At 60.0% G+C, this 115,343-nt stretch carries 95 protein-coding genes, 4 pseudogenes and 1 riboswitch (2 of these 100 only partly in view); of the genes and pseudogenes, 80 read left to right on the top strand and 19 right to left on the bottom strand.

The features are described from left to right. The 8 genes from QO002_RS24815 to QO002_RS24780 form a co-directional block, all read left to right on the top strand. A protein-coding gene (locus QO002_RS24815) for an ABC transporter substrate-binding protein (RefSeq protein ID WP_307234881.1) crosses the window boundary here: on the top strand, window positions 1-1,386 show its 3' portion. It extends 180 nt beyond the left edge of the window; only the last 1,386 of its 1,566 coding nucleotides appear in the window; its start codon lies off the left edge, out of view; the stop codon is at window positions 1,384-1,386. 102 nt (window positions 1,387-1,488) lie between these two features. Next, complete coding sequence (locus tag QO002_RS24810) at window positions 1,489-2,994, top strand: amidohydrolase family protein (protein ID WP_307234879.1); 1,506 nt, start codon at window positions 1,489-1,491, stop codon at window positions 2,992-2,994. Between the two features lie 269 nt (window positions 2,995-3,263). Beyond that, on the top strand, window positions 3,264-4,232 hold the full coding sequence (locus QO002_RS24805; protein ID WP_307234877.1) for an ABC transporter permease: 969 nt from the start codon (window positions 3,264-3,266) through the stop codon (window positions 4,230-4,232). A gap of 18 nt (window positions 4,233-4,250) precedes the next feature. Continuing rightward, window positions 4,251-5,201, top strand: coding sequence for an ABC transporter permease (locus tag QO002_RS24800; protein WP_307234875.1), 951 nt, complete (start codon window positions 4,251-4,253; stop codon window positions 5,199-5,201). A 5-nt stretch (window positions 5,202-5,206) separates the two neighbouring features. After that, a complete protein-coding gene (locus QO002_RS24795) occupies window positions 5,207-6,400 on the top strand; it encodes an amidohydrolase family protein (RefSeq protein WP_307234872.1) in 1,194 nt (397 codons plus the stop codon). Further along, window positions 6,400-7,893, top strand: coding sequence for an amidohydrolase family protein (locus QO002_RS24790; RefSeq protein WP_307234870.1), 1,494 nt, complete (start codon window positions 6,400-6,402; stop codon window positions 7,891-7,893). The genes QO002_RS24795 and QO002_RS24790 overlap by 1 nt, the downstream gene beginning before the upstream one ends. Further along, the gene (locus QO002_RS24785; RefSeq protein WP_307234868.1) at window positions 7,886-8,869 is read left to right on the top strand and encodes an ABC transporter ATP-binding protein; all 984 of its coding nucleotides are present in this window, start codon (window positions 7,886-7,888) and stop codon (window positions 8,867-8,869) included. Before QO002_RS24790 ends, QO002_RS24785 begins: the two co-directional genes overlap by 8 nt. Then, complete coding sequence (locus tag QO002_RS24780) at window positions 8,866-9,849, top strand: ABC transporter ATP-binding protein (protein ID WP_307234866.1); 984 nt, start codon at window positions 8,866-8,868, stop codon at window positions 9,847-9,849. Before QO002_RS24785 ends, QO002_RS24780 begins: the two co-directional genes overlap by 4 nt. A 9-nt stretch (window positions 9,850-9,858) precedes the next feature. Here the strand turns inward: QO002_RS24780 and QO002_RS24775 are convergent, their stop codons facing one another. Continuing rightward, window positions 9,859-10,536 (bottom strand): GntR family transcriptional regulator, encoded by a 678-nt coding sequence (locus QO002_RS24775; RefSeq protein WP_307234863.1) that lies wholly within the window; start codon window positions 10,534-10,536, stop codon window positions 9,859-9,861. 131 nt (window positions 10,537-10,667) lie between these two features. Between QO002_RS24775 and QO002_RS24770 the strand changes: the two genes are divergently transcribed. The 3 genes and pseudogenes from QO002_RS24770 to QO002_RS31150 all read left to right on the top strand — a co-directional run. Next, window positions 10,668-11,297 (top strand): flavin reductase family protein, encoded by a 630-nt coding sequence (locus tag QO002_RS24770; RefSeq protein WP_307234861.1) that lies wholly within the window; start codon window positions 10,668-10,670, stop codon window positions 11,295-11,297. Between the two features lie 22 nt (window positions 11,298-11,319). Further along, window positions 11,320-12,042: an aspartate/glutamate racemase family protein gene (locus tag QO002_RS24765; protein ID WP_307234859.1), complete on the top strand. Its 723-nt coding sequence runs from the start codon at window positions 11,320-11,322 to the stop codon at window positions 12,040-12,042. Between the two features lie 33 nt (window positions 12,043-12,075). Continuing rightward, window positions 12,076-12,192 (top strand): annotated as a pseudogene (locus tag QO002_RS31150) (IS30 family transposase); the annotation flags it as partial. A 210-nt stretch (window positions 12,193-12,402) separates the two neighbouring features. Here the strand turns inward: QO002_RS31150 and QO002_RS24760 are convergent. Further along, entirely contained in the window at window positions 12,403-13,179 is a 777-nt protein-coding gene (locus QO002_RS24760) for an AraC family transcriptional regulator (protein ID WP_307234857.1), read from the bottom strand. Window positions 13,180-13,304: 125 nt separating this feature from the next. Between QO002_RS24760 and QO002_RS24755 the strand changes: the two genes are divergently transcribed. The 3 genes and pseudogenes from QO002_RS24755 to QO002_RS24745 all read left to right on the top strand — a co-directional run. Continuing rightward, entirely contained in the window at window positions 13,305-14,468 is a 1,164-nt protein-coding gene (locus QO002_RS24755) for an MFS transporter (RefSeq protein ID WP_307234855.1), read from the top strand. A 157-nt stretch (window positions 14,469-14,625) separates the two neighbouring features. After that, entirely contained in the window at window positions 14,626-15,615 is a 990-nt protein-coding gene (locus tag QO002_RS24750) for a potassium channel beta subunit family protein (protein ID WP_307234853.1), read from the top strand. Window positions 15,616-15,987: 372 nt separating this feature from the next. Continuing rightward, a pseudogene (locus tag QO002_RS24745) lies at window positions 15,988-16,677 on the top strand (DUF599 domain-containing protein); the annotation flags it as partial. A gap of 423 nt (window positions 16,678-17,100) precedes the next feature. On the opposite strand, the gene QO002_RS24740 reads toward QO002_RS24745, so the two are convergent. Further along, the gene (locus tag QO002_RS24740) at window positions 17,101-18,225 is read right to left on the bottom strand and encodes an IS5 family transposase (RefSeq protein ID WP_307231576.1); all 1,125 of its coding nucleotides are present in this window, start codon (window positions 18,223-18,225) and stop codon (window positions 17,101-17,103) included. A 968-nt stretch (window positions 18,226-19,193) separates the two neighbouring features. After that, a complete protein-coding gene (locus QO002_RS24735; RefSeq protein WP_307234850.1) occupies window positions 19,194-20,249 on the bottom strand; it encodes an AraC family transcriptional regulator in 1,056 nt (351 codons plus the stop codon). A gap of 316 nt (window positions 20,250-20,565) precedes the next feature. Between QO002_RS24735 and QO002_RS24730 the strand changes: the two genes are divergently transcribed. From QO002_RS24730 to QO002_RS24700, 7 genes are all read left to right on the top strand, one after another. Further along, on the top strand, window positions 20,566-21,702 hold the full coding sequence (locus QO002_RS24730) for a transporter substrate-binding protein (protein ID WP_307234848.1): 1,137 nt from the start codon (window positions 20,566-20,568) through the stop codon (window positions 21,700-21,702). Further along, window positions 21,699-22,280 carry an ANTAR domain-containing response regulator gene (locus QO002_RS24725; RefSeq protein ID WP_307234846.1) on the top strand — a complete coding sequence of 194 codons (582 nt, stop codon included), beginning with the start codon at window positions 21,699-21,701 and terminating at the stop codon, window positions 22,278-22,280. Before QO002_RS24730 ends, QO002_RS24725 begins: the two co-directional genes overlap by 4 nt. Then, window positions 22,280-23,128, top strand: coding sequence for an ABC transporter permease (locus QO002_RS24720; protein WP_307234844.1), 849 nt, complete (start codon window positions 22,280-22,282; stop codon window positions 23,126-23,128). The genes QO002_RS24725 and QO002_RS24720 overlap by 1 nt, the downstream gene beginning before the upstream one ends. After that, complete coding sequence (locus QO002_RS24715; RefSeq protein ID WP_307234840.1) at window positions 23,128-24,048, top strand: ABC transporter permease; 921 nt, start codon at window positions 23,128-23,130, stop codon at window positions 24,046-24,048. The genes QO002_RS24720 and QO002_RS24715 overlap by 1 nt, the downstream gene beginning before the upstream one ends. A gap of 29 nt (window positions 24,049-24,077) precedes the next feature. Beyond that, on the top strand, window positions 24,078-25,697 hold the full coding sequence (locus tag QO002_RS24710) for an ABC transporter substrate-binding protein (RefSeq protein ID WP_307234838.1): 1,620 nt from the start codon (window positions 24,078-24,080) through the stop codon (window positions 25,695-25,697). A gap of 77 nt (window positions 25,698-25,774) precedes the next feature. Further along, complete coding sequence (locus QO002_RS24705) at window positions 25,775-26,719, top strand: acetamidase/formamidase family protein (protein WP_307234837.1); 945 nt, start codon at window positions 25,775-25,777, stop codon at window positions 26,717-26,719. After that, entirely contained in the window at window positions 26,716-28,392 is a 1,677-nt protein-coding gene (locus QO002_RS24700) for an ABC transporter ATP-binding protein (RefSeq protein WP_307234835.1), read from the top strand. Before QO002_RS24705 ends, QO002_RS24700 begins: the two co-directional genes overlap by 4 nt. A 44-nt stretch (window positions 28,393-28,436) precedes the next feature. On the opposite strand, the gene QO002_RS24695 is transcribed toward QO002_RS24700, so the two are convergent. Next, window positions 28,437-30,239: a calcium-binding protein gene (locus tag QO002_RS24695; protein ID WP_307234833.1), complete on the bottom strand. Its 1,803-nt coding sequence runs from the start codon at window positions 30,237-30,239 to the stop codon at window positions 28,437-28,439. A 275-nt stretch (window positions 30,240-30,514) separates the two neighbouring features. Beyond that, entirely contained in the window at window positions 30,515-31,672 is a 1,158-nt protein-coding gene (locus QO002_RS24690; RefSeq protein WP_307234831.1) for a calcium-binding protein, read from the bottom strand. Between the two features lie 577 nt (window positions 31,673-32,249). Between QO002_RS24690 and QO002_RS24685 the strand changes: the two genes are divergently transcribed. The 4 genes from QO002_RS24685 (at window position 32,250) to QO002_RS24670 (ending at window position 33,443) form a co-directional block, all read left to right on the top strand. Next, window positions 32,250-32,462: a hypothetical protein gene (locus tag QO002_RS24685; protein ID WP_307234829.1), complete on the top strand. Its 213-nt coding sequence runs from the start codon at window positions 32,250-32,252 to the stop codon at window positions 32,460-32,462. 11 nt (window positions 32,463-32,473) lie between these two features. Beyond that, window positions 32,474-32,683 carry a cold-shock protein gene (locus QO002_RS24680; protein ID WP_045016315.1) on the top strand — a complete coding sequence of 70 codons (210 nt, stop codon included), beginning with the start codon at window positions 32,474-32,476 and terminating at the stop codon, window positions 32,681-32,683. Window positions 32,684-32,806: 123 nt separating this feature from the next. After that, on the top strand, window positions 32,807-33,031 hold the full coding sequence (locus QO002_RS24675) for a hypothetical protein (RefSeq protein ID WP_307234824.1): 225 nt from the start codon (window positions 32,807-32,809) through the stop codon (window positions 33,029-33,031). Between the two features lie 31 nt (window positions 33,032-33,062). Further along, entirely contained in the window at window positions 33,063-33,443 is a 381-nt protein-coding gene (locus QO002_RS24670; RefSeq protein WP_307234822.1) for a DUF6481 family protein, read from the top strand. A gap of 179 nt (window positions 33,444-33,622) precedes the next feature. Here QO002_RS24670 and QO002_RS24665 read toward each other — a convergent pair whose 3' ends face one another. The 3 genes from QO002_RS24665 to QO002_RS24655 all read right to left on the bottom strand — a co-directional run bounded on the left by QO002_RS24665 (window position 33,623) and on the right by QO002_RS24655 (window position 37,347). Next, on the bottom strand, window positions 33,623-35,389 hold the full coding sequence (locus QO002_RS24665; RefSeq protein WP_307234820.1) for a SulP family inorganic anion transporter: 1,767 nt from the start codon (window positions 35,387-35,389) through the stop codon (window positions 33,623-33,625). Window positions 35,390-35,521: 132 nt separating this feature from the next. Then, a complete protein-coding gene (locus QO002_RS24660; RefSeq protein ID WP_307235080.1) occupies window positions 35,522-36,520 on the bottom strand; it encodes an ABC transporter permease in 999 nt (332 codons plus the stop codon). Between the two features lie 38 nt (window positions 36,521-36,558). After that, a complete protein-coding gene (locus tag QO002_RS24655; RefSeq protein ID WP_370878594.1) occupies window positions 36,559-37,347 on the bottom strand; it encodes an ATP-binding cassette domain-containing protein in 789 nt (262 codons plus the stop codon). A 204-nt stretch (window positions 37,348-37,551) separates the two neighbouring features. On the opposite strand from QO002_RS24655, the gene QO002_RS24650 reads away from it, so the two are divergent. The 11 genes and pseudogenes from QO002_RS24650 to QO002_RS24595 form a co-directional block, all read left to right on the top strand. After that, complete coding sequence (locus tag QO002_RS24650; protein WP_307234815.1) at window positions 37,552-38,532, top strand: NAD-dependent epimerase/dehydratase family protein; 981 nt, start codon at window positions 37,552-37,554, stop codon at window positions 38,530-38,532. Window positions 38,533-38,579: 47 nt separating this feature from the next. Then, window positions 38,580-39,566: a substrate-binding domain-containing protein gene (locus QO002_RS24645; protein ID WP_307234813.1), complete on the top strand. Its 987-nt coding sequence runs from the start codon at window positions 38,580-38,582 to the stop codon at window positions 39,564-39,566. Between the two features lie 115 nt (window positions 39,567-39,681). Then, window positions 39,682-40,463, top strand: a pseudogene (locus QO002_RS31145) (IS5 family transposase). Window positions 40,464-40,638: 175 nt separating this feature from the next. Next, the gene (locus QO002_RS24630; RefSeq protein WP_307234811.1) at window positions 40,639-41,241 is read left to right on the top strand and encodes an ANTAR domain-containing response regulator; all 603 of its coding nucleotides are present in this window, start codon (window positions 40,639-40,641) and stop codon (window positions 41,239-41,241) included. Then, entirely contained in the window at window positions 41,238-42,455 is a 1,218-nt protein-coding gene (locus QO002_RS24625) for a CmpA/NrtA family ABC transporter substrate-binding protein (RefSeq protein ID WP_307234809.1), read from the top strand. The genes QO002_RS24630 and QO002_RS24625 overlap by 4 nt, the downstream gene beginning before the upstream one ends. A 312-nt stretch (window positions 42,456-42,767) precedes the next feature. Then, on the top strand, window positions 42,768-44,021 hold the full coding sequence (locus tag QO002_RS24620) for an MFS transporter (protein WP_307234806.1): 1,254 nt from the start codon (window positions 42,768-42,770) through the stop codon (window positions 44,019-44,021). A gap of 17 nt (window positions 44,022-44,038) precedes the next feature. Next, window positions 44,039-46,489 carry a nitrite reductase large subunit NirB gene (gene nirB / locus QO002_RS24615; protein WP_307234804.1) on the top strand — a complete coding sequence of 817 codons (2,451 nt, stop codon included), beginning with the start codon at window positions 44,039-44,041 and terminating at the stop codon, window positions 46,487-46,489. A 20-nt stretch (window positions 46,490-46,509) separates the two neighbouring features. Then, window positions 46,510-46,839, top strand: coding sequence for a nitrite reductase small subunit NirD (gene nirD, locus QO002_RS24610; RefSeq protein ID WP_307234802.1), 330 nt, complete (start codon window positions 46,510-46,512; stop codon window positions 46,837-46,839). A 15-nt stretch (window positions 46,840-46,854) separates the two neighbouring features. Further along, a complete protein-coding gene (locus tag QO002_RS24605; RefSeq protein ID WP_307235078.1) occupies window positions 46,855-49,509 on the top strand; it encodes a nitrate reductase in 2,655 nt (884 codons plus the stop codon). Continuing rightward, complete coding sequence (gene cysG / locus QO002_RS24600; protein ID WP_307234800.1) at window positions 49,481-50,968, top strand: siroheme synthase CysG; 1,488 nt, start codon at window positions 49,481-49,483, stop codon at window positions 50,966-50,968. The genes QO002_RS24605 and cysG overlap by 29 nt, the downstream gene beginning before the upstream one ends. A 150-nt stretch (window positions 50,969-51,118) precedes the next feature. Then, window positions 51,119-51,406 (top strand): annotated as a pseudogene (locus tag QO002_RS24595) (SDR family oxidoreductase); the annotation flags it as partial. A gap of 70 nt (window positions 51,407-51,476) precedes the next feature. On the opposite strand, the gene QO002_RS24590 reads toward QO002_RS24595, so the two are convergent. Then, complete coding sequence (locus QO002_RS24590; protein WP_307234798.1) at window positions 51,477-52,157, bottom strand: MarC family protein; 681 nt, start codon at window positions 52,155-52,157, stop codon at window positions 51,477-51,479. Window positions 52,158-52,488: 331 nt separating this feature from the next. On the opposite strand from QO002_RS24590, the gene QO002_RS24585 reads away from it, so the two are divergent. Together QO002_RS24585 and QO002_RS24580 are read left to right on the top strand one after the other, a co-directional pair. Then, on the top strand, window positions 52,489-53,868 hold the full coding sequence (locus tag QO002_RS24585; RefSeq protein WP_307228781.1) for a transposase: 1,380 nt from the start codon (window positions 52,489-52,491) through the stop codon (window positions 53,866-53,868). 293 nt (window positions 53,869-54,161) lie between these two features. Further along, complete coding sequence (locus tag QO002_RS24580; RefSeq protein WP_307235075.1) at window positions 54,162-56,246, top strand: adenylate/guanylate cyclase domain-containing protein; 2,085 nt, start codon at window positions 54,162-54,164, stop codon at window positions 56,244-56,246. 29 nt (window positions 56,247-56,275) lie between these two features. Here QO002_RS24580 and gcvA read toward each other — a convergent pair whose 3' ends face one another. After that, window positions 56,276-57,166 (bottom strand): transcriptional regulator GcvA, encoded by an 891-nt coding sequence (gcvA, locus tag QO002_RS24575; RefSeq protein WP_307234796.1) that lies wholly within the window; start codon window positions 57,164-57,166, stop codon window positions 56,276-56,278. Between the two features lie 138 nt (window positions 57,167-57,304). Here gcvA and QO002_RS24570 point away from each other — a divergent pair, with 138 nt between their 5' ends. The 11 genes from QO002_RS24570 (at window position 57,305) to QO002_RS24520 (ending at window position 69,515) form a co-directional block, all read left to right on the top strand. Beyond that, window positions 57,305-57,715 (top strand): VOC family protein, encoded by a 411-nt coding sequence (locus QO002_RS24570; protein ID WP_307234794.1) that lies wholly within the window; start codon window positions 57,305-57,307, stop codon window positions 57,713-57,715. A 55-nt stretch (window positions 57,716-57,770) separates the two neighbouring features. Continuing rightward, window positions 57,771-58,964, top strand: coding sequence for a hypothetical protein (locus QO002_RS24565; RefSeq protein ID WP_307234792.1), 1,194 nt, complete (start codon window positions 57,771-57,773; stop codon window positions 58,962-58,964). Between the two features lie 3 nt (window positions 58,965-58,967). Further along, window positions 58,968-60,050, top strand: coding sequence for a ketopantoate reductase family protein (locus QO002_RS24560; protein ID WP_307234789.1), 1,083 nt, complete (start codon window positions 58,968-58,970; stop codon window positions 60,048-60,050). After that, the gene (locus tag QO002_RS24555; RefSeq protein WP_307234787.1) at window positions 60,047-61,162 is read left to right on the top strand and encodes a Gfo/Idh/MocA family protein; all 1,116 of its coding nucleotides are present in this window, start codon (window positions 60,047-60,049) and stop codon (window positions 61,160-61,162) included. The genes QO002_RS24560 and QO002_RS24555 overlap by 4 nt, the downstream gene beginning before the upstream one ends. Further along, entirely contained in the window at window positions 61,159-62,781 is a 1,623-nt protein-coding gene (locus QO002_RS24550; RefSeq protein ID WP_307234785.1) for a DUF885 family protein, read from the top strand. Before QO002_RS24555 ends, QO002_RS24550 begins: the two co-directional genes overlap by 4 nt. Continuing rightward, window positions 62,778-63,794 (top strand): ABC transporter ATP-binding protein, encoded by a 1,017-nt coding sequence (locus QO002_RS24545; RefSeq protein ID WP_307235073.1) that lies wholly within the window; start codon window positions 62,778-62,780, stop codon window positions 63,792-63,794. Before QO002_RS24550 ends, QO002_RS24545 begins: the two co-directional genes overlap by 4 nt. Continuing rightward, window positions 63,787-64,770 (top strand): ABC transporter ATP-binding protein, encoded by a 984-nt coding sequence (locus QO002_RS24540; protein WP_307234784.1) that lies wholly within the window; start codon window positions 63,787-63,789, stop codon window positions 64,768-64,770. The genes QO002_RS24545 and QO002_RS24540 overlap by 8 nt, the downstream gene beginning before the upstream one ends. 276 nt (window positions 64,771-65,046) lie before the next feature. Beyond that, a complete protein-coding gene (locus QO002_RS24535; RefSeq protein ID WP_307234782.1) occupies window positions 65,047-65,892 on the top strand; it encodes a 2-hydroxyacid dehydrogenase in 846 nt (281 codons plus the stop codon). 78 nt (window positions 65,893-65,970) lie between these two features. Next, window positions 65,971-67,581, top strand: a complete 1,611-nt coding sequence (locus tag QO002_RS24530; protein WP_307234779.1) for a peptide ABC transporter substrate-binding protein — start codon at window positions 65,971-65,973, stop codon at window positions 67,579-67,581. Window positions 67,582-67,687: 106 nt separating this feature from the next. Next, on the top strand, window positions 67,688-68,641 hold the full coding sequence (locus QO002_RS24525) for an ABC transporter permease (RefSeq protein ID WP_307234777.1): 954 nt from the start codon (window positions 67,688-67,690) through the stop codon (window positions 68,639-68,641). Next, entirely contained in the window at window positions 68,634-69,515 is an 882-nt protein-coding gene (locus QO002_RS24520) for an ABC transporter permease (RefSeq protein ID WP_307234774.1), read from the top strand. The genes QO002_RS24525 and QO002_RS24520 overlap by 8 nt, the downstream gene beginning before the upstream one ends. A gap of 89 nt (window positions 69,516-69,604) precedes the next feature. Here the strand turns inward: QO002_RS24520 and QO002_RS24515 are convergent, their stop codons facing one another. After that, on the bottom strand, window positions 69,605-71,251 hold the full coding sequence (locus QO002_RS24515; RefSeq protein WP_307234772.1) for an EAL domain-containing protein: 1,647 nt from the start codon (window positions 71,249-71,251) through the stop codon (window positions 69,605-69,607). Between the two features lie 289 nt (window positions 71,252-71,540). Between QO002_RS24515 and QO002_RS24510 the strand changes: the two genes are divergently transcribed. Then, entirely contained in the window at window positions 71,541-71,972 is a 432-nt protein-coding gene (locus QO002_RS24510) for a hypothetical protein (RefSeq protein ID WP_307234770.1), read from the top strand. Between the two features lie 94 nt (window positions 71,973-72,066). Here QO002_RS24510 and QO002_RS24505 read toward each other — a convergent pair whose 3' ends face one another. Next, window positions 72,067-73,017, bottom strand: coding sequence for a GGDEF domain-containing protein (locus QO002_RS24505; protein ID WP_307234768.1), 951 nt, complete (start codon window positions 73,015-73,017; stop codon window positions 72,067-72,069). 253 nt (window positions 73,018-73,270) lie between these two features. Further along, window positions 73,271-74,272, bottom strand: a complete 1,002-nt coding sequence (locus QO002_RS24500; protein WP_307234766.1) for an SIS domain-containing protein — start codon at window positions 74,270-74,272, stop codon at window positions 73,271-73,273. A gap of 80 nt (window positions 74,273-74,352) precedes the next feature. Between QO002_RS24500 and QO002_RS24495 the strand changes: the two genes are divergently transcribed. After that, window positions 74,353-75,201 carry a PfkB family carbohydrate kinase gene (locus QO002_RS24495; RefSeq protein WP_307234763.1) on the top strand — a complete coding sequence of 283 codons (849 nt, stop codon included), beginning with the start codon at window positions 74,353-74,355 and terminating at the stop codon, window positions 75,199-75,201. Here QO002_RS24495 and QO002_RS24490 read toward each other — a convergent pair. Next, window positions 75,196-76,296: a LacI family DNA-binding transcriptional regulator gene (locus QO002_RS24490; protein ID WP_307234760.1), complete on the bottom strand. Its 1,101-nt coding sequence runs from the start codon at window positions 76,294-76,296 to the stop codon at window positions 75,196-75,198. The two genes, QO002_RS24495 and QO002_RS24490, sit on opposite strands and share 6 nt — an antisense overlap. 188 nt (window positions 76,297-76,484) lie before the next feature. Here QO002_RS24490 and QO002_RS24485 point away from each other — a divergent pair, with 188 nt between their 5' ends. The 5 genes from QO002_RS24485 (at window position 76,485) to QO002_RS24465 (ending at window position 81,203) form a co-directional block, all read left to right on the top strand. Further along, window positions 76,485-77,357 carry an ABC transporter substrate-binding protein gene (locus QO002_RS24485; protein WP_307234758.1) on the top strand — a complete coding sequence of 291 codons (873 nt, stop codon included), beginning with the start codon at window positions 76,485-76,487 and terminating at the stop codon, window positions 77,355-77,357. Between the two features lie 59 nt (window positions 77,358-77,416). Then, entirely contained in the window at window positions 77,417-78,355 is a 939-nt protein-coding gene (locus tag QO002_RS24480; RefSeq protein ID WP_307234756.1) for an amino acid ABC transporter permease, read from the top strand. Beyond that, window positions 78,352-79,113 carry an amino acid ABC transporter ATP-binding protein gene (locus tag QO002_RS24475; protein ID WP_307234754.1) on the top strand — a complete coding sequence of 254 codons (762 nt, stop codon included), beginning with the start codon at window positions 78,352-78,354 and terminating at the stop codon, window positions 79,111-79,113. The genes QO002_RS24480 and QO002_RS24475 overlap by 4 nt, the downstream gene beginning before the upstream one ends. 10 nt (window positions 79,114-79,123) lie before the next feature. Beyond that, entirely contained in the window at window positions 79,124-80,074 is a 951-nt protein-coding gene (gene lhpI, locus QO002_RS24470; protein WP_307234752.1) for a bifunctional Delta(1)-pyrroline-2-carboxylate/Delta(1)-piperideine-2-carboxylate reductase, read from the top strand. A gap of 154 nt (window positions 80,075-80,228) precedes the next feature. Next, complete coding sequence (locus QO002_RS24465; protein ID WP_307234750.1) at window positions 80,229-81,203, top strand: threonine ammonia-lyase; 975 nt, start codon at window positions 80,229-80,231, stop codon at window positions 81,201-81,203. Between the two features lie 74 nt (window positions 81,204-81,277). Here the strand turns inward: QO002_RS24465 and lhpI (QO002_RS24460) are convergent, their stop codons facing one another. Continuing rightward, a complete protein-coding gene (gene lhpI, locus QO002_RS24460; RefSeq protein ID WP_307234748.1) occupies window positions 81,278-82,981 on the bottom strand; it encodes a cis-3-hydroxy-L-proline dehydratase in 1,704 nt (567 codons plus the stop codon). 257 nt (window positions 82,982-83,238) lie between these two features. Between lhpI (QO002_RS24460) and QO002_RS24455 the strand changes: the two genes are divergently transcribed. Further along, window positions 83,239-83,448, top strand: coding sequence for a TOBE domain-containing protein (locus tag QO002_RS24455; RefSeq protein ID WP_307234746.1), 210 nt, complete (start codon window positions 83,239-83,241; stop codon window positions 83,446-83,448). A 4-nt stretch (window positions 83,449-83,452) separates the two neighbouring features. Here the strand turns inward: QO002_RS24455 and msrC are convergent, their stop codons facing one another. Beyond that, a complete protein-coding gene (msrC, locus tag QO002_RS24450; RefSeq protein WP_307234744.1) occupies window positions 83,453-83,944 on the bottom strand; it encodes a free L-methionine (R)-S-oxide reductase MsrC in 492 nt (163 codons plus the stop codon). Window positions 83,945-84,193: 249 nt separating this feature from the next. Further along, window positions 84,194-84,362, top strand: a riboswitch (yybP-ykoY riboswitch). A 4-nt stretch (window positions 84,363-84,366) separates the two neighbouring features. Between msrC and QO002_RS24445 the strand changes: the two genes are divergently transcribed. After that, a complete protein-coding gene (locus QO002_RS24445; protein WP_307235071.1) occupies window positions 84,367-84,930 on the top strand; it encodes a manganese efflux pump MntP in 564 nt (187 codons plus the stop codon). Between the two features lie 93 nt (window positions 84,931-85,023). Here QO002_RS24445 and QO002_RS24440 read toward each other — a convergent pair whose 3' ends face one another. After that, window positions 85,024-85,971: a LysR family transcriptional regulator gene (locus QO002_RS24440; protein ID WP_307234741.1), complete on the bottom strand. Its 948-nt coding sequence runs from the start codon at window positions 85,969-85,971 to the stop codon at window positions 85,024-85,026. Window positions 85,972-86,132: 161 nt separating this feature from the next. On the opposite strand from QO002_RS24440, the gene QO002_RS24435 reads away from it, so the two are divergent. From QO002_RS24435 to QO002_RS24420, 4 genes are all read left to right on the top strand, one after another. Next, complete coding sequence (locus QO002_RS24435) at window positions 86,133-86,951, top strand: alpha/beta hydrolase fold domain-containing protein (RefSeq protein ID WP_307235069.1); 819 nt, start codon at window positions 86,133-86,135, stop codon at window positions 86,949-86,951. Window positions 86,952-86,991: 40 nt separating this feature from the next. Beyond that, window positions 86,992-88,182 (top strand): efflux RND transporter periplasmic adaptor subunit, encoded by a 1,191-nt coding sequence (locus QO002_RS24430; RefSeq protein WP_307234739.1) that lies wholly within the window; start codon window positions 86,992-86,994, stop codon window positions 88,180-88,182. A 124-nt stretch (window positions 88,183-88,306) separates the two neighbouring features. Then, window positions 88,307-91,492, top strand: a complete 3,186-nt coding sequence (locus tag QO002_RS24425; RefSeq protein ID WP_307234737.1) for an efflux RND transporter permease subunit — start codon at window positions 88,307-88,309, stop codon at window positions 91,490-91,492. Between the two features lie 230 nt (window positions 91,493-91,722). Continuing rightward, a complete protein-coding gene (locus QO002_RS24420; protein WP_307234735.1) occupies window positions 91,723-91,869 on the top strand; it encodes a DUF1127 domain-containing protein in 147 nt (48 codons plus the stop codon). Window positions 91,870-92,254: 385 nt separating this feature from the next. Here the strand turns inward: QO002_RS24420 and QO002_RS24415 are convergent, their stop codons facing one another. Beyond that, window positions 92,255-93,277 (bottom strand): LacI family DNA-binding transcriptional regulator, encoded by a 1,023-nt coding sequence (locus tag QO002_RS24415; protein ID WP_307234733.1) that lies wholly within the window; start codon window positions 93,275-93,277, stop codon window positions 92,255-92,257. Window positions 93,278-93,599: 322 nt separating this feature from the next. Here QO002_RS24415 and QO002_RS24410 point away from each other — a divergent pair, with 322 nt between their 5' ends. The 18 genes from QO002_RS24410 to QO002_RS24325 form a co-directional block, all read left to right on the top strand. Next, complete coding sequence (locus tag QO002_RS24410; RefSeq protein WP_370878593.1) at window positions 93,600-94,910, top strand: ABC transporter substrate-binding protein; 1,311 nt, start codon at window positions 93,600-93,602, stop codon at window positions 94,908-94,910. An 82-nt stretch (window positions 94,911-94,992) separates the two neighbouring features. Beyond that, window positions 94,993-95,940 (top strand): carbohydrate ABC transporter permease, encoded by a 948-nt coding sequence (locus tag QO002_RS24405; RefSeq protein WP_307234729.1) that lies wholly within the window; start codon window positions 94,993-94,995, stop codon window positions 95,938-95,940. Continuing rightward, window positions 95,937-96,875 carry a carbohydrate ABC transporter permease gene (locus tag QO002_RS24400; protein WP_307234727.1) on the top strand — a complete coding sequence of 313 codons (939 nt, stop codon included), beginning with the start codon at window positions 95,937-95,939 and terminating at the stop codon, window positions 96,873-96,875. Before QO002_RS24405 ends, QO002_RS24400 begins: the two co-directional genes overlap by 4 nt. Next, complete coding sequence (locus tag QO002_RS24395) at window positions 96,872-97,060, top strand: hypothetical protein (RefSeq protein ID WP_307234725.1); 189 nt, start codon at window positions 96,872-96,874, stop codon at window positions 97,058-97,060. The genes QO002_RS24400 and QO002_RS24395 overlap by 4 nt, the downstream gene beginning before the upstream one ends. A gap of 2 nt (window positions 97,061-97,062) precedes the next feature. Next, window positions 97,063-98,157: an ABC transporter ATP-binding protein gene (locus QO002_RS24390; RefSeq protein WP_307234723.1), complete on the top strand. Its 1,095-nt coding sequence runs from the start codon at window positions 97,063-97,065 to the stop codon at window positions 98,155-98,157. Beyond that, a complete protein-coding gene (locus QO002_RS24385) occupies window positions 98,150-99,142 on the top strand; it encodes an ABC transporter ATP-binding protein (protein WP_307234722.1) in 993 nt (330 codons plus the stop codon). The genes QO002_RS24390 and QO002_RS24385 overlap by 8 nt, the downstream gene beginning before the upstream one ends. Before the next feature lie 67 nt (window positions 99,143-99,209). Then, the gene (locus QO002_RS24380; RefSeq protein ID WP_307234721.1) at window positions 99,210-100,829 is read left to right on the top strand and encodes a dihydroxyacetone kinase subunit DhaK; all 1,620 of its coding nucleotides are present in this window, start codon (window positions 99,210-99,212) and stop codon (window positions 100,827-100,829) included. Between the two features lie 348 nt (window positions 100,830-101,177). Continuing rightward, complete coding sequence (locus tag QO002_RS24375) at window positions 101,178-102,326, top strand: ABC transporter ATP-binding protein (RefSeq protein ID WP_370878576.1); 1,149 nt, start codon at window positions 101,178-101,180, stop codon at window positions 102,324-102,326. A 20-nt stretch (window positions 102,327-102,346) separates the two neighbouring features. Continuing rightward, window positions 102,347-103,579: an ABC transporter substrate-binding protein gene (locus tag QO002_RS24370; protein ID WP_307234718.1), complete on the top strand. Its 1,233-nt coding sequence runs from the start codon at window positions 102,347-102,349 to the stop codon at window positions 103,577-103,579. Window positions 103,580-103,594: 15 nt separating this feature from the next. After that, the gene (locus QO002_RS24365) at window positions 103,595-104,551 is read left to right on the top strand and encodes a carbohydrate ABC transporter permease (RefSeq protein ID WP_370878575.1); all 957 of its coding nucleotides are present in this window, start codon (window positions 103,595-103,597) and stop codon (window positions 104,549-104,551) included. Next, window positions 104,544-105,356 carry a carbohydrate ABC transporter permease gene (locus QO002_RS24360; protein ID WP_307234714.1) on the top strand — a complete coding sequence of 271 codons (813 nt, stop codon included), beginning with the start codon at window positions 104,544-104,546 and terminating at the stop codon, window positions 105,354-105,356. Before QO002_RS24365 ends, QO002_RS24360 begins: the two co-directional genes overlap by 8 nt. A gap of 2 nt (window positions 105,357-105,358) precedes the next feature. Next, window positions 105,359-107,062, top strand: a complete 1,704-nt coding sequence (locus QO002_RS24355; RefSeq protein WP_307234712.1) for an amylo-alpha-1,6-glucosidase — start codon at window positions 105,359-105,361, stop codon at window positions 107,060-107,062. Window positions 107,063-107,071: 9 nt separating this feature from the next. Continuing rightward, entirely contained in the window at window positions 107,072-108,106 is a 1,035-nt protein-coding gene (locus QO002_RS24350; protein ID WP_307234710.1) for a LacI family DNA-binding transcriptional regulator, read from the top strand. Window positions 108,107-108,416: 310 nt separating this feature from the next. Further along, on the top strand, window positions 108,417-109,163 hold the full coding sequence (locus tag QO002_RS24345) for a transporter substrate-binding domain-containing protein (RefSeq protein WP_307234707.1): 747 nt from the start codon (window positions 108,417-108,419) through the stop codon (window positions 109,161-109,163). Between the two features lie 63 nt (window positions 109,164-109,226). After that, window positions 109,227-110,882 (top strand): amino acid ABC transporter permease, encoded by a 1,656-nt coding sequence (locus QO002_RS24340; protein WP_307234705.1) that lies wholly within the window; start codon window positions 109,227-109,229, stop codon window positions 110,880-110,882. Window positions 110,883-110,907: 25 nt separating this feature from the next. Further along, window positions 110,908-111,573, top strand: a complete 666-nt coding sequence (locus QO002_RS24335) for an SDR family oxidoreductase (protein WP_307235067.1) — start codon at window positions 110,908-110,910, stop codon at window positions 111,571-111,573. Window positions 111,574-111,587: 14 nt separating this feature from the next. After that, a complete protein-coding gene (locus tag QO002_RS24330; RefSeq protein WP_307234703.1) occupies window positions 111,588-114,620 on the top strand; it encodes an aminotransferase class III-fold pyridoxal phosphate-dependent enzyme in 3,033 nt (1,010 codons plus the stop codon). A 102-nt stretch (window positions 114,621-114,722) separates the two neighbouring features. Beyond that, window positions 114,723-115,343: the 5' portion of a beta-galactosidase gene (locus QO002_RS24325; RefSeq protein ID WP_307234701.1), read on the top strand. Its footprint extends 1,395 nt past the window's final position; only the first 621 of its 2,016 coding nucleotides appear in the window; its start codon is at window positions 114,723-114,725; its stop codon lies off the right edge, out of view.

The following is a 115,343-nucleotide window of genomic DNA, read 5'->3' as shown; positions in this document are numbered from 1 at the left end:
TATGGGCCGGACTTCCAGATCGAACCGGCGCTCGCCACCGAATGGAAGCTGGTTGACGGCAAGACCTGGCGCTTCACCCTGCGCAAGGGCGTGAAGTTCCACGACGGCGCCGATTTTACGGCCGACGACGTGGTCGCTTCCTTCACCCGTGTTTCCGATCAGACCTCGCCGCTGCGCGGCAACATCCCGCTCTATGCCGGCGTCACAAAGGTGGATGACTATACCGTCGATCTCACTGTTACCGCGCCGACCTCGCTGTTCCTCAACGACATCACCAACATCTTCATCTTCGATGCCGGCTGGCTGAAGGCCAACAACAGCGAAAAGCCGACGGACGTCGCCACGAAGACCGAAGGCTACACGACCATGCACACCAACGGCACAGGCCCTTTCAAGCTTGAAAGCCGGGTGCCGGACAGCAAGACGGTTCTTGTCGCCAACGAAGGCTGGTGGGATGAAAAGAAGCACAATCTCGACCGCATCGAATTCATGCCGATCACCTCGGCCGCAACCCGTGTCGCGGCCCTTCTCTCCGGCGAGATCGACCTGATCGATTCCGCGCCTATCCAGGACTTGCCGCGGCTTGAATCCTCGGCGGGCATCACCGTCAAGAAGCGTACCGAGCTGCGCACTGTCTTCCTCAACTTCAACCGCAAGGAAAAGCTGGAAGACGGCCGCCCGAACCCCTTCAACGACATCCGCGTGCGCCAGGCCGTCGAAGCCACCGTCGACCGCGACCTGATCAACAAGAAGGTCATGCGTGGGCTCGCCCGTCCGTCCGGCTCGCTGATCGCCCCGGAAATATCCGGTTACGATAAGTCGCTCGACACCTACGCGCCGGCCGATCCGGAACTCTCGAAGAAGCTTCTCGCCGAGGCCGGCCAGTCGGATCTCGCGTTCACCTATACCTGCATGAACGACGAGAGCATCAACGAAGAAGACATCTGCTCAGGCGTCGCCAACATGATGAAGCGTGGCGGCTTCAACCCGACGATCGATATCGCGCCACGCGCCGTGCAGACACCGAAGCGCAGCGCCGGCAAGGCTGATATGTTCAACCTCAGCTGGGCAAACGAGCCGACGCTCGATGCCTATTCGCTGCTGGCGCAGGTGCTGTCGACCAAACAGGGCGCGATGGGCGTCTCCAACTACGGCAACTGGTCCAACCCGGCGCTCGACAAGCTGGTTGCCGCGGCTGCGCAGGAGCCGGACAGCACCAAGCGTATCGCTCTGGAAGGGCAGGCGCTCAAGATCGCCAAGGATGAAGTCATGCTGATCCCGCTGCACCAGCAGCCGATCGCCTGGGCCATGCTCGGAACCGTCAAAAGCGTCGACTTCCGCGCTGACAACAAGCCGCGCCACTGGCTTACCCAGATGGGCAATTAAGGCGATAGCCTGAGTTTTTGACAGGACAAGAGCGTCTCATGACCGCGTGAGGCGCTCTTTTCATATGTTTTGGACATTCAGCCGGACATGCCATGACATCCCATGACATCCCATGCTCTCCATACACTCACTCTCGGCGAACGGCCGGCAGGCCGCACACTGCTGACGGCTGACTGGCTGCTGGCCTGGCGCGAGGGCGGCCACCGCCTCGTGCCAGGCGGCGAGATGGTGATGGAGGACGGCGCGGTGATCTATGCCGGTCCGTGCTTTCGCGGGGAGGTTGCCCGCCGCATCGATTTCGGGGCAGCGCTGATCAGCCCCGGCCTGATCGATCTCGACGCGCTTTCCGATCTCGACACCTATACACTGGTTCTCGACAATCAGCCTGGATGGGCGAGGGGCCGTATCTGGCCGCGCTCCTATGTCGAGCGCGGGCCTTATGAAATGTACAGTCAGGAAGAACTGGCTTTTCAAAAGAAGTTCGCCTTTGGTCTTCAGCTTCTGAACGGCGTCACCACGGCTGCACCCGTTGCCTCGCTCTATTATCGCGAATGGGCCGAGACAGTCGCGGAGTTCGACGCGGCTGCGGATGCGGCGGGCGAGCTGGGTCTTCGGGTTTTCCTGAGCCCGGCCTATCGCTCCGGCGGCATCGTGCTGGAAGCGCCGGGTAAGATGGTTCCGGTCTTTGACGAGGCGAGAGGGCTTGCCGGCCTGAACGATGCGATTTCCTTCATCGAGCGGCAGCAGGGCCGTCACGGTGGCCTTGTCAACGGCATGCTGGCGCCGGATCGCGTCGAGACCTGTACGCTGGAGCTTTTGCAGCGGACCATGGCGGCAGCCGGCGATCTCGATTGCCAGGTGCGGCTGCATATGGCGCAGGGACCAGCCGAGCTCGAAACGATGCGGGCCCTGCATGGTGCGACCGGGCCGGGCTGGATGGCAAGCCATGGCCTGCTCGGCGAACGGCTGATCGCACCCCACGCCACCTATGCCACCGATGAGGACCTTCGGCTTTACGCCATCAATGGTGTTTCCATCGCCCACTCGCCGATGGTTTCGGCCCGCATGGGCAGCGTTCTGAATTCCTTCGCGTTATGTCGCAGGCTCGGCATCAATATCGGCATGGCGACGGATACGGCGCCGCCCGACATGCTCATGAACTTGCTGATGGGGCTCGTTACCTGTCGCATCAGCGAAAAAAAATCCGATGCAGTGCTCTCTGCCGACCTGTTTAACGCGGCGACACTTGGCGGTGCCAAAGCGCTCGGCCGAACCGATATCGGCAGGCTTTGCTCGGGCACCCGTGCCGACGTCGCTGTGTTCCGTCTCGATGATCTTTACATGACACCCAGCGTCGATCCGATCACGACGCTGGTGCTCGGCGGTTCAGGCAAGGTCACGCAGGCCGTCTTTGTCGACGGACGGATTTCCATGCTGGAAGGAAAGCTTTCGGGCTTCGACATGCACGCGGCGCGCAAGCAGGCCCAAAGCCAGTTCGAGGGGCTCCTTGCCAAGTATCCTGAAAGAAGCTGGGAGCATCCCCCGGTAGAGGCATTGTTTTCACCGGGCTATTCGTTGTGGACAGACAAAGGCGACAAAGAATGTTGAGGAAATGGCGTACTGGTCTTCAAAAATTGTCTACAATTAAGTTGACAAGATTCGAAACCCTGATTTAATGCCGGATGACGAGAACAAGGGAGGTTGTGTGCGAGGAGCGCTCGTCGTGCGGGGGCTGAGGCCGCTGCGGTTTGGGCTGTGTGCCGGCCGGTTGTACCTTGGCATGTGCCCCCAAAATAACCTTCCCCAACATTGAATGTCATTGATCGAACCGTCCGGGCGGCGACTGCCGGAGGCCGGAGCGAAGCCGAGAGGTCACTATGCTGGTTTTCATCATCAAGCGCCTCGGAAATGCAATCCTGGTGATGCTTGCCGTCGCCCTGCTTGCCTTTCTGATCTTCCGGCTCGCGGGCGATCCCGTCGAGCTGATGGTGGGCGAGCAGACGTCGCAGGCGGACAAGGATGCGCTGCGCGACCGCCTCGGCCTTAACGACGGTCTGGTGGTGCAATATGCACGCTTCGTCACCGATGCGGCGCAGGGAAATTTCGGCGTTTCCTACCGTAACGGACAGAAGGTGCTGCCGCTGATTGCGGAGCGCTTTCCCGCCACTCTGGAGCTGGTTCTGGTGGCGACCATCATCTCGCTGGCGGTTGGTCTTCCACTCGGCGTTCTGACCGCGATCAGGCGCGGAAAATGGTATGCGGAGGGCCTGCAGTTCCTCTCAATTGTCGGGGTGTCGCTGCCGAGCTTCGTCGTCGGTATCCTGTTGATCCTCGTCTTCTCGGTGATTATGGGCTGGGCGCCTGCCTTCGGTCGCGGCGACGTGGTGCAGCTCGGCTGGTGGTCGACCGGCCTGCTCACCCCTTCCGGTCGCGCAGCGCTGATCTTGCCCTCGATTGCGCTGTCGCTTTACCAGATCACCCTTGTGATGCGCCTTGTGCGGGCGGAGATGCTGGAAGTGCTGCGCTCCGATTTCGTGAAATTCGCCCGTGCCCGTGGCATTCCGCGCTGGCGCATCTATTTCCGCCATGCCCTGCGCAACTGTCTTATGCCCGTCGTCACCATGACGGCCATGAATGTCGGCTCGCTGATCGCCTTTGCGCTGATCACCGAGACCGTGTTCCAGTGGCCGGGCATGGGCATGCTGTTCATCCAGGCCGTGACCTTCCTCGATATCCCGGTCATGGCCGCCTATCTCTGCATCATTTCCTTCATCTTTGTTGTCCTCAACACGCTGGTTGACATCGCCTATGCGGTGATCGATCCGCGCTTGCGTACCGCACGCTAAGAAACGGGAGCCGGTTCGATGACCAGGGAACTTTCGCAAACGACCAAGGCCGTCCGTCCTTCGCTCTTGAAGCGCATCCGCAACAGCGATGTCTGGTGGTCCTTCACCCAGAGCAAGTCGGCAAAGATCAGCGCCCTGCTTCTGGCGATCCTGATCCTGACGGCGGTCTTTGCGCCGTTGATCGCGCCGCAGAATCCTTATGACGGGGCCTCGCTCGACATGTGGAAGGCCGAGCTGCCGCCGATATGGCAGGAGGGCGGCGAAATGCCGTATCTTCTCGGCACCGATACGCAAGGCCGCGACATGCTCTCCGCGATCCTCTATGGCACCCGCATCTCCATCGTCATCGGCATGGCCTCGGTCGCGCTGTCGCTGGTGATCGGCATGACGGCCGGTCTGGTCGCCGGTTATTTCGGCGGCTTCATCGACAATCTGCTGATGCGTATCGGCGACATCACGCTGTCGATCCCGACCATCCTCGTCGCCATCCTCGTTTCGACTGTAGTGCGCCAGATGCTTCCGGAATACCTGCGCGATGCCGGGGCCTCCGCGGTGCTGGTGCTCGCCATCGCGCTGTCGGCCTGGGTGCAATATGCGCGAACGGTGCGTGCCCAGGCGATTGTCGAAAGCGGCAAGGACTATGTGTCGGCGGCCAAGCTTATCGGCGTGCCGGCGCGGCGCATCATGGCCCATCACATCCTGCCCAACACGCTGACGCCGATCATGGTCGCGGCCACCCTCAACTTCGGCATGGCGATCCTGACGGAGGCGACGCTGTCGTTCCTCGGCATCGGCATGCCGCCGAGCCAGCCTTCGCTCGGAACGCTGATTCGCATCGGCAACCAGTTCCTGTTTTCCGGTTCGTGGTGGATCGTCCTGTTCCCCGTTGTTCAACTCTGCCTGCTGGTCGTCACCGTCAACATGCTCGGCGACTGGCTGCGCGATGCGCTCAATCCGAAACTGAGGTAAGTTCCATGCACGATCTCTTGCTCCGCAATGTCAGGCCGATGGCCGGCGAAAGCTGCGACATCCTTATCAAGGACGGGAAGATAGCCGGCTTCGGGACATTCGAGGCTGCGCCTGGCATGGCCATCGAGGATGGCGCTGGCGCGATCGTGGCGCCCGGCCTGATCGACGCCCACACCCATCTCGACAAGACGACCTGGGGCATGCCCTGGCACGTCAACAACCGCGCGGCGATCCTGCGCGAGCGGATCGATTTCGAACGTGAAAACCGTCTCGATATCGGCATCGACCCGCATCGCCAATCCATGCGCCACGCGATCGGGCTCGTCGCCCATGGCGGCACCCATATCCGCAGCCATGTCGATATCGACCCGACCCATGGGCTTTCTCTGGTCGAGGGCATCTGGGAGACGCGCGAAAAGCTGAAGGGCATCATCGACATCGAGATCGTCGCCTTCCCGCAATCCGGCGTCATGGTGATGCCTGGCACGGTAGAGCTTCTGGACGAAGCGCTGCGCCAGGGCTGCGAAGTTTTGGGCGGCATCGATCCCTGCGGCATCGACCGCGACCCCAAGGGCCAGCTCGACATCCTCTTTGCGCTGGCGGTCAAGCACGGCGTTGCGATCGATATTCATCTTCACGAGGCCGCCGATCTCGGCGCCTTCACCATGGAACTGATTTTCGAGCGCATCCGCGCCAACGGCATGGAAGGCAAGGTGGCGATCAGCCACGCTTTCGCGCTCGGCATGAATGACTGTCTGAGGGTCGGCAAGCTGATCGAGCAGATCGCCCGCCTCGACGTCGCGATCCTGACGACCGGTGCACCTTCTGCCAACGTGCCTTCGATCATGCGGCTGAAGGAAGCCGGAGTGCGCGTCGGCGGTGGTTGTGATGGCATTCGCGATACCTGGGGTCCCTGGGGCCAGCCGGACATGCTGGACCGCGCCAAGATCATCGGCATGAAGAACGGGCTGCGCTCGGATATCGAGCTTGCCCATGTGCTTCACGTCGTTTCGCAGGGCGGCGCCGATGTCATGCGGCTTGAAAACTATGGCCTGGATGTCGGCTGCAATGCCGATTTCACGCTGCTGACCGGCGAGACGCTCGCCCACGCCGTCGTCGATATCGCGCCGCGGACACTGGTCCTCAAGGGCGGCCGGGTCACCGCCCGTCAGGGCAAGGCGGTGGTGGAGATGCCGTGATGAGCGAAGCTTTGGCATCTCTGGCGCTCGGCCGTCGGCCCGAAGGCCGCACGCTCGTTACCGCGAGCTGGGTGGTCGGCCACAAGGATGGCAGCCATCGCCTTCTACGCAACGGCGAGGTGGTCTTCGAAAATGGCGAAATCCTCTTCGTCGGCCATCGTTTTCCCGGCGAGGTGGCCCGTCGTATCGATTTCGGCAATGCCCTGATCAGCCCCGGCCTGATCGATCTTGACGCGCTTTCAGATCTCGACACCACCATTCTCGGCATTGACCATCATCCCGGCTGGGCCAAGGGCCGCGTCTGGCCGCGTTCCTATGTCGAGGCTGGCCCCTATGAGATGTACAGTGAGGCCGAACTGGCCTTCCAGAAGCGTTTCGCCTTCGGTCAGCTTCTCCTGAACGGCATTACGACCGCAGCGCCCATCGCTTCGCTGTTCTACCGCGAATGGGGAGAGACCGTGGCCGAATTCGACGCGGCGGCAGATGCCGCCGGGGAACTCGGCTTGCGTGTCTATCTGAGCCCAGCCTATCGCTCCGGCGGCATGGTGGTGGAAGAACCCGGCCGTGTCGTACCGGTGTTCGACGAGGAGCGCGGCTTCCAAGGGCTGAAGGACGCAATCGCCTATATAGAACGGCAGAACGGCCGTCACGGCGATCTCGTGCGCGGCATGTTGGCGCCCGACCGGGTCGAGACATCGACGCTGGCGCTGATCCAGCGCACGGACGCCGCCGCCCGCGATCTCGATTGCAAGTTCCGTCTGCATATGGCGCAAGGCGCCATGGAGGTCGATACCGTGCGCGCCCTCTATGGCTCAACCGCCCCGGTCTGGCTGGCGAAGGCGGGTCTACTCAGCGACCGGCTGATCGCGCCGCACGCCACCAACGCGACCGAGGAAGACCTAGCGCTTTATGCCGAAAACGGCGTTTCCATCGTGCATTGTCCGCTGGTTTCGGGCCGTGGCGGCAGCATCCTTTATTCCTTCTCCGCCTGCCGCAAGCGCGGCATCAATATCGCCATGGGTACGGATACGACGCCGGCCGACATGCTGATGAACTTGCTTGCCGGAATGATCACCGGCCGCATCGCCGACCGCGCGCCCGACCAGCTGCGCTCGGCCGATCTCTTCGATGCCGCTACGCTCGGCGGTGCCCGCGCACTCGGCCGCCCGGATCTCGGCCATCTCTCGCCCGGTGCCCGCGCCGACATCGCCGTCTTCGATCTCGACGATACGGTCATGGCACCGTCCATTGATCCGATCACGACGCTGGTCACCGGCGGTTCCGGCAAAGTTACCCGCTCCGTCTTCGTCGATGGCCGCGTCTCAATGCTGTCGCGCAAGGTGGCGGGTATCGACATGGAGAAGGCGCGCGTCGAAGCGCAGGCCCAGTTTGACGGGCTGATCGCCAAATACCCCGAGCGAAGCTGGGCCAATCCCTCGGTTTCGGACATCTTCCCGCCGAGCTATCCGATTGAGGTGGACACACATGGGTGAAGCACAACAGGCGGTCATCGACGTCCGCAATCTCAAGGTAGAGTTTCCGGGGCGCCGTGGCACGGTGACGGCGTTGTCGGATATCAGCCTTTCGATCCGCGCCGGCGAAATCCTCGGCGTCGTCGGAGAATCCGGGGCTGGCAAGTCGATGACTGGACTGGCGATCCAGGGCCTTCTCGAACGGCCCGGTCATATCGCCGATGGCGAAATCTGGCTCGGCAACCGCCGTATCGATACGCTCGGCGACCGAGCGATGGAGCAGATCCGGGGCCGGGAGATCGGGGCGATCTTCCAGGACCCGCTGACCTCGCTCAACCCGCTGTTTACGGTCGGGGCGCAACTTACCGAAACAATCCGCCAGCATCTGCCGCTCGGCAAGGCGGAGGCGCGGGCGCGTGCCGTGCAGTTGCTGCGCGATGTTGGCATTCCCTCGCCGGAAGAGCGGGTCAATCATTATCCGCACCAGTTTTCGGGCGGCATGCGGCAGCGCGTGGTAATCGCGCTTGCGCTTTCGGCGTCTCCGAAGCTGATCATCGCCGACGAGCCCACCACGGCGCTCGACGTGTCGATCCAGGCCCAGATCATTTCCCTGCTGCGCCGGCTCTGCAAGGAGAAACAGACTGCCGTCATGCTGGTGACCCATGACATGGGCGTCATTGCAGAAGCTGCCGACCGCGTTGCCGTGCTCTATGCCGGCCGCCTCATCGAGATCGGCCCGGTGGAGCAGGTGCTGCATTCGCCGCGCCATCCCTATACGCAGGGGCTGATGGCCTCGATCCCGTCGCTTGGCGCACGGGTCGAAAGGCTCAACCAGATCGACGGCTCTATGCCGCGCCTCGACGCCATCCCGAGCGGTTGCGCCTTCAATCCGCGCTGCCGCTCCGCCGGCCCGCGCTGTCTCAGCGAACGGCCCGAACTGATAGCCGTCGGCGAAGGCGCTAGCGCCTGCTGGCTCAACGCGGGAGGAACAGTATGACCGCTCAGAAAACGCCGGCCCTGACCGTCAACGGCTTGGTCAAGATCTTCGACGTCTCGGCGCCCTGGCTCAATCGTCTCATCGAGCGCAAGCCCCGCCAGTTCGTGCAGGCGGTCAACGATATCGACTTCACGGTGCCGGCCGGCGGCTGCCTTAGTATCGTTGGCGAGAGCGGCTGCGGCAAATCCACCGTGGCGCGGCTGATCACCGGTCTACACAGGCCGACTGGCGGCGAAGTCCGCTTCGCGCCCGGCCGCTCCGGCGCGCCGCTTTCGGCCCAGATGATTTTCCAGGATCCCTATGCTTCGCTCAATCCGCGCTGGAGGGTGAAGAACATCATCGCCGAACCCTTGCGCGAACTGAAGCTGCGCGAGACGCCGGCCGAGGTCATCGAACGGGTCGAGGAGCTTCTGCTCACCGTCGGACTGTCCGCTTCTGATGGTGAAAAATTCCCGCATGAGTTTTCCGGCGGCCAGCGTCAGCGTATTTCGATCGCCCGGGCGTTGGCGAGCGAGCCGGAGTTCCTCGTCTGCGACGAGCCGACGTCGGCGCTCGACGTCTCGGTGCAGGCGCAGGTTCTGAACCTCATGCGCCGGCTGCAGGATGAACTGGGTCTCACCTATCTTTTCATCAGTCACGACATGAGCGTGGTGCGTCACATGTCGGATCGCATTGCCGTCATGTATCTCGGCCGCATTGTGGAAGAAGGTGACACCGAGGAGCTTTTCGCTCGTCCGCGCCATCCCTATACGCAGCTTCTGCTGCAGACCATTCCCAATATCGCCGAGCCGCGTCGTGACCGGGAACTGGCGAGCGGCGAGGTGCCGAGCCCGCTTAAACCTCCGTCCGGCTGTACCTTCCATCCGCGCTGCCCGATTGCTACGGCACGGTGTTCGGCGGAGGTGCCGGCAGTTCGCATGCTTGCAAACGGCACACGCGTCGCCTGCCATCTTGCGACCGGCGATACCACAAGTGCCTGAGGCAGTGCTTCAGGCAAGCGCTGCGCGCAGGTCGTGGGAAAGGTCGCGGATCTCGCTGAGGTCGAGTTCGGATTCCACATGTTCGAGGTGATGGGCCATCAGACGGGTGGCCTTGTCGGCCTCGTTGTTGGCGATCGCCTCGACGATCTCGGCATGCTCGTCCGGCCCGCAATTGAAACGGTTGGTGTTGCGGTAGACGGCCGTGATGAGGGACGATCGGGAGATCAGGTCCCGCATGGTCGTAAACAGGAAGTCGGAGCCTGCGGTTTCGGAAAGCAGCAGGTGGAAGCCGCCGGAAAGCTTGATGATGTCGGTGGTGACATCCTGGGCGTTGGCAATCCGCTCCTTGGCGACATGGTCGCGCAGGCGCTTGAGATCGGCCTTTGAGACCGATTTGCACAGGCGCTCGACGACACGACGCTCAACCGTACGGCGCACGAAGAAGACATCACGGGCTTCCTCGACCGAGGGCTTGGAGACGAAGGCGCCACGATTGGGGATGATGGTGACGAGCCCGTCGCGTTCAAGAACGGCCAGTGCCTGCCGGATGCGAGCGCGGCTGACGTTGAAAATCGCGGCCATCTGCTCCTCCTTCAGCTGAACGCCGGGACGGAGCCTGCGCTCGGCGATAGACAGCCAGACTTTCTCGACAATCTGTTGTATAGAAGGACCGGTTTGCTCAGTCATCAATTTCACTCCCCATTGGGGGTAGACAAGCGGGAAACAGCGGAAAAAGTCAACTGCAACAGCAGGATTTTGATTGCAGAATTGTCAACAATATGAAATCATATTGTAGATTATTAACTCAGGATCGCGCCATGGAATTCGACTTTACCGAGCTTGAGCCGCTCAGCCGCTACCGTCTGCTGACGAATTTCATCGGGCCGCGGCCAATCGCGCTCGTGACGACGCGCTCCGAGGCCGGCCACAGCAACGCGGCGCCGATGAGCTTCTTCAATGTTTTCTCCCACGATCCGGCGATCGTGGTGCTTGGCATCCAGCCGCGCCTGAGTGGCGAGGAAAAGGATACGATGATGAATATCCGCCGCACCCAGGAGTTTGCCATCAACATGGTGGACATGGCGCTCTCGCAGCAGATGCTTGTCTGCGGTCTCGGCTTCGACAACGAGGTCGACGAGCTATCCATGGCTGGCCTCACGGCAACCACCTGCAGCCAGATCGATGCAAGCTATGCGGCCGAATCGCCCTGCGTCTTCGAGTGCCGTGTCGAGCGCCTCATTGATTATCCGCGCCGCACCCTCGTTCTCGGCGAGGTCGTGCACATGCACGTCCGCCGGGAATGCCTGGACGCGGAGGGGCGTTATGTCGATCCGGAAAACTACCAGCCGATCGCCCGGTTGCACGCCGACAACTACATCACCTCGGACCGCCAGTTCGTCCTGAAGGCTCCGCCGATTGCCGATTTCATCAAGCCGCAGCGCGACTGAAGGCTTTGAAAGGTTCGATACCATGCATATCCGTCTGATCAATCCGAATTCCACGGCATCCATGACCGCGCAGGCGCTGGATAGCGCCTTGCGCGTCAAGCAGAAGGACACGGACGTCTCGGCCGTCAATCCGCTCAACACGCCCGTCAGCATCGAAGGCGGCGCCGATGAAGCTGCGGCGGTTCCGGGCATGCTCGATGAAATCCGCAAGGGCGAGCGACTGGGGGTCGATGCTTATGTGGTCGCTTGCTTCGATGATCCCGGCCTGCATGCCGCGCGCGAAGTGGCGCGGGGACCGGTGATAGGCATCTGCCAGGCGGCCGTGCAGGTTGCCATGACGATCAGCCGCCGCTTCTCGATCATCACCACGCTGCCACGCTCTATCCCGATCATTGAAGATCTGGTGAGCGGCTACGGTGCTGAGCGCCATTGCCGCAATGTCCGCGCCATTAATCTTCCCGTTCTTGGACTTGAGGAAGATCCGGCCGGGGCAGAATTGCTGCTGATCCGCGAGATTGAGGCAGCGAAGAAGGAAGACCGCGCCGAAGCCATCATCCTCGGCTGCGCCGGCATGTCCGCTCTTTGCGATCGGCTGCGTGCGGCAACCGGAGTTCCCGTCATCGACGGTGTGACGGCGGCTATCAAGCTGGCGGAAGCGCTGGTGGGCGCGGGCTACACGACCTCGAAGGTCAACGCCTATGACTATCCGCGCGTAAAAGAAACCAAAGTCACAGCCTGCGCCTGAGCAGCCATGCGACCACCAATATAGTCAATCATAGACATCGATTCTTTGTGTGAGAGGCTCAATACCACGCCGCAAAAGTGTCTGGGATTTCGGACGCCGAAGGAGATCTTTACTCAACATCTATTGGCTGTGAAGCGCCAAATCATATAGTTTTCCGACCAGCGTTACATATAATCTGGAACCAGAAACTGAAAAAAAGAAAATGTACCTTTGCAATGGGAGCAAAGGGCTCTTTCGTCCAAAGTCTGTTTGACAAATTTTGGTCGTGGCTGACCTGCATCGGTATGACGCAATGGGGTGCTTGCGTCCAGCGTGCAGTTCTGACGTCACTAATCCTCGAAGTAGCGCCTCTGTGGAGGCTCAGGTGCAGAAATCGCTTGGACTAACCCCGAGTAAACGGCGAAACATATAGCTAAATGCACTTGTGGACTCATAACCCATATTCATGGCGACGGAGCTGATTTTCTCGCCGGCGGCAATCTGGGAAATGGCATGAAGAATGCGGGCATGTCGCAACCATCGGGACGGCGGCATGCCTGTTTCGGTGATAAACAAGCGTTCGATTGTCTTGCGGCTAGCGGCAACTTCGATAAGCCAGGTCTCGACTGAAACGATCGCCCCGGGATTTTCGAGTGCCGCCATGGCAACCCCGCTAATTCTTCTATCCTGAGGTATCACAATTGAGAGGGGGACATCCTTGGCAGCAATGAGTTCATGGCGCAGGAGATTGTGAAGCGCCTCGTTGTGATGGTTTATGCGGTCATGTGCGTTCTGGGGCAGTGTCGCGGAAATTAAGGCGCTCAGCAGCGGCGTCATGGTCATAATACGGCATTCAGAGCCGAGCGTTCTCGACTCGGCCCGGTTGACATCGACGTATAACATCTCGTTGTTCGAACCGGTTCGCATCCAGTGCTGAGCGTCTGGCGGAATCCAGATTGCCATTGCTGGGCTTAGCAAAAGCACCCTGTTCGAAGTGCCGACATACATTGAGCCGGTCGTTGAGGATATAAGCTGCCCGAAGTCATGGGTATGCCAGTCGAAACTTTCTCCAGATACCGCCCTGACTGTCTCGCCCAGATAGCGTGGTCTATTCGCGTTTTCGTGGACGTGTGGCGGCGTGTGCGTTTGGATGGTCATAACGTGTGACGATTTTTCGATATAGTTTATCTTTGCATCGACAGACAGACATAGCAAGTTCCGTTATCAGTTACCAGGCACTTGGACGTGAAGTCCGCCTGTTTGGAATGGGACTGGCTGTCACCATGAACAATCGCACTTTCCATGCATGGTTCGCCTTGGGCCATCTCGCCAATGATTGGCCGATTTCCTCGTTGTGGCTGATCGCGCCAACGGCTGGCATTGCCATGGGGTTGACGCCAACGGACGTTGGGCTGCTCTTTACAATCTTCAACGTCGGCGGGGCGCTCGCATACTTGCCAGCCGGTATCCTCGCTGATCATGCCTCCAACCGGGGACGGTTGCTGGTCGCTACGTTCTGGTGGGTTACGGTCGGTTGTGGTCTGGCCGCTTTTGCACCAGGATATTGGGGCCTTGCGCTGCTGCTTGCCGTGGCCGGGATGGGCAATGCCGCCTGGCACCCGATCGCGGCGGGCGTGCTTACGCATAAAAGCAGAGAACAGCGCGCTTACGCGTTGGGCATTCACGCCATGGGCGGTTCGCTCGCCGAAGTGCTGGCGCCGCTTTCTGTCGGTTTCCTCCTTTCCTATGTCGACTGGCGCGGAGCGCTGGTTATCTCGGTTCTTCCAACTGTGCTACTAGGCATTTGCTTCTTCTGGGTGGTGCTTGCTGTCCCCCGTGTCGAGAAGAGGACGGTGAGCAAGCAAGACATGCTCGACCTCCTGAATACATGGAGCAAGGGAAATGGCCTGCGCATAGTTGTGATGATCAGCCTGTATAACATCGCGCTGATGGCGCTTCTCAGCATGATCCCGCTGTATTTCGCGGAAAGGCACGGTTTCGGTCCCGCCGTCGTCGGCATTACGTTCTCTGGCTTGCTGACGGTCGGTGCACTGGCCCAACCGTGGGTCGGCAAGATATCTGATATCGTCGGCCGCCGACCGATCCTGATATTGGGCAATCTTGCGGCAGGGCTGGCCAGCGCAGTGCTTATTTTCCAGCCCTCTTTCTGGATCATGATCGCCGCGATGACCGTTGCCGTCGCCGGGATGGATGCGATCCGCGCAGCGATGCTCGCGGCGGCTGTTGATCACACCGACGACCGCGAAGGAACAACACTGGGTCTAGCGTTTGTGCTCATGGATGGCGTCGGCGCGTTGGGCTCGGTGCTCGCAGGCATCACGGCCGGCTTCTCTTGGCCACACATGTTCGGCTTCACCGCCGCCTTCTCGCTTGCTGCCGCAGCATTGGGTTTCGTGACCGTCTTCGGGCGCGACAATGGGCATTGACTACAGTCATTCGATTTCCCGGCACGATCATCTGTAGACGGAGAAACGGTAAGCCAGATCGGCCAGCTAGCAGGATGGAATTTGGACCAAAGATTTGCCGCTTTGACGTTATTCCGATAATGATTTGTCGAGCTGTCATCGCATGGGAGGAACAGTCGTGGAATATCGTCGTCTTGGAAAATCAGGCCTCAAGGTCAGCGAATTTTCGTTCGGTTCCTGGGTAACTTTCGGTAAGCAGGTCGACGGCAGCGACGCCGTAAGCTTGATGGCGCACGCATATGACAACGGCATCAATTTTTTCGACAATGCCGAGGGCTACGAGAGCGGGAATTCCGAAATCGTGATGGGACAGGCACTCAAGACCCTCGGATGGAGCCGCGATAGTTTCGTTGTTTCCAGCAAGGTGTTCTGGGGCGGAGAGAAGCCCACGCAGCGAGGGCTTTCACGCAAGCACGTAACCGACGCGGCGCATGCCGCGTTGAAACGTCTTCAGGTGGAGTATCTCGATCTGTATTTCTGCCACCGGCCGGACATCGATACTCCGATCGAGGAGACAGTTCGTGCCATGCACGACCTCGTAACCCAGGGGAAGGTTTTGTATTGGGGGACCTCGGAGTGGTCGGCCCAGCAATTGACCGAAGCCTATGCCGTGGCCCGTGACCTGCGCATAACACCGCCGACAATGGAACAGCCGCAATACAACGTCTTCGAGCGTCAAAAGGTCGAGGCCGACTATCTTCCGCTTTACGATCTGATGGGCTTGGGCACCACGATCTGGTCGCCACTGGCCTCGGGCATCCTGACCGGGAAGTACAACAAGGACACGCCAAACGACAGCCGCCTGAATCTTCCGGGTTACGAATGGCTGAAGGAAAAATGGTCCAGCGAGGCTGGCCGTGCGCAGCTTGGCAAAGTGAGGGAGTTGACGGTTCTTGCTGATGAGATCGGTCTTTCCATGACGCATCTTGCACTGCTCTGGTGCCTTTCCAATCGGAACGTATCGACTGTCATTCTCGGTGCTTCCCGCAAGAGCCAATTGGAAGACAACCTCGCTGCGCTGGATCACAAAAGCAAACTGACACCAGAAATTCTGGCACGCATCGATGAGATCATCGGAAACAAGCCGTCGCCGCCGCAACGGTTTTGAGTGGGTCGGTCTGCGACGATCTGGGCTTTTACTCAAAGCATTGGACGTTCGCTGACTGAGGTCCAGATTCACCAACAAACCGCGATGCCATTTTCGCCCGCCGGTTCGCAGAGGAAGCCATTCGACGCCCTGGATTTTGATCCGCGCGTTCTCGTTGTTGCTGGCGTTGCGATCGATGTCGTGTTTTTGAAGCTGTCCGGATTACGAGGGCGTTCCTTTTCGGGGGGCGCCCTTCATCGTTCCTTAAGCCGCCAATTGATCCGTTACACGCGGCTTCCTTTCCAGTGTTGAATCGATTGTCGTCCTGATATCTGCGTTGACGCAGCCACGATCCGCCCCTCTACTGGCGTCCCGGGCAAAGGAGGATCCAACGTGCAATATCTGGACTGGATTGCGTTTGTCTTCTTCATGATCGCTTGGATTGGCATCGAGCCAATGATGGCGATAGGCTGGCCGCGCAGGACGAACAGTCTGCTCCTGGACATGGCACGCGTTCGCAAGGCCTGGATGCGTGAAGTCCTGACGCGCGACAACAATTTCATAGGCGACGCCGCCATCCTCGGCCATACCATTAACTCGGCCTCGTTCTTCGGCTCCGCCAACCTGATCGTCATCGTCGGCATGAGCAGCGCGCTGTTCACCGAACCCACTCACGGTGTTGAAGCCGGGATCATTGCAAAGTTTGCGGCAGCGGGGCCGATCTGGCTATTTCAGTGCAAGGTTGTGCTCGTGATGGCGACTTTGATGCGCGGACTGTCGGATTTCATCTGGGCTGTCCGGCAGATCAACTACAGCCTTGCCGCCATCGGAGCGAGCCCCTCCAGAGAAGAACAACGCGACATCGAAGCCTGGACGGAGGCATTGACCCTCGTCGTCAATCCGGCCCTGCGATCCTTCAGCGTCGGTGTCCGGTCCTATTATTTCACCGTTGCCGCAGCTCTCTGGTTCCTCGGCCCTGTCGCCTTCATCGTCGCCACTCTGTGCGCCGTCGGACTCCTCGTTTGGAGGCAGAGCTGGTCCGACACCGCAAAGGGCGTGATGGCAATTCGCAAGCTGTTGGACAACGATGTCCCGCCTGCATCCGTTGTATCGAAGTCCAAAACCGGAGAGCAACTGCAACTGAACAAAGGAAAACGCAAATGAGCCGAAGAGGCGCGTTTTGATCAGGAAAATCAGTGATATTGACGGGCCAGATAAGAAGTCATTCCACGCTCCATCAGCATCAAATAGCTTCATTGGTCGCGACAAGCGGGTAGTTCTGCCGCTCCTGCGGTGCGCGAAGGGCACACCGCCCATAGCTTTGATACAGTGTCGGCATCCGCCAGCTAAATCATGCGGCACGTCTTAGCAGGTTGCGGAAATAGCGCTAATTTTTCTACCGATCCTCGCTAGACGGTTCGAAGACGAGCGGGGATGAGGCTTTTTCAGCGGCCTTTTCGGTCCTTTTGTCGTCATCCGCCCTGTCTCGGCGGATTGCGGGCGCGATTATGCCGTCGTCAGCAGCTTTGGCAGCCTCACCAGATTATAAGCCGTCGCTGTCAGGGTGAACATCCAACCGACGCGATCCTTTCCGCGATGGCGGGTCTTGCGCATTCCGCCGCTGGTCTTGGCCCAGCCGAATACCTCTTCGATACGTTTTCGGATGCGCTGACTGACAGCGTAGCCGGGGTGATGGGTGGTACGACCATCGATGGCTGAGCGTCGGTTCGCCGTGTTCTGAGCAACGTGTGGCGTCACCTTGATATCCCGCAAGGCGGCAACGAAGTCTGCCGTATCGTAGGCTTTGTCTGCAGCCAATGTGATGCGATGACGACCATCCATGCGGCCCACCATATCCAGTGCAGCCTCGCGCTCTGCGGTTCCTGTCGCATGGGTCAGCGTGGCGTCGACAACCAGCCCGTTGCGGTTTTCCAGGGTGACGTGGCCCATGTGGCAAAGCTTGGCCGCCTGCCCACGGGCCTTCTTGTAAAGCCTGGCATCCGGGTCGGTGGTCGACGCGTGAGTTGCGTTGCTGCGCTTCTCGCCGTGGAAATCCCGCTCAGGGTTGCGTGCCGTAGCCTTTGCGGGCTTGTTCGCGTCAGCGCCGGAGCCGTTGTTGTCATCACCGTCACCATCAGTCTCGTCCTTGGGCTTGAAGCTCTTCATGCTGGCCCAGGCTTCGATCAAGGTGCCGTCCACCGAGAAGTGCTCGTCTGACAAGAGAGCCTTAACTCGCGGCTGGCTCAGCAATGCGGCCAGGAACTTGGCGGCGATGTCGCCAGCCAGGAGCCGCTCACGGTTCTTGGTGAACACGGTGACGTCCCAGATCGGCGCGTCCATCGACAAGCCGACGAACCATCGGAACAACAGATTGTAGTCCATCTGCTCCATGAGCTGGCGCTCCGAGCGGATCGTGTAGAAAGCCTGCAACAACAGGGCGCGCAGAAGCTTCTCCGGCGGGATCGACGGGCGGCCGATCGCTGAATACATCGCCTCGAAATCAGGCGACAGAACTTCCAGTGCCTCGTCGACAATCACGCGGATTGCCCGCAGCGGATGGCTTGCCGGAACGCGTGCTTCGCAGCTCACATAAGAAAACAGACCCGCCGTCTGGATATCACTGCCCCGCATGTCCTGCTCCTGCCGGCCAATCACTCGGGCATGGAATCACGGCAGTCCGCTCGCAGCAAGCGCCTTTTTCCGCATCCTGTTAGAGCGAGATTGAAACCTGAACGGCTTCGACGCTGCTCAACGGCGGTAACGATGCCGTGGTGGTGGTCGCAATAGACGCGGTCCGGCGAAGTCGCGCCGGCACAAAAAAAGTAGCCGCCGGGCACTGACTTATCTTCACGAACTGGGAAGCGGCACTGGCAGGCGCCCAGCTTGAGGAGGGGGACGTTGGTTGTGGGTAGTCTGGTGTCTTCACGCATGATGTGTCTCAGGCTCCTATGTTATGACCCTTGCCTTGGCGCAGTTGTATCGCGTTCACCCCGTAAGAGTGGCGCGACCGCGACGGACGACCATCACTCGCCTTTATTGGCCATCGGCTATCATGTGGTGTTGGGCGTCGCTTCCATGAACCCCGAGAACTTGCTTTGGGAAGCCAAACATTTGCTGCCAGCAGCCATTGCTACCGTCGTCTTGTTTCGCTCACCGGCGGCAAGCTTCGCGCGCTGGATTCTCTAACCCGAGCACGATGGATGCCGCGCGGTTGGTCGGGTTGTGTTGAACAATGCTATTGCGGCGAGTAACCGGCTTCTCCCTGCCGCCAATCTCACGTCCGGACATCTCCTGGCCGCTTTACGCAAGTCTTTGTCAGGATGCAGCAAGATATTTGCTGGTCAAACCAGTATGACGATCACGCCAAGATGGACCCATTTTTTGGGCTTCGAAGCACGGCACTGCGACCAAATCTGGCGGGGGGGCTGGTCCGCAGTGCCGGTTATCGCGACAACAGGGCATGCAAGTTGGCAACCGTAGTCCCCAGGGTACAACCTTGGCGGTTTGCGCTTCCGACAGGCTCGGTCGACTAGCGGCAAAAGTGTGTTCCTGACGTGTCGTGTTGGTGCGCTTTTTCAATCCACCCCTTGTTGCGTGCGTTAGGCGTTCGTAAGGTTGGATGGGCGCCGAATCTCCGAAGGACTCTGTCCGGTCCACCGTCGGCATGCGTGGCTGAAAGCGCTTGGCTGCTGAAATCCTAAGAGCCACGCTATTTGCGAGGTTTGCAGGCTTTTCTCTTCTAGATAGCGAACCGCCAGATCGCGCCGCATCTCATCAAGAATTTCGCCGAAACTCAAATCCTCCTTCGCCAATCGGCGCGCGAAGGTACGCTCGCTCAAACCGAGACGATGAGCGACAGTCTTGGCTCTTGCCTCGGCATGAGGAAGGAGGGGGGCAATAGTGTTCTCAACCAAGGTGCGGAAAGGACTTGCATTTGAGACGCGGACCGAGATCGCGTCCTCGCACATCCTCACCATCAGCTCATTGAGGAACGGGTCATCTTCAACGAGTGGAAGGTCGAGGATCGCTCCGTCAAATTGCATCTCGTCGGCATAAGCATCGAACTGGATGTCACAACCGAGCAATCGCTCTATAGTTCGCAAATCACCCGAACGGTGGTGAATAAAACTCGCTCGAAGCGGCACAAGCTTCCCGCCGACAACCTGTCGGCAAAGGCGCAGTAACACGACCGCCAGGCACTCCATCTGGTGCAGGTCCAGATGGCGGGAAACGCCCGTGTACGTCAATCCAATACGGCAGACCGGCTCTTTTTCGACCCTAATAGCAAGTGCTTCGTTCGCAACATTGGAATACCGTTCAAGACGCCGTAGTGCATCGCCCAGGCAATGAGACGAGGCGACCACATAATACAGCATCCCAATTTGCCGAAGGTCAAAGTCACGCGCCAGGGTAAGGCCGATCCAACTGTCCTTTGTAGCGTGCGAAACCCGTCCCAGAAACTCGATCTGCGCGATATTGCTAACGCGTTTGCGGTTGGCGACATGAGCCTCGGATAAGCCAACCTGCGCCAGTATCGGTGCGGGATCTATCCCCAACCGTTCCAAATGCACCACGGCGAGACGCACAGCCAGGCCCATTCCGGTAGGAACGGTCGTCAGCCCTCGAATGATTGGATCGTCGTGATGCGCAACCACCGCCTGCCTACCGCCAATCTCACAGCCAAACTATGATCCGCTTGTCGGCTTTGCGCAAGTCAACGGCGAAGACGGATATCTGCGCGCGCTCTGTTTGTTACCTGAGGCTTGCTGATGTGATTGGGGCAAGGCCCTGCGTCGGCTGCCAAATTAGCGTCTTGACAAACCTTGCGTGCCTGTCTTTTATGCAAGCCTCAAGATTAGGCAATATTAGCCGACATTTGTTACATGACTTCGTTTGTCGAAGGGCAATAGCGCCCACAACGCCCCGGAAATCGGGATCCGCGTTGTGGGCTTTTTGTATTTGGAAATACCGATGCAGGACATGGCAAAGATTGGCATCCTCTACTCGACCACCGGGCCCTATGGCGCCCTGGGGCGAGACGGCTGGGCAGGCGCTGAATTTGCGCTGCATGACTGGCGTGCAGCCGGTGGCGAAGGTGTGGAGCTCGTATTTTTCGACGCCCACGCCGATCTTTCCGCCTATCTGGAAGGTGCGCGCAGCCTGATCCGCGATCACGGTTGCCGCAGCATCATCGGCACGATCACGTCTTCTGCGCGCAAGGAAGTGATACCGCTTGTCGAGAAGCACGATGGTCTTCTTTGGTACATGTGTCCCTATGAAGGTTTCGAGGCCAATGAAAACGTCATCTATGTTGCCGGCTGCCCAAACCAGCATTTGATTCCCCTGCTCGACCATTTGGTGCCGCGTCATGGCAACCGGCCCTATCTGCTTGGTGCCAACTACGTCTGGGGCTGGGAGATGAACCGGTTGGCGCGCGAGCTGATTACCAAGGCTGGCGGCGAGGTGCTTGGCGAGCGTTATCTGCCGTTGGAGGAAACTGCGGTCGAGCGCATTATCGCCGATATCGCCGAAAAGCGCCCGAGCTTCATCCTCAACAACCTCATCGGCCCCTCGAGCTACGCCTTCCTTGCCGCCCTTCAGCGCCTTGCCGAGCGCGACCCCGCATTCCTGCCGGAAAACTGCCCGGTTGCCAGTTGTGACCTGACGGAATGCGAGCTCTCCGATATCGAGAGGGGGGCTGCGATCGGTCAGCTTTGCGCGCTTCCCTATTTTGACAGCCTCGACACGGCCGTAAACCGCGCATTCAAGGCGCGCGTTCAGACCTGGCGGCCGTCGATTACCCATATTTCCAGCATCTTCGCCAGTGCTTATGCAACCGTGACACTGTGCATAGCTGCGATGAAATCTTGTGGAAGTGACGATCCGGTGGCGATTCGCCGCGAAGTCCTGTCACGCTCCTGGCCGACCGTTCTTGGCGACATCGTCATCGACCCGGCCACGAACCATGTGGCACTCCCCTTCCACCTCGGCCGGATCAATCCTGACGGCGGCTTCGATGTCATCGCCTCGCGGCCGGCCATCGTGGCGGACCCCTATCTCACCGGCGAACGCCTTCGCTCCGCCCCCTCGTTGAGGGTGGTGTCATGATCAACACGCCGAATTTCGCCGGCTGGCGCGTTGCCATTCTCGCTGAGGAAGATGCAAACACCGACAGGCTGCGCCGACAGCTGACCTTGCTGGGAGTAGCCTCCGCACTGCAATGGCTTCCGCTTTTGCCGCTCGACTTGCCGGAACTGGTTATCGTCGATGCGGACCGCGGCTGGGATGAGTTGCTGCCATGGCCGGAAGGTAAACCGGCCCGTCCGGTCGTCGCCCTGCTTGGCTCGGAAGCGCCTGGCCGCATCGCCTGGGCGATCGGTTGCGGCGCTTCGGCGATCATCCCCAAACCAGTTTCGGCTTCGACCATCTATCCCGCTCTGGTACTGGCAGTCGCCTCGCACCAACGGCGCATGGAGGCCGAGGCTCAGGTGGCGAAGCTGGAGGAGCGGCTGCGGCTGCGGCCGGTGGTCTTTGCCGCAATCAATCGTCTGAAAACGGAAAGACGGATCGACGACGAGCAAGCCTACCGCCTGCTGCGCGAGTGCGCCATGCAGCGTCGCATGCCGATGGAGCAATTGGCCGCCCTGTTTCTCGGCAGTTCAAAAGCCTTGAAGGACGTCGGTTGATGCGCGTTCTCAAGGAAATCTGCCGGCAACCAACGGCCCTCTTCGGCCTCGCCGTGGTCGTCATCGTCATTGTCATGGCAATTGCCGCACCCCTCATTGCACCCTTCAATCCCGACGAGCAGATGTTCGATGGCTTGACGCTCGAGGGCGCACCGATGCCGCCCGGCGGCCAGTTCCTGCTCGGCACGGATACGCTCGGGCGGGACCTCTTTTCACGCATGCTTTTCGGCGCCCGCACGTCGTTGATCATCGGCCTCGTCGCAAACGGCATAGCGGTGACGATCGGCCTTTTTGTCGGCATCACGGCGGGTTATCTGCGTGGCTGGGCCGGCAATCTGCTGATGCGCTTCACAGATCTGATGATGGCCTTCCCGGCATTGCTTCTGGCCATCGTGCTTGCCGCGTTGCTGAAGCCAAGCCTCTGGATCGTCGCGATGGTGATCGCGCTGGTCAACTGGGTTCAGGTCGCACGCATCGTCTATACCGAGACACGCGGTCTCGTCGAACGTGATTTCATCCTTGCTGAGCGTTCGCTCGGAGCCGGGCATGGCCGTATCCTGTTTTTGCACATCCTGCCGCATTTGATGCCGACGGCAATCGTCTGGGGTACGCTCGGCATCGCGACCACCGTGCTTCTGGAAGCCACCCTTTCGTTCCTCGGCATTGGCGTGCAGCCGCCAGCCCCTTCCTGGGGCAACATTATCTTCGAAAGCCAAAGCTACTTCCAGGCAGCCCCGTGGCTGGTGTTCTTCCCTGGTGCCGTGATCCTTGTGACGGCACTTGCCTTCAATCTGGTCGGTGATGCGCTGCGCGACATTCTCGACCCGACCCAGCGCGGGAGAGGCTGATGCTGTCGGTTCTCGCCAAGCGCCTCTTCCAGTCCGCTCTGATCCTGCTCGGTGTCGCCGCTATAACCTTCGTCCTGCTCTACGCGCTTCCGGCAGATCCGGCGCGCATGATCGCCGGTCGCAGCGCTACCGCCCAGACGGTTGCCAACATCCGCCACGAACTCGGCCTCGACCAGCCGCTGCTCGTCCAGTTTCTGCACTATGTCCGCGGTCTGGTGCAGGGCGATCTTGGTCGTTCCTATGCGCAGAAGACAGAAGTTGCGACCCTGATCGCCGCTCGTCTTCCAGCAACGCTTGTTCTCATGGCTGCCGGCATTTTTCTGGAGGTGTTGATCGGTGTGACGCTCGGCACGATAGCCGCCCTCAATCGCGGCGGGTTCCTTGACCGTGCCGTGATGACCACGGCCTTTATCGGTGTTTCCGCACCGCAATTCGTCGTCGCGCTCTTACTTCTCTACGTCTTTGCCGCAACGCTCGGCTGGTTTCCGATGTCCGGTTACGGCACGGCGGCCCATGTCGTCCTGCCCGCGGCAACGCTCGGCCTGCTTGGCGCGGGCTGGTACGCCCGCATGGTTCGTTCCGCCGTCGTCGATGTATTGAACCAGGATTATGTGCGCACCGCGCGCGCCAAAGGCCTTTCCCAGAGGCGCATCATCCTGCGCCACGTCCTTCCGAACGCAGTGCTTCCAATCATCGCCATGATCGGCATCGATATCGGACAGTTCATGGGCGGCGTGGTGGTCGTCGAGGCGGTCTATGGCTGGCCGGGCATCGGCCAGCTTGCCTGGCAGGCGATCCAGCAGGTCGATATTCCGATCATCATGGGTGTCACGCTCACCTCCGCGCTTGCCATCATCATCGGCAACCTAGTCGCCGATTTTCTCGCGCCGGTCATCGACCCGCGCATCCGTTCAAACTGAAGCCCAGCGATCAAAAAAGGGGAACCAAAATGTTCAGACGCATGCTTCTCAGCACCACCACGGCGGCGCTCTTCGCGCTCATGCCGTTCGCAGCCAGCGCGCAGGACACACCTGCCCAGGGCGGTGACATCGTCGTCACCTACAAGGACGACATCACCACGCTCGATCCGGCCATCGGCTACGATTGGGTGAACTGGTCGATGATCAAGAGCCTGTTCTCCCGTCTTGTCGATTACGAACCGGGTACCGCCAATATCGTGCCTTCTCTTGCTGAAAGCTTCACAGTTTCGCCCGATGGCCTCACCTATGAATTCAAGCTGCGCAAGGGCGTCAAGTTCTCGAACGGGCGCGAAGTCGTCGCCTCCGACGTAAAATATTCGATTGAGCGTGCCGTTAATCCGAAAACCCAAGGCCCCGGCGCCGGCTTCTTCGGCGCCATCGCCGGTTTCGACGATGTAACCGGCGGCAAATCCGAGACCCTCTCGGGTATCGAGACGCCGGATGACGGCACCGTCATCTTCAACCTCTCCCGTCCGGATGCCACCTTCCTGCATGTGCTGGCGATCAACTTCGCCTCGATCGTGCCGAAGGAAGCTGTCGAGGCCGCGGCCGGCGATTTCGGCAAGAAGCCGGTCGGTTCCGGCACCTTCATCCTGAAGGACTGGACAATCGGCCAGAAGCTCGTCTTCGATCGCAACCCGGATTATTTCGTCAAGGACATGCCGCATATCGACAAGGTGACGGTCGAAGTCGGTCAGGAACCGCTGGTCGCGCTGCTGCGCCTGCAGAAGGGCGAGGTCGATATCGCCGGTGATGGCATTCCCCCGGCCAAATTCCTTGAGATCAAAAACTCCCCGGAAGGCGCGCAGATGATCGTTGACGGGGAGCAGCTCCATACGGGCTATGTCACCCTCAATACCAAAGTAAAACCCTTCGACGACGTGAAGGTACGCCAGGCCGTCAACATGGCGATCAACAAGGAGCGCATCACCCGCATTCTTAACGGCCGCGCAACACCCGCCAACCAGCCGCTGCCGCCGCTGATGCCGGGCTATGACAAGACCTTCACCGGTTATGCGTATGATGTCGAAAAGGCCAAGGCGCTGCTTGCAGAAGCCGGCCATCCGGACGGGTTCGAAACGGTGCTCTACTCCACCAACACCGACCCGCAGCCGCGTATCGCCCAGGCGATCCAGCAGGACCTCGCCGCTGTCGGCATCAAGGCGGAAATCCGTGCCCTTGCCCAGGGCAACGTGATCGCCGCTGGCGGCACGGAAGGCGAAGCACCGATGATCTGGTCGGGCGGCATGGCCTGGATCGCCGACTTCCCGGATCCGTCGAACTTCTACGGCCCGATCCTCGGTTGTGCCGGCGCGGTTCAAGGCGGCTGGAACTGGTCATGGTACTGCAACGAAGAACTCGACAAACGCGCGATTGCGGCGGACGGCATGTCTGACCCATCCAAGCTTGCGGAACGTCAGGTCGTCTGGGGCAAGATCTTCACCGATATCATGGCCGACGCGCCCTGGGTTCCGGTGATCAACGAGCGCCGCGTCGTCGCCAAGTCGATGCGTATGGGTGGCCCAGACAACATCTACATCGATCCGACCCGCGTCATCAACTACGATGCGATCTTCGTAAAACAGTAAGCTGGGCTATGGCCTTCTCCCGCGGATGCGGGGGAGGGCACCCAAGAGGAAACAACCAAAAACGTCGAGGCATTGCCATGTGTGTCGCTTGCAATCACACCATTCACCGCGCTCAGCATAATTTCGGCTGGAACAAAGATTTCTCCCCGGCGCTTATAGCAAAGGCTGGCGAAACCATCCTGTTCGAGTGCCTGGATTCGTCCGGCGGTCAGATCGGGGCCGACGCGACGCTCGACACACTCACCAGCCTCGATTTCGGTAAGATCAACCCGGTTTCCGGCCCCGTTTTTGTAGAGGGCGCCGAACCCGGCGATGCACTGAAGGTCACTATCCGCAAGTTTCACCCCTGCGGCTATGGCTGGACAGCCAATATTCCAGGCTTCGGTTTGCTGGCAGACCAGTTCAAGGAGCCGGCGCTGCATATCTGGAACTATGACACGGTCTCCATGGCGCCATCTGCCTTCGGTCCGGGTGGCAGGGTGCCGTTGAAGCCGTTTACCGGCACCATCGGCGTGGCTCCAGCAGAAGCCGGCCTGCACTCCGTCGTTCCACCGCGCCGCGTCGGCGGCAACATGGATATTCGTGATCTCTCGGCGGGCGTAACGCTCTATCTGCCGATCGAGGTTGAAGGCGCGCTCTTTTCGGTCGGCGACACCCACGCCGCCCAAGGCGACGGAGAGGTCTGTGGCACAGCCATCGAAAGCCAGATGAACGTCGAATTGACGCTCGATCTCATCAAAGGCGCCAATCTCCAGACGCCGCGCTTCACCACCACCGAGCCCGTCACCCGCCATCTCGACGGCGCCGGCTATGAGGTGACCACCGGCATCGGCCCCGACCTGATGACGGGTGCGCGCGACGCGGTCATGCGCATGGTCGACCTGCTCTCCGCCGAACATGGCCTGAACCCGGTTGATGCCTATATGCTCTGCTCCGTCTGTGGCGATCTTCGGATCAGCGAGATCGTCGATATGCCCAATTGGGTCGTTTCCTTTTATTTCCCGAGAATTGTTTTCGCATGAATGAAACTACGCCGCGCGCTGCCCCGATCCTTTCGGTTCGCGACCTCTCGATCGATGCGCGCACCCCGGGCGGACTGAAGCGCATCCTGGACAGCGTGGGCTTCGATATTGCAGTTGGGGAAACCCTTTGCCTGGCCGGCGAATCCGGTTCCGGCAAGTCCGTGACCTCGCTGGCGATCATGGGGCTGCTGCCAAAGGCTTCGCTGCGCGTTACCGCGGGCGAGATAAGGCTTGGCGATACAGACCTACTGCGCCTTCCGGAAAAGGCGATGCGACGGGTTCGGGGCGGCGACATCGCGATGATCTTCCAGGAACCGATGACCTCGCTCAATCCGGTGATGAGCATCGGAACGCAGCTTGTCGAGGCAATCCGGGAACATCAGGATGCACTCGCCGAAAACGCCCAGGCTGTTGCCAGGCGAATGCTGGATGCGGTCCATATCGCCGATCCCGCACGACGGATGACGCAGTATCCGCACGAACTCTCCGGCGGCATGCGCCAGCGTGTGATGATCGCCATGGCCCTTTCCTGCCAGCCGAAGGTGCTGATCGCCGACGAACCGACGACGGCCCTCGACGTCACCGTGCAGGCGCAGATCCTGAAGCTGATGCGTGAGTTGAAACACGAATTCGGCACCTCTATTCTGATGATCACACACGACATGGGTGTGGTCGCCGAGATGGCGGATCGGGTTGTCATCATGCAAAACGGCCGCACTGTCGAGCAGGGCGACGTTATCGACATCTTCCACAGGCCTGTGGCCGCCTACACCCGCGAACTTCTGTCTGCGGCGCCACGCCTCGGCACCTATGCTGGAACAGACGAGCCTCCGCGCGTATCAGCCGCCGCGCCGCGGCCACCATTGCCCCGGCCGGTTCTGGAAGTCACGGATCTCACGGTTACCTATGGCGGCAGAACGGGTTGGTTCGGTCGCGACACCGAGCAGCAAGCAACGGTCAAGGGCATCAGCTTCCGGCTGGAGGCGGGAAGGACGCTTGGGTTGGTTGGTGAAAGCGGCTCTGGCAAGTCGACGACCGGCAAGGCTGTCCTCGGCCTTATTCCGTTCAAAGGCAGTGTGCGCATCGATGGACAGGAGATTTCCGGCCTTTCGGCCCGTGCCATGCAACCGATCCGCCGTGCCGCCCAGATGATTTTCCAGGACCCCTATGCCTCGCTCGATCCCCGCATGAATGTGGGCGCCGCCGTCGCGGAGCCGCTCGTCATCCACGGCATCGGCAATGCATCCGACCGACGTGACCGCGTAGCCGCCCTGCTGAAGCGTGTCGGTCTAACCGCCGATGCCGCCGAGCGCTACCCGCACGAGTTTTCCGGCGGCCAGCGCCAGCGCATCTGCATCGCTCGGGCACTTGCCCTCGAACCCAAGCTGATCGTCGCGGACGAGAGTGTCGCCGCCCTGGATGTGTCAGTGCGCGCTCGCGTGCTGGATCTCATGCTCGAATTGCAGGAACAGATGGGCCTTGCCTACCTCTTCATCTCCCACGACATGGCGGTAATCGAGAAAATGGCGCATGTCGTCGCGGTCATGCGCGGCGGAGAACTGGTGGAGATGGGATCGCGTCGAACAGTGTTCCAAGAGCAGCGCGACGATTACACGCGCGCGCTTATCGGTGCCGTCCCGATCCCGGATCCCACAGTTTATCGTCGCGCCTAAAACGTACCGGGATCTTTCAGATTCGCTCGCGCGCTCTCCCCCGCCTAAATCACCAGGAAATCCGCGTTGGTGAGTGTCAGATTGGCGCTCAAGGTGGCGAAGTGGATGCCCCCACCAGTGCCGCTGCCGTTGGCATCATAGTAGAGTTCGCCTGTGTCCTTCTCGTAGATGATGCGGTCGCTGCTATCGCCAGCAAAGCCGGTCGAATTCGACGCGAAGGCACCGGATGCAAGCGTCCCCACCGCAGCCAGTGCCGTGAAGATGGCGTTCTCAAGGCGGATGGTGTCGGCGGCGACGTTGTAGTCGGTGATCTTGTCAATCGCGCTTAGCGCCGATTTGAAGTCAAACCGGTCCGCGCCGGCGCCGCCAGTCAGCGTATCATTGCCGCCATAGCCGATGAGGATGTCGTTGCCATTGCCTCCGCTGATCGCGTTGGCACCAGTGCTGCCGTAGAGGGTGTCATTGAAGTTCGAACCGGAAAGGTTCTCGATCGACACGTAGGTGTCGCCCTTGGCGTCACCGTTGTTGATCGACGGTGACGTGAGATTGGCAACGACACCGGTAGTCGCCGTGGAATATGACGCGCGGTCTGTACCGCTTCCGCCATTGAGAGCGTCGGCACCACGGCCACCGACGAGGGTGTCGTTGCCGTTGCCGCCGGACAGAGCGTTGTTGAAGGTGTTGCCGGTGAGAACGTTGTTGAGGTTGTTGCCGGTGGCGCTGAGCGCGGTCGCGACATTGACCAGCGTCAGGTTTTCGACTGCAATGAGGCCACCGGTCGCGAGCGAACGGCTGATCGTCGATGTGGCGCTGTCGAGGCCGCCCGCGTCGACGACGGTGTCAAAGCCGTTTTCGAGAATATAGAGATCGTTGCCGAGGCCGCCGTCGAGAATGTCGGTGCCGAGGCCGCCGGTGAGGGTGTCGTTGCCGCGATAGCCGAACAGCTTGTCATTGCCGCCGAAGCCGAACAGCTGGTCATTGTCGACTACGGAGGGGAATTCGGGATAGTCGTTGCCCTCGATCGTGTTGGCAAGGTTGTTGCCTTGCAAGATGTCGTCGAAGCTGCCGCCCGCGAGGTTCTCGATCGAGATATAGACGTCCAGGTTCGCCTGACCTTTGTTGATCGAAGGGGTGAGCAGGCTTGCAGTCACCCCGAAGGTGCTCGCATCATAGGACGCGGTGTCGCTGCCCACACCACCGTCGAGCGTGTCGCCTCCGGCCTTGCCGACCAAGGTGTCGTTACCGTCACCACCCTCCAACTTGTTCCTGAAGCCGTTGCCATAGATATAATCGGCGTAGCGGGTCCCGACGACGTTGTCGACGTCGATGTAGGTGTCGCCGGCGGCAGAACCCTTGTTGTATCCGGGCGCTTCGAGTTCCACGACCAGGCCGGGCGCGCCTGTCGAATAGTTGACCGTGTTGTTGCCCGCCCCTCCATCGAACGTATCGGCCCCGCCGCTCGTCATGAACACGTCATCGCCGCCGAAGCCTTTCAGGAAATCCGCTCCGCGAGAACCGTAGAACGTGTCCGCGCCCTCGAGCAGGCGCTGGATGGCATAGGCGAAGCCGCCAAGTCCCACGGTCACCAAAAAGCCGGTGTCCACGTTGAACGACGTGGTGATGTAGAGGTTCGTGAAAAGGCCCGGGTCGCTGGTATCGAATGCAATTTCGCTGATGACACCATTGCCAGCGCCGTCGAAGGTGCCGTTGGCGGCAAACATCGTTGCGGGATTGAGGGACAAAAGATCGAACGAAATGGACGTGTTGGTAGTCGTCTGCAAAGGGGGGCCTGGCACATCCCGAACGTCATTCCAGCTGGTCGCTTCGAGGCATTGGACGATAGCCATTTCAAAACTCCCTGGTAGCTTGTTTAGTTGGCGTCCCCACCCCTGGGCACGTCGGTGCCGGCCGAAGCTTCCCTATGAATCCGGTCAGGATAAGGTTTCGGATTGTTGAGCGATGTCCTCACTGGGGATTGTATCCCAATGTGCTTATATTCGCTAGGAACTGATGGAGCGCGTGCCTCTCCTGACGTCATTGGAGTGAAGCCCTCGAGCTAGGCAGCAAGGAACGAAGCATCTGACACTTTGTGCGGGCGTGGGTTCCCGAGTGTTGTCCCGTATTAGGATATCAAAAAGTCCGTATTCCTCAGGACCAGACCGACCGTCAGCATCGCGATTGTGGTGTCCCCGTCGCTGACCACTCCGTTGTTGTCGTAGGTCAGGGCGCCGGTCGTAGCGTTGTAGATGATCCGGTCGTCGGCATCTTCCGCGGCAGCGCCGATCCGAAACGCCGCGCTATCTAGCACGCCGACAGTCAACTCCCTAAACACGATGCCGTCCAACGCAACCGTATCCTCCTCGGTCGTCGTAAAGTCGGTTATTTGGGTAGTGAGCGCCCGTTGGTCGGGTAGGGTGCTGAAGCAGAAGAAATCGTTTCCGATGCCGCCCGTCAGCGTGTCGGTGCCACCCCACCCCTGTAGGACATCGTCGCCGTCCCCTGCGGAAATGTTGTTGTTCCCGGCGTTGCCGACGAGCCAGTTGCCAAGTTCGTTGCCGGTTAGATCGATTGCGTCGCTACCGGACTGATCTGCAGTCGAGAGCGTCTCTACAGACACCTCCGCGGCGAGGGTGTAGCTGACGCCGGTGAAGGCTTGGTCGTCTCCCTGGGTGATATCATCTTCGATAATTTTGTCTGTGCTGTCGTCGACATAGTAGGTGTCGTTGCCAAGCCCGCCTTCCATGCGATCCGAGCCCGGACCGCCATCCAGTGCGTCGTCACCTCCTGGGGCGAAGCTGACGATGGCGTCTCCAAGGAGGGCATCGTTTCCTTCGTTGCCAATCAATTCATCGTTGCCGCCGTCCCCTTCGAGAGTGTCGTTGTGGTCGAGCCCGAATAGCAAATCGTCTTCGGCCCGACCATACAAAGCTGGGTGCGCCTTGTACTCAGGGTATCCATTGATCAAAAGTTCAAATAGAGCAAAACCATCGCCGGTCAGTGCAAATGCCTCAAGCGCGGCATTTCCTTCAAGAAAAATCTCCGACGGGTCGTATAGACTGTAGATCAGAACTCCGTTGGAGAAACCTTGGGCACCATCGTAGATCGGCCCGATGACGGGATCGTAGGAGCTCGCCTCAAATTGCAAGTATTCTGTTGCACTCCACCAGATGGTCGCCACGCCGTCGTCGAACTCGACGAGTGGTGCGCTCCCGGCCTCATACTGCCGGAACCCCATCTCGTACATGTTCAATGACTGATCGCGCACATTCAGAGCGCCCATAATCCTGTACCCCGTTCTCCCGAAATCGCGACAGAACCACGGCGCGAAGACGCTCTCCCAGACAGCCTGCCCGGATGTGCGATTAGCGCCCCGGTCGGCACGAACTGACTCCCGGCGCGAGTGGGTTAGAAGACCAACAATCCATTCGTAACGGCAAAAGCCTAGCTGTGCCGGTCGCGTAGCCTGCACGTAAGAGAACAGCCCAACATGGAAAGCCCCTTGCACGTAATGGTCGCCACCTATTTAAGGCGGCGGGTAATCGAGACCAGGTTTATTGTCCGCCAACAAAACAGTAGGTGAGCTGTTTGGTGATCTATGTTAGCTCCTTCTGAAAGACAAATCCAATTTTACTTCACGTTTTGAATGAACCGTTTTTCGCTTTTGTCCATTTCTGTGGCTGCCTTTGCTGAGCTTGGTCCGTTGCCTTCATCAAGGTCGAGGCTCTGTCCGGTTGCACCTCCGCGGACGCTGCAGGCCAAGGGGAGGGTGATGTAACCCACAATACAGTCGTTGCTGCGGGTGGGTGCACTGGAGTAAGAATTAACGCGGAACGGTCTCCACGCTGAGGACGTGTCCAGTGGCGACGATCAACTGGAAATATTTGGGTGAAAATCGATCAAAACTAAAAGTTGACTTTCTGGCGGGAGTTCGCTATTCACTTGTTATCGAATTTTGCTTGCTAGCTCTGGTTATCGCGCGATTGGCACCGCGCCCTCAACGAACTTCCTTTCAAGAATCGCTACCACCATCTGCAACGCTTTGGCGTTGTGGTTTTTCAGTATTGCTATGAAAGGGTTCATCATGACCACTGGCACAGTTAAATGGTTTAATTCCACCAAGGGCTTCGGCTTCATTCAGCCCGACAACGGTGGCGCGGACGCCTTCGTTCACATCTCTGCCGTAGAGCGCGCCGGTATGCGCGAACTCGTCGAAGGTCAGAAGATCGGCTTCGACCTGGAGCGAGATAACAAGTCTGGCAAGATGTCGGCTTGCAATCTCCAGGCAGCATAATCTGATATCTGCTTTCCTGTGACCACGGATGTACTGGCACTGTGGAAAGTACGTTATCTCGGCAGGCCAGATCCATTGTCTGGCCTTTTGCTTTTTCTCGCCAATGCGAGCCCAGGAGAACACATGACGGAGACGTTCACCAAGTCTCGCCAGCAGGCTGAGATCGCCTTTGGCAACGTTCAGAAGCAGTTTTTTGCGAAAGACAAAGCGGTCGAAGAGCTTCACTCTCTCACCCAGTCGCGAGAAGCAAAGACATTGCGGCTTCGTGAAGCTCGCCTTGCCAAGGAAATGGAAGACCGCGCCTCGGCGACCGCGAGCCTTATTGCGAAACGAACAACGGCCAATTGATCCCCTTTAACCGCATTACCAGGATACAAGCTTGAAGAACGGAAGAAATAACGAATTCCTCGATCGCCGAACCGCGGCAACTGACGCCAGGGCGGCTCTCCTCGCTTCCCATCGTGCCGCTCAGGCGGCAGCTGAGCCCCTTCGGGCGGCAAAGCAAGCGGAACGCATCGCGACTGCATCGGCGAGAGAAGAACGCCGCCTCGAACGCGAGCGTGTTAAGCTTGACGAGATCAACCGGATTGAGACTGAAGCCGCGGAGCGCCAGGGCGCAGCGTTTGCTGCCGCACAAGCCGAGCAAGCGGCCCGCAAGACGGCGGAAACGGCGCGCTTGACGCGGGTCATTGAAGACGAAGCCGCGCGAAAGGCCGAACGCGACAGGCGCTATGCCAACCGCAAGGCAAGGCAAGTTTAAAGCTTAGCTAATCGTTGTTGGGATGCTCCAAGGAAGCCGGGTTGGCGCAGGGCCTATTAGGCATTTGCGCGCCTGCTTCAACGGGGTAAGTCCTCGATCAACGGCGTCTGCCAGCGCCGCCTTACATCGCTGTTAATGATTGTTTCGAGAGGCGGCGCGGAATGCGCTTGAGGCTGAGCTTACGGCTTCCAGTCGATGCGATGCTCGGCGAGGTAGGCGTCAATTGCCGCCCCAAGCGTTGGATAGAAGCTGTCGTCCCCTAGCTGTTCCAGAAGCTCGAAGCGTCTCAGCTTGTCCTTTACCGGATCTTTCATCTCCGCGAAGCGCAATTCGATTCCAGTTTTCCTCAACTTGCTCTCCAACTCGGCAAGCATGTCGGCTGCCGTCACGTCCACGCTGGTGATGGGCTCTGCCCCCAGGATTACCCGCCGCACCGGCGTAGGCGACCTTGCGATCTCCGCTGTAAGGCTCTGACGGAAAAGCTCGGAATTGGCGAAGAACAGTGGTGCGTCCCAGCGGAAGATAAGTAGCCCTGGAACGCGCCGCGCCGCCGGGTAACGCTTGAGATCATGGTAACCGCGCAAGCCGTCAACGCGACCTAGGACGGCAAAATAAGGACGCCACCCATCCCAGAGGAATTCGATGACCGCGACGACGATGGCGAGCCCGATACCCTGGATGGCTCCAAGGACGGCGACGCCGACGAAGCAAAGCATGGACAGCCAGAACTCCCATTGCTGGATGCGGTAGATGCGTCGCAAATCCAAGACCTCGAAGAGACCGATGGCGGCGGCAATCACCACCGCAGCCAGCACGCTGCTTGGCAAGTTGCGCAGAAGGTTCGGCGCGAGGACTAGGAGGAGAGCCACACCTGCCGCACCGATAACGCTGGTCAGCTGCGTCCTCGCACCCGCGGCTTCGGCCACGGGCGTACGCGAAGAGCTGCTGCTGATCGGGAAGCCTTGGAATAACCCTGCTGCAAAATTAGCTGCCCCAAGTCCGATCATTTCCTGATTGGGGTTTACACTTGTCCCCAGCCGCGCTGCGTAGGAGCGGGACAGCACGCTGGTATCGGCAAAGGACACCAGCGCGATCGCGCTTCCGCCGATGACAAGGGGACCGATGTCGCTAATGTAGATTTGCGGCAAGGCGAAAGACGGCAAGCCCGCCGGCAATGGGCCGAGCACCGCCACTCCTTCAGTCTCAGCTAGTCCGAGCACACCGACTACGACGGTCGCGGCGATAACCACCAAGAGAATACCGGGAACGCGCGGCCAACGCTTCAACAAAAGGATCAACGCCAGCGTGCCCGCACCCATTGCAAAGGCGGTCCAGTTCGCCTCGCCGTTCAGAATCGATTTTGCGATCTTAATTGAGTCCTGCAGCGGCCCTGTGCTGTCGATGGAAACCTGGAAGAGTTTGGGAATCTGGGTGACGATCACGGTCAGCGCTATGCCGTTCATATAGCCGTAACGGATCGGCTTCGAGAGGAGCTCGGTGACGAACCCGAGCCGCAGCACGCCGGACAGGATCAACACCAGCCCGGCGACCACTGCCAGCATGCCGGCAAGGGCAACGGTACGCGCCGGATCCCCTCCCGAGAGCGGCAGCACAGTGCCGAGGATGAGCGTCGCCAGAGCTGAGTCCGGCCCCAACACAAGGATTCTGCTGGGGCCGAACAAGGCGTAGGTGAGTAGCGGAATCATGGTAGCATAGAGGCCGTAGATGCCCGGCACGCCGGAGGCCACCGCATAGGCGATGCCAACAGGAACCAGCATGGCTGACAATACCAGCCCGGCGACCAAATCACGCGGCAGCCAGGAAATCTGGTACTGGCGGGCGGTCTGTATTCCCGGCAGCCAGCGTTGCCAGCCCGACGCTGCTGTATCGGAGTTCTGATGTGGATCCCGCTCCGGATCCTGTTCGAGAAGTGATGTCGAGCCCATCCGAGTACCTATACCAAACTGCGCGCGGGTCCGACTGCATCTTCTGCGGGGGCCGGGGTTCGGGTGTCAGGAAGAAAACTGGTGTTCAGTCCCGGTTTTTGATCGCTCTCCGTTGGTCTGGCAAGTGATCTTCTACTGACTCTGCCGGAAGTTGCGTATCCGGTCGAACAGGACGGCAAGCACAATGGCGCCGCCGATGAAGGTTCCTTGCCAAAAGGCGTTGATGCCCAATAGACCGAGGCTGTTGCGGATCACTTCTATCAGCGCCGCCCCGATCAGCGCGCCAAAAGCAGTGCCGACGCCGCCGGCCAGGTTGGCACCGCCGATGACGGCTGCGGCGATGACCTGCAGTTCCATCCCGGCGCCGATATTGGTGGTGACGGCCCCGAGCCAACCGGTCTGGATGATGCCGGCGATCCCAGCCGACAGCGCCGAAATCATATAGACGGTAACCTTGATCCGCCGCACCGGCACGCCCGTCAGCGTCGCTGCATGCTCGTTACCGCCTATGGCGAAGACATAGCGACCGAAGCGCGTCCACCGCAGCACGAAACCGGTTATCAGCGCCAGGACGATCATGTAGAGCACTGGATTGGCGATGCCGAACAGCCATGCGCCACCGCCCAGCGCCAGGAGCTTGTCGTGGTCCGGGCCGAACTGGAAAACGACGGTATTATTGGACGCCACCATCGCCAGACTGCGCGCGATCGACAGCATCCCGAGCGTGACGACGAACGGCGGAAAACCGAGATAGGCGATCAACACGCCGTTGAACCCACCGACAATCAGCGCGACAGCGACCGAGGCGGCGATCCCCACCTCGATGCTGTAGCCGGCGTTCATGATCACCGCCAGCACCATGCTGCACAGGCAGAGCACAGAGCCGACCGAAAGATCAATGCCGCCGGTGATGATCACCACCGTCATGCCCAGTGCGATGATCGCCACAAAAGTGACGTTGCGGGTGATGTTGTAGAGGTTTTTCGTCGTCGCGAAGGAATCTGTGGCGAACGACAGGAAGATGCAGGCGAGGATGACGGAGATCAGTACCCAGAAGGTCTGGCCGCCCAGCACCGCAGAAAGCCAGCCTTGCTGCCGGTGTTCGATCGTCTGGTCAAGCGTCACTGCCATCGCCGGCCCCTTTTCCTTTTCGCGTCCGATCGCCTCGGTCATACCTGCTCGATGGCGCCAGTGATCAATCCCGTCACTTCCTCGGGCGAACTGGCGGCAATCGCCTTGTCGGCGACCTTGCGGCCGCGGCGCATGACGATCACCCGGTCTGCGACCGTAAACACGTCCGGCATGCGGTGACTAATCAGCACGACGGCGATGCCCTTGTCACGCAGATGGCGGATGAGGTTCAGCACCTCTGCCACCTGACGCACTGAAATCGCAGCCGTTGGCTCGTCCATCAGGACGATCTTTGCTTCCGACAGCATCGTACGGGCAATCGCCACCGCTTGTCGCTGTCCGCCGGACATCTGCTTGACGAGGTCGCGCGGACGCGTCTCCGACTTCAGTTCCTTGAAGATCGCGCCGGCGCGCAGGTACATGGCCTTGTAGTCGAGCACGTGAAACGGCCAGATGCCGCGGTGGAGCTCGCGGCCGAGGAAGACATTGGCAGCCGCCGTGAGATTATTGCAGAGCGCCAGGTCCTGGTGAACGATCTCGATACCGTGCTGGCGGGCCTCCACCGGCCGGTGCATCACGAGTTCGGCGCCGTCGAGGCGCAACGTGCCGTGGCTCGGCCGGAAGTTCCCGGCGATCATCTTGACCAGCGTCGACTTGCCGGCGCCGTTGTCGCCCATGAGGCCCACCACCTGCCCCGCCTCAAGTGAAAACGAGACATCGCTGACGGCCTGGATGGCGCCGAAATGTTTGGAGATATTGGTCAGTTCGAGAACCGCCACCAGCCTTCTAGCCTCCCCGCCAACAGGCACGCGACAACGCTGGAGCACATACCAATCGGCACACCAAGCCGCCGCAACCCGCCATCCCGATTTCCTCCCGTGGACGGCGACAGAACGCATTAATGCAAAACACCGTCGAAGCGTCAATTGAATGTGGAGGTTTCAAGTCGCGTTCGGGAATATTTCAATTATATTATATATAGTCGTTGACGAACAAAGCGCGTGCATATTAGCTGCTTTCGGGAGGCGAGCATGCTGATCCTTGTCACCGGGGCGACCGGCAAGGTCGGGCGGCACTTCATCGCTGGGCTGCTTGACGATCCGCGATTTTCGACTGCGCGCATTCGTGCGCTTTGCCATAACCGGTCATGCGATGAAACCGACCGGATAACGGTGACGCGGGGGTCGATCTCCGATCGTGATGTTGTGGCCGCAGCGCTGCGCGGTGTCACGCATGTCGTTCACTTGGCCACTTGCAAGGAAACTCCTCAAGACGTTATGGACGTCACCGTCAAGGGGCTGTTCTGGCTGCTTGAGGAATTCCGGGCGAGTGCCAGCGCCCGGCAGTTCATCCTCATCGGCGGAGACGCCGGCATCGGCCATTTCTTCTATCACCACGATGGACCAATCACCGAAAAGACGCCGCATCAGGCCTATCCGGGAAGCTACGCTTTATCGAAGGTTCTCGAGGAGGTCATGCTGGAGCAGTTCGGTGTCCAGTACGACCTGAACGGCTGCTGCCTGCGTGCACCGTGGATCATGGAGAAGGACGACTTCAAATACACGCTGTCCTTCGGTGACGACGTGTTCGGCGGCCCCGACTGGAAAACCATGGTGCCGGAGGCGGATGCGCGGCGCTACGCCGCCGATGGAATCGTGCCGCTTCTGCTTGACGCTGACGGCCGGCCGCTGAAGCGCAATTTCGTCCATGTCGACGATCTGGTTGCGGCCATACTGGCAGCTCTCGACAATCCGCGCACGAAACGGCAGCTCTTCAACATCTGTATGGACCGGCCGGTGGATTACCGGGCGGTGGCGGACTACCTTGCTGTGACGCGCGGTTTTGGCAGCATCGACATACCGAGCCAGTACCACTCCAACTGGATGGACAACAGCAAGGCCAAGTACCTGCTGGACTGGCAACCGAAATACGATCTGGAATTGCTAATCGACTCGGCTTGGAAATACGAGCGCTCAGTGAATGACCCTCGCATCGTCTGGTATCCGGGTTGATGTGTGTGGCGGGCACGCCGTGCCCGTCTTTTTCAAGGGAGGAATCAATGAGGAAGTTACTGTTGCTCGGCGTGGCCATAATGGCCCTCAGCGCCGGACAGGCATTGGCAAAAAAGCAGCTCGTCATTGTCGTCAAGGGCCTCGACAACCCGTTCTTCGAGGCGATCAACCAGGGCTGCCAGAAATGGAATAAGGAAAACCCTGACTCTGAGTATGAATGCTTCTACACCGGTCCAGCATCGACCTCCGACGAGGCCGGTGAGGCGCAGATCGTCCAGGACATGCTGGGCAAGGCGGACACCGTTGCGATGGCCATTTCGCCGTCCAACGCCAAGCTGATCGCCCAGACATTGAAGACCGCCAACCCGACAATCCCGATCATGACTCTGGATGCCGACCTGGCGGTTGAAGATTCGGCTCTGCGCAAGACCTATCTCGGCACGGACAATTACCTGATGGGCGCGCGGATCGGTGACTATATCAAGAAGGCGAAACCGAATGGGGGCAAGATCTGCACGATCGAAGGTAACCCAGGAGCCGACAACATCCTGCGCCGTGCGCAGGGTATGCGCGACACGCTGACCGGCCAAAAGGGCCTGACGGCATTGGCCGGCGAAGGCGGCTGGACCGAAGTTGCCGGCTGCCCGGTCTTTACCAATGACGATGGCGCCAAGGGCGTACAGGCGATGACGGACATTCTCGCCGCTAATCCCGACCTTGCCGCTTTCGGAATAATGGGCGGTTGGCCACTATTCGGTGCGCCGCAGCCCTACCGTGACCTGTTCAAGCCGATGGCCGACAAAATCGCCAGCAATGAATTCGTCATCGGCGCCGCCGATACGATCGGCGACGAAGTAGCCATCGCGCGCGAAGGCCTGGTGACCGCGCTCGTCGGCCAGCGGCCGTTCGAAATGGGCTACAAGGCACCATCGGTCATGATGGACCTTGTCGCCGGAAAGCCGGTCGAAGATCCGGTGTTCACCGGGCTCGACGAGTGCACCAAGGACACGGTTGACACCTGTATCCAGAAGTAACGTACACGTTCGGAGCGTCCGTGGAACGGGCGCTCCGAATGACTAGGTCCTGTTGACAAAGTGGGTTTGCAAATCACCCGAAGCATGATTCAACGCTGTCTTTTAGGAGGCTGCTTTGGCTCGTGGCGATCTTTCGGATGTCGAATGGCGGATTATTGAAGGGCTTTTGCCTGCGGAGCGCGGACGAAAATCCCGTCCTGCCCATGATAATCGGCGCTTTCTAAATGGGATGCTGCACGTTCTGCGCGTCGGATGCCCTTGGCGGGATATGCACGAGCGATACGGCAAATGGAATTCGGTCTATGTCCGTTTCCGGCGATGGGCTGAGCACGGCGTTTGGGATGCCCTTCTGGAAACATTGGTCGGCCTTGGCCTGACTGACGACTGGCAGCACATGATCGATAGCACCACAGTTCGCGGCCATTCGCAGGCAGCGGGCGCTAAAGGGGGACTCATAAGGAGGCTTTTGGTCGATCACGCGGCGGCTTTACGACAAAAATCCATGCCAGAGCGGACGGTCAGGGACGCCCTCTTGGCTTTATCCTGACGGGTGGCGAGACCTCGGACTACAATGCCGTTCCGGCTCTGTTGGCCATGCCAGTCAACAAGCCCAGGCTATTCCTGGCAGATAAGGGGTATGACGGCGACTCTATCCGGGAAGAGCTTTTGATGCGCGGCATCCGTCCCGTTATTCCGCCAAAAGCGAACCGGAAGAACCCGCCTGCCTGTGACTACCGAGCATACAAGGATCGCAATCGTATCGAGCGGATGTTTAATCGTCTCAAGCAGTTTCGCAGGATCGCCACCAGATACGATAAGACCAGAGCTTCTTTTGAAGCCTTCCTCGCGTTGGCTGCCGCAAAGATTTGGCTACCCTACTTTGTCAACAGAACCTAGATCATGCCCATAGCGGATTGGCTGCCGCATCGTAGTTCCCCCTGTTGCGAAAATGTGCGGGTCTGCGGTCTCACCCTGTTTTTCACTTGATTTCCGGATCGGCTTCGCTCATGTGCGATCCAGGCGCCGTTTTGTGTCGCCGGGCTGCTTTCGCGGCAAACCTGTTGTTGGTGTCATGAAATCACGCAGCCTCAACGTTCTGGTCATCGATGAAAACCGCATTCGTGCGTCCATCATTGAAGAGGGCTTGCGGGAAGGCGGCTATGATCGGGTGACGATAATCGACGATATGCACGGGCTCGCGCGTCGCATTGCCGAACTCAATCCCGATGTCATCGTTATCGATCTCGAAAATCCAAATCGGGACATGCTGGAAAGCTTCTTCCAGATATCCCGCGCCGTGCAACGCCCAATCGCCATGTTTGTCGACAGATCCGATGAAGCCTCCATCGAAGCAGCCGTCGATGCAGGGGTGTCGGCCTATATCGTCGATGGCTTGAAGCAGGAGAGAGTGCGACCGATCCTCAAGATGGCGATCAGTCGCTTCAATGCCTTCTCGCGCCTTTCGAGGGAGCTTGAGGAAACGCGCGGCGAACTGGAGAACCGCAAGATCGTCGATCGCGCCAAAGGCCTTCTCATGCGCTCGCGTGGGCTGTCGGAGGAGGCGGCCTACGCACTTTTGCGCAAGACGGCGATGAACCAGAACCGCAAGATCGTCGAGATTGCCCAAAGCCTTATCACCGCCGCAAGCATGCTCGATCCGGGAGCTGATGAATGACGTCCAGATACGAAATCACTGCCGGTTTCGTGCCGCTGCTCGACAGCGCACTTCTGGTCGTCGCCAAGGAAAAAGGCTTTGCAGAGGAAAACGCGATCGACCTTTCCCTGGTGCGGGAGCGCTCGTGGGCGTCTATCCGCGACCGGCTAGCAGTCAGTCATTTCGATGCTGCCCATATCCTGGCGCCGATGCCGATCGCCTGCAATCTCGGCCTCAGCGCACCGGCTCCAACGATGATCGTGCCGATGGCGCTAGGGCTGGGCGGCAACGCGGTCACCGTTTCGGGGTCACTCTGGCAATCGATGGCGCAGCATGGTGCAACGGCGGATCTCGACGCCAGCGGCAATGGCGAAGCATTGCGCAAAGTCATCGCTACCAGGCAGTCCGATCCACTTCGCTTCGGCGTCGTCCATCCCTATTCGGGGCACAACTACGAGCTTCGCTATTGGCTTGCCGCAAGCGGTATCGATCCTGACCGAGAAATCGAAATTTTCGTTCTGCCGCCGCCAGACATGGGAGATGCTCTGGCAGCGGGTATCATCGATGGGTATTGCGCAGGCGAGCCCTGGAATTCCTTTGGTGTGCTCAAGCGCGGCGCGCATCTCGCCACGGTCAAGGCTGCCATCTGGAAGTCGAGCCCGGAAAAGGTGCTCGGCGTCAACGCCCGCTGGGCCGAGAACCACCCGGAAGCCCTCTCGGGATTGATTGTCGCGCTTGAGGAAGCATCGCGTTGGTGTGCGCGGCCGGAAAATCATCAGGAACTGGCAGAGCTGCTGGCGAGGCCGGCCTATGTCGGGCGCGATGTGGAGCTACTGCTGCCCGCCTTGAGCGGGGCCTTGCCGATTGGTGGTGGCGCGATCCGCTCCGTGAAGGATTTCTTCGTTCCCCATGCCAAGGCCGCAACGTTTCCCTGGAAGAGCCATGCTCTCTGGTTTTACACCCAGATGGTGCGTTGGGGGCAGATCGAACACAGTGCCTCCCATCAGCAGATCGCGGCCGAAACCTATCGGCCGGATCTTTACCGGGCCGCGCTGAAATCCCGCGGCGTGGCCATGCCCTCTGCAAGCGCCAAGGTGGAAGGCGCGCTCACCGTTGAAACTCCGGTCGGTTCATCCGGTGCCCTGAGCCTCGGGCCTGACGGCTTCTTCGATGGCGGCCTTTTCGATCCGGATGCCATCGACGCGTATATCGCCGCGCAACGCCATCCGCATTGAGCCTAATTTGTGCGCACTGCACAAAATTTGACGCCTCCTGTGCACATGCGGGAGCTAGTTTTCGTTGGAGAATTCGGCCGTTCCCCGCCAAGTCTTTGAAAACTAATAATCCAGCAAAGTTGGCACGCATCTTGCTTTGATATTTTCAGGCCTTCGGGTCACGAATTCGACGTCCAACGAAGGGCGTCTCCAGCAAAGCCGCTGATCAGGATATGTGCACACGTAAAGTGTTGGCGCGACCTGGCCAGCGGCTTTTTTGTTTTTCAACCCAAACATCGGATCGGCACGACCTTGTCGGGCCTCGGAGAAGCCATGTCTGAGAACACGAAAACCCTGTCTGCCGGTGAGCCAGCCAAAGCTCTGTGGATGTCCACATTCGCTTTCACCGTCTGTTTCGCCGTCTGGACCATCTTCGCCATCATCGGCGTCCGTATCAAGCAGGATCTGGCCTTAAGCGAAGCCGAATTCGGCCTGCTGATCGGCACGCCGATCCTGTCGGGCTCTATTGTTCGCATCGTGCTCGGTATCTGGACCAGCCGTTACGGCGGCCGTCTCCTCTATGTCGCAACCATGCTTGCCGCAGCGCTGGCAACCTTCCTGCTGTCCTATGCGACCACGTTTCCGCAGATGCTGCTTGCCGGTCTCGGCGTTGGTCTGGCCGGCGGTTCCTTCGCGGTCGGAGTTGCGTATATTTCGCCGTTCTTTCCATCGCAGAAGCAGGGCACGGCGCTTGGCATCTTTGGCGCCGGCAATGTCGGAGCGGCAGTGACCAAGTTTGCAGCCCCCTTCGTGCTGCTGGCTTGGGGATGGCAGGCCGTTGCGCAGATCTGGGCTGTTGCCCTGGTCGTCACGGCGATCGTCTTCTGGTTCACGACGACCGACGATCCATCGTTTCGCGCCCGGCGCGAACGTCGCGCTGCCCCACGCAGTCTCGCACAGGAATTCGCACCGCTGAAGAACGTCCAGGTCTGGCGTTTCTCGCTCTACTATTTCTTTGCCTTCGGTGGCTTCGTCGCCCTGTCGCTCTGGCTGCCGCGTTATCTCGTCGGTGTCTACGGCTTCGATATCGCCCATGCCGGCATGATCGCGGCCGCCTATTCGATCCCCGGCAGCATCTTTCGGGCCTTTGGCGGTGTTCTGTCCGACCGCAAGGGCGCGCGCAGCGTGATGTATTGGGTGCTCGGTGTCTCGGGTCTCGCCACGCTCATCCTTTCGCTGCCCGCCGCAACGAGCGGAGTAGCATTCGGCATTACACCGGCCGTCTTCATCGTGGTGATCTTCGTGCTCGGCTTCTTCATGAGCCTCGGCAAGGCTGCCGTCTACAAGCACATTCCGGCCTATTATCCCGATAGCGTCGGCGCTGTTGGCGGTATCGTCGGCATGGTCGGCGGTCTCGGCGGCTTCATCCTGCCCATCGCCTTCGGGTTGCTAAAGGATCTCACCGGTCTCTGGTCGAGCTGCTTCCTTCTTCTCTTCGCCGTCGTCGCCGGGTCGATGATCTGGATGCACCTGTCGATCCGGAGAATGGAGCGCAATGCGCTTTCCGTCTCCGCTGTCGCTGCCTGAAACGAAAAGGACGATCCATGACAGAGAAACTCGTCATTATCGGCAATGGCATGGCGCCGGGGCGAATGCTGGAGCACCTGTTCGAAAAGGCGCCGGAGCAGTATCAGGTCACGATTTTCAACGCCGAGCCGCGCGTCAATTACGACCGCATCATGCTCTCGCCGGTTCTCTCCGGCGAGAAGGAATACGAGGAAATCATCATCCATGGCGACGGCTGGTACATCAAGCACGGCATCACGCTCTACAAGGGCCACCGTATCGTCGCGATAGACCGTGCCGCCAAGACCGTGACCTCCGATCATGGCGTGACCGAAAGCTACGACAAGCTGGTGATCGCCACCGGCTCCGTGCCCTTCATCATTCCCGTTCCGGGCAACGACATGCGCGGCGTCATCACCTACCGCGATCTCGATGACGTGCAGGCCATGCTGCTTGCGGCGCAATCGCGCGAGAAGGCCGTCGTCATCGGTGGCGGCCTGCTTGGCCTCGAGGCCGCGGCCGGGCTTGCCGGTCGTGGCATGGATGTGACCGTCCTGCATGTCATGCCGACCCTGATGGACCGCCAGCTTGATCCTGCTGCCGGCTATCTCCTGCAGAAGGAGCTGGAAGGGCGCGGCATCAAGATCCTCTGCAAGGCCAACACCAAGGCAATCATCGGCAATGGCAAGGTCGAGGGCATCGAGCTTGACGATGGCCGCATCATTCCGGCAACGCTGGTCGTCATGGCCGTCGGTATCCGCCCGAGCGTCGGGCTTGCCAGGGACGCCGGTCTTGCCGTTAACAGAGGTATCGTCGTCGATGACGGCATGCTGACCTCCGACGGCAACATCATGGCACTTGGCGAATGCGCCGAGGTCGGCGGTATGGTCTATGGCCTCGTCGCGCCGCTCTACGAGATGGCCCGCATTGCCGCTTCCCATCTTGCCGGCGACCGTTTGCCGGCCTTCGTCCATTCCGACACGCCGACCAAACTCAAGGTCACGGGTATCGAACTGTTCTCGCTCGGTGATTTCGCTGATGGCGACGACCGCGAGGAGATTGTGCTGCGCGATGCCTCGGCCGGCGTCTACAAGCGGGTGGTGTTGAAGGAAAACCGCATCATCGGCACGGTGCTCTACGGCGAAACCGCCGATGGCGCCTGGTTCAACGACCTGAAGAAGAAGGCGACTGACATCTCACAGATGCGCGAAACGCTGATCTTCGGTCAGGCCTATCAGGGAGGGTCTCCGCTGGACCCTATGGCGGCCGTTGCAGCCTTGCCGGATGACGCGGAAATCTGCGGCTGCAACGGCGTCTGCAAGGGCAGAATCGTCTCTACGATCACATCAAAGGGGCTGAGTTCGCTCGACGACGTGCGGTCTCACACCAAGGCATCCGCTTCCTGCGGCTCCTGCACGGGGCTGGTCGAGAAGCTGATGACGATCACCCTCGGTGATAGCTACAACCCTGCTGCCGTCCAGCCGATGTGCGGCTGCACGGAGTTTGGCCACGACGACGTGCGCCGGCTGATCAAGGCGAAGGGTTTGAAGACCATCCCCGCGGTGATGCAGGACCTGGAATGGAAGACCTCATGCGGTTGCGCCAAGTGCCGCCCGGCGTTGAACTATTACCTCGTCTGCGACTGGCCGGATGAATATGCCGACGACTATCAGTCGCGTTTCATCAACGAGCGCGTCCACGCCAACATCCAGAAGGATGGTACCTATTCGGTCGTGCCGCGCATGTGGGGCGGCGTCACGAATGCGGGTGAGCTGCGCGCCATCGCCGATGTCGTTGATAAGTTCGATATCCCCTTGGTGAAGGTGACAGGCGGCCAACGCATCGACCTGCTCGGCATCGAAAAGGAAGACCTGCCCGCCGTCTGGGCCGATCTCGGCAAGGCCGGCTTCATCTCCGGTCAGGCCTACGCCAAGGGCCTTCGCACGGTCAAAACCTGCGTCGGCTCCGATTGGTGTCGCTTCGGCACGCAGGATTCGACCGGTCTCGGCATCCGCATCGAAAAGTTCATGTGGGGCTCGTGGACACCGGCCAAGCTGAAGATGGCGGTTTCCGGCTGTCCGCGAAACTGCGCGGAGGCGACTTGCAAGGATATCGGTGTGATCTGCGTCGATTCAGGCTTCGAAATCCATTTCGCTGGTGCCGCCGGCCTCGACATCAAGGGAACCGAGGTTCTAGGGCTCGTGAAGACCGAGGACGAAGCGCTGGAGCATATCGTGGCGCTGACGCAGATGTATCGCGAGCAGGCCCGCTATCTGGAGCGCATCTACAAATGGGCCAAGCGCATCGGCCTTGAGGAAATCCGCCGTCAGATCATCGACGATACCGAAAAGCGCAAGGCCTATTACGAGCGTTTCGTCTTCAGCCAGCAATTCGCTCAGGTCGATCCGTGGTCGGAACGCGTCTCCGGCAAGGACAAACACGAGTTCAGACCGATGGCGTCCGTCGGTTTCAGTCAGGCTGCCGAGTGATCTCCGGAAAGGAAAGAAACATGAACTGGTATGCCATCGGCAACATCGACGACATTCCGCTCCGGGGCGCGCGTTGTGTCAAGACACCCCAAGGCAAGATCGGTGTCTTCCGCACAGGCGAAAACGAGGTTTTCGCCATCGAGGATCATTGCCCGCACAAGGGCGGACCGCTGACGCAAGGCATCGTTCACGGCAAGGCCGTGACGTGTCCGCTGCACAACTGGGTGATTTCGCTGGAGACCGGCAACGCACTGGGCGCGGATGAAGGGGTGGTTCGAACCATTCCCGTGCGCAACGAAGACGGCGAACTCTCGATCGCGCTGGAAAGCCTGATGATGGCGGCGGAGTAGGTCATGGGAACGAACATGGCGCCTGAAACGAAAACCACCTGTCCCTATTGCGGTGTCGGCTGCGGGGTGATCGCCCGCGTGGACGAGGATGGCAAGGTTTCTGTCAAGGGTGATCCCGATCACCCCGCCAATTTCGGCCGCGTTTGCTCCAAGGGATCGGCGCTGGCCGAGACCCTAGATCTCGACGGACGCCTGCTTGAGCCGGAAATTCGCGGCAAGGCCGCTGCGTGGGGCGAAGCTCTCGATCTGGTGGCCGAGCGCTTCTCCGCCGCGATTGCCGAACATGGGCCGGATTCGGTCGCCTTCTACGTTTCCGGCCAGCTTCTGACAGAGGACTACTACGTCGCCAACAAGCTGATGAAGGGCTACATCGGTTCGGCCAATATCGACACGAATTCAAGGCTTTGCATGTCCTCTTCGGTCGCCGGCCACCGGCGGGCCTTCGGTTCGGATACGGTGCCGGGCTGCTACGAGGACCTGGAACTCGCCGATCTGGTGATCCTTACGGGCTCGAACCTCGCCTGGTGCCACCCCGTCATCTACCAGCGGCTCGCGGCCGCCAAGGCGGCACGACCGGGCTTGAAGGTAGTGGTGATCGATCCGCGCCGAACCATGACCGCCGATATTGCCGACCTGCATCTGGCGATCCGCCCCGATGGCGATATCGCGCTGTTCAACGGCCTGCTCGCCCACCTCGCCAAGACAAGTGCCATTGACGAAAACTATCTTGCCGCCCACACCAACGGCTTTTCCGAGGCCTTTGCGGTCGCAAGCGCCATGCGCTTTCCCGAATTGATGGAACGCACAGGGCTTGGCGCCAGAGAAATTCGCCAGTTCTTCAGCCTGTTCGAGCGCACCGAAAAGGTCGTCACCTGCTACAGCCAGGGCGTCAACCAGTCGTCGTCCGGCACCGACAAGGTCAATGCCATCATCAACTGTCACCTGGCAACGGGCCGTATCGGCCGGCAGGGCATGGGGCCGTTTTCATTGACAGGCCAGCCGAACGCCATGGGTGGCCGCGAGGTCGGCGGCCTCTCCAATATGCTGGCGGCTCATATGTCGATCGAAGACCCCGCCGACCGGGACCGTCTGCAACGTTTCTGGCAATCGCCGGAAATGGCGGATCGTGCAGGCCTCAAGGCCGTCGATATGTTCCGCGCCGTTGCCGACGGCCGCATCAGGGCACTCTGGATCATGGCGACCAATCCGGTCGTATCGATGCCGGATGCAGATGCCGTGGAAGCGGCGATAGCAGCATGTCCCTTCGTCGTCGTGTCCGACGTGTTGAAACTAACGGATACGACGCGCCATGCCCATGTTCTGCTACCTTCCCTGGGCTGGGGTGAAAAGGATGGGACTGTTACCAACTCCGAGCGCCGCATCTCTCGCCAACGCCCATTCCTGACTGCACCGGGCGAGGCTCGTGCGGATTGGTGGCAACTCTGCGAGGTTGCCCGTCGCATGGGGTTCGATGGTTTCGATCATGCCTCCCCGTCGGAAATCTTCGCTGAGCATGCCGCTCTTTCCGCTTTCGAAAACGGTGGCAGTCGCGATTTCGACATTGGCGCCTATGTCGGGCTCGGCGATCCCGCCTATCAGGTCATGAAACCGTTTCAGTGGCCACAGCCAAAAGGCGATGATGGCAGGGTGACACGGTTCTTTGCGCGCGGCGGTTACTACCACCCCGATGGCCGGGCGCGCTTCATTGCCGTTCAAGCGCCGGAAACAGATCGCACGACCGCCGAATTCCCCTTCACGCTGAATACGGGTCGCATCCGTGACCAGTGGCACACTATGACCAGAACCGGAAAGAGCGCGCGGCTCTCGGCACATATTGCCGAGCCATTTGCCGAACTTCATCCGCGCGACGCCCAAATGATCGGCGTTGGCGGTGCCGACCTGATTGAAATTGAAAGCCCGCGTGGCAAAGCGGTTCTGCGGGCGCTCATCAGCGAACGCCAGACCCGCGATAGCATCTTCGCGCCGATGCACTGGAATGATCAGTTTTCCGCCAGGGCCCGGATCGACGCGGTTGTTCCACCTCTGACCGATCCGGTTTCGGGGCAGCCTGCCTCTAAGAATGTCGCCGTTTCTGCCCGTCCTTTCGCCGCCGCCTTCTATGGTTTCGCCATCTCCGTCGCAAAGCCTTTCAATCTCCAGGCGGATTACTGGGCCTTGGCCAAGGCGGATGGCGGATGGCGTATCGAGTTGGCTTTTAGCCAGGCGGTCACGGATTGGCCGCAGTGGTGCCGTGTCGCTTTCGGGCTTGGCGAGGGAGCAGAGCCATTGGGCTATGCCGACCAGCAGACAGGCGACCTGCGGCTCGCTTTTTTCAGCGGCGACAAGCTCCTGGCCGCCCTGTTTCTTGCGCGGGAGCCGGTGGCTGTCGCGCGCAGCTGGGCGGTTTCACAGCTTGCTGCCGAGCACGGCAATCTGCGCAAGCGTTTCACGCTTGTTGCGGGCCGGCCCGGCGTGGGCGGGGCAGACCCGGGCGCTACCGTGTGCTCGTGCTTCGGTGTCGGCGTCAATCAGATCGTCGGGGCTGTCCGCGGCGGCTGTCACAGCGTCGAGGCTGTCGGCAAGGAGTTGAATGCCGGAACCAATTGCGGCTCCTGCCGCGCTGAGATCAGGGGGATCATCGATGGATGTCTTGCAACTGCCGCGGAGTGAAGCTCCCGCCCGCATGGAAGCCTTGGCAAAACTTCCCGTCTTCTGGGCGCTCGAAGGCAAGCGCTGCATCGTCGTCGGCGGCTCGGATGCCGCTGCATGGAAGGCGGAGCTGCTTGCATCCTGTGGTGCCCATGTCGAAATCTTCGCCGAAACGCTCAGCGAGACGTTCGAGATACTTCTTGCTCGACCACCAGTGCACGGCTCTGCCATGCTGATGCACCGGCGTGAAGAGTGTGGCAAGCAGAACCTTGCCGGCGCGACACTTGCGATTGGCGATTTTGACGACGAAGCAGAAGCAGCATTGTTCTTCGAAGCCACCCGGGAAGCCGGTGTGCCGGTCAACGTGATCGACAAGCCGGCCTACTGCCAGTTTCAGTTTGGCTCGATCGTCAACCGTTCGCCTGCGATCATCGCCATTTCCACGGACGGCGCCGCACCCATTCTCGCGCAGGCTATCCGACGCCGGATCGAAACGCTGCTGCCGGGAAGCCTCAAAGCTTGGGCGGCGCTGGCGCAGACCATTCGCGAACGCGTTCACGCCTTGCTGGAACCCGGGGCGCCGCGCCGTGCCTTCTGGGAGAAATTCGCCGACCGTGCCTTTAACGAGGGCAAGCCACCGCAAGATCTTGTTGTCGCCGATCTTATGAAGGAGGCTGCGGGCATAGCTCACGCGGTGGATAAGGGTGGCAGCGTGACGCTTGTCGGTGCAGGGCCGGGTGACGCGGAGTTGTTGACGCTGAAAGCCGTACGTGCCCTGCAGGCGGCCGATGTCATCCTGTTCGATGACCTTGTCTCAGACGAGGTTCTCGAACTGGCGCGTCGCGAGGCCAAGCGCATGCTGGTGGGCAAGCGCGGCGGTCGCGAGAGCTGTCGCCAGGAGGATATCAACGACATGATGGTCAAGCTTGCCAAGGCGGGCAAGCGGGTGGTGCGTCTTAAATCCGGAGATCCGATGATTTTCGGGCGCGCCGGCGAAGAAATTGCGCATCTTCAGGGCGAGGGCATTCCGGTTGACGTGATCCCCGGTATCACGGCCGCAAGCGCCATGGCATCCCGTCTTGGCATCTCGCTGACCCACCGCGACCACGCCCAGTCTGTCCGCTTCACCACCGGTCACTCCCGCCATGGCGATATGCCCAAGGATATCGACTGGCGATCGATGGCAGATTCTCGCACTACGAATGTATTCTACATGGGCGGCAGAACAGCGCCCGCCATTGCCAAACGAATGATCACTGAAGGCGTCGGTGCACAAACGCCGGCCGTCATCATCAACAATGTGAGCCGGCCAAACGAACATCGCTGGACGGGAACTCTGGAAAATCTCGCCATCGGTATCCGCGAGATTGGCTATGACCAACCGGTCCTGATCGCTATCGGCAACGCGCTCGGTGCGCTGCGGGAACAGGACGACGGCGATCATGTCTTCCCGAACATGCAGCAGGCCACGGTGAGATAGACGAAACCGGCGTCCGTGTCGGCGAGAAACGTGGGTGGAACGATCGTTTCAGGGGCAGCGCGCCGTGCTCTCGCGGATTACCAGTTCGACGGGCAGCACCGTTTCGATGTCGTCCACCGTTTCGCCCTTCAGCAGTCGCAGCAGGATCCCTACAACACCGCGAAGACCGCCGCCTTCACCCAGGACCTCACCCGCAATTGCGCACCCGACAAGATCCGCGTCAACGCGGTTTGCCCCGGCGAAATCCACACGCCGATGCTGGAAGCGGGTGTTACACGATCCGGACGAACCATCGCCAATCTCAACAAGATCGTGGCTTTCGGCCGCGTCGGCAAGCCGGAGGAAGTCGCCGCGCTCGTTGCTTTCCCGGCGTCCGAAGTGTCAGCCTTCATGTGTGGATCGCTTGTCGAGATCACCGATGCACAGGCCGTCGCATGAGCAAAGCCAAAGAAAACTGGGCGATACCAACGCGAACCACGCATCTCCTATCGATCACTGCCTAGCTCGGTCACGGAACCGATGGTCTGACAGATGCAGAGAGGACGGATGTCAATAAGTCATTTGCGCCCGACCAGAGTATCTGCAGTCCCAAGCAAAATAGAATGAATGCGGACAGTCGCACGGCAATGTCGGTTCCTCCTCGGCCAAGAAGCTTCTGGATACGATCCGCATAGGTAAAGCAAAACAGGATAGCTAGGGAGAGGACTGTGATAGCAAGCAGGCTTGCCAGGACGAATACGATCCTCTCCCCAGGGCTCGTGATTGTCGCCTCGGAAAGTCCGATACTGATAACAATTGCAATCGATCCCGGCCCCGTCGTCAGGGGCAACGTCAGAGGATAGAAGGCCTGATCGAGCAAATTGCCCCGAGACACATCGCCTGTTGCGTCCAATTCCTTGTCGCTTCCTTCGTTGAGAAGTTTCCACCCGGATACAGCGACGATGATCCCGCCGGCGACGCGAAGGATTGGTACGGAAATTCCGTAAAATTGTAAAATGAGCGCGCCCAGCAGAAACGAACATACAAGCAGGATCAGCGAATTCAAGGCAATCCGCCGTGCCAGAGTGGCGCGCATCTCAGGGGTTGCGCCGCTTGTCAAGCCGAGGAAGACGAGCGCGGAGCCGGGTGGATTGACAACCGGAAAGATCGACGCAAGCACCAGTGCGAAGGTGTTTACTGCTGCGTACATGAGACCAGCCAACGCCAATCGTACGCGGGATACCGAGGAATGTTTCCATGTCGGCCAACAGGCCAGGAGCCATCGGTCATTGTCGCGCCTTTCAAAATGTAAGCAACACTCGCCTTTTGTCCCGCCGAGTAAATCCATATACGAATCGGCAGCGGGTTTCCATATCAGGGATCGCAGAAGCGTCGCTTGGCATGATCGCGCGATTTAGGACAATGAACTGTGCCCCATTTATCCGTCAACCGCTAAGCGCCGATACTGTTGAAAAACTAACCGTTGTCGGCATTGGGATGTCATGATTCAATCGTCGCATTGATTTGCGGGGGATTGAGTGATGATGGGATGCCAGACAGCTCCAGCGCAGCTCTTCTACGACTTCTGCCTTGATGATCACGTTCCTGCCGACCACATGCTGCGCGGGATCGACCGCCATCTCGAACTCGACAGCGTACGAGCGCACTTGAAGCCTTTCTACAGCGCCACGGGTCGCCCCTCGATTGATCCCGAGCTTATGATGCGAATGCTGATCATCGGCTATTCCATGGGCATTCGCTCGGAGCGACGGCTTTGCGAAGAGGTCCACCTCAATCTCGCCTATCGCTGGTTCTGCCGCCTCGGTCTGGACGGCAAGGTCCCTGATCACTCAAGCTTCTCGAAGAACCGCCATGGCCGGTTCCGGCAAAGCGACATCCTGCGGCATATGTTCGAAACGGTAGTGGAGCGCTGCCTCTCTCAAGGGTTGGTTGGTACGGAAGGATTTGCAGTCGATGCCAGCTTGATCGCGGCGGATGCAAACAAGCAGCGCTCGGTACCAGGATCGGAATGGGAAGCCAAAGAAGATGCGGGACGCTCGGTACAGGAATATCTGGCTGTTCTCGATGATGCTGCTTTCGGCGCTGCCTCGCCGGTCACGCCGAAGTTCATCTCCTCGTCTGATCCGGCCGCCCAATGGACCGGTGCCCACAAAGGCCACGCCTTCTTCGCCTATGCGACCAACTATCTGATCGATACAGACCACGGCGTCATTCTGGATGTGGAGGCGACACGGGCGATCCGCCAGGCGGAGGTCGGTGCATCCCGCACAATGCTCGGCAGGACCGAGAACCGCTTCGGCTTGCGGCCCGATTACCTCGCGGCCGACAGTGCCTACGGTTCTGCCGACAACCTCGCCTGGTTGGTCAACGAGAAGGAGATCGCGCCGCACATTCCGGTCTTCGACAAGTCGAAGCGGACGGATGGCACCTTCTCGCGTTCCGACTTCACCTGGGAAGCCGAGAAGGAGCAATACCTTTGCCCTGCCGGAAAGGAGCTGAAACAATTCCACCGCACTTACGACCCACCCAGATCGGGGATCACGGCCGAGGGAACCCGGCTTTATCGTGCCAGCAAGAAGGACTGTGATCAGTGTGAACTGAAGCCTCGATGCTGCCCGAACATGCCTATGCGCAAAGTACCGCGCGATCTCAACGAGGATGCACGCGATGTCGCCCGAGCGATTGCCAAGACACCGGAGTATGAGCAGTCACGGCATCGTCGAAAGAAGGTCGAAATGCTCTTCGCTCACCTCAAGCGCATACTACGGATGGCACGTTTAAGGCTTCGAGGGCCGTGTGGTGCGAGAGACGAATTCCTGCTTGCCGCAACCGCACAGAACCTGAGGAGGCTGGCCAAACTCAGGCCTCAGATGCCGCCATGCGGTGCCATCGCCGCTTGAGGGCGGCATCGACCGATACCCTGCGCTAAGGCGTGGGCAGATCGCAGCATAGTGCACCGCCCAAAAGACCGAAAAGGGCGTGTGAGCGGATAATCCGTCGAGTTTTTCAACGATATCCGCCAGAACCTGACATCGCTCGGTAACCTACTGAATTCTGGTCTATAATGGAATCCTTGACCGCTTGAATACGGCCGGGAATCCAGTAGTATATGCGGCCTGTTCGCACCTGAATCCTGGGGGGACATGGCTAGGAGGTAACCTTGACCGGCTCATCCCGCTCCGTGCATTGGGGCTTGGCCGCCAAGCTATTTACCACCCTCGTCCTGTTGGGCGCGATTGCAGTGCTGATTACCGGGGTACTTGGTTATTTCCACGCCCGCGACGCCCTCGAAAAGGCGATTTTCGACCAGCTCACGGCCGCCCGGCAGACCAAAACACGCCAGGTCGAAGACTACTTCCGCACGATCGATGCCGAATTGCGTCTTCTCGCAAACTCCAAGATGGTGGTCGATGCCACGCGCGAGTTCCGCATCGCGGCGGACAAACTTGATCGAGACGGCACGTCACCCGAATTACGCGACAAGGTCGGCGCTTGGTATGCCGACGATTTTTTGCCCGCAATTGCGCGTGTTCAGGGCAACGAACCTGCTTTGGCTGATTATCTGCCAGTCGATGCCGCGTCCTATTATTTGCAATATCACTATATTGTCGCCAATCCCAATCCCAAGGAACGACGCAAGCTCATCGACGATCCCGGCGACGGAAGCGACTACAGCAAACTGCATGCCATCTATCACCCGTTGATGCGCGCCGCAGCCGCGACGGTCGGGTTTTTTGATCTGATGATGGCCGACCCCAAATCGGGTCGCCTGATCTATACGGTCGAAAAGGAGGTGGATTTCGCTACGTCCCTGCAAGTGGGCCCGTACCGCAGCACCAGCGTCGCCGCCGCCGTCGCCCGTTGCGCCGTGCCCCTCGACCGATCGACCGTCTGCCTGGAGGATTTTGCCCCCTATGCGCCATCGCGGGGCGCGCCAACTGCCTTTATGGCAGCGCCGGTCGTCGACCGAGGCGTCACCATCGGCGTGCTGATCGCGCAATTGTCAAACGAGGAGATCGACAACGTCGTCACCGGCGGCCGCCGCTGGCGACAGGAAGGATTTGGCGAGACGGGGGAGGCTTATCTCGTCGGGCCTGACCATCTGGTACGCTCCGGTCCGCGGGCGTTCTATGAAAATCGTGAGAACTATTTCGCCGAACTCAAAGCCGTCGGCGCACCGGAGGAGGAGATCGCCGCGATCCGGAGTTACGGGACGCCGGTTCTGCATCAGCGCGTCGATACCAAGGCCACCCAGGCGGCGCTCGCCGGCGTCGAGGGCATGGGTGAGATTGTCGGCTACCGTGGCGTCCCGACATTGGCGTCGTGGGGACCGCTCGCCATTCCTGGCGTCAATTGGGCTCTGGTCGCCAAGATCGATAGCGCTGAGGCTTTCGCGCCAATCTACCAGCTGCGCCGGGATCTGCTGGTCGTCGGGGGATTGGTGCTCCTGGTGATGGCAGCCACCGCCGCGTGGCTTTCGCGCGCGCTTCTTGGACCGTTGCGCGAACTCACTGCCGGCGTGAAACGTTTCGCTGCCGGCGACTATGGAACCAGCGTGCCGGTCCGCTCGCAAGACGAGATCGGCCAGCTCTGTTCAGCCTTCAATGGCATGGTCGAGGATCTGCACCAGAAGAATGTCGTAATCGAGAACAAGAATCGTGAGAACGAACTGCTGCTCCTCAATGTTCTGCCGGCGCCGATCGCCAATCGACTACGGGGCGGCGAGGAGGGGATTGCCGATGGCTTCGCGGAGGTCACGGTGGCCTTCGCTGACCTCGTCGGCTTCACGGCGCTGACGTCGGATATGCCACCGGGCGAGGTGGTGACCTTGCTCAACAAGCTCTTCACGCGTTTCGATGCCGCCGCCCTCGATCTTGGCATCGAGAAGATCAAGACGGTGGGCGATGCCTATATGGCGGTCTGCGGCCTGCCCGAGCCAGTCGCCAACCATGCCGAGCGCATGGTGCGCATGGCCATTCGCATGGTCCATATTGCCCGCGAGCACGGCATCGAACACAACACGTCGATGAAGCTGAGGGTCGGCGTCAACACCGGCCCTGTTGTGGCCGGTGTCATCGGGACCAGCAAGTATATCTACGACTTGTGGGGCGACACGGTGAACCTCGCGAGCCGGATGGAATCCGGAGGAATTCCTGACACTATTCAGGTGACGCGCCCGGTCTACGAAAAGCTTAAGGATCAGTTTGCCTTCGAGCCGCGCGGCGCTATCGAAGTCAAGGGCAAGGGGAAGGTAGAGGCCTGGCTGCTGAGGCTGTAGTGCCGCAGGCTATCCCTATGCGGTGACGTTCATTCGAGTTGGCCCAGTAGCCAGCTTCGGAAAATCTTGACCCGGGGAAGTTCGCTCTTTGCCGCCGATGTAACGAGATAATAGGCGCCCGGCCCGGAAATGCGGTCGCTGAAAGGTGCAATGAGGTTCCCGTTGCGCAAATCCTCTTCGATGAGGAAAGTCGGCAATAGTGCGACGCCGAGACCAGCAATCGCCGCCTGAATGATCATGAAGAAGTGCTCGAGGCTTGGTCCCCATTGCAGATCTTCCCGGTGAACGCCAACCGAGCGAAACCAGTGCTCCCAGCTGTTGGGCCGGGTTGAATGGCGGATCAGCCGATGGAAGCGCAGCGATTCATAGGTGGTTATCGGATGCTTGCCGGTCATGAGCTTGGGACTGCAGACGACTTGTATCTCCTCGCTCATCAAGGGATCGATGATCGCATCGGGCCAATTGCCGTGACCGAAACGGATCGCGACATCGATTCGCTCCTTCGTGAAATCCAACTCGCCATCGCTTGAAACGATATTCAGCGCGATTTCGGGATGCTGTTCCTGGAATGTCGGCAGGCGCGGCAACAGCCAACGGGTGCCGAAGGTCGGAAGCATGCCGATCGATAGGGTTCCTTTACCCTCTTTCGATGAAATCAGCTCTACGGTTCCCGCCTCGATCAGGTCGAGCGCGTCGCGCAACAGCTCGTTGTAGAAACGGCCTTGGTCCGTCAGTTCGATCCGGCGGCTCTGGCGCGTGAACAACGCAACCTGCAGATATTCTTCAAGGCTGCGAACCAGCCGGCTGGCAGCGCTCTGAGTGACGTTCAACTCCTCGGCCGCGCGGGTGAAGCTGTTGTGTCGCGCGACGGCTTCGAAGGTTCTTATGGAGTTGAGTGAAGGCAAAAGGCGTCCACGCACGTTTTTTCATTCCTTTAAGTCATGGAATTGCGATCTTTATGGCTCTTGCGGTGTAGCGTCAAGAAGGTAGCTTTTCCACCAGAGCCGCACGCATAAACGCGGCTGTTCCTCAGGCCAATCACGCAAAAGGCGTTCAGCATGATCCCTTTCCATATGGCATTCGCCATCGACGACAAGGAAACCGCCCGTCATTTTTATGGCGAAATCATCGGCTGCAAGGTCGGCCGGGAAGCTGAAAACTGGATCGATTTCGACTTTTTCGGTCACCAGATTTCGGCGCATCTCAACAAAGACCCCAAATCGACGGCGACATCCAAGGTCGGCACCGACATGGTTCCGTTGCACCATTTCGGCGCGGTTCTTCCCTGGGAGAGCTGGAACGGTCTGATCGCGCGCCTGCGCAATGCCGGCTACCCGTTTGTCATGGAACCGAAGGTACGCTTTGAGGACGAACCGGGCGAACAGGGCACATTCTTTCTGAAGGACCCGGCCGGCAACGCCCTGGAATTCAAGTCCTTCAAGAATCCCGACGCCATCTTCGAACATTGATATTTCCGGCCTCCGGCTCATGTGCCGGCCCCATGTAATTGAGATCGAGATACAAATGAATTCGTTTGAAATCGGCAGAGAGCTGACCGCCATAACCATGGGCATCGATGCGCTCGAACGTAGAATGCCCGCACAAGGCAGCCTGCTCGGCGGCGAGGGGCTTGTCCCGATCTATCTGGGCGACGGTCTGGTTGATGCCCGACACTACGATGACCGCGACAGCATACGCACGGACCTCGCACGGCTCGATCTGGAGGTCTCCGCCTTGCCTGCCGGCCCGCGTCGGGTCTTTCTGCAGGGCATGATCAAGTCAGTTCGTGTCGCCGTAAAGATGCTGTCAGGTGCAAGTCCCTCCTTCGAGGAGAAGGTTACCGATCTGGTCGGCGCGCCTCCCGGTCGTGAGGATGCAGCCTTGATCGAGGACGCCCGGGCCAAGGTCGATGCCCTGCTGCGCAAGGCGGGTTTTGTAAGAGGGTCGTTGGCCGAGCGGGTGCAGGCCTGGGAGGAGGCGCGTGCCGTCCCGGCCGATAAGGTCGAAACGGTCTTCCGGGATCTGATGGCCGAGGCAAAGGCTCGTACTGACGCGAGGGTCTTCGATACCGGGGACTACGACATGGTGCTCAACCCGGTGCGTGGCATGTTCTACACGGCGCGCTGCTCTTTCAACGAAGGCAAGATGGATCTCAATTTCGATTTGAGTTTCACCCGTGCCGCGCTGAAGCATCTTGTCTGCCATGAGGTCTATCCGGGGCATTCCACTCAGTTGCTGTCCACCAAGGCGGCGTTTGATGCCGGCAAGGCACCGGCTGATGCGCTGCTGATCACCACCGATGCGATCACCGGCTGCGTACAGGAAGGTATCGGCGACCAGGGTATCCACCTCATCGACTTCATCGAGGATGAGGATGATGAGATCCATATGGAGCTTCGTCGCGTTCGTTCTGCCGCCCAGACGAGCGCCGCCTGGATGCTGATGGTCGAAGGCCTTCTGCGCGAGGACGTTGCCAACTATCTGCGCGACATCGCCATGGGACAGGAGGCCTGGGTGCAGGGCAGGCTGCGGATGGCGGCCCATCCGTTCCGCGGACCGTTCATCTCATCCTACTGGGCGGGCAACGAAAGCGTTCGCCGCGTGCGCGAACGCGTAACCAAGGAACAGTGGCCGGTGTTTCTGGAGGCGCTGTATGGCCATGCCAACAGCCCGCAGAGCCTCGAAATGTTCCCGCAAACCGTAATTGAAAAGGCTTGATCCATGAAGATCACCATTCTCGGATCCGGCGCCATCGGTGGCCTTGCCGGAGCATATATGACAAAGACCGGGCACGATGTGCTGCTGGTCGATCGCTGGGCCGAGCATGTCGCGGCCCTCAATGAAAAGGGCCTGTTCATCGACGGCGTTCGCGGGGAAATGACCGTTCCCGTCAAGGCCGCAACGCCGGACCAGCTTGAGGGTTCTCTCGGAGCCGTGCTGATTGCGACCAAGTCGCAGCATGCGGTCGAGGCCTTGAAGCAGGTGATTCCTCTTCTCAACGCTGATAGCTGCGTGGTCTCCTTCCAGAACGGCTTCAACGAGCCGGACATGATTGCCGCGCTGAATGAGGCGGGGCTGCCCGGCGACAGGATCGTGATGGGTTCGATCCCGAATTATGGCGGCGCACTGGTCGATCCCGGCTATGTGGAGTTCGTTCACGAAGGCCCGATCCAGCTCGGTGAATTGAACGGCGAGATGACGCCGCGCCTCCAGGAACTTGGAGAAGCGCTGAGTGCTTTGACCGAAGTGCAGTATTCCAGCCATATCTGGGGGCAGATCTGGGCAAAGGAAGTTTACGCCTCGCAAGTGGTGTTTTCCGCGCTTGCAGACGCAAAAATCCGAGATACGCTTGGTGTGGAGCGATACGCGCGCATTGCCGGAGCCGTTGTAAAGGAGGCATTGGAAATCGCCGATGCCAATGGCATTGATGTCCAGGCCTTCGATTTCTTCGATCCGATGAACTACCGGGTGAAGACCGCCGGGGATACCCAGAAGCTTCTGGCCAATATCAACCATGCGATCTGGCTGTTGAAGAAGGATCAGGACACCAAGCCCGCCCATAGCTTCAAGAAGAAGGGGTCGGGCATCTGGTGGGACATCGTCTACCGCAAACGCCCGTCTGAAACCCGCTCGTCCAGCGGTAAACTCATAGATTTCGGCAAGAAGACTGGAGCCGACACGCGGCTCAACGAAAAGCTGTTCTCAATGATCTACGAGATCGAGGATGGCAAACGCGAGCTTGGTTTCCATAACTTCGATGAACTCGAAGCCTATACCGCTTCAATCGGAAAGACCCTCCCATGACCAGCAAACTCGGCGTCGGACTGATCGGCGCGCATACCTGGGCCGACAAGGCCCATCTCCCCGGTTACAAGGCGCATGAACGTGTCGACCTGATCGCGGTGTGCGACGTGGACGGCGATCGCGCCAAGGCGATGGCCGAGAAATATGGCGCGCGAAAAATCTATACCGACCCGGAAAAGCTTATTGCTGATCCAGACGTGCAGATGGTGGATGTGTGCACGCCGACGCACACGCACTTGCCGCTCAGTCTTGCCGCCATTGCCGGCGGCAAGCATGTGCTTTCGGAGAAGCCGCTGCATACGCTGGCGGCACCTGCCTTTGAGGCAGCCGCCAAGGCTGACGCAGCCGGCGTGCGTACCAAGCTTGGGTTTACCTTCCGCTATTCTCCGGCGATCCGCCAGATCAAGTCGTGGATCGACGACGGGACGCTGGGCGAGATTTTCCATATTCATGGTTTTGAACAGAACAGCCAATGGCTGGATCCGCAGGAGCCGCTACGCCAGATCACACCCGGCATCGATCGCAACACGCTCATTCCGGCATCGATCGTTGGATATGGTTCGCATCTCATCGATCTGATGCGCTGGCTGGGCGGCGAGTTTGGATCCGTGGCGTCCACCATGAAGAATTTCATTCCCGAACGAATCGTGCGTGGTGAAGTTGGGCTGCAGAAGATCAAGGTCGAAGACGGTGCTGTCGCCCTCGTCGAATATGCGAATGGCACGCAGGGCCTTTTACAAACCAGCTATGTCGCGGTCGGCAACTATCCCGGTGTGGAACTGCGCGTTTATGGTTCCAAAGGTGCTGCCGTCGCGCGGCTGATTTCCGAGTTCGGTACGGCCGAAACACTGAAGATCGCCAAGGCTGAAGCCGTTGAGTTTATCCCCTATGACATCGGCGCCTCCGCCCTGCCGCCGGGAACCACGCTCAACACACCGTGGCCGGAACTTTACTATCGCAATCTCGTACGCTTCTTCGTCGATGAAATCCTCGAAGACAGGCCACAGGAATGCACTTTTTATGATGGCGCCAAGAGCCAGGAAATCGTCGATGCGATTATCCAGGCTCATTTTGAACGCCGCTGGGTCGACCTGCCGGGTAAAGGCGCATGACACAGTGTCGTTACGATCCGTCGGTGGTCGATGCCTTTCTCGATCACCACTGGACCTATCATCCGGTCGATGCGACCTTCATGGGGAGCAAGGACCATGACGGTCGCCTGCCGCCTTGCGGGCCGGAAACCGTGTCCGGGGAATTGGCGACCATCGCTGCCCTGGAGCAGCGGCTCGCCAACACGGCAGAACCTGCAGAGTTGGGCGATCGCCTCGACCGCAGGATGATGCTTGCAGAACTTGCCCTTCAGAAAGCGGCAGCAACATCGCGTTCCCGTCTTTCCAACCCGGCCTGGTATTCCGGAGAGGCGGCTTTCGCGATTATTTCGCTGCTGCTTCCGCAATCGGCGCCGGTCCGGCAGGATAGTCTGGTGGAGCGGCTCGATGCCCTGCCGGCCTTTCTCACGTCAGCCCTCGAGCGGCTGAACGGACAGGCCGTTCCAGATAGTTGGACGGCGCGCGCCTGGCGCGAAGCCGTGGCCATGGCAGAGTTCTTGCGCGTCGATATCCGCCTGCATGACGAATTTTCGCAACATTGGACAGCGCCGGCCAACGCAGCGGCCGACGCGTTCGATGCGTTCGCATCGGGTCTCACGGGTTTTGCGGATGCCGATCCGGCATGTGGCGAAAACTATCTATCGCTGTTGATGAACACGATCCACGGTCTCGATTTCGATCCGCGCGAAGCGGTAAGAAGAGCCGAAGAGGCATTCGACCGCATTGGCGACGAACTGGTTGAAATGGCAAAGTCCATTGATCCCGCGAAAAGCTGGCAGGAACTGATTGCCGGGTTGTCCGATAATCACCCGGCCGATACCCAGGCAGTGTTCGAGAGCTATCGACAATACGACGTTGCCGCTCGGCGGGATGGTGCCATGCTGGTGATGCCCGCGCAGGAATATGGGCTCGAGTATCGCTGGATGGCGCCTTGCTTTCGCAAGGTTAGCCAGTCCTTGTACTTCCTGTTCTATAGGTCACCGCCCGGCCTCAACCCCGGACAAGGCAGCGTCTACTGGGTGACGCCGCCCGGTGAGGACTTTGATGCGTTTCTGCGTGGAAACAACGCGGCGATAGTCAAGACGATCCATTCTGTCCATCATGGCAGCGTTGGTCATCACACCCAGAATACCCGTGCCCGTTCTGCCCAGTCGCGGCTGGCACGCATTGCCGGCACCGATTGCGCGCTGGGTCTCGCATTTCTTGGCTCCGGAACCCTCATTGAGGGCTGGGCCTGTTACGTGGAAGATCTTTTGATGGAAGCGTCTGGCTTCTATGAGCCGGCTGAGATTCTGTTGCTCAAGCAATATGAGCGCAGAAACGCTGCAAGCGTGCTGGTCGATGTCAAACTGCATCTCGGCGACTGGAGCATCACGGAGGCGATGGCATTCTACCGCGACAAGGCGGGCTTCGCCCCTGCGCGCGTTGAGGGCGAGGTGGTGCGCAATTCCATGCTGCCCGGTTCGCGGCTGATGTACTGGATCGGCGTCGAGGGGATCAAAACGCTGCGCAGCCGATGGAAAGGAGATACGCTGAGTTTTCACGATGCGCTTCTAAGCTACGGCCACGTGCCGCTCGCCTGGATCGCTGAGGAAATGCAACGCGCGGGACAGTTGAACTGATGGCCGAACCCCTGCTGGAGATCCGCAACCTTGTTACCGAGTTTCGCACGGAAAGCGGCATCGTGCGGGCCGTCAAGGGCGTTAGCCTAACGATCGAGCAGGGGCAGACCGTTGCTGTCGTGGGCGAAAGCGGTTCGGGAAAATCCGTAACCAGCCTTTCCATCATGCGCTTGATTCCGCCGGCGATTGGCGGCATCGCATCCGGCCAAATCCTGTTTCGGGGGCGTGACGGCGTGGTGCGCGATCTGGCCCAGTTGCCGGAAAAAACCATGCGTGGGGTGCGCGGCAACGAAATTTCGATGATCTTTCAGGAGCCGATGACCAGCCTCAACCCGACCCAAAAGGTTGGAGCGCAAATCGCCGAAGCGGCTCTGTTGCATCAGGGGCTCACCCGCTCACAGGCATGGAAGCGGGCCATCGAGATGCTGACGCTGGTCGAAATACCCGAGCCGACACGGCGCGCCGACATCTATCCGCACCAGATGTCCGGTGGCATGCGCCAGCGGGTCATGATCGCCATGGCGCTCGCCTGCAATCCGGCATTGCTGATCGCCGACGAGCCAACCACGGCGCTTGATGTGACCGTACAACTGCAAATTCTCGAACTGATGCGACGACTGCAGCGAGAGATCGGCATGGGTATCCTGTTCATCACGCATAATCTGGGCGTTGTCGCTGAAATCGCCGATCGTGTTGCCGTTATGTACGGCGGACGTATCGTTGAAAGTGCCGGTGTCGAAGAGTTGTTCGACCGGCCGAGCCACCCCTATACCAAAGGCCTTCTGGCCAGCATGCCGCAGGTCGACCACGCGGCACGGGCGGCGGGACAGGTTGCCCGCCTGAAAGCCATTCCCGGCAGCGTCGTCGACCCGCGCAATCCGCCGACCGGTTGCGACTTCAACCCGCGCTGCCATTGGGCACTCGACGCATGCCGCGCGGCGGTTCCTCCGGTTTTCATGGTGGGCCCGGATCACGGGGCACGCTGTCTGCGATGGAGCGAGATGAATGGCTGAAACCCTGCTCCAGGTTTCCGATCTGAAAGTGCATTTCGAGATCGGCAAATCGATGTTCAAACCGGGCGTCATTATTCGTGCCGTCGATGGCGTCAGCTTCGAGGTGGGCAAAGGAGAGGTCGTGGGCCTGGTCGGAGAGTCCGGCTCGGGAAAGTCCACTCTCGGCCGCTCGATACTGCGGCTGATCGAGCCGACCGGGGGTTCGGTCAACTTCGACGGGAGCCAAGTGACGGAGCTGGCGTCTGCACAGCTGAAGGCACTGCGCAGCCAGATGCAGATCATTTTCCAGGATCCGTATGCCAGCCTGAACCCGCGCATGAGCGTGGGGCAGATTATCGGGGAGGCGCTGCTGTTGCACAACATTGGCACCCGAAAAGACCGTCCGGAACGGGTTGGTGACCTCCTGGAAAAGGTCGGGTTGCCGCGCTCGGCTGCGGCGCGGTTCCCGCATGAGTTTTCCGGGGGGCAACGGCAACGTATCGGCATCGCCCGTGCGCTCGCGGTCAATCCGCAATTCATCGTCGCCGACGAGCCGGTATCCGCACTGGACGTTTCGATCCAGGCGCAAATCATCAATCTGTTGCAGGATCTCAGACAGGAACTTGGGCTCTCGATCCTGTTCATCGGCCACGACCTGTCCGTCATCGAGTTCCTGTGTGATCGTGTCATCGTCATGTATCTCGGCAAGATCATGGAAACGGCAACGGCTGCCGATCTCTATTCGAAACCTCTCCACCCCTATACCCGGGCGTTGCTCGATGCAGCGCCCGTGCCCGACCCGCGTGTGCGCCGAAGCCGCATCACCCTGAAAGGCGATTTGCCCAGTCCGATCAACCCTCCCTCTGGATGCGTTTTCCGTACCCGTTGTCCTTTCGCGATTGAAAAGTGCGCGCAGACCGTGCCCCCGTTGGAGGAGCGCGGCGAGCGTCACTCCGTGGCCTGTCTCCGAGCGGATGAACTTAACTTGAGAGAATAGATCAGTCTTTTCGCTTCGGTATCTTTCTTTGATTAAAAATTGCAAAAAAGCCCCGTAATTGCTCAATAAATTGGCATTTCGGGGCATTTCTTTGTCCGCTAACCCAAAAATTTATGCATGAGTTAAAATGCGGGCAAAGTGGATTTTTTTGGGCATTGCAACATACCTTCATGACGCACCATGCTGTGCCCTATGAAACGGATATTTATCGCCTCTCGTGGCAACCCCGAGCACATGGCAAGCCTGTTTCGGAAAGAGCTTCCGGACCACAGCGTCATGACCGAACAACCCAAACCGGGCGACGGCCCCGTGCCCTATATTGTCGTGGGCCGTCCCTTGCCGGGCGTCATTTCGGCTGTTCCGGGTCTCGAACTGGTGCTGAGCCTCAATGCCGGGATCGAACATCTTTTGGCCAGCGGAGAGGTGCCCGGGCATCTGCCGATCGTTCGCCTCGTCGATGATGGGCTGGCCGAGGGCATGTCCGAGTGGGTTCTGGCCCAGGCTCTGGCTTGGCACCGCAATCTCCTGATTTACAAGGATCTTCAGGAAAAACGGGAATGGGCTCCCCAGCCGGAGAAGCTGGCCCGTGAGCGGACCGTTGCGATACTGGGTGCCGGCGCACTTGGCGGGCAAGTCGCGGAGCATTTCGTCCGCTTCGGTTTCAAAACACGCAGCTGGAGCCGTTCCGGCCGTCCGATTGAAGGTGCGCAGAGCTTTGCCGGCCGTGAGAAGCTCCTGGACGCCGTCCGCGGCGCTGACATTCTCGTTAATCTTCTGCCCATGACGGCCGAGACCGCCAACGTCGTGGACGCAAACGTTCTGGCCGCGCTGGCCAAAGGCGCTTTCTTCATCAACGGTGCCCGTGGCGGCCATGTCGTGGATGCGGATCTGATCGCAGCGCTTGACGACGGCCATATCAGCGGCGCGGCTCTCGATGTGTTTCGCATCGAGCCCCTTCCGACGGAAGACCCCCTCTGGGGACATCCGAAAGTCCTGCTTTCGCCGCATGTCGCCGCACCTACCCACGCGCACGCCGCCGTGGCGGAGATGGCTGAAAACATCCGGCGTTTCGAACGCGGTGAAAAATTGCCGCATATTGTCGATCGCACACTCGGTTACTGAAAACGCAAAGACCGGCCATCCAAAAACAGGACCGGCGAAAAAGGGAACGCCCGCAAGGGCAAAACAGAGGACGAAACCATGGCTTTTGAACTGACCCGCCGCGCAGCCCTCCAGGCAATGCTTGCAGGTACCGCGACCTTGGCAACGATGCGCGCGTTTCCGGCTTTCGCCCAGCAGAAGGGCGGCACCCTGACCGTGGGGCTGACCTACGAGATCGACACGATGAATGTCTATTCCACCGGCTTTCTGGGGGATGCACAGGCAGCAGTTGTCGAGGGACTTCTGGCGCCGGATGAGCACGCTAAATACGTGCCGGTGCTTGCCACCGAAGTACCAACCATCGAAAATGGCGGTATCGCCGTGGCCGCCGACGGCAAGACCATGAAGGTAAGCTACAAGCTCCGTCCGGGCGTGAAATGGCACGATGGCAAGCCGTTCACATCGGCTGACGTGAAATATACCTGGGAAGCGGTCAAGGACCCCGCTTTCACGGCCGAATCCAAGGACGGATCCGCCGAGGTGGCCAGCATTGAAACACCGGACGATCTGACGGTTGTGGTAAACTATAGCTCCATTCTGCCGACCTTTGCCTCCACGCTTTTCACCTTCGGCATCTTCCCCAAGCACTTGCTTGAAGGCACCGACCTGAACACGTCCTCCTATAACGAAACACCCGTCGGCACCGGCCCGTTCAAGGTGACAGAGTTTGTGCGCGGCCAGTATGTGGTAACCGAGCGTTTCGACGACTACTGGGCGAAGAGTGAAAAGGGAGATGCTCTGCCCTATCTCGACAAGATCATCTTCAAGATGATCCCCGACACAAACACGCTGATTACCCAGCTGAAGTCCGGCGAAGTCAACCTGGTGGTTTCAACGCCCTACAGCCAGGCCAAGCAGGTGGAAGGCATTTCCGGCATCGAGCTCGTCAAGGGGCCGCTGCTCTCGTGGCAGCATCTCGATTTCAACTTCAAGCGCCCGTCGCTGGCGGATATCAACGTGCGCAAAGCCATCGCCGCCGCGGTCGACCGCACGGTGCTGAGCAAAGCCCAGGGCGGGTTCCCGGAGCCGATCAAATCGCCGGTGGTGCCGGTGTTCGAGTTCTATGATCCCAATACGCCGGAAATCGCCTACGACGTCGCAGCTGCCAACAAGATCCTCGACGATGCCGGCTATGCCATGGGCTCCGACGGTGTTCGCGAAAAGGGTGGCGAGCGCCTGTCCTACGCCTTCATGGTGCAGGCGGGGCGCGCAGACGACGAGCTGGCCCAGCAGGTGATCATCGCCCAGCTGAAGGCGATCGGTATCGAGGCCGTTGCCAACAACCAGACCGGCGTTGCCTATCGCGAAGCGCGATACAAGGGCGGCTACGATCTTATCTACGGCCGCTGGATCACCTCGGCCGACCCGGTCTACTCGGTGTTCTGGGGTACGGGTGGCGCCAACAACGGCCAGTCCTATTCAAACCCAAGCCTCGATGCGGCACTGGCGAAGTTTGAAAAGACGCTGGACCCGGCGGCCCGCAAGGAAGCCGCAATCGAGTTCCAGAAAATCCTGGCGGAAGACCTACCCTCGATCCCGCTGACGACCAACGTTGCCCTGATCGCCAAGACCGCGTCGCTCAAGAACTTTGTTCCGAACCCGACAAACATGACCAATTTCGTCCATACGGCCGAATGGTACATGGGTTAAGATCCGTCCAGAGCTTGATGTCAAAAACGATGCGGTTTTCGCCGTCCGGCTCTCTAGCGCCCGGTTCCTATACCGGGCGCCTTCTTACTTTCAGCCAGGAGGCGGCATGAGTTTCGGTTACGTTTTTCGCCGTCTGTTGGGCGCACTTCCGCTACTTCTCGGCATCTCGCTTATCCTCTTTGCGATCGTCCATCTGGCCCCCGGCGGCCCGTTGGATATGTATGCCGAGAACCCTGCCGTCAGTAAGGAAGCTCTGCAGCAGATCGCGGTGGCCTACGGTCTCGACAAGCCCGCGCCCGTGCAATACGTCATGTGGCTTAAATCGATGGTCGTCGGGGACTGGGGCTATTCCATCCGCACCGGCCGTCCCGTCCTGACTGAAATTGTCCTGCGACTGGGGCCAACCCTCGAGTTGGGCGGCCTCGCCCTTCTGATTTCGCTGTTGCTGGCTATTCCGCTTGGAATTATCAGCGCGGCGCGGCGTGGATCAAAGCTCGATAGCGGGCTTACCCTGCTGTCTTTCGCCGGTATCTCGACCCCGGTTTTCTGGCTGGCGCTGCTGCTGCAGCTTCTTTTTTCAGTGCAGCTCGGCTGGCTTCCATCGGCCGGGTACAAGTCTATCGGTGATGGATCGTTCTTCGATCGGCTCGCCCATATCATCATGCCTGCCACTGTGCTGTCGCTTGCAACCATCGCCAGCTGGAGCCGTTTTATCCGCTCCGGCATGATCGATGTGCTCAATCAGGATTATATCCGCACAGCCTATGCCAAGGGCCGCTCCGAGCCGGGCGTGATCATTCTGCACGCATTGCGAAACGCGATGATCCCGGCCGTCACCGTCATAGCGGTGGATTTCGCCACGGTCATCTCAGGTGCCGTCATCACTGAAACGGTGTTTGCATGGCCCGGTATCGGCCGCCTGTTCATGGAGAGCATGGACGGTCGCGACTATCCCATGCTGATGGGCCTGATGATGATGGGGTCCGTTGGCATCGTCATGGCCAACATCATCGCCGATGTGGCCTACGCCGCTCTCGACCCAAGGATTCGCTATGGCTGATGCAACGATGCAACTGGCTCCGCTCGCCCCGCCACAGAGCTATGGCCGCCGCGTTATCAAGCGTTTCCTGAAGCACCGGCTGGCGGTGGCCAGTCTTGCCTTTCTGCTGTTGATGGCGGTCGTCATTATCATCGGGCCATTCCTGTCGCCCTACACATTTGACGGCCAGGACTTCACCCTGATCGGCTCGCCCGGTCCGATGACTGGCGAACACTGGCTGGGAACGGACGAACTTGGCCGCGACGTCATGACCCGCCTCATCTATGGCGGACGCGTGTCGCTGGCCGTTGGTCTGGCCGGCGCGATCATCGCAACGATTGCCGGTACCTTGGTGGGTGCGCTGTCGGGCTTCTATCGCGGCTGGACCGATATTCTCCTGATGCGGTTCACCGACGTGATGTTGTCGATCCCGACACTGCCGCTGGTCCTCTTGCTCTCCGGACTGTTTCGGCCGAGCCCGCCACTGCTTGTGGCGATTGTGGGCATGCTGATCTGGATGGGCACGGCGCGGCTGGTGCGCAGCCAGTTCCTCGCTTTGCGAGAACGCGAATTCGTCGAAGCCGCTCGTGCGCTCGGAGCGGGAGGCGCACGCCTGATGTTCCGCCATATCCTGCCGAATGCAATCGGCCCAATCACCGTGGCGGCAACGCTTGCTGTTGGAAGCGCCATCATGCTTGAATCGGCACTCTCGTTTCTGGGCTTCGGCATTCAGCCACCGGTTCCGACCTGGGGAAACCTGCTGAACAGTGCATCTCCCTGGCTCAGTGTCGCACCTTGGCTGGCGATCCCCCCGGGGCTGATGATCCTTTTTACGGTTCTCGCCGTCAATTTCCTAGGTGACGGGCTGCGCGACGCCATGGAACCCAAGGAATGAGGTCCTGCCACGGTGGCGTTATGTTGCCTGCGGCTAAGCGGTTTGTGAAACCAAGATGAGCGATCTCACCGGCATTGGGGACAAGTGGCTCAAGTCGTCTTGCCGGCGTAGGGGTGCATGGGTTTTGCGAGTGTCGGCTCCAGATCCGCGGATGTGACGATCTCGCGCGCGGCCCCGAACGTCTCCTTGTTGTTTTTGTGAAATCCTATGAATTCCTTGGCGGGAAGCGGCCTTGAGAACAGCCAGCCCTGAGCGAAATTGACGCCGCGCGCCCGTAAGAACGCCGCCTGGTCCTCGGTTTCGACACCTTCTGCGGTAGAAAGTAATCCGAGCTCCTGAGACATTGTGATGATGTGAAGGATAACCGAGCTTGTCGCTGAGTCTTTGCCGATCGTATCGACGAATGATTTGTCGATTTTGAGCGCGTCTATGGGTAACCCCTGAAGATACTGAAGGCTTGAGTAACCCGTTCCGAAATCGTCGATGGCGACCGCATGTCCCGCCTGCCGCGCCCTGCGAAGGGTTACCCGTGCGGCATCGATATCGACAAGGCCGCGTTCCGTTATTTCGAGCCAAATCTGTTCCCTATGAATTCCCGTGGACTGCAGCTTGCCGTCCAGGAAGTCGAGAATGCGACCGGTTGTTATGTCTTCCGCACAAAGGTTGATTGCGATGTGCAGGGTGCGCTCATTGACGAGCAGCGATTTGAGTTCGGCTATGACAATCTCGACCACCTGATTAGTGATGGGCATGATCAGCCCTGTCTCCTCCGCAATCGGAATAAACAGATCAGGTCTCACAAGGGTGCCGTCTGGTCTCAGCCAACGGACCAGAGCTTCCGCCCCGAAACAGATTCCTGTCTCAAGTTCCACGATCGGCTGATAGTGGACGATAAACTCCCGGTTTCTGATCGCCAAATCAAGTTCCGCCTTCGGGGACAGACGTTCCCTCGACATCCAGTAGACGATGCCGATGATGAACAGCGCCATGAATCCGCCGAAGGGGACGAAAATCTTCATCTGCCTCAGGAACTCGGCGGTCATGATGGCCTTGGATTCCGTTGCGACCACGACGAGACCATTCCGCTTGAGCACGGTATAAAGCTGTCCTTCGTCAAGGCCTCGCTGCCGCTCGTCGCGGGCCAGCGTTGCAGCGAGCTCCAGGTCGGGATCGTTACGCGTATTGATGACTTTCCCGGTATCGTTCATCAGCGTGATCGCTATGCCATTGTCGATGAAGACGTCCACGAAGCGCAAAGGAACCACCAGGACATTGTAGCTGCCCATCTGCAAGGCGGTCATCCGTTGGCCGAGGCTCACAGCCGGCTTTATCCGGAGTGAAACCTTTAGACCGTTTCGCCCTGTATAGTCGACCTTGGGCGGGGCAATCCCGGCTGGTGCCGGTCCCCACGAGGTGCATTTGAGAAAGCCGTTCTCGAAGTATCCGATCTCCTCAATCGAGAGAACGTTGATCGTTTCGGTCCTCATGCGGGCGATATGGTCGTTCGAGCAAGGAACCAGACCGCTTTTCTGGAGCACATCCATCGCGTAGTAGGATTCCGCGAACGTCAGTTCCGCGCGATTGACAACCTTTCGGGCCAGGACGTCCAAGATGCCGAGTTCTCGTTCTTCCGCAACCCGCCATGACAACCAGGCCATTACGGCTACGGGAAGAGCCGCACCGACTATCCCTAGAACCACTGCGAGAGTGATAATGCGCCAGCGCCGTAACCGCATGCGATACCTCCGCCGAGGGAATATGTGGATGCACAACCGTGGAGGGTAGTCTATCACATTCCGGTCGATCGCTATTGATCATCGTCTCGCGAAACGCGAATTATGTTTCATGTGACAGCATAGGGGGAGGCCGGATCGGTGTCGTAGGTTGCTCAACCCTGGTGATCAGAGGAGGCACAGGCCGAGGCAAGGTTTGCAGTCAATAATCAGAGACAGGTCTGTTTGTCCCTGATCTATCCACGTATATGCGTGAGCAATCCTCCTGTTTCGAGTCCATCTGGCGAGTACAATGGCTGTCTTCTTTCGCACCTTCATAGACGAAAACACCGCATTCGCGAGACTTGAGAGGGCTCTGTCGCATGGGCCGGCTTTCGACGGCTACCTCGATATCCATGGCGAACTTACACTCTCGCGACCGCGTGACATGAGCGCAGATACGTTCCGACAGCACATTGCCGATGAATTGCGGTCCGTGTGGGAAAAGGCCCCGGTTTGGGCGATCTATGAGCGCAACGAGAAGCACGATCTTTCTGCAAGCGAAATTACCGCTGCCGCGGTCCAGCTCAGCGCCAATTATGAGGGCGCATTCGTTATCACCTTGAGCATTCTGGGGCGGGACCACAGTCCTCACGATCTCGAGCTGACTTTCATATGTTTCAGGCAGGAAGCGGAGCGTCGCAATTTTCGCGCGCGATACGAGGGCAAATTTATATCGAGGTAAAGAAATCGGCGTTGAACTGAGCGTTCGCATTGGCCCATCCAAGACCTGGGGCAAGCTGTGCCTCACCCGCCCGTTTTCTGTCCAGAGCTTACATTCAACCCGGCAACAGCTGGGAGGCCAGACAGATCGTATTCCGGCCATTCCTCTTGGACCGGTACATGGCCGCATCGGCCTTCGCCAAAAGCTCGTCCCTGGTCGTTCCATCTGTTTCAAGGAGGGCCACGCCGATACTTGTTGTCACGCATACGGTTTGTCCTGCAAGCTGCAATGGTTCGGCCACACGCGTGCGAACGCGCTCCAGCAGACGGATCAGGCCATCAGATTGTCGTGGCGGATCTCGCAGGATGATGACAAATTCGTCTCCACCAAAGCGCCCGGCGATGTCAGATAGACGAAGAGAGCCGGCGATGCGCGAGGCAGCCGTCTTTAAAACATCGTCTCCGGCTTGATGTCCGAGGGTGTCGTTGACCCATTTGAAATTGTCGAGGTCGAGAAAAACGACGGCGACCGAACTGCCGTTTTGAGTGGCTTGCGCAAGGGCTTCGTCAATACGGCTGATCACTAGGCCCCGGTTCGGTAGCCCGGTCAGGATATCGTGGTGCGCCATGAAGCGCGCCTGGTCTTCCATTTCCTTGCGTTTCGTGACGTCCTGCGCAAGGCCGATCAGGCCGATGATCTGTCCGCTGACATTTCTCAATGGGGCTTTGGTCATAGATACCCATTTGGTGCCGCCGTCAGCGTAAACATTCTGCTCGACCGTGCTGAGAACTGGATGTCCGCTTCGCATGATCTCCACTTCTGCGTCGTGGAATTGCTGAGCGATAGGGGCTGCAAAAAGATCGAAGTCCGTCTTGCCGATCAGCGCCTCGACGGTCACTGCTTCGCCTGTCGCTATGAATGTCTTGTCAGCGACAACAGCGCCGTTGGCAATCAGAAAACGCGATTCCAGATCTTTTACGAAAAGCTGGTCGGGAACCTGGTTGATCAGCGTCATCAGGAGGTCGCGCTGATCCGAAACACGTTTCAATGCCGCGCGGATATCCACGGGATCGTCACAAAGGCGGTTACTTGTAAGGCGAAGCGCCTCGACTTGTTCGGTGATCTCCGTGGATGGGGCACGCACCTCGCCCGTAGTCTTCTGTTCCTATTTTGCAGCCACCATCGCTCCTCCATCGCGAAAAATGACGCTACAGCAGCAAACCTACGGCCAGGTTAATCGTCGCGCGACTGAGCAAGCTGACGGGGGAGTGGCGGCTACGAGCCGTAAAATCACGGCTCGTACCGGTTGCGTCCTGTGATCAATAGTCCGAAATCTTTTTCATGTAGCGGCGGTCTTCAAGCATGACCTTGTCGCGCTTGGCGGCGAGCTTGTAGGCGAACTTCCACAGTGCGTCGAAGAAGATGAGGGGGATGAGGAAGCCCTTGAAGGCGTCGTCGATGCCCGTCAGATCGAGGTCCTTGGCGTCGAGTGCCAGGATATTTTCCTGTGAACCGAAACGGTAGAGGAATTCGCGGCCGCGCTCTTCCAGGCCACGGGTTTCGTCGAGGCCGATCAGGGCGACGAATTTTGCATTCTTGTCGACCACTTCGAAGGGTCCATGGAAGAATTCGTTGGCGTGGATCGCCTGCGAGTTGATCCACAGCATTTCCATGAAGACGCAGATCGCGAAGGAGTAGGCCGCGCCGTAGTTGGCGCCGCTCGCCATGGTGTAGATGACGGGTGCGTCCTTGAACTGCTCGGCATAGGTATCGAACAGATCAGCATATTGCACATGGGCCTTGTCGATGGCCGGCTGGAGATGGCTGAGGCTCGACAGCAGCGTCGGGACCAGATCGATCGTGTCGGTCTGGCGCAGGAGCCCGGCGAGGATCATGTAAAGCACGCCGTAATTGCTCTCGGCGGCGTCGATGGGGATGCCGGTCGTATAGGAAGCCTGGTAGCCAACGACGTGTTCGGCAGCATCGGCCAGCGGCGATTGCGGATCGAGCGTCATCGCGATCGTCAGGGCACCCTTTTCGCGTGCATGTTTTGCTGCGCGCACCGTTTCCTTCGTCGTTCCCGTCTGCGAGCAGAGGATGACCAGCGCCTTGTCGTCGAGCTTGCGCGGGTCGCGGGTCACGAACTCGTCGCCATTATAAACATCCGAGGTGAGGGCGCTTGAGCGGCGGTCGAGGAAGTATTTGCCCGGATGCATGATCGACAGCGATCCGCCGCAGGCGATGAGGAACACATGCCGGACCTCCCTGCTGGCGACCGCTTCCAGGGCGTTCGTGATGTCGGCGTTCAGTTCGGTCTTCATGGCTTGATCTCGCGTCGGCGTTGACAGTATATTCGCGTTGTGCGAACGTTCTCACATATAGTCAATCAGAAAGATTTCCGATGGTCAAGATTGTTGCGATGGGCGATAATGTCGTCGATTGCTACCTCTCCCGGGACACGATGTTTCCCGGTGGGAACTGCCTTAACGTTTCTGTTTTCATTCGAAAATTTGGTGGTGACTCTGCCTATCTCGGCGCTATCGGCCATGATCCTGCAGGCCACGCCATTGTTGAGGCGTTGTCGCAGGAGGGGGTTGATATCTCCCATCTTCGCCGGATCGAAGGTCCCACCGCCTATTGCATCATCGGCCATCGCAATGCCGACCGGGTCTTCGTGACGTTCGATCTCGGGATATCGATGTTCGAGCCTTCGGAGGAGGATTTCGAATTCATCTCCGGCTATGATGCCGTGCAGATCGGCCAGTCGAGCGGGCTCGACGGATATCTGGCGCGGGTGGCCGCGCTGCGGCCACTATCCTACGATTTTTCCAACAAATATGATGATGCCAAGATCGAACGCATCGCCCCGCTTTGCTACCTCGCCTCCGTGTCGGCAAGGGACGATTCGCGGGACCATGCCGTTGAGTTAATGCGGGGCGTTCTGGCCAAGGGTGCGAAATGGTGCCTCGTCACCCGTGGCTCGAAGGGCGCGGTTTTCGGTGGCGAAGCCGGGATATTCGATGTTCCCGCGGCCAAGGCGAATCTCGTCGATACGCTCGGCGCCGGTGATACCTTCATCGCCCGGACCCTGTTCGGCCTTGTGAAGGGGGAGGCGCCGCCGCAGCTGCTCGGCGCCGCCGCGACGGAAGCGGCGCGTACCTGCAGCTATTATGGTGCCGTGGGCCATGGCGTGCCGATTGATCTCGACGTGGATGTTGCCGCCATCCGCGCCACCCATCCTGATCTATGAGGAAAGCGGTGCGGCGATCGACCCGCGAGCGGCGAATTTCGGCTGCAGCGCCAGATATTGTGGCGCGCTGTCGTCACCCGCGATGCGTGAGAGCATCAGCCGCGCGGCCGCTTCACCCATTTCGGTGAGCGGCTGCACGACGGCCGCGATGCCGGGCTTGATGAAGCTCATCCAGTCCAGATCGTCGAAGCAGATCAGCGAGAGATCGCGTGGAATCTGCAGGTCGAGCGAGGTAATGACATCCATCGCTGCAGCCGACATCAGGCCATCGGCCGTAAAGAGGGCTGTCGGCCGCTCCGACCATTCGAGCAGGCGCTGCGTTTCCTTGCGGGCGCCTTCCGACGAATAGACGCCGACACGGCCGATAAGATCGGGATCAATCGGCAGCCCGGCGCTTCGCAGGGCGTCGATATAGCCATAGAGACGCTGCCAGCTGGGAAAGAGCGTGGACGAATCGAGCGCACTGCCCTCGACCGCACTCAGGAAATCCGTGATATCTCCGCCTTCCCAGCGCTCGAGCTCGGCAATGAGACCGATGCGGCGATGCCCGGCTTCGGTCAGCCGCGTAATGCAATCGCGGGAGGCCGCACGGTTGTCGACGCAGACGGCATCGGCGGCGAGGTTCTTGATGGCACGGTCGATCAGTACCACCGGGCAACCATCGCGGACGGCGGCCTGAAGATGCTTAGAGCCGGATAGATCGGACGGTGCGATGATCAATCCGTCCACCTGTTTTTCCCGCAGCAGCTGGACGGCTTCCAGTTCCCGCTCGATCTGTTCGTCGCTGTTGGTCAGGAGGATGCCGAAGCCGGCGGCGCGGGTGACATCGGCAACTCCGCGCAGGATGCTTGCATAAAACGGGCTCTGGATGTCGCCGGCCACGACGCCAATCGTCTTGGTCTTGCCGGTGATCAGGCCGCGGGCGAGGAGATTGGGGCGGTAGCCCAGCTCCTCGGCTGCCTGCCTGACCTTGTCCTTGATCTCCTGGCGTGAATAGCCGTAGCCGCCGAGGACGCGACCGGCCGTTGCCGTGCTGACGCCGGCATGTTTTGCCACCTCGGTGATCGTTACCTTGTCCTGCCGTTTGTCGTTCATGTCCCCTCGTTCTTCCTTGCCATCACGGCCTGTGCCGGCCCCGCGGCATACATGCCGAATTTCTCACTTGACGAAAAACAAAAAGCAATGCCTATAATGTGAGAACGTTCGCACAATTTCACCTCCAAGGCAATCGGATGGAAGGTGTGGGCGCGGGAACAGAGGATAAAAGGGGAAGGACCACAGAGATGGCATATCATTCGGGAATAAACCTATTGCGGGCGGCGAGCCTTGCGGGTGCGCTCTTTGCATCCGCACTTTCAGCGCATGCCGCAGAAGCTGACAAGGCGCTGCACGATGCACTGTCGGAAAGCTACAAGTCCAACGGCGTCAACATAGCCGTCTTCAACGACTGGCCGCCGGATGAATTCGTCGAGAACGGCGAGTTGAAGGGCTGGAGCGTCGATATGGCGAAGGCTATGTCCGAACGTCTGGGCGTGCCGTTCAAGTTTGATCCGACCAGCTTCGACGTGATCATTCCGGGTCTTGCCAGCAAGCGTTACGACGCCGGCTTCTCGTCCTTCGGTGTTACCGCAGAGCGTCTGGAAGTCCTCGACTTCATTCCTCAGCGCAAGGAAGGCACCGGTTACGCTTTCCTGAAGGGCAAGGATCTGAAGCTTGGCGAAGAGAAGGATCTCTGCGGCCACAGCGTAGCACTTCTTACCGGCGCCTGGGACTTCCAGTACCTGACAAAGGTCAGTGAAGAGACCTGCGTTGCCGCTGGCCTGAAGCCGATCGAGCTGCAGCAGTTCACCACGCAGAATGCGGCCGAACTCGCCGTATCTTCCGGTCGCGTCGAAATCGTTGCCGCAGGCTCGGCCAAGCTTGCCTATCTCGCCAAGCAGACCGGCAAGTTCGACATGGCCGGTTTCATCAGCAATGCGGTCTATAACGGCATCGGCGTTCGCAAGGGCGATCCGCTCGGCCCGGCGCTCAAGGGCGCGCTTCAGGCGATGATGGACGATGGCTCCTACAAGGAGATCATGGCAAACTGGGGCGTCGATGGCGCGGGCATGCTTGAAAAGGCAATCCTCGTCACCAAGGATGACCCGAATCCCTGATCCTGCATAAGGTCCGGAATGGAAACCCGTTCCGGACCCCTTCTGAAGAAAGATGCAGCATGGCTGTTTCAGACAAGACGCTAGTCCAGCGACCGGACATTCATTCCGCCAAACTCGTCGATGTCTTCCACCCTTCCTGGTGGATTGGCGGTGCTGTTCTGCTGTTATTGGCGGGGCTGTTCATACGGCTCCTGGTGACCAACGAGAACCTGCAATGGAGCGTGGTCTGGCAATATCTGTTCAGCCCGGAAATCCTGGCCGGGCTCGGCCGCACGCTGATGCTGACGTTTCTGTCGATGATCATCGGCCTGATCATCGGAACGATCATTGCCATCATGCGGCTGTCGCGCAATCCGGTGTTTCAGGCGACGAGCTGGGCGTGGATCTGGTTCTTCCGCGGCGTGCCGCCGCTGGTGCAGCTGGTTTTCTGGTACAATCTCGGCCTGCTGATCCCGGAAGTGTCGATCGGCATTCCCTTCGGCCCCACCCTCTGGTCTGCCTCGACGAACCAGCTGATCACGCCGCTGACGGCTGCGCTGCTCGGGCTGGCCTTCACCGAAAGCGCCTATGCCGCGGAGATGATCCGGGCCGGCATCCAGGCAATCAATGTCGGCCAGACGGAAGCCGCCGCCACGCTCGGCATGACGCAATTCCAGACGCTGCGCCGTATCGTGTTGCCCCAGGCACTGCGCATCATCATTCCGCCCATCGGCAACGACACCATCTCGATGCTGAAATTCACTTCCCTCGTCAGCGTGCTTGCCCTGCCGGACCTGCTTTACTCGGCCCAAATGATCTATTCCCGCACCTACCAGACCATCCCGCTGCTGATCGTCGCGACGATCTGGTATCTGGTGCTGTCCACCATTCTGACGCTTATCGAACACTATATCGAACACCGCCTGAAGGACGGCACGCCGATCGACTTCCAGCTGGTTCTCAAGTCGCTGTTCAAGAGCAAGTTCTGGGGACTTCGCCGCGGGGAGGTGCTGCCATGATGCCGCTTCTGAATGTCGAGCGCCTGTCGAAAAGTTTCGGCACGCATCAGGTGCTGAAGAGCATCGATCTGACCGTTTCCGCCGGTGATGTCACCTGTATCGTCGGTCCTTCCGGCTCCGGCAAGAGCACGCTCCTGCGCTGCCTGAACTATCTCGAAGTCCCGACCTCCGGCGCGATCTATCTCGAGGGTGAGCCTGTCGGCGTCCGCTGGCGCGGGAACAAGCTTTTCCGCATGTCGTTCAACGAGCTTTCGGTCCAGCGGCAGAAGATGGGCATGGTGTTCCAGGGCTTCCATCTCTTCCCGCACAAGACGGCACTCGAAAACATCATCGAGGCGCCTGTTATCGTCAAGGGCAAGACCCGGCAGCAGGCGACGGAAGAAGCCCGGCGGCTGCTCGACAAGGTGGGCCTCAGCGATCGCGCCGACTACTATCCGAGGCAGCTTTCAGGCGGCCAGCAGCAGCGCGTGGCGATTGCGCGCGCCCTTGCGATGCAGCCGACGCTCATGCTGTTCGACGAGCCGACCTCGGCGCTCGATCCCGAACTGGTGGGCGAGGTTCTGGCCGTCATGCGACAGCTTGCGGAGGAGGGCATGACCATGGTGGTCGTGACCCACGAGATGTCCTTTGCCCGGGATGTGGCCGATCATCTCGTTTTCATGGATGGCGGTGTCATCGTCGAGGCGGGCAATCCCCGCGATGTGCTCAGCAACCCACAGCACAGCCGCACACGCTCGTTTCTCGCCCGCGTTCTCTAAAGGAATTCAAATGCGCCACTTCGATGCCGGACAGGTTCATCGTGCCCTTGATTATCCCGGTCTCGTCGAGGCGTTGCGGGGAGCGCATCGCGATGGCGGGATGCCACAGATGCATGTCACCGTGCTGAGCGACAGCGAGAGGGACGAAAACAAGTTCGTCTCGCTTTTGTCCTGGGCCTCGGGCGATGTCATCGCGGTCAAGATGGTCGGCGTTTTTCCCGGCAATCCCGAGCTTGTCCCACCACAGCCCTCCGTGCAGGGACTGGTGGCGCTGTTCGACGGCAAGACAGGCGGAGCGCTTGCGACCTGCGATGGTGCCGCGCTCACCTTCCGCAAGACCGCAGCCGATTCAGCTCTTGGCGTCGCTCTTCTGGCAAGGCCGGATGCAGAAGTGCTGCTCGTGGTTGGCGCCGGAGGGCTTGCCCCTCATGTGATCGAAGCCCACACGAGCGTACGTCCTTCGATCCGAAGGGTGCTGATCTGGAATCGCAATCCTGCAAGGGCGGAAATGCTGGCAGCGGACTTGCGGGCGAAGGGCAGGGATGTATCCTCCGTCTCAGTGCTGGACGAGGCCGTCGCGGAGGCCGACATAATCTCCTGCGTCACCATGGCAACCGAACCCTTGGTCCGTGGCGCGCTCTTGAAGCCTGGCACTCATGTCGATCTCATCGGCGCCTATACGCCAGACATGCGGGAAGCCGACGACGACACACTCCGTCGTGCCGGCCGCCTTTTTGTCGACACGCGCACCAATAGTGAGGGTTCAGGTGATGTGTCGGGACCGCTTGCGGCTGGCATCATAACGCGCGCCGACATCGTCGCCGATCTCTGCGACCTCTGCAATGGCACCCACCCTGGTCGCCGGTCGACTGAAGAGATTACCGTCTACAAGAACGTTGGGGGCGGACATCTGGATATGTTTACCGCAAGACATTTGCTAGCAACGACCCGCGTCGGGTAAATCCCAATGTGTCGCGGTGTTGAAAAGACAATGATGCGGCCCAATCTGCGTCTTGCCAGGCTATTCTTCCTGTCACCGTGACAAGATCCAATGTTCACATTCTCGCGGACTGCTTCTATTCAAAGACGACCCTATCCGGCTGAAAGTGAATTCCATGACATCGATTGAGATGATTGTTGCCGCCCGCGCTCGTCTGCAAGGGACTGTACGGCGAACGCCGTTGTTGTCATCTCCGTTTCTCGATGAGGTGGCGGGACGGCGCTTGTTCGTTAAGGCGGAGTGCCTGCAGCACTCGGGTTCGTTCAAGTTTCGCGGCGGATGGTCAGCTTTGTCTGGTCTTGACCAGAGTGTTCGCAACGGGGGCGTGATTGCATTCTCCTCCGGAAACCACGCACAGGGCGTCGCGCTTGCTGCGAGGCTTCACGGTGTACCGTCTTTGATCATCATGCCCTCTGACGCACCGAGACTGAAGATTGATAACACCCGCGCGTTTGGGGCAGAGGTCGTTCTGTATGATCGCATGAACGAGGATCGAGATGCGATTGGCGCCCGTCTTGCGGAGGAGCGTGGTTTGACGCTGATACGCCCCTTTGACGAGCCGCTGGTGATTGCCGGACAGGGCACCGTTGGTCTCGAAATCGCGGAACAAGCGGATGAAGAGGGTGTGACGGATTCTGAAGTGCTTGTCCCGTGCGGTGGCGGTGGCTTGAGTTCCGGGATCGCATTGGCGCTCGAAGCCAGCGCCCCCGGTTTTCGCGTCCGGACGTGTGAACCCGAAAATTTCGACGACACCGCTCGCTCGCTCGTTTCAGGCAACTATGAGCGAAATTCAGTCATGACCGGTTCGATTTGCGACGCTATCCTGACCCCGGAGCCCGGAAAGCTAACCTTCCCGATCCTGCAGCGGCTCGCGGGCAAAGGCATTGCCGTTACCGACGAGGAAGCTCTTCGGGCGATGGCCCTGGCATTTAAGCGATTGAGGATCGTCATAGAGCCGGGCGGCGCGGTGGCGCTTGCTGCTGCACTGTTCCACAGTGACGTGCTGGAGAGTGATACGGTTATCGCCGTGGCCTCCGGAGGAAATGTTGACACCGAAATATTTGCCGCCGCACTGTCCCGTTTTGGGTGACGCCATATCCGCCCGAACGGCTCATGGTGAAGCAGTGCGCAACTAAGGTTCTTCTGCGTTCCTCTGCCTTGCTGTCACGATAGCCACGAGGGTAATTCGCGTTTAACTTTGCCCGTCAGAGCTGCCGCGACGCAGCTTGCGAGGCTGCCGAAGCGAACGTTGCGGCCGGAAAGGCCGGGGCCATAATGGGCATACTTCGCGGAATTCGTCATGACGGCACGGGTGCGGGTTGGGAAGACGGGCTCGGAAATCGAACACCAGCAGAGATCCGGCAGAATTTGCACGCCAGCTGTTTGGAGGCGAGACAGCGTGCCGTCCCTGCGGGCGTCGTCAATGATCTGCTGACCGGCAGTTACGATGACAGTAACATCGGGACGGCGTGGCTGGCCTCTCAAGGCCTGCGTGAGGGCATCGGCAAGCGCCCGGCATTCCTCAAGCGAGGCATGCGGGCTGCCAATCGCCACCAGTTCAATGTCTTCCGGACCTTCATTCAGAGTCCGCCACGCTTCGATCATGTCCCCGCGAGAAATCTTTGCGCTGCAGGCTCCAGCGATCGCCGCTCCGTCGGCCTCGGGCGTCACGCCCTCGATGTGCAGCATCGGCGCTGCCGATGTCGTGCCGAAGGCTGCGCATAGGGCTTTGAGGTCGTTGCGAGACGGGGCGCCATCCAAGAGGCCCGTGAAGAGGGCGATGCAGTCGGGAGCGGCCTTGCCCGCGAGATAGCCGATCAAGGGCCAGAACGCATCGTCGATCGCTGCCGGCATGTCCACGTTGATCACGCGTTCTGCGCGCCGGTTTGCGTCCAGGTAAACGCCAGTTTTTGGCGCCCGCCCGGTCAAGGCGATACAGAGGTCGAGAAAGTCGGGATGCTTTGCGGTTCTTGCGCCGAGCACGCTGTTGGCGAAAACGACGGCGTTTGATTCCGCCCAGGCGATCGCGTCGCCCTGTTTCGGCGCACTGTCGAGCAGATAGGGCGAGCAGGTGAAGGTCGGGCGACAGCCCATGCGGACATAAGCATCCGCAAGTCGCGCGGCGGGTGCTCCAAAGGTTTGTGGAACGCCTTGTCGCTGCCAGTTGGAATAATCGACCGAGATCGCATTCATGGTCGTGGGGATACGGACCTGCGCGCCAGTTTTGGCCATGGTCTCGGCAAATGTCAGATTGGCCGGGCTCGCATAGATGCAGCCATCGATATGACCCTGAATGACATCGATCAGGGATGTCGCCCCCTGCTGCGCGGCCATGGCGCAGATGATCCGCATCGCCTGGACGACGGCCTCGCCCTCCTGCCCTTCCAGCATTGCGCGATCGGTGTCGGTCAACGCCAGAGTGTCGGTTGCCGGTGGGCTTAGCGCAATGGTGACCGTGTCGGATGCGATCGCCCTGTTCGTGATCGTCACAGTCGCTGCTGTCGAGAGTGCCGCAAAGGCTTCTGCCGAAAGCCGGATGACGGGAAGCGGCTTGCCGAACATTTCTGCCGCAACCAGCGCACCGAGCGTCAAGACATCTTCGGCTTCGCAGAAAACAAGTGCCGCAGGTGCCCGCCCGGTGAGGATTAGATCGAGCAAAACGCCCGAGCCCGAGCATGAGCCACGACTCGTCGGCATGAACAGAATGCAGCCCGTGAGGCAACTGCCGTTCAGGGGATGGTGGATGTCGATGACCTTCCCGGTCTCGGGCTCAACGCCGCCCCAGAAGCTCAAGCCTTCATCGGTAGCAACAACCGGGCCTGCTGCCGAACCAGCCAGCACTATTCGAGAAAGGGAAGCGATGGTCAAAGGCAGGCCTCGATCGTTCGGCGATGACAATGTGGAGGATCTTCGAGTAGCAGATCATACGCTCAATGAGCAATCGAAGGATGAGGAAGCCTTCGCAGTCCTCCTATGGAGCTTCTCCCATATATAGCGATTTCTGAAACACGGCTGCCAAACCGCGGGGAGGCGTGTGCTGAGGAAAACCGTCGGGATTATGGACGCGAACCCTTGGGGAAGACTATGATAGGAAAGCTGTCCGCAACACACAGAATGGGTGATCCATGAAGATTAGCGCGCGCAACCGTCTCAAGGGAAAGATCATCGCCGTTAGCAAGGGAGCGACGACCGCCCATGTCCGCATAGACATCGGTAACGGGATAGTCATTACGTCCTCGATCACCAATGAGGCCGTTGATGAACTCGCACTCGCAGTAGGCGGCGACGCCTATGCTGTCGTAAAGGCTTCCGATGTGATGGTCGCCATCGATTGAGTGTTCAGAAATCGCTCGCCGCAACATAAAGCGCGGCGAGCGCTTCGAAGCCTGCCTGATCGTCGGTGTCGAAGCGCCCGGGCAAGGGGCTATCGAGATCAAGAACGCCAAGCACTTGACCGTCCTTGATGAGCGGAACTACCAGTTCGGATCGTGAGGCGGCATCGCAGGCTATGTGACCCGGGAAAGCATGCACGTCCGGAACCAGCATGGTCTGCCTGCGCGCCACCGCACCTCCACACACGCCCTTTCCGACCGGAATGCGGACGCAGGCAACCTTACCCTGGAATGGCCCGAGCACCAGCACGTCATTCGCCTTCAGAAAATAGAAACCGGCCCAGTTGAGGTCGGGCACGAGATTAAAAACAAGTGCGGCGACGTTTGCCGCATTGGCGATGAAATCACGCTCGTCATGCAGCAGGCCGGCAAGCTGCGCAGCCAAATCGCCATAGAAAGCTGTCTTGCTTTCGGCTTCGATAGTCGTCGTGGCAAACATGTCTTCACCTTTCCAGCACCAAGCCCTTGGCTGCAGCGCATGGTTTCTGATCACCATGGCGGGAATTTGGCAGGCGGGTGAGCAATACACCGCCCAATGCGGTCTCGACAAGCCGTCCGACACTCAGGTTAGATGAGTGTCGAATTCACCGCAAATTCTTAGATATATAGACTTATGAATATTCTAACATTCTGTAATAAAAAGAATTTTAACGTGTTCTGATTGACATGAGTAATGCTTGGTTTTCACCAGTCGGCCATCGGGGAGGAGCCACCGTCACCCGGCGGGATCGTGTCAACAGGCTTGCGCAACGGCGCATGGTGCGATCGGCCGAAACTATCGCCCGGCAAGACCGTGGTGGAACCTAGCTGTCCCCGGACAGACAAGTACGCCCGTTGTTTGTGTCCGCAGGAAAGTCACTCCTGTCCGCCTTTACAATCCTCATGCTGGCCATCAGCATGTCCGTCGATGCTTTTGCCGTCTCCGTCGGGCGTGGCGCTGCCCTTGGCCGGCCGAAATTTCGCGAGGCCATGCGAACCGGGGCCGTCTTCGGTATTGTCGAGGCGATCACGCCCTTGATCGGCTGGGCGGCGGGTTTCGCGGCAAGTCGTTATATCCAAGCTGTGGACCACTGGATCGCCTTCGGCCTGCTCTCTGCCGTTGGCCTGCATATGCTTCACGCGGCGAGCCAGAAGCATGAAGATGCGAAAGCGGGTCCGGAAAAAGCGTCCATGTATGTGTTGATTGCCACGGCTGTCGGCACCAGTCTCGATGCCATGGCCGTCGGCGGTTCACTGGCTTTCCTGAACGTCAACATCCTGGCGATTGCCGCAGCGATCGGCCTTGCGACGTTCCTGGCGTCATCTGGCGGCTTGATGATCGGCCGTCTGATCGGCGAGCGTTTCGGCCGTATCGCCGAGGCCTTCGCGGGCGTTGCACTTATCGCGCTGGGCATTTCCATCCCGATCGAACATCTGTCGATGTGACCGGCGTTGCTGATTCCTATTCCACCACGGCACGAAGCGTGCGGATGGTGTCCTCGGCGAGCTCGTCCGTCACATGGGTTTTCGGTGTTAGGCTTATAGGCTCTCGGTGCTCGGAGCTGCGACGGCTGCCTTCTCCGGCATGTCGATGGTTCGCATCAATTTTACCAGCCAGTTGACGAAGACACGCACCTTGTTGCTGAGGTGACGGGTCTGCGGATAGACGACGTAGAGCGGCAAAGGGGCGTGTTGCCATTCGGTGAGGACGCGGATCAGCTTGCCCTCGGCAAGCGCTTCGCGGGCCATGAACCGCGGCAGCTGCGCGACGCCGAGGCCTGTCAAGGCGGCCGTCATGTAGGAGCGGGCGTCGTTGGCGGAAACAACGTACCTGGGGACGATGTCCCGGGTTTCGCCATCTCGGGTGAATTCCATCGGCAGGATGCGTCCTGCCTGTGCCTGCAGGTAACCGACGGCGAAGTGATGTCCTCCCGTCATGTCTTCCGGTGTGGTCGGCGCCCCCATCTTTTCGAGATAGACGGGGGAGGCGCAGGTGACCATCGCGATTTCCGAAATCTTGCGGGCGATCAGCGACTGGTCGCTCGGCGTGCCGGCGCGCAGCGCGCAGTCGACGTTTTCGGCCATGTAGTCCACCAGTCGGTCGCCGACGCCGAGGTCGATGTGGATCTGCGGGTGGCGCGAATGGAAGTCGCAGAGCGAAGGGATGACGATCAGGTCGGCGAAGGCGCCGGCCATCTCGACACGCAGGCGGCCGGAAGGCTGCGCCTGCGAATTCGACAGGTTGCCGTCGAGCTCTTCGATTTCGGAGATGATCTGCGAGGCGCGTTCGTAGTAGAGTGCGCCATCGGTCGTCACCATCACGCGACGGGTCGTCCGGTTGAGGAGGGTCGTGCGCAGATGCCCCTCCAGTCCCTGGATGAGATTGGTGACGGTGGTCTTGGGCATGTTGAGCGCAGTCGCGGCACGGGAGAAATTGCCGGTTTCCACGACCCGCACGAAAACCCGCATAGCGGAAAGCTGGTCCATGAGCCACTCCTTTCGTTGCGATGCGATATTATTCGAAATTTCGAATAGTGAAACCCAATTCCATGCACTTATCCAAGAAGTGTGGAATAATGATATCCAATTCAAGTGAAAGCGTGCACCCATCCACTTCGGACAGTGTGTTGCATGCGAAAGGCCAGGCAATGGGCAGCGAATGGAAAGATATGGAAGTGGATGGCGCGACAAAACGTTCCATGCCCTTCCGGATCTATGACGGCTCGATGCAGGGAAAGAAATCGCCGGTCGTTCTTTATTTCGGTGGCGGTTCATTTCTCGACAAGGACCGGAACGAGGAAAGCCCGATCGCAAGGGTTTTCGCCAATTCCGGCGCCCTGGTGATCGAGGCTGACTATGCGCAGCCTTCGGAGAACGTTTTTCCGAAGGCGCTCGAATTTGCCTTTGCCGCCTTGCGTTGCCTCAGCAGCAAACGCAAGCAGTATGGTGGCCGTCGGTCACTGCTGCTTGTCGCTGGTGAAGAGGCCGGCGGCAACGTCGCGGCGGGCGTGGCACTTAAGGCCCGCGATCAGATGCCGAATGAGATCGACGGGCAGATTTTGCTGTCGCCGCTCATCGATCCGCTGATGGCGACGGCTTCCTTCCGCGAAGCGGAGGCGACCGGAATGCGCGACCGCTGGACGGAAGGCTGGAGCCATTATCTCGGCTCCGGCGGGGGATATTGCCACCCCTATGCCGCGCCGGGGCATTGTTCGCGATTGTCAGGTGTGGCTCCCGCACTGATCCTGACATCGCAGGACGATCCGCTCAGGGACGAGGCTGCCGATTATGCCGCCCGCCTTGTGGCGGCGGGCGTCGAGGTGACGAGCCGCGTGCTGCCAGCCTGTCAGGGCTGGACGCAGATTTACGATGCCGGGGCGATGGCGGGGTGCGTTCCGCCGGATGCGCTTCGAGCAGAATTTGAGGGTTTTATCGAGGGACTGGAAAACAGAACCTCCTGCTTTTGAGAGAATGACCGGTCCACTTTAGGACCATAAGGAGATACCGATGTCGTCGAACAAGAGACGCTGGGCCCTGTGGGGCGCCGGCCTGGGCGTTGCCGCGTCCATTTCAGCCGTGGCATTCCATTTCGATTATATTCCGGGCGTCAATGTGACGCCCGCCGCAGCCGCAACCGCGGCCGTTGAAGTTCCGGCTGTGCCGGTGACCGTTGCCGCCGTCGAACCGCGCAGCGTCACCACATGGCAGGATTTTTCCGGCCGGCTGGAAGCTATCGACCGGGTTGAAATCCGCTCGCGCGTTGCCGGTGCGATCCAGTCGGTTCATTTCCGCGAGGGCGCGTTGGTCAAGGCCAACGACCTTCTCGTGAAGATCGATCCGGCGCCTTACGAAGCCGCCGTCGCCCAGGCGCAAAGCCTGCTCGCTTCGGCGCGGGCGAAACTCGATCTCGCCGATACCGAGCTTGCGCGCGGCGCAAAGCTGGTCGCCAAGAACATCATTTCTGACAGCGATTTCACCCAACGCCAAAGCGGCCGGAGCGAAGCGATTGCCAATGTTCAAGCAGCTGACGCAGCCCTGACCACGGCAAAGCTGAACCTTGGCTACACCGAAATCCGCGCGCCAATCGACGGGCGGGTGGGCAGGCTCGAAATCACCGAAGGCAATCTTGTAGCCGCCGGCTCCGGCACTCCGTCGCTGACGACGCTGGTGTCATCAGGCGAGATTTATGCGAGCTTCAACGCCAATGAGGAGCTGATCGCCCGCACGCTGGTGCAGCTTCCTCAGAATGCCGGCGCACTGCCGGCAATCGAGCAGGTTCCGGTCAAGATCGGCACGCTCAGCGATGAAGGCACGCCGCTCACCGGCAAGCTGCAACTGATCGACAACGAGGTCGATACCGCAAGCGGCACCATCCGTGTGCGCGCCATCTTCGAAAATCCCGGCAACCGCCTGATCCCCGGCCAGTTCGTGCGCATCCGGATGGGCGAACCGAAGGCTGAAGAGCGGCTGATGATCAGCGAACGCGCTCTTGGCACCGATCAGGACAAGCGCTTCGTCTTCGTAATCGATGACAAGAACACCGTGAACTACCGTCAGGTGGAGCTCGGCGCTTCGGTCGATGGTCAGCGCATCGTCGAGAAGGGCCTTGCGGCCGGTGACCGGATCGTCGTCAACGGCCTGCAGCGTGTTCGCCCCGGTGTTTTGGTTGATCCGCAGACGGAAGTCGCCGCCCAGTAAAATGAAGAAGCCGGCGGGAGGGACCCGCCGGATTTCCCTATAGCTCAACCGAATGCTTTCGGCCCGTGGCCGCAAGCCGGGGATGTTTTGTCCCTATTGTCAGCCCTTTGGAGAGGGTACCGCCATGAATATTTCACGGTTTTTCATCGACCGCCCGGTCTTTGCGGGCGTCCTGTCGCTGCTGATCGTTATTGCCGGCCTTATCGGCATGCGGTCGCTGCCGATTTCCGAATATCCCGAAGTCGTGCCGCCGTCTGTCGTCGTGCGCGCGCAGTATCCGGGTGCCAACCCGAAGGTCATCGCGGAGACGGTGGCGACGCCGCTCGAAGAGTCGATCAACGGCGTCGAGGACATGCTCTATATGTCCAGCCAGGCGACCGCCGACGGCGTCATGACGCTGACGGTGACGTTCGCTCTGGGCACCGACCCGGACAAGGCGCAGCAGCTGGTGCAGAACCGCGTGAGCCAGGCTGAACCGCGCCTTCCCGCGGAAGTGCGCACGCTTGGTGTGACGACGGTCAAGAGTTCGCCCGACCTGATGATGGTTATCCATCTGAGTTCGCCGGACAATCGCTACGACATCACCTATCTTCGCAACTACGCGGTGCTGAACGTCAAGGACCGGCTGGCTCGCATTGACGGTGTCGGGCAGGTGCAGATCTTCGGGTCCGGCGATTATTCCATGCGCATCTGGATCGATCCGCAGAAGGCTGCTGAACACGGTCTTGCCGCCAGCGACATCGTCGCGGCGATCCGCCAGCAGAACGTGCAGGCGGCAGCCGGCGTCATTGGCGCCTCGCCGAATCTTGATGGCATCGACCTGCAGCTTTCTGTCAACGCCCAGGGCCGCCTGCAGTCGCCGGAGGAATTCGGCCGCATCATCGTCAAGAGCGATGCCAACGGTGCGATCACCCGCCTTCACGACGTTGCCCGTATTGAACTCGGCGCTGCCGATTATTCGCTGCGCTCGCTTCTCGACAACAAGCCGGCCGTCGCCATCCCCGTTTTCCAGGCTCCCGGCTCGAACGCCATCGAGATTTCCGACCAGGTGCAGGCGACGATGGACCAGCTCCAGATCGCCATGCCGGAAGGCGTGCGCTACGACATCGTCTACGACACGACCCAGTTCGTGCGCTCCTCGATCGAGAAGGTCATCGACACCCTGCTGGAAGCGATCGCGCTCGTCGTTCTGGTCGTCATCCTCTTCCTGCAGACGTGGCGTGCCTCGATCATCCCGCTGCTTGCCGTTCCCGTCTCGATCATCGGCACCTTTGCGGTGATGTATGCCTTTGGCTTCTCGATCAATGCACTCAGTCTGTTCGGGCTGGTGCTGGCCATCGGTATCGTCGTCGATGATGCGATCGTCGTGGTGGAAAATGTCGAACGCAACATCGAAAACGGGCTGTCTCCACGTGAGGCGACCTACAAAGCGATGCGCGAAGTCTCCGGCCCGATCATTGCAATCGCGCTGGTGCTGGTCGCGGTCTTCGTGCCGCTCGCCTTCATCACCGGCCTTTCCGGGCAGTTCTACCGCCAGTTCGCCTTGACCATCGCCATCTCGACGGTGATCTCGGCGATCAATTCGCTCACTTTGTCGCCAGCGCTGTCGGCTTTGCTGCTGAAGGACCACCATGCGCCAAAAGATTGGCTGACGCGCGTCATGGACGGTGCCTTCGGCTGGTTCTTCCGCGGCTTCAACCGGGCCTTCGGCGCAAGCTCGAATGCCTATGGCCGAGGTGTCGGCAAGCTCCTGTCGCGCAAGAGCATCATTATGCTCATTTATGTGGTGCTGGCCGGCACGACCTATCAGCTCTTCCAGGCGGTTCCCGGCGGCTTCGTGCCGGCGCAGGACAAGCAGTACCTGATCGGCTTCGCCCAGCTTCCCGATGCCGCCACCCTCGACAGGACCGAGGACGTCATCAAGAAGATGAGCGAGATCACGCTGGCGCAGCCGGGCGTCGAACACGCCATCGCCTTTCCGGGCCTGTCGATCAACGGCTTCACCAATGGCTCGAATGCCGGCATCGTCTTCGTCGCACTGGCTCCGTTCGAGGAACGCACCACGCCGGAACTGTCTGCTGGCGCGATCGCCATGCAGCTCAATCAGAAGTTTGGCGCCATTCAGGATGCCTTCATCGCCATGTTCCCGCCGCCGCCCGTCCAGGGCCTCGGCACGACCGGCGGCATCAAGCTGCAGATCGAGGATCGGGCAGGCCTCGGGTATCAGGCGCTCGATGAGGCAACCAAGGGCTTCCTCGCCAAGGCCTACCAGACGCCGGAACTGGCCGGCCTGTTCTCGAGCTTCCAGATCAACGTGCCGCAGCTCTATGCAGACCTTGACCGCGAGAAGGCGGAACAGCTCGGCGTCTCGGTGACGGACGTCTTCGATACGTTGCAGATCTACCTGGGTTCGCTCTATGTCAACGACTTCAACGCCTTCGGCCGCACCTACAGCGTGCGGGTGCAGGCGGATGCGAAGTTCCGCGCGCGGGCCGAGGATATCGGTGCGCTCAAGGTTCGCTCGCAATCGGGCGAGATGATCCCGCTGTCGACGCTCCTGAAGGTGAATGCGACGACGGGGCCGGAGCGCACCACGCGCTACAACGGCTTCCTCGCCGCAGACATCAACGGTGGCCCCGCACCCGGCTTCTCCTCGGGGCAGGCCCAAGTGGCGGTCGAGCGTATCGCGGCCGAAACCCTGCCGAAGGGTATCGACTTCGAATGGACAGACCTGACGTACCAGCAGATTCTTGCGGGCAGCTCCGGCTTCATCGTCTTCCCGCTGGCGCTGCTGCTGGTCTTCCTCGTGCTTGCCGCGCAATATGAAAGCCTGACCCTGCCGCTTGCGATCGTCATGATCGTGCCGATGGGGGTGCTGGCGGCGCTGACGGGCGTGTGGCTCACGGGGGGAGACAACAACATCTTCACTCAGATCGGCCTCATCGTCCTTGTGGGGCTCTCGGCGAAGAACGCGATCCTGATCGTCGAATTCGCCCGCGAGCTGGAATTCGAAGGGCGCACGCCGGTGCAGGCGGCGATCGAAGCCAGCCGGTTGCGTCTGCGGCCGATCCTGATGACGTCTGCGGCCTTCATCATGGGCGTCGTGCCGCTGGTCGTCTCGACGGGGGCGGGTGCCGAGATGCGCGCGGCCATGGGTGTAGCCGTGTTCTCGGGCATGATCGGCGTCACCTTCTTCGGCATCTTCATGACGCCGGTGTTCTACGTGCTGGTCCGCAAGCTGACGGGCAACCGTCCGCTGATCCAGCACGGCGAGGCAACGTTGGCCGCGCATCCCGCACCAGCGGAATAAGCCACCCACTTTGAGAACAAACGGCTCCGGGCATGCCCCGGGGCCGTTTTCCTATGCAGTGAAAGCATTTGTTAAGCATGATCGGGTGCCACCCATGCATCTGCCGCATGGCCGCCCTGAAACCTTGTCACTTATCGAAATGAGCGCAATCGCCTATATTCCAATCATCGAAACGACGTTGGAACCAAGCAGGTTGCTGGCGTCACGGATACCTCAGGAAGGGGATCATCATGAACGTAGCACGCTCTTTCAACAACTGGCGCAAGTATCGTCAGACCGTTACCGAACTCGGCCGCATGACCGACCGCGAACTCAGCGATCTCGGCATTGGACGCGGTGATATCGCCGGCGTCGCCCGCGCGGCTGTCGCCCGCTAAAAACGTCCGGTCCACATGGATCGATTGCATGACGCCCGCTGATGACGCGGGCGTTTTTGCGTTTTGGGTTTCCTCGTCTCCGCGCGGGGGGAAGGGGATGGAAGACCCTCTCGCGGCCTATGCGTTTCTGCATAGCTGCACTGCAACAAAGTGCATTTAATAAGCAATTAAATCGGGTATAGTGGTTTTCATCGAAGCAATGCACCTCCTCCCGCAGAGCTTTGAGTTTCAGACGGCCCACTCCTCCTCCCAGGGACGTCTGTAGGAACAGCGGCACTCCTCCTCCCAGTCGCTGTTCGGTTTTTCGGAAAAGCCTGCCGCACCTCCTCCCGCGGCAGGCTTTTTCATTTCCGGGTGTCGTGTTCTCCGGCCAGCCGGGAAAATTTCAGAGATTTTCCTTCAGCAATACTTCGATGCGGATTTTTTCCTGCGATGCCAGCGGTTCGCGCAGGTCGGTGCGCGCGCGCATGATGCGCAATGCGCTGCGCACCGCATGTCCCGGATCCTGCGCGATGATCGCATCAATCTGCTCGCCGCGCAGTGCGTCCTCGGTAAAGGGCGTGCGTTCATGCACGACGACGGTCAGCCTGCCGCGATCGTCATTTTGCCCGATGGCAGCGATCGGGATGCGCGCTTCCGCACTCAGCACGTAGGCGGCGGTGATGTCGCCATTGTTTTCGAGCATTCTCTGGATGACCGCGCGTGCTCTTTTCTCGTCGCCATATGTTTCCAGCGACGGCAAGCCTTGTAAATGGGGAAACTGGCTGTTGATGATGCTGTCGAAGCCCAGTCGCCTTTCGATGCTGTCCTGCGCCATCATCGTCTCGGCCACCACCATGATCTTGCCGGGCTCCTTGCGCAGGAAGCGACCGATGATCTTGCCGGCGGTTGCACCCGCCGCGAAGTTGTCGATGCCGACGAAATCGGTGTTTTCAAGCTTTTCCTGACCGGAGAGAAATTGCACGACCTTGATGTCGCGCTCCAGAAGCCGGCCCATCGCGTCGCGGACCTGAGGTGATTCCGGCGCCATGATCGCGACGCCATCCATCGTGGCAGCGTCAATCGACGACAGGTACTTTGCGACGAAATGCGGATCGCTGATCGGGATTTGTACGGCCTCGACGGCGGTGAGGTCCGATTGCAGCGCCTCCTTCGCCTCGTCTACGCGCTGTAGCAACTCCTTGAGATACTGGTCACCCGCCGTTGGTAGCACGAAGCGGAAGCGATATGTCTTGTTTCGCGCCAGGTTAACTGCCGCTGGGTTTTTGAAAAAGCCGATTCTTTCAATGGCGTCGTTGACAAGGCGATAGGCTTTCTTGCTGACATTGGCGCGGTCGTTCAGCACTCTGTCGACGGTCGCAAGGCTGACACCGGCTGCCTCGGCAAGGTCCTTCGCGGTGGGCCGCATCGGGTTTTCATCCTCTTCCTGAATTCTGGTTTGTCGATGTTCTCTTACAGAAATGAACAAAAAGCAAGAAATTGAGGTGCGCACCTCAAAAATCGCTTGCATTGAGGTGCGCACCTCAATTATGAATGAATCAACAACAATTGCTGTGGGTCCGGCTTGATGCCGGTGGAGGGAATTGCTGTTCGTGAGGGTCGGAGGAGGGTGCGGTCGTCCGCAGCGTCAGCCTGCCCTTTTTGCCCCGCCGGGGCATGTTTCGTTTTCCGATGGAGGTCGGGAAACACAGAGGGAGGTAATCAACATGCAGTCGAAGTACCTGAAGACCATGGTCGCCGCCGGTGCCCTCATGGGAGCCAGCGCGATGGGCGCAACATCCGCCCGCGCCGACGATTTGACATTGTGCTGGGCCGCCTGGGACCCGGCAAACGCCCTTGTCGAACTCAGCAAGGATTTCGAGGCCAAGTCCGGCCACAAGATGAAATTCGAATTCGTGCCGTGGCCGAATTTCGCCGACCGCATGCTCAACGAGCTGAACTCGGGCGGCAAGCTCTGCGACCTGATGATCGGCGACAGCCAGTGGATCGGCGGCGCAGCGGAGAACGGCCAGTATGTGAAGCTGAATGACTTCTTCGACAAGGAAGGCATCAAGATGGCCGATTTCATCCCGGCCACCGTGACCGGCTATTCCGAATGGCCGAAGAATACGCCGAACTACTGGGCGCTTCCGGCCTTCGGCGATGTCGTTGGCTGGACCTACCGCAAGGACTGGTTCTCACGTCCCGAACTTCAGGCGGAATTCAAGACAAAATACGGTCGTGACCTCGCCGTTCCCAAGACCTTCGCAGAGCTGAAGGACATTGCCGAGTTCTTCCAGAACCGCAAGATCGACGGCACCACCGTCTACGGCGCGGCGATCTATACCGAGCGCGGCTCGGAAGGCATTACCATGGGCGCCATGGACGTGCTCTACAGCTTCGGCTTCCAGTACGACAATCCCGACAAGCCCTATGATCTAGAGGGCTTCGTGAATTCGCCGGAGGCCGTCGCCGGTCTTGAATACTACAAGGCGCTCTATGATTGCTGCGCACCTCCCGGATCGTCCGACGCCTATATGTCGGAGAACATCGACGCCTATAAATCCGGTCAGGTTGCGCTTCAGATGAACTTCGCCTTCATCTGGCCAGGCATCAACGCTGATCCGAAGGTCGGTGGCGACAAGTCCGGCTACTTCGCCAATCCTGCGGGGCCAGGCGGCAAGCAGTTCGCCCAGCTCGGCGGCCAGGGTATCTCAGTCGTCTCCACCTCCGAAAAGCAGGCGGCGGCGCTTGAGTATATCAAATGGTTCGCCCAGCCGGACGTGCAGGCTAAGTGGTGGAGCCTCGGCGGTTATTCGGCACTGCGTGCAGTGGTCGAGGATCCGGGTTTCGCGACCAGCCAGCCCTACGCACAGACCTTCCTCGATTCCATGGCGATCGTGAAGGATTTCTGGGCCGAGCCCTCCTACGCCTCGCTGCTGCAGGCATCGCAGAAGCGTTTCCACGACTATGTGATCGCCGGCCAGGGTACTTCCAAGGAAGCGCTCGACGGCCTGGTCAAGGACTGGACCGACGTCTTCACCGACGAAGACAAGTATTGATCCGTAGCGTCGTCTGAACGGAACAAGGAGCAGGGCCGTTTGCACGGCCCTGCCAATCATCTCCCATATGTAAGAGGGTATCATGTCCGATACACCGATGGATCGCGCCGCGCGGGCGACGCCGCCTGTGATCGCCCGGCGCATCCGGGGATTGTCAGATCGTTCGATCGCTTGGCTGTTCGTGGCACCGTCGATCATCCTGCTTCTGGCGGTCAATATCTTCCCGCTGATCTGGACCGTCCGGCTGAGCTTCACCAATTTTCGCGTCAACCGCCCCAATGCCGCCGTCGAGTTCATCGGTCTGCAGAACTACCGGCGCATCCTGACGGATGGCGACATCTGGCTGACCATGCAGGCGACGGCGCATTTCCTGATCTGGACGATCGTCCTGCAGGTGCTTATCGGCTTTTCGCTGGCCTATCTGATCAACAAGAAGTTTCGAGGCAACGATCTGTGGACGACCATAATCGTGCTGCCGATGATGCTGAGCCCCGCCGTCGTCGGCAACTTCTGGACCTTCCTCTACCAACCGCAGATCGGCCTGTTCAATTATGCGGTGAGCTTCCTGACCGGCGTCGATCCGTCCAGCTTCTCGATGATCGGCAGCGTCAATCTGGCGCCCTGGGCGATCATCATCGTCGATACCTGGATGTGGACGCCCTTCGTCATGCTCATCTGCCTTGCCGGCCTGCGCTCCATTCCCGACAGTATCTATGAGGCAGCCGAATGTGACCGTGCCAGCAAATGGCGCCAGTTCTGGACGATTACCATTCCGATGGTCCTGCCTTTCCTGATGCTGGCGATCCTGTTTCGCGGTATCGAGAACTTCAAGATGTTCGACCTCGTCGTGCAGCTGACCGGTGGCGGGCCGGGATCGACCACCGAGCTCACCTCGATCAACCTCAAGCGTGAGGCCTTCGAGAAGTGGCGCACGGGCTATGCCTCGGCCTATGCGGTTATCCTCTTCGTCACCGTCTTCGGCCTTGCGTCGATCTACGTGAAAGCCCTCAACAAGGTCAAACAGCGATGAGCTATTCTGTTACGGAGCCGTCTGCCCGCCAGAAATGGTTCGCAGGCATCCTGGTCGTGTTCTATGCCGTGGTGACGATAATGCCGCTTTTGTGGATCATCACCACCGGCTTCAAGTCGCCGTCGGATGCGATCGCCTATCCGCCCAAGGTGGTCTTCAATCCGACGCTCGAAGGCTATGTCAACCTCTTCACCACCCGCACCCGCGTTTCGCCCGAAACCCTTGCGGAGATGGGCGAGCCCACCACCTGGTACGAGCGCCTCGTGCGCAAGGACGGGCTGGTGATTGCCGGGCCGTCGCGTTTCGGCGAACGTTTCACCAACTCCGTGATTATCGGATTCGGCTCGACGGTGCTCTGCATCGTGCTCGGAACGGCAGCCGCCTACGCCTTCTCGCGCTTCAAGGTGCCGCTGAAGGATGATCTGCTGTTCTTCATTCTCTCTACCCGCATGATGCCGCCGATTGCCGTTGCCATCCCGATCTTCCTGATGTTCCGGCAGCTCGGCCTCAGCGATACGCATCTCGGCATGATCCTGCTCTATACCGCCGTCAACCTGTCGCTCTCCGTCTGGCTGCTCAAGGGGTTCATCGACGAAATTCCGGTCGAATACGAGGAGGCGGCGCTGATCGATGGTTACACGCGGTTCCAGGCCTTCTACAAGGTCGTGCTGCCGCAGGCCGCGACCGGCATCGCCTCGACGGCGATTTTCTGCCTGATCTTTGCCTGGAACGAGTATGCCTTCGCGGTTCTCCTGACCTCCGGTACGGCGCAGACAGCGCCGCCCTTCATTCCCACCATCATCGGCGTTTCCGGTCAGGACTGGCCGGCGGTCGCCGCGGGCGCCACGTTGTTCCTGGTGCCCGTGATGGTCTTCACCATTGTCCTTCGCAAGCATTTGTTGCGTGGCATTACCTTTGGAGCGGTGCGCAAATGAGTGCGTTTTTTGACGGATTGCGCCGGTTCCGGCGCAGCCAGTGGGAGCTCGTCGCCTCCTTCCTGATCGCGGCCGGCGTCGTCATGCTGATGCAGCCCTTCGCTGTCTCATTGTTTTCCTATTCGTTCATTGTCACCCTGGTTGGGACCGTGATGTTCATCATCGTAAGCCACTTTCCGGAGTGATCATGGCGCAAATCAGAATTGAAAACGTGCGCAAGGAATTCGGAAGCTTCACGGCAGTCCAGTCTTCTACATTCACGATCGAGGACGGCGAATTCTTCATGCTTCTCGGCCCCTCCGGCTGCGGCAAGACCACGACGTTACGCATGATGGCCGGTCTCGAGCTGCCCACCAGCGGCGAGATCTACATCGATGGCGAGGAGGTCGGCATGAAGCCGGCCAGCCAGCGCGACATCGCCTTCGTCTTCCAGATGTTTGCGCTCTATCCGCATATGAATGTGCGTCGGAATATCTCCTATCCGCTGCTTTCCCAAGGCGTGCCCAAGGCGGAGGTGAAGACCCGTGTCGCCGAGGTCGCGCGTATTCTTCGGATCGAGGATATTCTCGACAAGCCTGTCGGCGGCCTTTCCGGCGGCGACCGCCAGCGCGTGGCGCTCGGCCGCGCGATCGTGCGGCGTCCCAAGGCGTTCTTCATGGATGAGCCGCTTGGCGCCCTTGATGCCGAGTTCCGCGAGCACATGGCCGAGGAGTTGAGAGCGCTGCATGACCGCATGGGTGCAACGACGGTCTACGTGACCCACGACCAGCTCGAAGCCATGCAGATGGGTGACAAGATCGTTGTCATGAACCACGGCGTCGTCGAGCAGTTCGGCAAGCCGCAGCAGATCTACGACTGGCCGGCCACCAAGTTCGTCGCCAAGTTCATCGGCTCGCCGCCCATGAACTTCCTTGACTTCGACGGCATGATCGGCATCGGCGGCGACAGGATCGAACTTGCGGGCAAGACGGTCGAGGTGCCGGTTTCGCGCGAGGGTGCGACGGGAAAGCTGACGCTTGGTGTTCGCCCCGAAAACATCGTGTTTTCCGATACATCCACGTTCCGCGGCCGGGTGATCGCCACCGAATATCTCGGCACCACCCAGATCGTCACGCTGGCGACCCCCAATGGTGACGTCAAGGCGCGCACCGGCTCCGAGCATGTCATTAACCCGGGAGAGACAATCGGCCTGGAGTTCGACCGGCGCACGCTGACAGTCTTCGAGGAGAGGGGACAGGCGCTGCTTTCGGCGGCAAACGAGGGAGTGCTGAACCATGGCTGAGATCCGGCTTGAAGGCGTCACCAAGACGTTCGGTTCGCATGTCGCGCTCGACAATGTGTCGATGACCGTGCCGAACGGCTCCTTCGTCGTGCTGCTGGGGCCGACAGGGGCCGGCAAGACTACTACGCTCCGCATGGTTTCCGGTCTCGATCACCCCGACAGCGGCGAAATCTTCATCGGCGGCCTGCCGATGCGCGGGCTGACCCCGGCCCAGCGAAACGTCGCGATGGTCTTCCAGCAATATTCGCTCTATCCGCATCTGACGGTGCGGCAGAATCTCGAATTCCCGCTGAAATCGCCCCTGCTGAAGACTCCGCCGGCCGAGATTACCCGCAAGGTCAATGCGATCGCCGAGGTGCTGCAAATTTCCCACAAGCTGGACAACAAGGCGACGACCCTTTCCGGCGGGGAAATGCAGCGGGTATCGATCGGCCGGGCGCTGGTGCGCAACCCGCAGCTCTACCTCATGGACGAGCCGCTGAGTTCCCTTGATGCGAAGCTCAGGTCCGATCTGCGCATCGAGCTCAAGAGCATCCAGGCCAATTCTGGCGCAACGCTGCTCTATGTGACCCATGACCAGATCGAGGCGATGACCATGGCGACGCATGTCGGCGTCTTGCACCAGGGCAGGCTGGTGCAGTTCGGCTCGCCACGGGATATCTATGAAAACCCGGTCAGCGTCTATGCCGCCGCAAGGCTCGGCCAGCCGCGCATCAACATCCTGCCGGCGGATATCTTTCCGTCTTCCCCTGTTGGCGCCGCGACCATCGGGCTGCGGCCCGAGCATATCTCGCAAGGCGAGGGCGAAGACAGTTTCGTGCGGCGCGTGGAGCATCTGGGCGACCAGACCCGCCTGCACCTGTCCTACAAAAACCATGACCTTGTCACCGTGACGGCAGCCCATACGGGCTTGCGCAACGGCGATATCGTGAAAATCCAGCCGAACAAGCCGCTCTATTTCGACGCGGACGGCATACGGCTTTAACTCTTTGATTTAACGCATTTCCGGACGCGCTTCGCACTTTTGCTGGAAATGCTCTAGGGAGCGACCAATGGCACAATTCATCAACAAAAGAGAAGATGTCGTCACCGAAGCGATCGATGGCCTGCTCGCCACCTCCGGCGGCAAGCTTGCCCGGCTGGACGGCTACCCGCATATCCGCGTCGTCATCCGCAACGACTGGGATAAGTCCAAGGTGGCGCTGGTCTCCGGCGGCGGCTCGGGCCATGAGCCTGCCCATGCCGGTTTCGTCGGGGCTGGTATGCTGACGGCTGCCGTCTGCGGCGATGTCTTTGCCTCCCCGAGCGTCGATGCGGTGCTCGCCGGTATCCTCGCGGTCACCGGCCCCGCAGGCTGCCTGCTCATCGTCAAGAACTATACCGGCGATCGCCTGAATTTCGGTCTTGCAGCCGAGCGTGCCCGCGCCTTTGGCCTCAATGTCAGCATGGTCATCGTCGATGACGATATCGCTTTGCCGGACCTGCCGCAGCCGCGCGGTGTTGCCGGAACGCTGTTCGTGCACAAGATCGCCGGTGCCGCCGCCGAATCCGGTGCCGATCTGGAGACAGTGACGGCCGCCGCCAAGCGCGTCATATCGTCAACGAAAAGCATTGGCATGTCGCTCGATACCTGCACCGTACCCGGCTCTCCAAAGGAAAACCGCATCCCGCACGGCATGGCCGAGCTTGGCCTCGGCATTCACGGCGAAGCGGGGATCGAGCAAGTCGCATTCACCGATGCGAAAACGGCCATGGCGGCCGTTGCTGCCAAATTGCAGGCGACCATCGGCGAAAAGTCGCATGTGGCCCTCATCAACAATCTCGGCGGAACGTCAGTTCTGGAAATGTCTGTGCTGACCCATGAGTTGCTGAATTCGGCTGTCGGCAAGCATATTTCCCATGTCGTCGGCCCGGCGCCGATGATGACCTCGCTCGACATGCAGGGTTTTTCAATTTCGCTCTACCCGGCCGGGAAGGCCGATCTCGATGCCTTGGGCAAGGCGGTCACGCTTTCCGCATGGCCGGGCCTCCACGCTGTCGGCTCCATCTCCATTGCCGCCCTGCCGGATGGGCTGAAGCCAATCACGCCGCTGCCGTCCGATCACAAGCCGACACGCGAATTCCTGATCAGCTGCTGCAATGTGCTGATCTCAGCCGAGCGGGACCTGAATGCGCTCGACGCCAAATCGGGCGATGGCGATACGGGGTCCACCCTCGCCGGCGCGGCAAGAGCACTCATCAAGGCGATGGACCGGCTGCCGCTGTCGGACCAGACGCAACTTTACCGCGCGATCGGGCTTGAACTCAGCCAGACGATGGGCGGTTCTTCCGGCGTGCTACTCGCCATTTTCTTCGCTGCGGCCGGCGACGGCGCGTCCAGCGGCCTGCCGATGCGTGATGCCCTGAAGGCTGGGCTTGCCCGCATCCAGGAAATCGGTGGTGCCAGCGTTGGTGATCGCACCATGATCGATGCGTTGGCACCTGCTCTCGATGCACTCGCAGATGGTATCAAAGCGGCTGCGATCGCCGCGCGCACCGGCGCCGACACGACGGCCAAGCTGGTAAAGGCGAAAGCCGGACGTGCCGTCTATATCAATGCCAAACAGCTGGAAGGCCACGCCGATCCGGGTGCCGAGGCCGTGGCTCTCCTGTTTGAACATCTCGCAAATTGAGATAGGTGGGCGGAACCGCGATATTCCTGCCAATCATCCGCTGGTAGTATTCCGCGGCGCAGGCATTCTAAACACATGGTCGCCGATCGGCACGTTTTCTGTGACCAGCCGAGGCGACCCTTATCGGAGATGACCAGGCGAATGCCGGTCTTCTCCATGCTGTTGTTCGTGCGTTGTGGTGCAGGTTTCGCAAACCGATCCCGGCAGAGGCGCGGGCACACCTTTGTTTTCCCCATTTTCCTCATTTAGCACAGAGTGAAATTTTCCTCTTTACAAATCGTGTTAAACGTTTTTATTTTGATATAAACGTTTAACACGTCATTTGAGTTGCCGACAGAGGAGGATCCGTTGGCGTCGATCCGTATCGAAAATCTTCGCAAGGGTTTCGGCTCGCTGGAGGTGCTGAAGGGCATCGACCTCGATATCGCCGATGGTGAATTCGTCTGCTTTCTCGGTCCATCCGGTTGCGGCAAGAGCACACTGCTGCGCTCCATCGCCGGTCTTGAGGATCTGGATGGCGGCGCCATCCGGCTGGGCGACCGGGATATTACCCATGTGCCCTCGGCCAAGCGCGATATCGCGATGGTCTTCCAGAACTACGCGCTCTATCCGCATATGAACGTGCGCAAGAACCTGTCCTTCGGGCTGGCGCTGAACGGCATGAAGCGCGACGAGATTGATCGGCGGGTGGACAACGCCGCCGATATCCTGCGCATCCGGGAATTGCTTGCCCGCAAGCCGCGCCAACTCTCCGGCGGCCAGCGTCAGCGCGTCGCCATCGGCCGCGCCATCGTGCGGGAACCGAAGCTCTTCCTGCTGGATGAGCCGTTGTCGAACCTCGATGCCGGCCTGCGTGTGACGATGCGTGTCGAGCTTGCGGCGCTCCATACCCGTCTGGCTGCGACCATGATCTACGTGACCCACGATCAGGTCGAGGCGATGACACTTTCCGATCGGGTCGTTGTGCTCGACAAGGGCAAGGTCAGCCAGTTCGGCACGCCGCTGGAGCTGTTCTATCAGCCCGCCAATCTCTTCGTCGCCGGCTTCATCGGCTCGCCCCGCATGAACTTTGTCGAGGCGACTATCGCCTCCCTGGATGCAGGACGCATCACGCTGTCCGGCGGCGGCCTCAAGCAGGCGGTTACCTTCGAGGCAGAATCCGCTACGGCGATGACCGCCGCCAGCAAAGCCACGCTCGGCATCCGGCCGGACAAAATCGAGATCGTCTCTGCGGGCGAGGGTGAGCTTTCAGGCACCGTCCGCCTCGTTGAGCGGCTCGGCACCGAAAGCCATGTGCACATCGGTCTCGATGACGGCCGCCCCATGACAGCGGTGGTGCGCGGCACGCATCCGGTCGCCAACGGGCAAGCCATCCATCTGCGGCTGCCGCCGCAGCATTGTTATCTGTTCGATGCGGAAGGGCAGGCCGTTCGCCGCGTCCTCGATGCGGAGACGCAGTCATTGATCACCAACGAAAAGGGGAAGCGGGTCGCGTGACCCGCAAGAGGAGCATAGACATGAGGAAAGACATCAAATTCATCGCCGGTTCGCTGATCGCGTTTGTGCTTGCGGGAAGTGCAACGGCACGGGCCGAAGAGACCCTGCGCTTTGCCACCTGGGATAGCGACGAAAGCCTTGCGATCCAGCAGGCGATCGCCAAGAAGTTCGAGGAGAAGCATCCGGGCGTAAAAGTTCAGGTCGAGCCCTATGCCGATGGTTACGACCAGAAGCTGGTTGCGGCCTTCGGTGCCGGCAGCCCGCCGGATGTCATGTATATGTGGAACTTCCCGCAATACTACACGTCGCTGATGCCGCTCGACGACTTGATCGCCAAGGACGCCACCGAGATCAACCCGGCCGATTTCCCGGAAGGCCTGATGAAAACGACGCGCGTGGCGGGCAAGACCTATGGTATGCCATCGGGCTTCACCACCCAGGTCGTGTTCTACAACAAGGACATGTTCAAGGCGGCCGGCGTCGAGGAGCCGAAGGACGGCTGGACCTGGGACGACCTGCGCGCCAAGGGAGCGAAATTCCGCGACAAGGACAAGAAGGTCTATGGCTTCGCAGTCGATGCCAAGCCCGATCCGTATGACTTCGAACAGTTCCTCTGGTCGAACGGCACCAAGTACATCTCCGACGACGGCAAGACCATCGACGGTTACATGAACAGCGATGCGGCCGCACAGGTTCTCGACATGTTTGCCGACATGGCCAAAAAGGAAGAAGCTGTCACGCTGCATGTCGGTGACGACACGTCAGGCGAGACGCTGTTCAACGGCCAGAAGATCGCCATGTTCCAGAGCGCCATGTGGTCTAAGGCGGGCATCGATGCCGCCGGCTTCAGCTATGGCGTGGCGCCGCTGCCGAAATTCGGCGACAAGCCGGCCCATTCGGCGCTCGGTGTTTCGGCGATGTCGATTGCCAAGGACGCTGCTCATCCCGATCTCGCCTGGGAATTCGTGAAGTTCTTCTCCTCGCCCGAAGCGGTTGCCATGCGCACCAACGATCTTCCGGTGCGCACCAGCGTTGCGGAAGAAAAGGGCATGACGACGGACCCAGTCTACAAGCCGTTCTTCGACATTCTCGCGACGTCGAACAAGGAAACCCATGCATTCCTGAAGAACCAGAACTGGGGCAAGGTGCAGGACAATCTCGCCCGCGCCATCGAAGCCACGATGATCGACCAAGGCAACGCCAAGCAGCATCTCGATGATGCCGTCAAGCGTTCCCAGCGGTTCCTGAAGTAAGAACGGAGCGGGGAGATGGATATGACCCATCAAGGCACCGTGCCGCTCACGGCTCAGAAACGGCAATCGGCCTTTTCACGCCACCTGGCGGCCTATCTTTTCATCTCCCCGTGGATCCTGGGTTTTCTGTTCTTCACCCTCGGCCCGCTGATCTTCTCGTTGACGATGAGCTTCCACGACTGGCCGGTCGTGGGAGAGCGGACTTTCATCGGGTTCGAGAATTACCGCACCATGCTGTTTGACGATCCGCAGTTCTGGGAAAGCCTGTGGATCACGGTGAAGTTCGCGGCGATCTACGTGCCTTTCAACATCATCATTTCGTTCCTAGTTGCGCTGATGCTGCATCACGCCAATGCCTGGAGCGGCTTTTTCCGCACGGCCTTCTATCTGCCGAGCGTCATTTCCGGGGTCGCCCTCGTAACCATCTGGAGCTGGATCTACAGCCGCGAATACGGCCTGTTGAACTTCATGCTGTCCATGGTCGGCATCGACGGCCCGAACTGGCTGGGCGATCCCGCCCTGGCAATCGTCGCCATCATCATCGCCAGCCTCTGGGGTTTCGGCGGCACGATGCTGATCCTGCTCACCGGCCTAAAGGCGATCCCCACGGAACTCTATGAAGCCGCTACCGTATCGGGCGTACCGGGCTGGGCGCAGATGCTGTTCATTACCCTGCCGATGCTGGGGCCGATGCTGCTCTTCACCTTCATCACCTCGATCATCTCCGCCTTCCAGCAGCTGACGATCGCGCTGCTTTTGACCAAGGGCGGCCCGCTCGGCTCCACCTATTTCTTCGCCATGTATATCTACGATAACGCCTTCAAATATTTCGACATGGGATATGCGGCTGCAGGCTCCTGGGTGATGTTCCTGATCGTGCTCCTGCTCAGCCTGCTGGTCATGCGCTGGTCGTCCGCCTGGGTCTATTACGAAGGCGAAGTCCGTGAAAAGGGAGGCGACCGCGATGCGTAAGACGCTGCTGTATTCCGCCCTGATCCTGCTGTCGGCGTTGTTCATCGCGCCCTTCTACTGGACCTTCGTGACGGCCATCAAAAGCCAGGCCGATCTCTACCAGTTCCCGCCGGTCTTCTGGCCGTCGGAATGGCACTGGGAAAACTTTGCCACCGCCTGGAACAAGCAGCCCTTCGGCACCTACCTGCAGAACTCGCTGATCGTCGTGGTGCTGTCGACGATCGGGCAGCTTATCTCCTCGTCGCTTGTCGCTTACGGTTTTGCTCGCTTCCGCTTTCCGGGACGCGATCCGCTGTTCATCCTGCTGCTCGCCACCATGATGATCCCGTGGGACGTGAAGATGATCCCGCTCTACATGGAGTTCAACATGCTGGGCTGGATCAACACGCTGAAGCCCTTGATCGTGCCGTCCTATTTCGCCGATGCCTTTTTCGTCTTCCTGCTACGTCAGTACATCCTGACGGTGCCGGTCGAGATCGACGAAGCCGCGCGCATGGACGGGGCGAATGCCTTCGATATCTACTGGCGCATTCACCTGCCGCTGATGATGCCGGCGCTGGTGCTGGTCGGCACCTTCCATTTCATGAATGCCTGGAACGACTATCTCGGGCCGCTGATCTTCCTCAACGACCAGTCGATGTACACGCTGACGCTCGGCCTTTCGATGTTCAAGGGGCTGCATGAAGTAGACGTGACCTCGATTGCGGCAATTACCGTAATCCTCTGCCTGCCGCCGCTGGCACTCTTCTTCGCGGCGCAACGCTACATCATGGACGGTGCCGTCGGCTCGTCGGTCAAGGGATGAGCATGCTGTTCGATATCGATCATGTCCCGTTTAGCCGGCAGGGCCGCTTCCTCGCCCTCTCGATGATGAAGGTACCGGGCGGGGAGGGCGAGCGTGCCCTCTATCTACGGTTCGTTGCCGGCGGCGACGAGCGGCCGTCACTGGGCCGTCTTTGCCGGACGGAGTTTTTCGATGCGGACGGCACTGCGGTTCAGCCGGATTTCGAACTGTCGCCGGAGCAACTGGTCGCGCGTGCAGGGGATGGCGAAATCGCCTTCGTGATCGGCGAGGGAGAACGGCTTCATGTCCGTGGTGCGCAGATGGGCGTGCGCTTCCACCTTGAAGGCTCGCGCTACGACTATGTCTACAGGACACCGCAAAACGAGCAATGCCTTGTCGCTGCCGTTGAGAACGTCAAGTTCATCCCGCGTGCTCTCGGCGGTGATCTCGATGTCACCGGCGCTTGGCAGCGTGATCATTCGGAAAAGGTGAACTTCGCCTTTTCCGGTACCGAGGCCTTTGAAGGCAATGTCGATTTCTTCCGCACCGTGCCGTCGGCGGATCGTCCCGGCACCTTTGAGGATGCGCTCGCAAGCGTACGGGCTGACTTTGCCGCGTGGCACGGGCGTATGCCGCGGGACATCGCCGGCCACGAACAGGCGCATCGTCTGGCAAGTTACCTGCTCTGGGCCAACGGCGTTCCCGCCGGTGGTGCACTGACGCGGCCGGCGATCTACATGTCCAAGAACCACATGATCAACATCTGGAGCTGGGACAACGCCTTCTCCGCGCTCGGCGTTGCCAGCGTCGACCCGGCGCTGGCCTTCGACCAGTTCGCCGTCATCTTCGACCATCAGGATGCCTCGGGCCTGCTGCCGGATTATATCAACGACCGCGACGTGCTCTTCGCCTTTACCAAGCCACCCGTGCATGGTTGGGCAATTTCGCTGATCGAGGCAATGCAGCCCGGCTTCCTGACGGCCGAGCGCAAGGCGTATCTGAAAGACAAAATCGGCAGACAGGTCGATTACTGGCCGACCCATGCACGCGCGGATGCCGACGGCCTTCCCGCCTATTTCCACGGCAATGACAGCGGCTGGGACAATGCTACATTCTTTGCCGAAGGTGGACCGGTCGTCACACCCGATCTGCCGACGTTCCTCATTCTCGCCTGCGACGTGCTTGCCGAACATCTGGAGGACGACGCCACGCGGGCTGCTGAATGGCGCGCGAAAGCGGATCAGCTGCAGACCTTGCTCGTCGAACAGCTCTGGACCGGCGAAACATTTTGCGCACGGCTGGTCGCTGATCCTGAGAGAGTCCTGCCCAACCGGAACCTCATTCAGTTCATGCCGCTGTTGCTCGGAAAACGCCTGCCGCGCGACATGAAGCAGAAGCTGGTGACACGGCTTGCCGATGGCGGCTTCATCACCGAATGGGGGCCGGCGACCGAAAGTCCTGATAGTCCGCTCTACGAAGACGATGGCTACTGGCGCGGCCCGATCTGGGCGCCGACGACGCTGCTGCTGTGGGACGGCCTGCGCAGGCAAGGAGAAGTGGAACTTGCGCGGAAAATCGCGGAAAAGTTCTGTTCTCTGGCGGCCAAAAGCGGTATGGCCGAAAACTTCGATGCCCGGTCGGGGAGGGGATTGCGCGATCGGGCTTTTGCCTGGACGTCCGCCGTCTATATCCTCCTCTCCGCCTCCCTCAATCCTTACCAGCCCTAGCGAGCCGTCATGCAGAGACCGACGATCAAGACCATCGCGCTGGAGACCGGCCTCTCGATTGCCACGGTGTCGAAGGCGCTGAAGCATTCGCCACAGGTGCGTCCGGAAACCCGCGCCATCGTCGTCGAGGCAGCCGAGCGCGTCGGTTACGAACTCAACATGCACGGCGTGCAGCTGCGCACCGGCAAGACCTATCAGGTCGCCGCGATCATGACGGCGCCGGGACCGAAGCAGAACGAGTGGGAGGGCGTCGAATACGCCCAGCTTTTGAGCGGCATTTCCTGGGCGCTGGAAGAAAGCCCCTACCGCGTCTCGCTCTATGCCGTTCGCAGCTTCGAAGAGAGCCTTGCGACCATCCGCCAGATCGTCTCCCTGAAGAAGGCCGACGGCATCATCGTTTCCGGCACCCGTTCGGACGATCCGCGCGTGCGCATCATGCAGGACGCCGATTTTCCCTTCGTCACCTACGGCACGACGATCCACAATGCTCCCCACGCCTTTGTCGATGCCGACAACGAGCAGATGATCCGCCTCTCCGTGGCGCGGCTGGCCGAGCGTGGTCACCGCCGCATCGCGCTGATCAATCCGCTGTCGGACCTGACCTACGCGATTACCCGGCTGGAAGCCTATCGGCGTGCCCTGGAGATCGCCGGTCTGTCGTTCGACCCGGCCCTTGTCGCCCATGGCCAGCTGACGCCCGCCTTCGGGCGCGAAAGCGTGCTGACCATGTCGCATCTTACTGCCCCGCCGACCGCCTATATCTGCGCCAACGAAGCCTCGGCGCTCGGTGCCTTCTCCGGCTTCCACGAACGCGGACTGGTGCATGGGCGCGATGCGGTGATCAACGCGACGGATGACCTCAATGTCAGCCAGTATTTCGCCCCGCCGATAACCACCTATTTCCTGCCGATCCACCAGCCGAGCGAGCTGTTGGGGAGTTACATCCTGCGTCGCATGGAAGGCGAGCCGCCGGAAGCGCTGCAGGCGTTGATTATGCCCGAACTGATTGAGCGTTCGGATGATCGTGTGATGCCGAATGGCTGATTTTCCGGCCGCCGTTTATTGGCGGTGCCCGTATCTCATGAGGTTTTGGGCGGTCATCAGCGAGCGCTAGATGGCGACGTCCAAGCGCCCGTTGCTGCATTTGCCCTTGCGGGGAAAATAGAAATAAAAACGTTTATATTTTGTCTTGAAAACGTTTATATCACTTGTTATCACTGCATCGGAAGCCAAGGACGCGCTTGCGTACCGCCGTATTGCGAAACCAGTATGGCGTGTTTGCGCTCGGTGGTTGGGAAGGATTTGGTCGCGTTGTTGCCGGGAGTGGCGGGCGTCGACGGTTGAGGAGGAAGACATGAAGAAATTTTTTGCGACTGTCGCGTTTGCCGTCTTTGCGGCTGGTGCAGCCCATGCAGCCGATCTTGGCGGCAAGCTGATCAAGGTGGGCTCGGATACCACCTCGCCGCCGATGGAAAGCGTCGATCCGGCCTCCGGCCAGATCGTCGGCTTCGATGTCGACGTGGTCAACGCCATCTGCGCCAAGATCAACTGTCAGGCCGAATTCGTCACGACCGGCTGGGACGGCATCTTCGCCGCCCTCGACCAGGGCAATTTCGATCTCGTGGCCTCGGGCGTGTCGATTACCGCAGAGCGCCAGAAGGCGATGGATTTCTCCGATCCCTACATCGTCAACAGCCAGGCGGTGCTGACCCGCGCCGAAGACCAGAATGTGTCGCTCGACCAGTTTAAGTCTGAAGGTCGCAAGCTTGCCGCCCAGGCCAACACCACGGATGCGCAGGTTGCCGAAGGTGTTGTCGGCAAGGAAAACGTTGCTGCATATGACAGCTTCAGCGCCGCAATCATCGCGCTCAAGAACAGGGACGTCGACGGCGTTGTCATCAACGGCGCCAATGCGGCGGCCTACGAGCGCGAGTTTGCCGGCGACTTGGTTGCGGCGATCAAGGATCTTGAATCCGATCCGCTCGGCCTCGTCTTCCGCAAGGGCGACGAGAACGTCGCGGCCTTCAACGAAGGCCTGAAGGCGATTAAGGACGATGGCACGATGGATCAGCTCGTCGCCAAATACTGGGGTCTCAAGTAAGGCTTTGAACGGGAGCGCTTAAGCCGCGCTCCCGCTATTGTTTTGCTGGCGCTGGAGGCCGGAATGTCGTTCATCAGAAGCATAAGACCCAGCAATCTGGTCATCCTCGCCGCGCTGCCCTTCATCGTCTATCTGTTCGCCTCTTCCGCGGACTATCAGCGGTCGCTGCGTGCCATTCTTGGCGTGGAGCTTGGGTCGTCCGCCTTCGTGCCGGGCTTCCTGCTGCTTGCCGTCGCCTTTTCCGCCGGTTTTGCCGTTCTCATCCTGTCGCGCATGAAGGTTGCGCGGCCGCGCCTGACCTTGGCCGTCGGGGTCGCCGGCCTATTGGCAACAGCCGCCATTCTCGCCGGCAATCTCGTCCATCCCTTTATCGCGTCAGTCGTCGCGAACGGCGTCGATTCTTTCAAATCCGATCTCGTGGTCAAGGGCGCGACGCCGCGGCAGCTGACGGAAGCGGCGGACCTGATGGTGCGTCAGGTGGAGGCCTGGGTCTGGCCCACTTACGCTGTTTTGTTGGCCGCCGGTCTCGGCCTGCTGTTTGCGGGCAGCCGTGCGGAGGCTCCCGTCGAGAGCGTTGTTCGCCGGGCTGGCTGCTGGCTGCTTGGTCTCATCAACGGCGCCGGCCTCGCCTTCGTCTTTCTCTTTGCCCATCTCGCCTTTGCTTCGGGTCTTGCGACCACGATCCGGGCGGCGATCGCGGCCTATATTCTCGCGGCCATTCTGGGGCTCGTCTGGGTCGGTCTCCTCAAACTGCGCTACACCCGCGCAGTCCTCTTCATCTTCGTGGCGACGGCGCTTGTCTTTGCCGCCTTTTCCGCGTGGTTCCTGCTGCAGCCGCGTGACGGCTATGTTCTCGCCGGCACGCTGGATGGCAAGGTAGGCATCATCACTAACACGCCTTCGGGCCTGATCGGCGCCGTGCGTTTCGGCCAGTATGAAGGTGGACCGACGACCGAAACGCCAGTGCGCACTTTCGTGAGCCCCGAGCAGGCGATCGAGGCCATCGGCAAAAAGCAGGATGTCAGCGGCGCGCTGCTGCCTGAGGCCTCCGTCCCCGCCGACTGGCCGCGCATCTGGCGCACCGAAGCACTGAACGACCGTGACCGTGCGGCCGGCATCACGCTGGCGGTGATCGCGATCATCACGGGGCTTCTCACGCTCGGTGGCTTCCTGCATCATCGCCATCCGCTGTCGATCGGTTCCGAATTCATCGTCGATACGATCCGCGGTATTCCGATGCTGGTGATCGTGCTCTATGTCGGCCTGCCGCTCTCCGGCGCGCTGAAGGATGCGACGGCCGGCGTCTTCGATCCGCCCAATCTGGTGCGCGGTATCGTCGCCATGGCGATTGCCTATTCCGCCTATCTTGCCGAAATCTTCCGCTCGGGCATCAATGCAATCCCCGCCGGTCAGATCGAGGCGGCGGCAAGCATGGGTCTCAGCCGCTGGCAGACAGCGCGGCTGATCATCCTGCCGCAGGCGTTTCGCATCGTCATTCCGCCTCTCGGCAACGAGCTGATCGCGATCCTCAAGGACACGTCGCTGCTGTCGATCCTGTCGATCCGCGACATCACCCAGCGTATGCGCGAGTTCCAGTCGGCCAGCTTCCTACCCTTTGCGCCCTATAACTCCGCAGCCATCCTCTACATCCTGCTGACGCTGGCAGCCGCAAGCCTCATCAGCCTCATCGAGAAGAAATATGACGTCAAGCACCGCTGATATCGGGGCAAGCCCCCTCGGCACGGTGCTGGTCACCGGTGCTTCGCGCGGGCTCGGCCGTGCGCTTGCCGAAGCCTATGCCGCCGGCGGCTGGCGGGTGATCGCCTGCGTGCGGCAGGTGCCGGAGGGGGGGCTCGGCTCGATGCTGTGCGAAGCGCTCGACGTGGCGGATGCGGCTTCGATCGAAGCGCTGGGACGCCGGCTTGAAGGGGAGGCGATCGACATCGTCATCAACAATGCCGCCATACGCGGTGACGTCGGTGGCCTGTCGTCGCTGGAGACGAATGATTTTCTGGAGGTCATGCGCATCAATGCGCTGGCGCCTCTACTGGTCGCAAGAGCCCTCAAGCCAAACCTCCTCGCCGCTCAGCGTCGGGTGCTGGTCAGCATCAGCAGCCGCGCCGGCTCGCTCGCCGAAGGCACGCTTGATGACGATGATGGCGACTATGCCTATCGATGCTCCAAGGCGGCGCTGAACATGGCGACGGTGAAGCTGGCGCAGGATTTTCGATCCGATGGCATCGCCGTCATCTCGTTGCATCCGGGCTGGGTGCGCACAGACATGGGCGGCGCGCAGGCGCAGCTTGCAGTGGCAGAAAGTGTCGCCGGGCTGAAGGCGCTGATCGATCAAACGACAATGGCCGACACCGGAAGCTTCCGGGCTTACGACGGCAAGACGGTATCCTGGTAAAGGAAGGGCGGATAATGACCGAAGCGATAAGAAAGCACGACGGCGAGATCGAGGCGATCGATGCCCTGCTGCGTGACAGCTACGGCATCGCCGGCAGGATCACAGCGCTCCCCGGCGAACACGATCTCAACTACCGGATCGAGGCTGCGGACGGCGCCCGCTACCTGCTCAAGCTGCACGCACCGGGCGAAGCCGATGATCTCGGCATGCAGATGGCGGTGCTTGATCATCTGTCAGAGGCCGCTCCTCATCTGTCGGTCTCGCGTGCGCTGCCGGATAGGGCGGGAGCGGCCTCTATCACCACTGAGTTGCGCGGGCCGCGGACGGCACGGCTTCTGACATGGCTTCCGGGCGATGTCTGGTCGCGATCCGCTGCCCGTAATATGGAGAGTGCCGTGACCCTTGGCCGGCTGTTGGGCGAGCTGGATCGCAGCCTCGAAGGCTTCTCCCATGCCGGCGCAAAGCGCATCTATGGCTGGGATATCGGCCGCGCCGACATGCACCTCGAAAATCTCGTCTTCATCGATGATGCCGGCAAGCGCGCTGGCGTGCGGGGCATCCTCGAGCGCTTCGTCAACAACGTGCTGCCGCGCCTCGAAGCCTGCCCACGCCAGGTCATCCACAACGATGCCAATGATTACAATGTGCTGCTCGATGCAGAGGGCCGTGTCAGCGGCCTGCTCGATTTCGGCGACATGGTCGAGACATGGCGCGTCATCGAGATCGCCGTTGCCGGCGCCTATGCGCTGATCGGCACGCCTGATCCCGTCGAGACGGTCGCCCGCCTTGCGGGTGCCTATCATGCCGCCAATGCGATCAGCGAAACCGAAGCGGAGCTGATCTTCGATCTGGTCTGCACCCGCTATGCCGTCAGCATGTGCATGGCCGCCAAGCAGATCCGCGACAACCCGGAAAACACCTATCTGCTGGTCAGCCAGGAGGATGTCTGGCGCGAACTGCAGCGTCTTCAACGCGAGAACCGGAAGGTCGCGATCGCCCGCATTCGCGATGCCTGCGGTTTCTCACCCATCCCGCATGCAGCACGCGTCGAGCGCTGGCTGGAGCGCAATGCCCATGATTTCGCCGCTATCATACGGCCGGCTGTCACGAAGCCCAAGGTGATGGCCCTCGACCTCACGGCCATGAGTTCGGATGCCGAAGCCTGGGCTACGCTCGATGCTGATGGCGCCGAGCGGCTGATCGATGAGCGCGCAGCACAGGCCGGCGCCGATTTTGCCATCGGCCTCTACGGCGAGGACCGCTCCGTCTACAAGGGCGATGCCTTCGAGACCGCCTCGGTCGGCACCCGGCGCACGGTGCATCTCGGCATCGACATCTTTGCGCCCGCTCACGAGCTGGTGCATGCCCCTTTCGCCGGCACGGTCGCCTTTATCCATGACGATGCCGTCGATTTCGGTTTCGGCCCGACGGTTCTGCTCGAACATCGCACCGATGAGGGCGATGTCTTCTGGACGCTGTATGGTCATCTCTCCCGCCAGAGCGTCCAGAAACTTTTCGTAGGACAGGCCATTTCCGTGGGCGAAGCCTTCTGTAATTTCGGTGCCTCCTCCGAAAACGGCAACTGGTCTCCCCACCTGCATTTCCAGATCGTCACCGATCATCTCGGCCTCGGTGGCGAGATGCACGGCGTCGGCGTGCGCAACCAGTGGCAGGTCTGGCAGTCGATCAGCCCCGACCCGAGCGTCGTTTTCGGCTTTTCCACGCCGGCATCGGTTATCGTTATCAGGGACAAGGATTTCCTCGTCCGCGAACGTCATCGCCGCATCGGCCGCTCGCTGAGCATCGCCTATTCTGCGGAGCCGCTGAAGATCGTCGGTGGCGAGGGGGCTTACCTCATCGATGAGGCCGGCACACGCTGGCTCGACATGGTCAACAATGTCTGCCACGTCGGCCATTGCCATCCGCGCGTCGTCAAGGCGGCGCAGGCGCAGATGGGCAAGCTCAATACCAATTCACGCTACCTGCACGACGGGCTGGTCGAATATTCCCGTCGGCTGACGGCTCTGTTCCCTGATCCGCTGAATGTCTGCTTCTTCGTCAACTCCGGCAGCGAGGCAAACGATCTTGCGATGCGGCTGGCGCGCGCCTACACCGGCAACCGCGATATCATCACCGTCGATCACGCCTATCATGGGCACCTGTCGAGCATGATCGACGTCAGCCCCTACAAGTTCGCCGGCAAGGGCGGTGAGGGACGTCCTGCGCATGTGCGCGTCGCCGAGATGCCGGACCTCTATCGCGGCCGCTTCCGCTCTGGCGATGCCGATGCCGGCCGTAAATACGCTGAAGATGTGCGGTTTCAGGTGGAAGCCCTCTCGGCGGAAGGTCGCAAACCGGCGCTGTTCTTTAGCGAAGGCATTCTCGGTACCGGCGGCCAGCTGCCGCTTCCCGACAGTTACCTGAAGCACGCCTACGCCCATGTGCGGGCCGCGGGTGGTCTTTGCCTAGCGGACGAAGTGCAGGTCGGCTTCGGCCGGGTCGGTAGCCATATGTGGGCGCATGAGACGCAAGGCGTGGTGCCGGATATCGTTACCCTCGGCAAGCCGATCGGCAACGGCCATCCGATGGCCGCCGTCATCACCACCGAGGAAATCGCGGCGTCCTTCGCCAATGGCATGGAATACTTCAACACCTTCGGCGGCAATCCCGTATCCGCCGAGATCGGCCTCGCCGTGCTGGATGTCATCCGTGACGAGCGGCTGATGCATCATTGCCGTGTCATTGGCGACCGGCTGATGGACGGCGCTCGCGCGCTGGCCGAGCGCCATTCGATCATCGGCGATGTGCGCGGCTACGGCCTGTTCAACGGCATCGAGCTGGTGCGCGATCGCGAAACGCTGGAGCCGGCGGCTGAAGAGCTTGATTTCGTCATCGCCCGGATGAAGCGGAAGCACCACATTCTGCTGTCGAGCGAAGGCCCGCACCACAACGTCCTGAAGGTCAAGCCGCCGGCACCCTTCAGCGCTGAGGATTGCGACCGCTTCCTCGCCGCACTCGACGAAACATTGACTGAACTGACGGGCTGAAGAGCACCCGTCCCACGAGACTTCTCCGGAAAGTTGCTGCGCGATCTAAACGTTTACATCGCGAACAAGGCACCCGGAGCCTGAAATGATGAAGGACTGAAAATGCACAAGCCGCTTATCCGACAGAACCGTTTCGATGCCAGCCGGCAGGATGCCGACATGCTGGAACTCGGCGTCTGCTATTATCCGGAGCAGTGGCCGCGGGAGAAATGGGACGAGGATGCGCGCCGCATGGTGGAGCTTGGGCTTGCCTGGGTGCGCATCGGCGAATTCGCCTGGTCAAAGATCGAGCCGCAATCCGGCGTCTTGCACTGGGAGTGGATGGACGAGGCGATCGAGGTGCTCGGCAATGCTGGCCTTAAGGTGATCCTGGGAACGCCGACCGCCGCACCGCCGAAGTGGCTGGTGGATCGCTACCCGGATATCCTGCCCGTGGGCGAGAACGGCGTTGTCAGAAAGTTCGGCGCCCGCCGGCATTACTGTTTCTCCAGCCGCCGCTACCGTGTCGAAGCGGCCCGCATCACCGAGATGATGGTGCGTCGCTACGGCGAAAACCCGTTCGTGCATGCCTGGCAGACGGACAACGAATATGGTGATCACGATACGATCCATAGCTATTCTGACGAAGCCAAGCTTGCCTTCCGCGAATGGCTTGCCGCGCGTTACGACACGATCGAGGAGATGAACCGCGCCTGGGGCACCTCCTTCTGGAGCATGCACTAC

This window comes from Pararhizobium capsulatum DSM 1112 (genome assembly GCF_030814475.1).
In the GTDB taxonomy this organism is placed as follows: domain Bacteria; phylum Pseudomonadota; class Alphaproteobacteria; order Rhizobiales; family Rhizobiaceae; genus Pararhizobium; species Pararhizobium capsulatum.
The sequence above is the reverse complement of the archived record's forward strand: the minus strand, read 5'-3'. Positions and strand labels throughout refer to the sequence as shown.

Coding starts and splice junctions, on each gene's coding strand:
- lhpI (WP_307234752.1), top strand. CDS start 79,124: ATGCGCCACTTCGATGCCGGACAGGTTCATCGTGCCCTTGATTATCCC.
- QO002_RS24740 (WP_307231576.1), bottom strand. CDS start 18,225: ATGCGGGGCAGTGATATCCAGACGGCGGGTCTGTTTTCTTATGTGAGC.
- QO002_RS24660 (WP_307235080.1), bottom strand. CDS start 36,520: ATGGCAGTGACGCTTGACCAGACGATCGAACACCGGCAGCAAGGCTGG.
- QO002_RS24810 (WP_307234879.1), top strand. CDS start 1,489: ATGACATCCCATGCTCTCCATACACTCACTCTCGGCGAACGGCCGGCA.
- QO002_RS24350 (WP_307234710.1), top strand. CDS start 107,072: ATGCAGAGACCGACGATCAAGACCATCGCGCTGGAGACCGGCCTCTCG.
- QO002_RS24620 (WP_307234806.1), top strand. CDS start 42,768: ATGTCTGAGAACACGAAAACCCTGTCTGCCGGTGAGCCAGCCAAAGCT.
- QO002_RS24690 (WP_307234831.1), bottom strand. CDS start 31,672: ATGGGCGCTCTGAATGTGCGCGATCAGTCATTGAACATGTACGAGATG.
- QO002_RS24765 (WP_307234859.1), top strand. CDS start 11,320: ATGCATATCCGTCTGATCAATCCGAATTCCACGGCATCCATGACCGCG.
- QO002_RS24695 (WP_307234833.1), bottom strand. CDS start 30,239: ATGGCTATCGTCCAATGCCTCGAAGCGACCAGCTGGAATGACGTTCGG.
- QO002_RS24530 (WP_307234779.1), top strand. CDS start 65,971: ATGGCTTTTGAACTGACCCGCCGCGCAGCCCTCCAGGCAATGCTTGCA.
- QO002_RS24680 (WP_045016315.1), top strand. CDS start 32,474: ATGACCACTGGCACAGTTAAATGGTTTAATTCCACCAAGGGCTTCGGC.
- QO002_RS24525 (WP_307234777.1), top strand. CDS start 67,688: ATGAGTTTCGGTTACGTTTTTCGCCGTCTGTTGGGCGCACTTCCGCTA.
- QO002_RS24500 (WP_307234766.1), bottom strand. CDS start 74,272: ATGAAGACCGAACTGAACGCCGACATCACGAACGCCCTGGAAGCGGTC.
- QO002_RS24730 (WP_307234848.1), top strand. CDS start 20,566: ATGCAGGACATGGCAAAGATTGGCATCCTCTACTCGACCACCGGGCCC.
- QO002_RS24410 (WP_370878593.1), top strand. CDS start 93,600: ATGGTCGCCGCCGGTGCCCTCATGGGAGCCAGCGCGATGGGCGCAACA.
- QO002_RS24405 (WP_307234729.1), top strand. CDS start 94,993: ATGTCCGATACACCGATGGATCGCGCCGCGCGGGCGACGCCGCCTGTG.
- QO002_RS24475 (WP_307234754.1), top strand. CDS start 78,352: ATGATGCCGCTTCTGAATGTCGAGCGCCTGTCGAAAAGTTTCGGCACG.
- QO002_RS24330 (WP_307234703.1), top strand. CDS start 111,588: ATGACCGAAGCGATAAGAAAGCACGACGGCGAGATCGAGGCGATCGAT.
- QO002_RS24560 (WP_307234789.1), top strand. CDS start 58,968: ATGAAGATCACCATTCTCGGATCCGGCGCCATCGGTGGCCTTGCCGGA.
- QO002_RS24345 (WP_307234707.1), top strand. CDS start 108,417: ATGAAGAAATTTTTTGCGACTGTCGCGTTTGCCGTCTTTGCGGCTGGT.
- QO002_RS24770 (WP_307234861.1), top strand. CDS start 10,668: ATGGAATTCGACTTTACCGAGCTTGAGCCGCTCAGCCGCTACCGTCTG.
- QO002_RS24775 (WP_307234863.1), bottom strand. CDS start 10,536: ATGACTGAGCAAACCGGTCCTTCTATACAACAGATTGTCGAGAAAGTC.
- QO002_RS24400 (WP_307234727.1), top strand. CDS start 95,937: ATGAGCTATTCTGTTACGGAGCCGTCTGCCCGCCAGAAATGGTTCGCA.
- QO002_RS24585 (WP_307228781.1), top strand. CDS start 52,489: ATGATGGGATGCCAGACAGCTCCAGCGCAGCTCTTCTACGACTTCTGC.
- QO002_RS24430 (WP_307234739.1), top strand. CDS start 86,992: ATGTCGTCGAACAAGAGACGCTGGGCCCTGTGGGGCGCCGGCCTGGGC.
- QO002_RS24780 (WP_307234866.1), top strand. CDS start 8,866: ATGACCGCTCAGAAAACGCCGGCCCTGACCGTCAACGGCTTGGTCAAG.
- QO002_RS24415 (WP_307234733.1), bottom strand. CDS start 93,277: ATGCGGCCCACCGCGAAGGACCTTGCCGAGGCAGCCGGTGTCAGCCTT.
- QO002_RS24760 (WP_307234857.1), bottom strand. CDS start 13,179: ATGACCATCCAAACGCACACGCCGCCACACGTCCACGAAAACGCGAAT.
- nirB (WP_307234804.1), top strand. CDS start 44,039: ATGACAGAGAAACTCGTCATTATCGGCAATGGCATGGCGCCGGGGCGA.
- QO002_RS24340 (WP_307234705.1), top strand. CDS start 109,227: ATGTCGTTCATCAGAAGCATAAGACCCAGCAATCTGGTCATCCTCGCC.
- QO002_RS24720 (WP_307234844.1), top strand. CDS start 22,280: ATGCGCGTTCTCAAGGAAATCTGCCGGCAACCAACGGCCCTCTTCGGC.
- QO002_RS24665 (WP_307234820.1), bottom strand. CDS start 35,389: ATGGGCTCGACATCACTTCTCGAACAGGATCCGGAGCGGGATCCACAT.
- QO002_RS24485 (WP_307234758.1), top strand. CDS start 76,485: ATGGCATATCATTCGGGAATAAACCTATTGCGGGCGGCGAGCCTTGCG.
- QO002_RS24805 (WP_307234877.1), top strand. CDS start 3,264: ATGCTGGTTTTCATCATCAAGCGCCTCGGAAATGCAATCCTGGTGATG.
- QO002_RS24385 (WP_307234722.1), top strand. CDS start 98,150: ATGGCTGAGATCCGGCTTGAAGGCGTCACCAAGACGTTCGGTTCGCAT.
- QO002_RS24425 (WP_307234737.1), top strand. CDS start 88,307: ATGAATATTTCACGGTTTTTCATCGACCGCCCGGTCTTTGCGGGCGTC.
- QO002_RS24365 (WP_370878575.1), top strand. CDS start 103,595: ATGGATATGACCCATCAAGGCACCGTGCCGCTCACGGCTCAGAAACGG.
- QO002_RS24645 (WP_307234813.1), top strand. CDS start 38,580: ATGAGGAAGTTACTGTTGCTCGGCGTGGCCATAATGGCCCTCAGCGCC.
- QO002_RS24605 (WP_307235078.1), top strand. CDS start 46,855: ATGGCGCCTGAAACGAAAACCACCTGTCCCTATTGCGGTGTCGGCTGC.
- QO002_RS24700 (WP_307234835.1), top strand. CDS start 26,716: ATGAATGAAACTACGCCGCGCGCTGCCCCGATCCTTTCGGTTCGCGAC.
- QO002_RS24725 (WP_307234846.1), top strand. CDS start 21,699: ATGATCAACACGCCGAATTTCGCCGGCTGGCGCGTTGCCATTCTCGCT.
- QO002_RS24565 (WP_307234792.1), top strand. CDS start 57,771: ATGAATTCGTTTGAAATCGGCAGAGAGCTGACCGCCATAACCATGGGC.
- QO002_RS24715 (WP_307234840.1), top strand. CDS start 23,128: ATGCTGTCGGTTCTCGCCAAGCGCCTCTTCCAGTCCGCTCTGATCCTG.
- QO002_RS24710 (WP_307234838.1), top strand. CDS start 24,078: ATGTTCAGACGCATGCTTCTCAGCACCACCACGGCGGCGCTCTTCGCG.
- QO002_RS24490 (WP_307234760.1), bottom strand. CDS start 76,296: ATGAACGACAAACGGCAGGACAAGGTAACGATCACCGAGGTGGCAAAA.
- QO002_RS24785 (WP_307234868.1), top strand. CDS start 7,886: ATGGGTGAAGCACAACAGGCGGTCATCGACGTCCGCAATCTCAAGGTA.
- QO002_RS24535 (WP_307234782.1), top strand. CDS start 65,047: ATGACCGAACAACCCAAACCGGGCGACGGCCCCGTGCCCTATATTGTC.
- QO002_RS24370 (WP_307234718.1), top strand. CDS start 102,347: ATGAGGAAAGACATCAAATTCATCGCCGGTTCGCTGATCGCGTTTGTG.
- QO002_RS24520 (WP_307234774.1), top strand. CDS start 68,634: ATGGCTGATGCAACGATGCAACTGGCTCCGCTCGCCCCGCCACAGAGC.
- QO002_RS24480 (WP_307234756.1), top strand. CDS start 77,417: ATGGCTGTTTCAGACAAGACGCTAGTCCAGCGACCGGACATTCATTCC.
- QO002_RS24675 (WP_307234824.1), top strand. CDS start 32,807: ATGACGGAGACGTTCACCAAGTCTCGCCAGCAGGCTGAGATCGCCTTT.
- QO002_RS24555 (WP_307234787.1), top strand. CDS start 60,047: ATGACCAGCAAACTCGGCGTCGGACTGATCGGCGCGCATACCTGGGCC.
- QO002_RS24435 (WP_307235069.1), top strand. CDS start 86,133: ATGGGCAGCGAATGGAAAGATATGGAAGTGGATGGCGCGACAAAACGT.
- QO002_RS24420 (WP_307234735.1), top strand. CDS start 91,723: ATGAACGTAGCACGCTCTTTCAACAACTGGCGCAAGTATCGTCAGACC.
- QO002_RS24455 (WP_307234746.1), top strand. CDS start 83,239: ATGAAGATTAGCGCGCGCAACCGTCTCAAGGGAAAGATCATCGCCGTT.
- QO002_RS24790 (WP_307234870.1), top strand. CDS start 6,400: ATGAGCGAAGCTTTGGCATCTCTGGCGCTCGGCCGTCGGCCCGAAGGC.
- QO002_RS24390 (WP_307234723.1), top strand. CDS start 97,063: ATGGCGCAAATCAGAATTGAAAACGTGCGCAAGGAATTCGGAAGCTTC.
- QO002_RS24465 (WP_307234750.1), top strand. CDS start 80,229: ATGACATCGATTGAGATGATTGTTGCCGCCCGCGCTCGTCTGCAAGGG.
- QO002_RS24705 (WP_307234837.1), top strand. CDS start 25,775: ATGTGTGTCGCTTGCAATCACACCATTCACCGCGCTCAGCATAATTTC.
- QO002_RS24360 (WP_307234714.1), top strand. CDS start 104,544: ATGCGTAAGACGCTGCTGTATTCCGCCCTGATCCTGCTGTCGGCGTTG.
- QO002_RS24540 (WP_307234784.1), top strand. CDS start 63,787: ATGGCTGAAACCCTGCTCCAGGTTTCCGATCTGAAAGTGCATTTCGAG.
- QO002_RS24495 (WP_307234763.1), top strand. CDS start 74,353: ATGGTCAAGATTGTTGCGATGGGCGATAATGTCGTCGATTGCTACCTC.
- QO002_RS24590 (WP_307234798.1), bottom strand. CDS start 52,157: ATGTACGCAGCAGTAAACACCTTCGCACTGGTGCTTGCGTCGATCTTT.
- QO002_RS24380 (WP_307234721.1), top strand. CDS start 99,210: ATGGCACAATTCATCAACAAAAGAGAAGATGTCGTCACCGAAGCGATC.
- QO002_RS24515 (WP_307234772.1), bottom strand. CDS start 71,251: ATGCGGTTACGGCGCTGGCGCATTATCACTCTCGCAGTGGTTCTAGGG.
- QO002_RS24795 (WP_307234872.1), top strand. CDS start 5,207: ATGCACGATCTCTTGCTCCGCAATGTCAGGCCGATGGCCGGCGAAAGC.
- QO002_RS24625 (WP_307234809.1), top strand. CDS start 41,238: ATGACGTCCAGATACGAAATCACTGCCGGTTTCGTGCCGCTGCTCGAC.
- QO002_RS24755 (WP_307234855.1), top strand. CDS start 13,305: ATGAACAATCGCACTTTCCATGCATGGTTCGCCTTGGGCCATCTCGCC.
- QO002_RS24395 (WP_307234725.1), top strand. CDS start 96,872: ATGAGTGCGTTTTTTGACGGATTGCGCCGGTTCCGGCGCAGCCAGTGG.
- QO002_RS24550 (WP_307234785.1), top strand. CDS start 61,159: ATGACACAGTGTCGTTACGATCCGTCGGTGGTCGATGCCTTTCTCGAT.
- QO002_RS24440 (WP_307234741.1), bottom strand. CDS start 85,971: ATGGACCAGCTTTCCGCTATGCGGGTTTTCGTGCGGGTCGTGGAAACC.
- QO002_RS24355 (WP_307234712.1), top strand. CDS start 105,359: ATGCTGTTCGATATCGATCATGTCCCGTTTAGCCGGCAGGGCCGCTTC.
- QO002_RS24510 (WP_307234770.1), top strand. CDS start 71,541: ATGGCTGTCTTCTTTCGCACCTTCATAGACGAAAACACCGCATTCGCG.
- cysG (WP_307234800.1), top strand. CDS start 49,481: ATGGATGTCTTGCAACTGCCGCGGAGTGAAGCTCCCGCCCGCATGGAA.
- msrC (WP_307234744.1), bottom strand. CDS start 83,944: ATGTTTGCCACGACGACTATCGAAGCCGAAAGCAAGACAGCTTTCTAT.
- QO002_RS24650 (WP_307234815.1), top strand. CDS start 37,552: ATGCTGATCCTTGTCACCGGGGCGACCGGCAAGGTCGGGCGGCACTTC.
- QO002_RS24570 (WP_307234794.1), top strand. CDS start 57,305: ATGATCCCTTTCCATATGGCATTCGCCATCGACGACAAGGAAACCGCC.
- nirD (WP_307234802.1), top strand. CDS start 46,510: ATGAACTGGTATGCCATCGGCAACATCGACGACATTCCGCTCCGGGGC.
- QO002_RS24800 (WP_307234875.1), top strand. CDS start 4,251: ATGACCAGGGAACTTTCGCAAACGACCAAGGCCGTCCGTCCTTCGCTC.
- QO002_RS24630 (WP_307234811.1), top strand. CDS start 40,639: ATGAAATCACGCAGCCTCAACGTTCTGGTCATCGATGAAAACCGCATT.